At 30.2% G+C, this 108,685-nt stretch carries 145 protein-coding genes, 1 tRNA gene and 1 other RNA gene (1 of these 147 cut by a window edge); 78 read left to right on the top strand and 69 right to left on the bottom strand.

All coding sequences use genetic code 11. From position 1 onward, the window contains the following. On the bottom strand, positions 1-707 hold the 5' portion of the coding sequence (gene argH / locus ACTTAQ_RS00735) for an argininosuccinate lyase (protein ID WP_440694669.1). Its footprint begins 682 nt before the window's first position; the window shows 707 of its 1,389 coding nt (coding positions 1-707); it begins with the start codon at positions 705-707; the stop codon falls past the left edge of the window. A 19-nt stretch (positions 708-726) separates the two neighbouring features. Here argH and ACTTAQ_RS00730 point away from each other — a divergent pair, with 19 nt between their 5' ends. After that, a complete protein-coding gene (locus ACTTAQ_RS00730) occupies positions 727-1,257 on the top strand; it encodes a TlpA family protein disulfide reductase (RefSeq protein ID WP_440694667.1) in 531 nt (176 codons plus the stop codon). Here the strand turns inward: ACTTAQ_RS00730 and ACTTAQ_RS00725 are convergent, their stop codons facing one another. Next, entirely contained in the window at positions 1,258-1,461 is a 204-nt protein-coding gene (locus tag ACTTAQ_RS00725; RefSeq protein WP_040747427.1) for a twin transmembrane helix small protein, read from the bottom strand. It lies immediately after the preceding gene. Positions 1,462-1,503: 42 nt separating this feature from the next. Here ACTTAQ_RS00725 and ACTTAQ_RS00720 point away from each other — a divergent pair, with 42 nt between their 5' ends. Next, complete coding sequence (locus ACTTAQ_RS00720) at positions 1,504-2,148, top strand: alpha/beta hydrolase (RefSeq protein ID WP_440694664.1); 645 nt, start codon at positions 1,504-1,506, stop codon at positions 2,146-2,148. Between the two features lie 44 nt (positions 2,149-2,192). After that, positions 2,193-2,762, top strand: coding sequence for an HNH endonuclease (locus tag ACTTAQ_RS00715; RefSeq protein ID WP_009373288.1), 570 nt, complete (start codon positions 2,193-2,195; stop codon positions 2,760-2,762). Here the strand turns inward: ACTTAQ_RS00715 and ACTTAQ_RS00710 are convergent, their stop codons facing one another. Genes ACTTAQ_RS00710 through ACTTAQ_RS00700 form a run of 3 tightly spaced genes read right to left on the bottom strand, consistent with a single transcriptional unit; the run spans position 2,763 to position 4,373 of the window. Beyond that, a complete protein-coding gene (locus ACTTAQ_RS00710) occupies positions 2,763-3,299 on the bottom strand; it encodes a demethoxyubiquinone hydroxylase family protein (protein WP_440694662.1) in 537 nt (178 codons plus the stop codon). Then, the gene (locus tag ACTTAQ_RS00705) at positions 3,277-3,756 is read right to left on the bottom strand and encodes a disulfide bond formation protein B (protein ID WP_440694660.1); all 480 of its coding nucleotides are present in this window, start codon (positions 3,754-3,756) and stop codon (positions 3,277-3,279) included. The genes ACTTAQ_RS00710 and ACTTAQ_RS00705 overlap by 23 nt, the downstream gene beginning before the upstream one ends. After that, positions 3,756-4,373, bottom strand: a complete 618-nt coding sequence (locus ACTTAQ_RS00700; protein WP_440694658.1) for a YqaA family protein — start codon at positions 4,371-4,373, stop codon at positions 3,756-3,758. Before ACTTAQ_RS00700 ends, ACTTAQ_RS00705 begins: the two co-directional genes overlap by 1 nt. Before the next feature lie 82 nt (positions 4,374-4,455). Here ACTTAQ_RS00700 and ACTTAQ_RS00695 point away from each other — a divergent pair. Further along, positions 4,456-4,538, top strand: a tRNA-Leu gene (locus ACTTAQ_RS00695). 1 nt (position 4,539) lies between these two features. After that, the gene (locus ACTTAQ_RS00690; protein ID WP_440694656.1) at positions 4,540-6,231 is read left to right on the top strand and encodes an AMP-dependent synthetase/ligase; all 1,692 of its coding nucleotides are present in this window, start codon (positions 4,540-4,542) and stop codon (positions 6,229-6,231) included. A 373-nt stretch (positions 6,232-6,604) separates the two neighbouring features. Here the strand turns inward: ACTTAQ_RS00690 and ACTTAQ_RS00685 are convergent, their stop codons facing one another. The 6 genes from ACTTAQ_RS00685 to ACTTAQ_RS00660 all read right to left on the bottom strand — a co-directional run bounded on the left by ACTTAQ_RS00685 (position 6,605) and on the right by ACTTAQ_RS00660 (position 11,945). Further along, on the bottom strand, positions 6,605-7,372 hold the full coding sequence (locus ACTTAQ_RS00685) for a CarD family transcriptional regulator (RefSeq protein WP_440694654.1): 768 nt from the start codon (positions 7,370-7,372) through the stop codon (positions 6,605-6,607). A gap of 61 nt (positions 7,373-7,433) precedes the next feature. Next, entirely contained in the window at positions 7,434-7,757 is a 324-nt protein-coding gene (gene fdxA / locus ACTTAQ_RS00680) for a ferredoxin FdxA (protein WP_440694652.1), read from the bottom strand. Beyond that, entirely contained in the window at positions 7,754-8,167 is a 414-nt protein-coding gene (locus ACTTAQ_RS00675) for a TerB family tellurite resistance protein (RefSeq protein ID WP_440694650.1), read from the bottom strand. The genes fdxA and ACTTAQ_RS00675 overlap by 4 nt, the downstream gene beginning before the upstream one ends. Before the next feature lie 3 nt (positions 8,168-8,170). Further along, positions 8,171-10,642, bottom strand: coding sequence for a helicase-related protein (locus ACTTAQ_RS00670; RefSeq protein ID WP_440694648.1), 2,472 nt, complete (start codon positions 10,640-10,642; stop codon positions 8,171-8,173). Positions 10,643-10,725: 83 nt separating this feature from the next. Beyond that, the gene (locus ACTTAQ_RS00665) at positions 10,726-11,481 is read right to left on the bottom strand and encodes a C40 family peptidase (protein WP_440694646.1); all 756 of its coding nucleotides are present in this window, start codon (positions 11,479-11,481) and stop codon (positions 10,726-10,728) included. Next, entirely contained in the window at positions 11,481-11,945 is a 465-nt protein-coding gene (locus tag ACTTAQ_RS00660) for a hypothetical protein (RefSeq protein WP_440694644.1), read from the bottom strand. Before ACTTAQ_RS00660 ends, ACTTAQ_RS00665 begins: the two co-directional genes overlap by 1 nt. 31 nt (positions 11,946-11,976) lie before the next feature. On the opposite strand from ACTTAQ_RS00660, the gene ACTTAQ_RS00655 reads away from it, so the two are divergent. Then, entirely contained in the window at positions 11,977-12,735 is a 759-nt protein-coding gene (locus tag ACTTAQ_RS00655; RefSeq protein ID WP_440694642.1) for a sulfite exporter TauE/SafE family protein, read from the top strand. Here ACTTAQ_RS00655 and ACTTAQ_RS00650 read toward each other — a convergent pair. From ACTTAQ_RS00650 to ACTTAQ_RS00640, 3 genes are read right to left on the bottom strand one after another with little or no spacing between them, the layout of a single operon-like run. After that, on the bottom strand, positions 12,725-13,048 hold the full coding sequence (locus ACTTAQ_RS00650) for an EF-hand domain-containing protein (protein WP_440694640.1): 324 nt from the start codon (positions 13,046-13,048) through the stop codon (positions 12,725-12,727). The genes ACTTAQ_RS00655 and ACTTAQ_RS00650 overlap by 11 nt on opposite strands. A gap of 35 nt (positions 13,049-13,083) precedes the next feature. After that, positions 13,084-14,541, bottom strand: a complete 1,458-nt coding sequence (locus tag ACTTAQ_RS00645) for an AmpG family muropeptide MFS transporter (protein ID WP_440694638.1) — start codon at positions 14,539-14,541, stop codon at positions 13,084-13,086. 36 nt (positions 14,542-14,577) lie between these two features. Continuing rightward, a complete protein-coding gene (locus tag ACTTAQ_RS00640; protein WP_440694636.1) occupies positions 14,578-15,120 on the bottom strand; it encodes a c-type cytochrome in 543 nt (180 codons plus the stop codon). Positions 15,121-15,194: 74 nt separating this feature from the next. Between ACTTAQ_RS00640 and ACTTAQ_RS00635 the strand changes: the two genes are divergently transcribed. The 10 genes from ACTTAQ_RS00635 to ACTTAQ_RS00590 all read left to right on the top strand — a co-directional run bounded on the left by ACTTAQ_RS00635 (position 15,195) and on the right by ACTTAQ_RS00590 (position 23,603). Next, a complete protein-coding gene (locus ACTTAQ_RS00635) occupies positions 15,195-15,914 on the top strand; it encodes a 3-deoxy-manno-octulosonate cytidylyltransferase (protein WP_440694634.1) in 720 nt (239 codons plus the stop codon). Next, a complete protein-coding gene (locus ACTTAQ_RS00630; protein WP_440694632.1) occupies positions 15,911-16,756 on the top strand; it encodes a prephenate dehydratase domain-containing protein in 846 nt (281 codons plus the stop codon). The genes ACTTAQ_RS00635 and ACTTAQ_RS00630 overlap by 4 nt, the downstream gene beginning before the upstream one ends. A gap of 49 nt (positions 16,757-16,805) precedes the next feature. Continuing rightward, positions 16,806-16,903, top strand: an RNA gene (gene ffs / locus ACTTAQ_RS00625) — signal recognition particle sRNA small type. A gap of 7 nt (positions 16,904-16,910) precedes the next feature. After that, complete coding sequence (locus ACTTAQ_RS00620; protein WP_440694630.1) at positions 16,911-18,572, top strand: DNA polymerase III subunit gamma/tau; 1,662 nt, start codon at positions 16,911-16,913, stop codon at positions 18,570-18,572. Continuing rightward, a complete protein-coding gene (locus ACTTAQ_RS00615) occupies positions 18,573-18,890 on the top strand; it encodes a YbaB/EbfC family nucleoid-associated protein (protein ID WP_440694628.1) in 318 nt (105 codons plus the stop codon). Between the two features lie 2 nt (positions 18,891-18,892). Further along, positions 18,893-19,510, top strand: coding sequence for a recombination mediator RecR (gene recR, locus ACTTAQ_RS00610; RefSeq protein WP_009373310.1), 618 nt, complete (start codon positions 18,893-18,895; stop codon positions 19,508-19,510). After that, a complete protein-coding gene (gene def / locus ACTTAQ_RS00605) occupies positions 19,511-20,026 on the top strand; it encodes a peptide deformylase (RefSeq protein WP_440679172.1) in 516 nt (171 codons plus the stop codon). It abuts the gene before it with no gap. Positions 20,027-20,039: 13 nt separating this feature from the next. Then, entirely contained in the window at positions 20,040-20,930 is an 891-nt protein-coding gene (gene fmt / locus ACTTAQ_RS00600) for a methionyl-tRNA formyltransferase (protein ID WP_440694625.1), read from the top strand. Next, positions 20,930-21,667 carry a tRNA pseudouridine(38-40) synthase TruA gene (truA, locus tag ACTTAQ_RS00595; protein ID WP_440694624.1) on the top strand — a complete coding sequence of 246 codons (738 nt, stop codon included), beginning with the start codon at positions 20,930-20,932 and terminating at the stop codon, positions 21,665-21,667. The genes fmt and truA overlap by 1 nt, the downstream gene beginning before the upstream one ends. Before the next feature lies 1 nt (position 21,668). After that, complete coding sequence (locus ACTTAQ_RS00590) at positions 21,669-23,603, top strand: acetoacetate--CoA ligase (RefSeq protein WP_440694622.1); 1,935 nt, start codon at positions 21,669-21,671, stop codon at positions 23,601-23,603. On the opposite strand, the gene ACTTAQ_RS00585 is transcribed toward ACTTAQ_RS00590, so the two are convergent. From ACTTAQ_RS00585 to rpmH, 9 genes are read right to left on the bottom strand one after another with little or no spacing between them, the layout of a single operon-like run. Further along, positions 23,600-24,523: a histone deacetylase family protein gene (locus ACTTAQ_RS00585; protein WP_440694620.1), complete on the bottom strand. Its 924-nt coding sequence runs from the start codon at positions 24,521-24,523 to the stop codon at positions 23,600-23,602. The two genes, ACTTAQ_RS00590 and ACTTAQ_RS00585, sit on opposite strands and share 4 nt — an antisense overlap. Further along, positions 24,520-25,680 carry a succinyl-diaminopimelate desuccinylase gene (dapE, locus tag ACTTAQ_RS00580; RefSeq protein ID WP_440694618.1) on the bottom strand — a complete coding sequence of 387 codons (1,161 nt, stop codon included), beginning with the start codon at positions 25,678-25,680 and terminating at the stop codon, positions 24,520-24,522. The genes ACTTAQ_RS00585 and dapE overlap by 4 nt, the downstream gene beginning before the upstream one ends. A gap of 3 nt (positions 25,681-25,683) precedes the next feature. Next, the gene (gene dapD, locus ACTTAQ_RS00575) at positions 25,684-26,493 is read right to left on the bottom strand and encodes a 2,3,4,5-tetrahydropyridine-2,6-dicarboxylate N-succinyltransferase (protein WP_440694616.1); all 810 of its coding nucleotides are present in this window, start codon (positions 26,491-26,493) and stop codon (positions 25,684-25,686) included. Further along, the gene (locus tag ACTTAQ_RS00570) at positions 26,493-27,164 is read right to left on the bottom strand and encodes a pyrimidine 5'-nucleotidase (RefSeq protein WP_440694614.1); all 672 of its coding nucleotides are present in this window, start codon (positions 27,162-27,164) and stop codon (positions 26,493-26,495) included. The genes dapD and ACTTAQ_RS00570 overlap by 1 nt, the downstream gene beginning before the upstream one ends. Continuing rightward, positions 27,161-28,021 (bottom strand): acetylglutamate kinase, encoded by an 861-nt coding sequence (gene argB / locus ACTTAQ_RS00565; protein WP_440679163.1) that lies wholly within the window; start codon positions 28,019-28,021, stop codon positions 27,161-27,163. Before argB ends, ACTTAQ_RS00570 begins: the two co-directional genes overlap by 4 nt. Then, entirely contained in the window at positions 28,021-29,703 is a 1,683-nt protein-coding gene (yidC, locus tag ACTTAQ_RS00560) for a membrane protein insertase YidC (RefSeq protein WP_440694612.1), read from the bottom strand. Before yidC ends, argB begins: the two co-directional genes overlap by 1 nt. Beyond that, entirely contained in the window at positions 29,693-29,950 is a 258-nt protein-coding gene (gene yidD / locus ACTTAQ_RS00555) for a membrane protein insertion efficiency factor YidD (protein WP_440694610.1), read from the bottom strand. Before yidD ends, yidC begins: the two co-directional genes overlap by 11 nt. After that, entirely contained in the window at positions 29,950-30,303 is a 354-nt protein-coding gene (gene rnpA, locus ACTTAQ_RS00550; RefSeq protein ID WP_440694608.1) for a ribonuclease P protein component, read from the bottom strand. The genes yidD and rnpA overlap by 1 nt, the downstream gene beginning before the upstream one ends. Before the next feature lie 3 nt (positions 30,304-30,306). Beyond that, the gene (rpmH, locus tag ACTTAQ_RS00545) at positions 30,307-30,441 is read right to left on the bottom strand and encodes a 50S ribosomal protein L34 (RefSeq protein ID WP_440679159.1); all 135 of its coding nucleotides are present in this window, start codon (positions 30,439-30,441) and stop codon (positions 30,307-30,309) included. Between the two features lie 74 nt (positions 30,442-30,515). Between rpmH and ACTTAQ_RS00540 the strand changes: the two genes are divergently transcribed. From ACTTAQ_RS00540 to ACTTAQ_RS00530, 3 genes are read left to right on the top strand one after another with little or no spacing between them, the layout of a single operon-like run. Then, entirely contained in the window at positions 30,516-31,232 is a 717-nt protein-coding gene (locus ACTTAQ_RS00540; RefSeq protein ID WP_440694606.1) for a TVP38/TMEM64 family protein, read from the top strand. After that, complete coding sequence (locus ACTTAQ_RS00535; RefSeq protein WP_440694604.1) at positions 31,233-32,120, top strand: fumarylacetoacetate hydrolase family protein; 888 nt, start codon at positions 31,233-31,235, stop codon at positions 32,118-32,120. Between the two features lie 15 nt (positions 32,121-32,135). Further along, entirely contained in the window at positions 32,136-32,729 is a 594-nt protein-coding gene (locus ACTTAQ_RS00530; RefSeq protein ID WP_440679156.1) for a superoxide dismutase, read from the top strand. 1 nt (position 32,730) lies between these two features. On the opposite strand, the gene ACTTAQ_RS00525 is transcribed toward ACTTAQ_RS00530, so the two are convergent. Then, complete coding sequence (locus ACTTAQ_RS00525) at positions 32,731-33,402, bottom strand: uracil-DNA glycosylase (protein WP_440694602.1); 672 nt, start codon at positions 33,400-33,402, stop codon at positions 32,731-32,733. A 78-nt stretch (positions 33,403-33,480) separates the two neighbouring features. Here ACTTAQ_RS00525 and ACTTAQ_RS00520 point away from each other — a divergent pair, with 78 nt between their 5' ends. The 5 genes from ACTTAQ_RS00520 (at position 33,481) to typA (ending at position 37,547) form a co-directional block, all read left to right on the top strand. Then, positions 33,481-33,717, top strand: coding sequence for a hypothetical protein (locus ACTTAQ_RS00520; protein ID WP_440679149.1), 237 nt, complete (start codon positions 33,481-33,483; stop codon positions 33,715-33,717). Beyond that, a complete protein-coding gene (locus ACTTAQ_RS00515) occupies positions 33,710-33,904 on the top strand; it encodes a hypothetical protein (protein ID WP_440694600.1) in 195 nt (64 codons plus the stop codon). Before ACTTAQ_RS00520 ends, ACTTAQ_RS00515 begins: the two co-directional genes overlap by 8 nt. Continuing rightward, the gene (locus ACTTAQ_RS00510) at positions 33,904-34,239 is read left to right on the top strand and encodes a thiol-disulfide oxidoreductase DCC family protein (RefSeq protein WP_440694598.1); all 336 of its coding nucleotides are present in this window, start codon (positions 33,904-33,906) and stop codon (positions 34,237-34,239) included. The genes ACTTAQ_RS00515 and ACTTAQ_RS00510 overlap by 1 nt, the downstream gene beginning before the upstream one ends. 7 nt (positions 34,240-34,246) lie before the next feature. Further along, on the top strand, positions 34,247-35,476 hold the full coding sequence (locus ACTTAQ_RS00505; RefSeq protein ID WP_440694596.1) for an MFS transporter: 1,230 nt from the start codon (positions 34,247-34,249) through the stop codon (positions 35,474-35,476). 247 nt (positions 35,477-35,723) lie between these two features. After that, positions 35,724-37,547, top strand: coding sequence for a translational GTPase TypA (gene typA, locus ACTTAQ_RS00500; RefSeq protein ID WP_440694595.1), 1,824 nt, complete (start codon positions 35,724-35,726; stop codon positions 37,545-37,547). Between the two features lie 121 nt (positions 37,548-37,668). On the opposite strand, the gene ACTTAQ_RS00495 is transcribed toward typA, so the two are convergent. Continuing rightward, positions 37,669-37,914 carry a hypothetical protein gene (locus ACTTAQ_RS00495; protein ID WP_440694593.1) on the bottom strand — a complete coding sequence of 82 codons (246 nt, stop codon included), beginning with the start codon at positions 37,912-37,914 and terminating at the stop codon, positions 37,669-37,671. Positions 37,915-37,993: 79 nt separating this feature from the next. After that, positions 37,994-39,283 (bottom strand): ammonium transporter, encoded by a 1,290-nt coding sequence (locus ACTTAQ_RS00490; RefSeq protein ID WP_440694591.1) that lies wholly within the window; start codon positions 39,281-39,283, stop codon positions 37,994-37,996. 335 nt (positions 39,284-39,618) lie between these two features. Between ACTTAQ_RS00490 and ACTTAQ_RS00485 the strand changes: the two genes are divergently transcribed. The 3 genes from ACTTAQ_RS00485 to ACTTAQ_RS00475 are packed head-to-tail and all read left to right on the top strand — an operon-like array spanning position 39,619 to position 42,261. Then, complete coding sequence (locus ACTTAQ_RS00485; protein ID WP_440694589.1) at positions 39,619-40,395, top strand: MOSC domain-containing protein; 777 nt, start codon at positions 39,619-39,621, stop codon at positions 40,393-40,395. Further along, on the top strand, positions 40,396-41,622 hold the full coding sequence (locus ACTTAQ_RS00480; protein ID WP_440694588.1) for an MFS transporter: 1,227 nt from the start codon (positions 40,396-40,398) through the stop codon (positions 41,620-41,622). Continuing rightward, complete coding sequence (locus ACTTAQ_RS00475) at positions 41,623-42,261, top strand: SCO family protein (protein WP_440694586.1); 639 nt, start codon at positions 41,623-41,625, stop codon at positions 42,259-42,261. A 6-nt stretch (positions 42,262-42,267) separates the two neighbouring features. Here the strand turns inward: ACTTAQ_RS00475 and ACTTAQ_RS00470 are convergent, their stop codons facing one another. The 8 genes from ACTTAQ_RS00470 to gloA all read right to left on the bottom strand — a co-directional run bounded on the left by ACTTAQ_RS00470 (position 42,268) and on the right by gloA (position 46,707). Next, entirely contained in the window at positions 42,268-42,453 is a 186-nt protein-coding gene (locus ACTTAQ_RS00470; protein WP_440694584.1) for a DUF4170 domain-containing protein, read from the bottom strand. Further along, positions 42,453-42,788: a hypothetical protein gene (locus ACTTAQ_RS00465; protein WP_009373368.1), complete on the bottom strand. Its 336-nt coding sequence runs from the start codon at positions 42,786-42,788 to the stop codon at positions 42,453-42,455. The genes ACTTAQ_RS00470 and ACTTAQ_RS00465 overlap by 1 nt, the downstream gene beginning before the upstream one ends. Positions 42,789-42,795: 7 nt before the next feature. Further along, positions 42,796-43,110 carry a nucleotide pyrophosphohydrolase gene (locus tag ACTTAQ_RS00460; RefSeq protein ID WP_440694582.1) on the bottom strand — a complete coding sequence of 105 codons (315 nt, stop codon included), beginning with the start codon at positions 43,108-43,110 and terminating at the stop codon, positions 42,796-42,798. A gap of 11 nt (positions 43,111-43,121) precedes the next feature. Further along, positions 43,122-43,532, bottom strand: a complete 411-nt coding sequence (locus ACTTAQ_RS00455) for a hypothetical protein (protein ID WP_440694580.1) — start codon at positions 43,530-43,532, stop codon at positions 43,122-43,124. After that, positions 43,533-45,101: a GMC family oxidoreductase gene (locus ACTTAQ_RS00450; protein WP_440694578.1), complete on the bottom strand. Its 1,569-nt coding sequence runs from the start codon at positions 45,099-45,101 to the stop codon at positions 43,533-43,535. Positions 45,102-45,112: 11 nt separating this feature from the next. Further along, the gene (locus tag ACTTAQ_RS00445; RefSeq protein WP_009373372.1) at positions 45,113-45,649 is read right to left on the bottom strand and encodes a hypothetical protein; all 537 of its coding nucleotides are present in this window, start codon (positions 45,647-45,649) and stop codon (positions 45,113-45,115) included. A gap of 21 nt (positions 45,650-45,670) precedes the next feature. Further along, entirely contained in the window at positions 45,671-46,006 is a 336-nt protein-coding gene (locus ACTTAQ_RS00440) for a c-type cytochrome (protein ID WP_440694576.1), read from the bottom strand. A 149-nt stretch (positions 46,007-46,155) separates the two neighbouring features. Continuing rightward, complete coding sequence (gloA, locus tag ACTTAQ_RS00435) at positions 46,156-46,707, bottom strand: lactoylglutathione lyase (protein ID WP_440694575.1); 552 nt, start codon at positions 46,705-46,707, stop codon at positions 46,156-46,158. 405 nt (positions 46,708-47,112) lie between these two features. Between gloA and ACTTAQ_RS00430 the strand changes: the two genes are divergently transcribed. Then, positions 47,113-47,400: a hypothetical protein gene (locus tag ACTTAQ_RS00430; RefSeq protein WP_440679134.1), complete on the top strand. Its 288-nt coding sequence runs from the start codon at positions 47,113-47,115 to the stop codon at positions 47,398-47,400. On the opposite strand, the gene ACTTAQ_RS00425 is transcribed toward ACTTAQ_RS00430, so the two are convergent. Continuing rightward, on the bottom strand, positions 47,401-48,309 hold the full coding sequence (locus tag ACTTAQ_RS00425) for an AEC family transporter (protein ID WP_440694573.1): 909 nt from the start codon (positions 48,307-48,309) through the stop codon (positions 47,401-47,403). A gap of 54 nt (positions 48,310-48,363) precedes the next feature. Between ACTTAQ_RS00425 and ACTTAQ_RS00420 the strand changes: the two genes are divergently transcribed. Next, positions 48,364-49,029 carry a DUF6134 family protein gene (locus tag ACTTAQ_RS00420; protein ID WP_440694571.1) on the top strand — a complete coding sequence of 222 codons (666 nt, stop codon included), beginning with the start codon at positions 48,364-48,366 and terminating at the stop codon, positions 49,027-49,029. Next, positions 49,026-50,039, top strand: coding sequence for a polysaccharide deacetylase family protein (locus tag ACTTAQ_RS00415; protein WP_440694569.1), 1,014 nt, complete (start codon positions 49,026-49,028; stop codon positions 50,037-50,039). The genes ACTTAQ_RS00420 and ACTTAQ_RS00415 overlap by 4 nt, the downstream gene beginning before the upstream one ends. Here the strand turns inward: ACTTAQ_RS00415 and mntR are convergent. Further along, entirely contained in the window at positions 50,032-50,448 is a 417-nt protein-coding gene (gene mntR / locus ACTTAQ_RS00410) for a manganese-binding transcriptional regulator MntR (protein WP_440694567.1), read from the bottom strand. The two genes, ACTTAQ_RS00415 and mntR, sit on opposite strands and share 8 nt — an antisense overlap. A 78-nt stretch (positions 50,449-50,526) precedes the next feature. On the opposite strand from mntR, the gene ACTTAQ_RS00405 reads away from it, so the two are divergent. The 3 genes from ACTTAQ_RS00405 to ACTTAQ_RS00395 are packed head-to-tail and all read left to right on the top strand — an operon-like array spanning position 50,527 to position 51,318. Then, positions 50,527-50,760 carry a DUF2061 domain-containing protein gene (locus ACTTAQ_RS00405; RefSeq protein WP_009373381.1) on the top strand — a complete coding sequence of 78 codons (234 nt, stop codon included), beginning with the start codon at positions 50,527-50,529 and terminating at the stop codon, positions 50,758-50,760. A gap of 30 nt (positions 50,761-50,790) precedes the next feature. Beyond that, positions 50,791-51,093: a hypothetical protein gene (locus ACTTAQ_RS00400; protein WP_009373385.1), complete on the top strand. Its 303-nt coding sequence runs from the start codon at positions 50,791-50,793 to the stop codon at positions 51,091-51,093. Positions 51,094-51,132: 39 nt separating this feature from the next. After that, a complete protein-coding gene (locus tag ACTTAQ_RS00395) occupies positions 51,133-51,318 on the top strand; it encodes a hypothetical protein (RefSeq protein WP_009373387.1) in 186 nt (61 codons plus the stop codon). Here ACTTAQ_RS00395 and ACTTAQ_RS00390 read toward each other — a convergent pair. Next, entirely contained in the window at positions 51,315-51,704 is a 390-nt protein-coding gene (locus tag ACTTAQ_RS00390) for a DUF4149 domain-containing protein (RefSeq protein ID WP_440694564.1), read from the bottom strand. The two genes, ACTTAQ_RS00395 and ACTTAQ_RS00390, sit on opposite strands and share 4 nt — an antisense overlap. 116 nt (positions 51,705-51,820) lie before the next feature. Then, positions 51,821-53,272, bottom strand: a complete 1,452-nt coding sequence (locus ACTTAQ_RS00385) for a protein adenylyltransferase SelO (protein ID WP_440694982.1) — start codon at positions 53,270-53,272, stop codon at positions 51,821-51,823. Between the two features lie 43 nt (positions 53,273-53,315). Between ACTTAQ_RS00385 and ACTTAQ_RS00380 the strand changes: the two genes are divergently transcribed. Next, positions 53,316-53,903: a transglycosylase SLT domain-containing protein gene (locus tag ACTTAQ_RS00380; protein ID WP_440694562.1), complete on the top strand. Its 588-nt coding sequence runs from the start codon at positions 53,316-53,318 to the stop codon at positions 53,901-53,903. Continuing rightward, positions 53,904-54,347: a thermonuclease family protein gene (locus ACTTAQ_RS00375; protein ID WP_440694560.1), complete on the top strand. Its 444-nt coding sequence runs from the start codon at positions 53,904-53,906 to the stop codon at positions 54,345-54,347. A 268-nt stretch (positions 54,348-54,615) separates the two neighbouring features. On the opposite strand, the gene ACTTAQ_RS00370 is transcribed toward ACTTAQ_RS00375, so the two are convergent. Beyond that, complete coding sequence (locus tag ACTTAQ_RS00370; protein ID WP_440694558.1) at positions 54,616-55,248, bottom strand: SOS response-associated peptidase; 633 nt, start codon at positions 55,246-55,248, stop codon at positions 54,616-54,618. A 50-nt stretch (positions 55,249-55,298) separates the two neighbouring features. Here ACTTAQ_RS00370 and ACTTAQ_RS00365 point away from each other — a divergent pair, with 50 nt between their 5' ends. Then, entirely contained in the window at positions 55,299-55,982 is a 684-nt protein-coding gene (locus tag ACTTAQ_RS00365) for an AzlC family ABC transporter permease (protein ID WP_440694556.1), read from the top strand. Next, complete coding sequence (locus ACTTAQ_RS00360) at positions 55,979-56,287, top strand: AzlD domain-containing protein (RefSeq protein ID WP_440694554.1); 309 nt, start codon at positions 55,979-55,981, stop codon at positions 56,285-56,287. The genes ACTTAQ_RS00365 and ACTTAQ_RS00360 overlap by 4 nt, the downstream gene beginning before the upstream one ends. On the opposite strand, the gene ACTTAQ_RS00355 is transcribed toward ACTTAQ_RS00360, so the two are convergent. Then, positions 56,282-56,755: a DM13 domain-containing protein gene (locus ACTTAQ_RS00355; protein WP_440694552.1), complete on the bottom strand. Its 474-nt coding sequence runs from the start codon at positions 56,753-56,755 to the stop codon at positions 56,282-56,284. The genes ACTTAQ_RS00360 and ACTTAQ_RS00355 overlap by 6 nt on opposite strands. 57 nt (positions 56,756-56,812) lie before the next feature. On the opposite strand from ACTTAQ_RS00355, the gene ACTTAQ_RS00350 reads away from it, so the two are divergent. The 3 genes from ACTTAQ_RS00350 to ACTTAQ_RS00340 are packed head-to-tail and all read left to right on the top strand — an operon-like array spanning position 56,813 to position 59,091. Further along, on the top strand, positions 56,813-57,892 hold the full coding sequence (locus tag ACTTAQ_RS00350) for a PQQ-dependent sugar dehydrogenase (RefSeq protein WP_440694550.1): 1,080 nt from the start codon (positions 56,813-56,815) through the stop codon (positions 57,890-57,892). Beyond that, positions 57,892-58,644: a sterol desaturase family protein gene (locus tag ACTTAQ_RS00345; RefSeq protein WP_440694549.1), complete on the top strand. Its 753-nt coding sequence runs from the start codon at positions 57,892-57,894 to the stop codon at positions 58,642-58,644. Before ACTTAQ_RS00350 ends, ACTTAQ_RS00345 begins: the two co-directional genes overlap by 1 nt. Further along, positions 58,645-59,091: a DUF4396 domain-containing protein gene (locus ACTTAQ_RS00340; RefSeq protein WP_440679115.1), complete on the top strand. Its 447-nt coding sequence runs from the start codon at positions 58,645-58,647 to the stop codon at positions 59,089-59,091. Here ACTTAQ_RS00340 and ACTTAQ_RS00335 read toward each other — a convergent pair whose 3' ends face one another. Then, entirely contained in the window at positions 59,092-59,550 is a 459-nt protein-coding gene (locus ACTTAQ_RS00335) for an Lrp/AsnC family transcriptional regulator (protein WP_440694547.1), read from the bottom strand. 246 nt (positions 59,551-59,796) lie between these two features. Between ACTTAQ_RS00335 and ACTTAQ_RS00330 the strand changes: the two genes are divergently transcribed. The 5 genes from ACTTAQ_RS00330 to ACTTAQ_RS00310 all read left to right on the top strand — a co-directional run bounded on the left by ACTTAQ_RS00330 (position 59,797) and on the right by ACTTAQ_RS00310 (position 63,389). Continuing rightward, complete coding sequence (locus ACTTAQ_RS00330) at positions 59,797-60,708, top strand: sulfurtransferase (protein WP_440694545.1); 912 nt, start codon at positions 59,797-59,799, stop codon at positions 60,706-60,708. A 46-nt stretch (positions 60,709-60,754) separates the two neighbouring features. Then, entirely contained in the window at positions 60,755-61,924 is a 1,170-nt protein-coding gene (locus tag ACTTAQ_RS00325; protein ID WP_440694543.1) for a YeeE/YedE family protein, read from the top strand. Beyond that, the gene (locus ACTTAQ_RS00320; protein ID WP_440694542.1) at positions 61,921-62,103 is read left to right on the top strand and encodes a transporter; all 183 of its coding nucleotides are present in this window, start codon (positions 61,921-61,923) and stop codon (positions 62,101-62,103) included. Before ACTTAQ_RS00325 ends, ACTTAQ_RS00320 begins: the two co-directional genes overlap by 4 nt. Before the next feature lie 76 nt (positions 62,104-62,179). Then, complete coding sequence (locus ACTTAQ_RS00315) at positions 62,180-62,383, top strand: hypothetical protein (protein WP_440694540.1); 204 nt, start codon at positions 62,180-62,182, stop codon at positions 62,381-62,383. A gap of 109 nt (positions 62,384-62,492) precedes the next feature. Further along, entirely contained in the window at positions 62,493-63,389 is an 897-nt protein-coding gene (locus ACTTAQ_RS00310) for a DMT family transporter (protein WP_440694538.1), read from the top strand. Positions 63,390-63,480: 91 nt separating this feature from the next. Here ACTTAQ_RS00310 and ACTTAQ_RS00305 read toward each other — a convergent pair whose 3' ends face one another. The 4 genes from ACTTAQ_RS00305 to ACTTAQ_RS00290 are packed head-to-tail and all read right to left on the bottom strand — an operon-like array spanning position 63,481 to position 65,720. Next, a complete protein-coding gene (locus ACTTAQ_RS00305) occupies positions 63,481-64,482 on the bottom strand; it encodes a S1C family serine protease (RefSeq protein ID WP_440694536.1) in 1,002 nt (333 codons plus the stop codon). A 58-nt stretch (positions 64,483-64,540) separates the two neighbouring features. Then, complete coding sequence (locus ACTTAQ_RS00300) at positions 64,541-64,711, bottom strand: hypothetical protein (RefSeq protein ID WP_440694534.1); 171 nt, start codon at positions 64,709-64,711, stop codon at positions 64,541-64,543. After that, a complete protein-coding gene (locus tag ACTTAQ_RS00295) occupies positions 64,708-65,070 on the bottom strand; it encodes a hypothetical protein (protein ID WP_009373425.1) in 363 nt (120 codons plus the stop codon). The genes ACTTAQ_RS00300 and ACTTAQ_RS00295 overlap by 4 nt, the downstream gene beginning before the upstream one ends. Before the next feature lie 41 nt (positions 65,071-65,111). Beyond that, entirely contained in the window at positions 65,112-65,720 is a 609-nt protein-coding gene (locus ACTTAQ_RS00290) for an arylesterase (protein ID WP_440694532.1), read from the bottom strand. On the opposite strand from ACTTAQ_RS00290, the gene ACTTAQ_RS00285 reads away from it, so the two are divergent. Continuing rightward, on the top strand, positions 65,719-66,390 hold the full coding sequence (locus ACTTAQ_RS00285; RefSeq protein WP_440694530.1) for an ABC transporter ATP-binding protein: 672 nt from the start codon (positions 65,719-65,721) through the stop codon (positions 66,388-66,390). The two genes, ACTTAQ_RS00290 and ACTTAQ_RS00285, sit on opposite strands and share 2 nt — an antisense overlap. Continuing rightward, positions 66,387-68,879 carry an ABC transporter permease gene (locus ACTTAQ_RS00280; protein ID WP_440694528.1) on the top strand — a complete coding sequence of 831 codons (2,493 nt, stop codon included), beginning with the start codon at positions 66,387-66,389 and terminating at the stop codon, positions 68,877-68,879. Before ACTTAQ_RS00285 ends, ACTTAQ_RS00280 begins: the two co-directional genes overlap by 4 nt. On the opposite strand, the gene ACTTAQ_RS00275 is transcribed toward ACTTAQ_RS00280, so the two are convergent. Continuing rightward, positions 68,880-70,334 (bottom strand): deoxyribodipyrimidine photo-lyase/cryptochrome family protein, encoded by a 1,455-nt coding sequence (locus ACTTAQ_RS00275; protein WP_440694526.1) that lies wholly within the window; start codon positions 70,332-70,334, stop codon positions 68,880-68,882. Positions 70,335-70,339: 5 nt separating this feature from the next. Beyond that, complete coding sequence (locus tag ACTTAQ_RS00270) at positions 70,340-70,507, bottom strand: hypothetical protein (protein ID WP_440679099.1); 168 nt, start codon at positions 70,505-70,507, stop codon at positions 70,340-70,342. A 20-nt stretch (positions 70,508-70,527) separates the two neighbouring features. Here ACTTAQ_RS00270 and ACTTAQ_RS00265 point away from each other — a divergent pair, with 20 nt between their 5' ends. From ACTTAQ_RS00265 to ACTTAQ_RS00245, 5 genes are all read left to right on the top strand, one after another. Then, entirely contained in the window at positions 70,528-71,673 is a 1,146-nt protein-coding gene (locus ACTTAQ_RS00265) for an FAD-binding domain-containing protein (RefSeq protein WP_440694524.1), read from the top strand. A gap of 149 nt (positions 71,674-71,822) precedes the next feature. Further along, positions 71,823-73,148 carry an ABC transporter substrate-binding protein gene (locus tag ACTTAQ_RS00260; protein WP_440694522.1) on the top strand — a complete coding sequence of 442 codons (1,326 nt, stop codon included), beginning with the start codon at positions 71,823-71,825 and terminating at the stop codon, positions 73,146-73,148. A 51-nt stretch (positions 73,149-73,199) separates the two neighbouring features. Further along, complete coding sequence (locus ACTTAQ_RS00255; RefSeq protein WP_440694520.1) at positions 73,200-74,882, top strand: ABC transporter permease; 1,683 nt, start codon at positions 73,200-73,202, stop codon at positions 74,880-74,882. Further along, positions 74,875-75,915: an ABC transporter ATP-binding protein gene (locus tag ACTTAQ_RS00250; protein ID WP_440694518.1), complete on the top strand. Its 1,041-nt coding sequence runs from the start codon at positions 74,875-74,877 to the stop codon at positions 75,913-75,915. The genes ACTTAQ_RS00255 and ACTTAQ_RS00250 overlap by 8 nt, the downstream gene beginning before the upstream one ends. Then, positions 75,915-76,595 carry an HAD family hydrolase gene (locus tag ACTTAQ_RS00245; protein WP_440694516.1) on the top strand — a complete coding sequence of 227 codons (681 nt, stop codon included), beginning with the start codon at positions 75,915-75,917 and terminating at the stop codon, positions 76,593-76,595. The genes ACTTAQ_RS00250 and ACTTAQ_RS00245 overlap by 1 nt, the downstream gene beginning before the upstream one ends. A 45-nt stretch (positions 76,596-76,640) precedes the next feature. Here ACTTAQ_RS00245 and ACTTAQ_RS00240 read toward each other — a convergent pair whose 3' ends face one another. From ACTTAQ_RS00240 to ACTTAQ_RS00230, 3 genes are all read right to left on the bottom strand, one after another. Further along, positions 76,641-77,054 carry a SprT-like domain-containing protein gene (locus ACTTAQ_RS00240; RefSeq protein WP_440694515.1) on the bottom strand — a complete coding sequence of 138 codons (414 nt, stop codon included), beginning with the start codon at positions 77,052-77,054 and terminating at the stop codon, positions 76,641-76,643. 85 nt (positions 77,055-77,139) lie between these two features. Next, complete coding sequence (locus ACTTAQ_RS00235; RefSeq protein WP_009373445.1) at positions 77,140-77,337, bottom strand: hypothetical protein; 198 nt, start codon at positions 77,335-77,337, stop codon at positions 77,140-77,142. Positions 77,338-77,384: 47 nt separating this feature from the next. After that, positions 77,385-77,591, bottom strand: coding sequence for a hypothetical protein (locus ACTTAQ_RS00230; RefSeq protein WP_440694513.1), 207 nt, complete (start codon positions 77,589-77,591; stop codon positions 77,385-77,387). A gap of 323 nt (positions 77,592-77,914) precedes the next feature. On the opposite strand from ACTTAQ_RS00230, the gene ACTTAQ_RS00225 reads away from it, so the two are divergent. The 8 genes from ACTTAQ_RS00225 (at position 77,915) to ACTTAQ_RS00190 (ending at position 82,983) form a co-directional block, all read left to right on the top strand. Further along, positions 77,915-78,223, top strand: coding sequence for a DUF1476 domain-containing protein (locus ACTTAQ_RS00225; RefSeq protein WP_440694511.1), 309 nt, complete (start codon positions 77,915-77,917; stop codon positions 78,221-78,223). Between the two features lie 12 nt (positions 78,224-78,235). Beyond that, positions 78,236-78,613, top strand: a complete 378-nt coding sequence (locus ACTTAQ_RS00220; protein ID WP_440694509.1) for a CidA/LrgA family protein — start codon at positions 78,236-78,238, stop codon at positions 78,611-78,613. Then, complete coding sequence (locus ACTTAQ_RS00215) at positions 78,610-79,335, top strand: LrgB family protein (RefSeq protein ID WP_440694507.1); 726 nt, start codon at positions 78,610-78,612, stop codon at positions 79,333-79,335. The genes ACTTAQ_RS00220 and ACTTAQ_RS00215 overlap by 4 nt, the downstream gene beginning before the upstream one ends. A gap of 12 nt (positions 79,336-79,347) precedes the next feature. Beyond that, positions 79,348-79,785, top strand: coding sequence for a c-type cytochrome (locus ACTTAQ_RS00210; protein ID WP_440694505.1), 438 nt, complete (start codon positions 79,348-79,350; stop codon positions 79,783-79,785). A gap of 1 nt (position 79,786) precedes the next feature. After that, positions 79,787-80,290 carry a cupredoxin domain-containing protein gene (locus ACTTAQ_RS00205; protein WP_440694503.1) on the top strand — a complete coding sequence of 168 codons (504 nt, stop codon included), beginning with the start codon at positions 79,787-79,789 and terminating at the stop codon, positions 80,288-80,290. 23 nt (positions 80,291-80,313) lie between these two features. Next, entirely contained in the window at positions 80,314-80,646 is a 333-nt protein-coding gene (locus ACTTAQ_RS00200) for a gamma-glutamylcyclotransferase family protein (protein WP_440694501.1), read from the top strand. Further along, positions 80,639-82,216, top strand: a complete 1,578-nt coding sequence (locus ACTTAQ_RS00195) for a hypothetical protein (RefSeq protein WP_440694499.1) — start codon at positions 80,639-80,641, stop codon at positions 82,214-82,216. Before ACTTAQ_RS00200 ends, ACTTAQ_RS00195 begins: the two co-directional genes overlap by 8 nt. Before the next feature lie 167 nt (positions 82,217-82,383). Beyond that, a complete protein-coding gene (locus tag ACTTAQ_RS00190; protein ID WP_009359724.1) occupies positions 82,384-82,983 on the top strand; it encodes a CBS domain-containing protein in 600 nt (199 codons plus the stop codon). 23 nt (positions 82,984-83,006) lie between these two features. Here ACTTAQ_RS00190 and ACTTAQ_RS00185 read toward each other — a convergent pair whose 3' ends face one another. Next, complete coding sequence (locus tag ACTTAQ_RS00185; protein ID WP_440694496.1) at positions 83,007-83,357, bottom strand: hypothetical protein; 351 nt, start codon at positions 83,355-83,357, stop codon at positions 83,007-83,009. Continuing rightward, positions 83,357-84,085: a hypothetical protein gene (locus ACTTAQ_RS00180; RefSeq protein ID WP_440694494.1), complete on the bottom strand. Its 729-nt coding sequence runs from the start codon at positions 84,083-84,085 to the stop codon at positions 83,357-83,359. The genes ACTTAQ_RS00185 and ACTTAQ_RS00180 overlap by 1 nt, the downstream gene beginning before the upstream one ends. Before the next feature lie 50 nt (positions 84,086-84,135). Here ACTTAQ_RS00180 and ACTTAQ_RS00175 point away from each other — a divergent pair, with 50 nt between their 5' ends. Next, on the top strand, positions 84,136-84,375 hold the full coding sequence (locus ACTTAQ_RS00175; protein ID WP_440694492.1) for a DUF6552 family protein: 240 nt from the start codon (positions 84,136-84,138) through the stop codon (positions 84,373-84,375). Positions 84,376-84,379: 4 nt separating this feature from the next. On the opposite strand, the gene ACTTAQ_RS00170 is transcribed toward ACTTAQ_RS00175, so the two are convergent. Further along, a complete protein-coding gene (locus ACTTAQ_RS00170) occupies positions 84,380-84,550 on the bottom strand; it encodes a hypothetical protein (protein ID WP_440694490.1) in 171 nt (56 codons plus the stop codon). A 58-nt stretch (positions 84,551-84,608) separates the two neighbouring features. On the opposite strand from ACTTAQ_RS00170, the gene ACTTAQ_RS00165 reads away from it, so the two are divergent. From ACTTAQ_RS00165 to yczE, 3 genes are read left to right on the top strand one after another with little or no spacing between them, the layout of a single operon-like run. Continuing rightward, complete coding sequence (locus ACTTAQ_RS00165; RefSeq protein ID WP_440694488.1) at positions 84,609-84,953, top strand: diacylglycerol kinase; 345 nt, start codon at positions 84,609-84,611, stop codon at positions 84,951-84,953. Further along, positions 84,954-85,181, top strand: a complete 228-nt coding sequence (locus tag ACTTAQ_RS00160) for a hypothetical protein (RefSeq protein ID WP_440694487.1) — start codon at positions 84,954-84,956, stop codon at positions 85,179-85,181. A 9-nt stretch (positions 85,182-85,190) separates the two neighbouring features. Further along, positions 85,191-85,838, top strand: a complete 648-nt coding sequence (yczE, locus tag ACTTAQ_RS00155; protein WP_440694485.1) for a membrane protein YczE — start codon at positions 85,191-85,193, stop codon at positions 85,836-85,838. Between the two features lie 41 nt (positions 85,839-85,879). Here the strand turns inward: yczE and ACTTAQ_RS00150 are convergent, their stop codons facing one another. Continuing rightward, positions 85,880-86,482 (bottom strand): LysE family translocator, encoded by a 603-nt coding sequence (locus ACTTAQ_RS00150; RefSeq protein ID WP_440694483.1) that lies wholly within the window; start codon positions 86,480-86,482, stop codon positions 85,880-85,882. 141 nt (positions 86,483-86,623) lie between these two features. Here ACTTAQ_RS00150 and ACTTAQ_RS00145 point away from each other — a divergent pair, with 141 nt between their 5' ends. Continuing rightward, entirely contained in the window at positions 86,624-87,487 is an 864-nt protein-coding gene (locus ACTTAQ_RS00145; protein WP_440694481.1) for a DMT family transporter, read from the top strand. A gap of 24 nt (positions 87,488-87,511) precedes the next feature. On the opposite strand, the gene ACTTAQ_RS00140 is transcribed toward ACTTAQ_RS00145, so the two are convergent. Both ACTTAQ_RS00140 and ACTTAQ_RS00135 read right to left on the bottom strand, forming a co-directional pair. Then, complete coding sequence (locus ACTTAQ_RS00140) at positions 87,512-87,907, bottom strand: hypothetical protein (protein WP_440694479.1); 396 nt, start codon at positions 87,905-87,907, stop codon at positions 87,512-87,514. Continuing rightward, positions 87,904-88,104, bottom strand: a complete 201-nt coding sequence (locus tag ACTTAQ_RS00135; RefSeq protein ID WP_440694477.1) for a hypothetical protein — start codon at positions 88,102-88,104, stop codon at positions 87,904-87,906. The genes ACTTAQ_RS00140 and ACTTAQ_RS00135 overlap by 4 nt, the downstream gene beginning before the upstream one ends. Before the next feature lie 66 nt (positions 88,105-88,170). Here ACTTAQ_RS00135 and ACTTAQ_RS00130 point away from each other — a divergent pair, with 66 nt between their 5' ends. Beyond that, a complete protein-coding gene (locus tag ACTTAQ_RS00130) occupies positions 88,171-88,707 on the top strand; it encodes a hypothetical protein (RefSeq protein WP_440694475.1) in 537 nt (178 codons plus the stop codon). Between the two features lie 13 nt (positions 88,708-88,720). Here ACTTAQ_RS00130 and ACTTAQ_RS00125 read toward each other — a convergent pair whose 3' ends face one another. Then, the gene (locus tag ACTTAQ_RS00125; protein ID WP_440694473.1) at positions 88,721-88,906 is read right to left on the bottom strand and encodes a hypothetical protein; all 186 of its coding nucleotides are present in this window, start codon (positions 88,904-88,906) and stop codon (positions 88,721-88,723) included. Between the two features lie 9 nt (positions 88,907-88,915). Then, a complete protein-coding gene (locus tag ACTTAQ_RS00120; protein WP_440694472.1) occupies positions 88,916-89,311 on the bottom strand; it encodes a hypothetical protein in 396 nt (131 codons plus the stop codon). A 187-nt stretch (positions 89,312-89,498) separates the two neighbouring features. Between ACTTAQ_RS00120 and ACTTAQ_RS00115 the strand changes: the two genes are divergently transcribed. Genes ACTTAQ_RS00115 through trxA form a run of 11 tightly spaced genes read left to right on the top strand, consistent with a single transcriptional unit; the run spans position 89,499 to position 97,456 of the window. Beyond that, on the top strand, positions 89,499-89,684 hold the full coding sequence (locus tag ACTTAQ_RS00115; RefSeq protein WP_440694470.1) for a hypothetical protein: 186 nt from the start codon (positions 89,499-89,501) through the stop codon (positions 89,682-89,684). A 56-nt stretch (positions 89,685-89,740) separates the two neighbouring features. After that, positions 89,741-90,739 (top strand): DNA adenine methylase, encoded by a 999-nt coding sequence (locus ACTTAQ_RS00110; RefSeq protein WP_440694469.1) that lies wholly within the window; start codon positions 89,741-89,743, stop codon positions 90,737-90,739. Then, positions 90,736-91,644 carry a DNA adenine methylase gene (locus tag ACTTAQ_RS00105; RefSeq protein WP_440694467.1) on the top strand — a complete coding sequence of 303 codons (909 nt, stop codon included), beginning with the start codon at positions 90,736-90,738 and terminating at the stop codon, positions 91,642-91,644. Before ACTTAQ_RS00110 ends, ACTTAQ_RS00105 begins: the two co-directional genes overlap by 4 nt. Beyond that, positions 91,631-93,259, top strand: coding sequence for a hypothetical protein (locus ACTTAQ_RS00100; protein WP_440694465.1), 1,629 nt, complete (start codon positions 91,631-91,633; stop codon positions 93,257-93,259). The genes ACTTAQ_RS00105 and ACTTAQ_RS00100 overlap by 14 nt, the downstream gene beginning before the upstream one ends. 6 nt (positions 93,260-93,265) lie before the next feature. After that, on the top strand, positions 93,266-93,544 hold the full coding sequence (locus tag ACTTAQ_RS00095; RefSeq protein ID WP_440694463.1) for a hypothetical protein: 279 nt from the start codon (positions 93,266-93,268) through the stop codon (positions 93,542-93,544). Between the two features lie 12 nt (positions 93,545-93,556). Beyond that, positions 93,557-93,985 carry a hypothetical protein gene (locus ACTTAQ_RS00090; protein WP_440694461.1) on the top strand — a complete coding sequence of 143 codons (429 nt, stop codon included), beginning with the start codon at positions 93,557-93,559 and terminating at the stop codon, positions 93,983-93,985. Next, entirely contained in the window at positions 93,982-94,548 is a 567-nt protein-coding gene (locus tag ACTTAQ_RS00085; RefSeq protein ID WP_440694459.1) for a hypothetical protein, read from the top strand. Before ACTTAQ_RS00090 ends, ACTTAQ_RS00085 begins: the two co-directional genes overlap by 4 nt. Before the next feature lie 3 nt (positions 94,549-94,551). Continuing rightward, the gene (locus tag ACTTAQ_RS00080) at positions 94,552-94,704 is read left to right on the top strand and encodes a hypothetical protein (protein WP_440694457.1); all 153 of its coding nucleotides are present in this window, start codon (positions 94,552-94,554) and stop codon (positions 94,702-94,704) included. 46 nt (positions 94,705-94,750) lie between these two features. After that, positions 94,751-95,656 carry a DNA recombination protein RmuC gene (gene rmuC, locus ACTTAQ_RS00075; protein ID WP_440694455.1) on the top strand — a complete coding sequence of 302 codons (906 nt, stop codon included), beginning with the start codon at positions 94,751-94,753 and terminating at the stop codon, positions 95,654-95,656. Beyond that, the gene (locus ACTTAQ_RS00070) at positions 95,656-97,077 is read left to right on the top strand and encodes an exonuclease domain-containing protein (RefSeq protein ID WP_440694453.1); all 1,422 of its coding nucleotides are present in this window, start codon (positions 95,656-95,658) and stop codon (positions 97,075-97,077) included. The genes rmuC and ACTTAQ_RS00070 overlap by 1 nt, the downstream gene beginning before the upstream one ends. Positions 97,078-97,132: 55 nt before the next feature. Continuing rightward, positions 97,133-97,456 (top strand): thioredoxin, encoded by a 324-nt coding sequence (gene trxA / locus ACTTAQ_RS00065; RefSeq protein ID WP_440694451.1) that lies wholly within the window; start codon positions 97,133-97,135, stop codon positions 97,454-97,456. Between the two features lie 30 nt (positions 97,457-97,486). Here the strand turns inward: trxA and ACTTAQ_RS00060 are convergent, their stop codons facing one another. The 10 genes from ACTTAQ_RS00060 to aroA form a co-directional block, all read right to left on the bottom strand. After that, complete coding sequence (locus ACTTAQ_RS00060) at positions 97,487-98,038, bottom strand: histidine phosphatase family protein (protein ID WP_440694449.1); 552 nt, start codon at positions 98,036-98,038, stop codon at positions 97,487-97,489. Further along, positions 98,035-99,324, bottom strand: a complete 1,290-nt coding sequence (locus ACTTAQ_RS00055) for a bifunctional folylpolyglutamate synthase/dihydrofolate synthase (RefSeq protein WP_440694447.1) — start codon at positions 99,322-99,324, stop codon at positions 98,035-98,037. The genes ACTTAQ_RS00060 and ACTTAQ_RS00055 overlap by 4 nt, the downstream gene beginning before the upstream one ends. 4 nt (positions 99,325-99,328) lie before the next feature. After that, the gene (locus tag ACTTAQ_RS00050) at positions 99,329-100,267 is read right to left on the bottom strand and encodes an acetyl-CoA carboxylase carboxyltransferase subunit beta (protein WP_440694445.1); all 939 of its coding nucleotides are present in this window, start codon (positions 100,265-100,267) and stop codon (positions 99,329-99,331) included. A 71-nt stretch (positions 100,268-100,338) separates the two neighbouring features. Further along, complete coding sequence (gene trpA, locus ACTTAQ_RS00045) at positions 100,339-101,136, bottom strand: tryptophan synthase subunit alpha (RefSeq protein WP_440694443.1); 798 nt, start codon at positions 101,134-101,136, stop codon at positions 100,339-100,341. 1 nt (position 101,137) lies between these two features. Further along, complete coding sequence (trpB, locus tag ACTTAQ_RS00040; protein ID WP_440694441.1) at positions 101,138-102,370, bottom strand: tryptophan synthase subunit beta; 1,233 nt, start codon at positions 102,368-102,370, stop codon at positions 101,138-101,140. Next, positions 102,360-102,974 (bottom strand): phosphoribosylanthranilate isomerase, encoded by a 615-nt coding sequence (locus ACTTAQ_RS00035; RefSeq protein ID WP_440694439.1) that lies wholly within the window; start codon positions 102,972-102,974, stop codon positions 102,360-102,362. Before ACTTAQ_RS00035 ends, trpB begins: the two co-directional genes overlap by 11 nt. Next, positions 102,971-103,657: an orotidine-5'-phosphate decarboxylase gene (pyrF, locus tag ACTTAQ_RS00030; RefSeq protein ID WP_440694437.1), complete on the bottom strand. Its 687-nt coding sequence runs from the start codon at positions 103,655-103,657 to the stop codon at positions 102,971-102,973. Before pyrF ends, ACTTAQ_RS00035 begins: the two co-directional genes overlap by 4 nt. Beyond that, the gene (locus tag ACTTAQ_RS00025; protein WP_440679059.1) at positions 103,647-103,958 is read right to left on the bottom strand and encodes an HU family DNA-binding protein; all 312 of its coding nucleotides are present in this window, start codon (positions 103,956-103,958) and stop codon (positions 103,647-103,649) included. The genes pyrF and ACTTAQ_RS00025 overlap by 11 nt, the downstream gene beginning before the upstream one ends. A 52-nt stretch (positions 103,959-104,010) precedes the next feature. Then, on the bottom strand, positions 104,011-105,723 hold the full coding sequence (locus ACTTAQ_RS00020) for a S1 RNA-binding domain-containing protein (protein ID WP_440694435.1): 1,713 nt from the start codon (positions 105,721-105,723) through the stop codon (positions 104,011-104,013). Then, positions 105,723-107,720 (bottom strand): 3-phosphoshikimate 1-carboxyvinyltransferase, encoded by a 1,998-nt coding sequence (aroA, locus tag ACTTAQ_RS00015; protein WP_440694433.1) that lies wholly within the window; start codon positions 107,718-107,720, stop codon positions 105,723-105,725. The genes ACTTAQ_RS00020 and aroA overlap by 1 nt, the downstream gene beginning before the upstream one ends. A 54-nt stretch (positions 107,721-107,774) precedes the next feature. Between aroA and ACTTAQ_RS00010 the strand changes: the two genes are divergently transcribed. Next, positions 107,775-108,056, top strand: a complete 282-nt coding sequence (locus ACTTAQ_RS00010) for a TIGR02300 family protein (protein WP_440694431.1) — start codon at positions 107,775-107,777, stop codon at positions 108,054-108,056. Here the strand turns inward: ACTTAQ_RS00010 and ACTTAQ_RS00005 are convergent. Then, positions 108,053-108,685: ATP-binding cassette domain-containing protein (locus ACTTAQ_RS00005; protein ID WP_440694429.1), on the bottom strand; the 633-nt coding region annotated here is incomplete at its 5' end. The two genes, ACTTAQ_RS00010 and ACTTAQ_RS00005, sit on opposite strands and share 4 nt — an antisense overlap.

Below are 108,685 nucleotides of genomic sequence, written 5' to 3'. Positions count from 1 at the left end.
TCAGACACTCCATCTATTGAATTATCAGTTGGTTTTAAAAATCCTAATTGTTTTGAAGTATAAAATCTGTCGATTGCGAAACCTGTTCCTGCTAGTGCAGCAGATCCTAAAGGATTCTCAGATGTATTTTTGATCACATTTGTGAATTTTTTATGATCTCTTTTGAACATTTCAATATATGCCAATAGATAATGGGAAAATAAAACTGGTTGAGCATTTTTTAAATGTGTAAAGCCAGGCATAATCACATTTTTATTTTTTTCAGCTAATTTTATTAATGCTTTAATTAATTTTTTAATTTCTATGTTTAAATTTTGTGAGGCATCAATGACCCATAATTTAAAGTCTGTAGTAACCTGGTCATTTCTTGATCTTGCTATATGTAAAAATCCTGCGTTCGGTCCAATAATTTCAAAAAGCCTTTTTTCAATGTTCAAATGGATATCCTCATTTGATTGTGAAAATTTAAACTTTTTTGATTGAATTTCTTTTCTAATTTTTTCAAGTCCATTTACAATTTTTTTAGAGATATCTGATTTGATAATTTTTTGTTTTGCTAGCATTTTACAATGAGCAATAGAACCATTGATATCTTGTTGATATAATTCTTTATCGACATCTATTGATGCATTTATTTTAGTTAAAAGTTCTGAAGGTTTAGATTTCATTCTTGTACCCCAAACTTTATTTGTTTTAGTTTTGCCCATATTAATTTAATATTAATTTATGTTTCGCAATTTTATATTATTTTTATTTATATTTTTTATTCATAATACTAATAGTGGATATTCACAACCCAATATAAGTAAATCGTTTACCAACATAATACTTCAAACAAATCCAAAATTACTACCGAACATCGAGGTTAAAAACAAAGATGGTAAAACAATCATTTTTAATGATTTTTCCTCAAAATTAACTCTAATTAATTTCTGGGCGACATGGTGTGCTCCTTGCAAAAAAGAACTTCCAAAGCTAGATCGTTTATATGGCCAAACATCTCGAGATCAGTTAAAGATAATTTTAATTAATATAGAAAAAAAGAAATTTGAGGATATTCAAAGTTTTTTAGATAATCTTTCAATTAAAAATTTAACAAGTTATTTTGATAATGATTTAAAGTTAACTAGAGAGTTTGGATTAAGAGGTATACCAATAACATTAATTGTAAATTCAGACAAAAAAGAAGTTGCAAGAGTTATAGGCGATATTGACTTTACAGATCCAAAATTTATTGAATGGGTTAAGTCTTATTAGTTATTTGCCCGTTACATATGCTAAAGACATTAAAATCACTATGGCACAAAATTGAAGCATTATTCTCATTTGCATTAATTTGTTACTCTTTCTCTTGCTATCTAAATCACCGCCTTTAAAAAACGTTTTTAACCCTCTGATAAGAACTACAGCTACTGATATCATAGCTAAAATAGCAATAAATTTTAATGTATTTTCTGACATTGGTTTGTCTCTAGCATAAAAAAGTATTAAAGATAACAAAAAATGTCTCTTAAATATTTAGAATTAAAAAATACATCAGAGAATTGCAGTAAATTAATTTTCATTTTACATGGGTATGGAGCAGATTCTAATGATTTGTTTTCAATTGCCACATATTGGCAAAGATTTTTGCCAGATGCTTTTTTTTGCGTTCCAAACGCTCCAAATTCATGTCAAGTTAACCCAGCTGGATTTGAGTGGTTTGATTTGATGCAAACAGATAACGATAAAATTACTCAAGAAAGTTTAGTTTCTTTAGAAAAACTTCAAGAAATAATTGATCAAAAATTAGATGATCTTAAAATAGAGCATAACAAATTAATTCTAGTTGGTTTTTCCCAAGGAACTATGATGAGCATCCAGTATGCAATAAGACAGAAGAAAAAAATTGCTGGTGTGCTAGGATATTCAGGCAAGATTTATAATTACGAATTATTAGAAAAAGAACTAATTTCTAAACCTAGAATGAGATTTTTGCATGGCAATATTGATGAAATAGTTCCAATAGATGAAATGTATAAATCAGTTGAATTTTTGAAAAAAAAAGATTTCGAAGTTGATTGTAAAGCTTATGAGGGCTTAGGACATTCTATATCGCCCGACGGTTTGAGTGATGGACTAGACTTTATAAAAAACTTAACTTCATAAAAGTTTAACTTGCGATTAGTTATAAATATATGTAATTTTTAAATATGATTGCATCATCAAGTGAATATTTGCCGCTTGAAAAATGTCCGGCGCTTGTTTTAAATGCCGATTATAGACCTTTAAGTTATTATCCCTTATCATTATGGAGTTGGCAGGATGCAGTTAGAGATGTTTTTTTGGACAGAGTAAATATTGTATCAACATACGATAGAGAGATAAGAAGCCCATCTTTTTCTATGAAGTTACCCAGCGTAATTTCATTGAAACATTTTGTAAAACCATCAGAGTTTCCCAATTTTACAAGATTTAATGTTTTTTTAAGAGATAAATTTACTTGCTTGTATTGCGGTGATAAAAAAAATTTAACTTTTGATCATGTTGTTCCAAAATCTTTAGGAGGTTTGACGACTTGGGAAAATGTAGCAACAGCATGCTCCCCATGCAATGTAAGAAAAGGTGGTAAAATGCCTAAAGCATGTGGAATGATTCCATCAGTACAACCTTATAAACCAACAGAAGAGCAACTTCATCGAAATGGAAGACACTTTCCTCCGAATTTTTTACATGAAAGTTGGTTGGATTATCTTTATTGGGATGTTAAGCTTGAACCTTAATTAAATTCTCTTTGCAACTTCAATAGCAAGTTTAGATCCTGTTTTTATCGCAAAGTCTAAGATACCATACGCTCCTTTTTTAGTCGCACCTTCTTCATAAGCAATATCACGATGTTCTAGTTCTTCTTGTCTGAATTTTTTTATTTTTTTTAATAATTCTTTCTCTTCAGTTTTTTCAGATTCCAAATGTTCAATTTGAGATAGATAATGTTTATCTATTACTTCTTCCACCGAAGCTGTACAAAGCATTGTAGCTTTTTTTCCCATTAGTCCCGTAACAAAACCTAAGCTTACGCCAAGCAAATCCCATAACGGTATTAACAATGTAGGTCTAACTTTTCTTTCAGCAAGTTGTTGCTCAAAATACTTTAAATGCTCTTTTTCATGCTCTTTCATTTCAGCAATTTTACTTTCCATTTCTGGATCTGATTTTAAAAGTTGTAATGCCAAAAGTTGTCCATCATAAATATTGACTGCCCCGCGTTCTCCAGCGTGATCTACTCTTATAATTTCTTCAATTTTTCTGTCTTTGTTCATTTCTAAAAATATAAATACATATTACCAAAAAAGATAAATTTGTTAACAAGTTTAGTGTTGAAAGCGATAATCCAAATAATCTAAAAGTTACTTTAGAGCAGCCAGACATACCCTGTTTTTCTAATTGCTTCAAAAGATCGCTTGTATTATTAGTATTTTTCTTAATAGAGCAAACTTCTGTTTCAGAAAAAATTTTTTGTTCAATACCGACGTGATAAAATGAGACCAGTATGTTTATAGAAATTGATAAAATTAAAATATAAAGAAATTTAAAAAATTTAATTTTGTCAAAAATTAAAAAAGTTAAAATAATTAAATTTAAAAAATAAGGAATCCTTTGATATTTGCAGAGATTGCAAGCATAAACACCCATGCCATACTCGATGTAATAAACTGTTGAAAGTATTAAAATGTTTATAACAAATAAAATTTTATACGTTTTACCAATACTAAACATTAATTAATAAAAGATTCATAATTATTATAAATTAGATAGGCAATATAAAATCCGATCAATAAAAGCCCTGTAATTAAAATCATTATTTTTCCTGAAAACTTTTGAATATATGGAAGTATCTTATGTCCAAAAAAACTAAGCAATCCTGCTAAAATAAAAAATCTTGAACCACGCGTTAAAGTAGCCACTAAAATAAATATAAAAAAATTAAAATGAATTAACCCGCTTGAAATTGTTAAAAGTTTAAAAGGAACAGGCGTAAATCCTGCAATTGCTAACAAAATAATCCAGGCCCAGAACCCTTTACCAACTTGAACTTGATCCTTGAAACTTTTGAAACCTTCAAACCCGTAAAATTCAAAAATATGGATACCTATTTCTTGGTAAAAAAAATAGCCAATTGCATATCCAATAATACCTCCAACCACAGATGATATCGTGGCAATAGTTGCAATTTGCAACCATCTTTTTTTTTGAGCCAAAGTCATTGGTATAATCATGACATCTGGAGGTATTGGAAAAAAAATAGACTCAATTATGCATACAAAAGACAAAAAGAATCTTGCACTTTTATGGGCTGCAAGAGCTACAGTTTTATTAAACAAGTCTTTAAACATAAATTATAAGAATTATAATAATGTATATATGAAATTTAAAAAAGCAGTACAAAAACCTTTTTTAATCGTAAAACAAAAAATAGGGCGAATGGCGGAATTGGTAGACGCAGCGGACTCAAAATCCGCCGGGAAACCTTAAGGGTTCGACTCCCTTTTCGCCCACCATATGGAATTTAAAAAATTAAATAATCTATTTGAGTTATACCAAATACAAAGTGAAAGGTTTTCCAATTTAGATTTTTTACATTCAATTGATAGAAATAAAAAAGTAGATGCATTAAAATGGTCTGATGTATCCAAAAAGATAGAAATATTTTCAACTTTCTTAAATATCCAGGGAGTCAAGAAAGGAGATAGGGTAATGTTGGTCTCAGAGGGTCGACCAGAATGGATGATTAGCGATCTATCCATATTAGCAAATGATGCGATTACGGTTCCTAATTACACTACTTATACTCAAAAAGATTTCGAATTTGTTTTAAAAGATGCTGATCCAATAGGATTAATTGTATCAAGCGAAAAATTATTAAAAACTATTTTAGATGCATGTAGCCAGATTAATTTTCAATTTAAATTTATTATAAGTTTTGACAAAATAGAAAAGGTTCAGAATTTTCATGAACTTAAAAACGATTTAAATAAAAATATTAGATGCAAATCTTTAAGAAACGATCCAGCTTGTATTATTTATACTTCTGGAACACAAGGTAATCCCAAGGGAGTTATTTTAAGTCATGGAGGAATAATTTCAAATTGTGAAGACTCAAAAAATTTAGTTGATGAGTTACAGATAAAAAATCCTAGATTTATAACATGGTTACCATTATCACACTCTTACGAGCATACAGTTCAATTCGTACAAATTGCACTCGGCGCTAAAATATTTTACTCGCCTGTTATTGAAAAATTATTAGATAATATAAAAATTGCCAAACCACATGTAATGACCGCGGTCCCTAGATTTTATAATAATCTTTATAACAAAATGATGAGTGGAGTTAAAAAATCATCTTCTTTTAAAAGGGGATTGTTTTTAAAAACTGTAGAATTGGGATCAAAGAATTTTGAAAATAAGAAGCTTTCTATAATAGAAAAATTTATAAATTATTTATTAAATATCTTAGTGAGGAAAAAGGTAATTAAAAATTTTGGTGGAAATTTAAAAGCATTTGTCTCAGGTGGAGGCCCTCTAGACCAAAATGTTGGATTATTCTTAAATTCTTTAGGTCTAAAAACACTGCAGGGGTATGGCCTAACGGAAACCTCTCCTGTGGTATCATGTAATCCAGTCAATAAAATTAAGATAGAAACAGTTGGAGCTATTTTTTCTAATAATGAGGTGAAAATTGCTGAGGATGGCGAAATACTTGTTAAGGGTGAAAACATAATGTTAGGATATTGGAAAAACGAAGATGCCACAAACCAAGTACTAAAAAATGGTTGGCTTCATACAGGTGATATTGGTGAAATTGACGATGAAGGTTATTTAAAAATTACTGATAGAAAAAAAGATATTATTGTTACACTTGGTGGAGATAATATTTCTCCATCTAAGATTGAAAATTTACTTTGTCTACATGATGAAATTGAACAAGCGTATGTTCATGGTGATAATGAAAAATATTTATCATGTTTGTTAGTTTTAAATAAAAATTTTAATGAAGATCAAGAAATTATAAAAAAACTTATTGAGCAAACAAATAAATCATTAACAGTTATTGAAAAAATAAAAAAATTTGAAGTAGTTAAAGAGGAATTTACAATTGAAAATGAATTACTAACACCAACAATGAAAATAAGAAGACACAAAATAAAAACTAAATACAAAAATATTTTAGAAAATTTTTATAAAAATTAACTAAAAACACTGAAAACATTAACTTTTTTACAAAATAATTTTTTTTTATTTAAACTTTGAATTGAAATAAATTTTTTGAAAATTTTTTAAAAATTATAAACATTTGACTTTAATTGCGAATTAGTTTTTAAATTAACTTAATAACGAATCACATATTAAATTATGTGATGCTCCAAACTTTAAAGGGAGGAACGGAGATGGCTAAAAGAAGAAAAAAAGCTAAAAAGGCTACTAAGAAGAAAGCCAAAAAAGCTACTAAGAAAAGAAAAACTAAAAAGAAAAAAGCTACTAAAAGAAGAAAGAAAAGATAGTTTTTTACTTTTAAGTAATCTTTTACAAAAAAACGCTCTTCTCATTCGGAAGGGCGTTTTTTTTATGCGGGTGTATTAGAGGTCTCTTCTACTTTTTTACCAAGAGCTTTATTAAGTCTTGCTTTACCTTCTTCTTCAGAAATTTTTAGTACAATAGATACTTCACCAAGCAATCTATCATAAGCTTTTTCAAACAATTGACGTTCACTGTAAGACTGGTCAACTGGCATGTCAGTATTCTTATTTAAATCTCTTACTACTTCAGCAATTTGATAAATGTCACCTGAATTAATTTTTTGTTCATATTCTGCTGCTCGTCTACTCCACATTGTCCTTTTAATTTTTGCTTTACCTTTCAAAATCGAAAGAGCTTTATTTATCTGGTTTAAACTAGACAGGGGTCTTAGGTGCTGCTGTTGGTTAGTTGGAATCGTAAGATTTAATTTATCTTTTGTGATTTCAATTTTATAAACGCTGGCTTCGATTCCTGCTATTGTAAGTTTGTCTACAGATATAATTTGACCAATTCCGTGCTTTGGGTAAATCACATAATCTTTAACTTTATATGTTCTTTTTTCAGTTTCTTGTTTTTTTATTTTTTTTATTTCTATAATTTCATTTTGTTGAGAAGATTTAAATTGAGTATTTTGAATAGGTGTCTTTTCAACAACTTTTTTGCTTAAATCTTTTTTAGATATTTTGGGTTGTTTTATCTTAGCTGTTTTTTTTAAAACTTTTTTTACAACTTTTTTACTAGTTTTTTTTACTACTTTTTTTGTAACTTTTTTCTTAACAACTTTTTTTGATTTTGCTTTTGTCTTTTTTGGCATAGATGCTGTGGCTTATATTATTAATACATTCTTTTCAATCTTAATTAGTAAAGAGGTAATATTATTTTTTTTCGAAATACTTATTAAATTTATCTTTTTCGTCTTTATATTTTTCCCAATCATTTAATGGCTCTTTCTTTTTCGAAATATTTGGCCATTTTAGAGAATATTCTTTATTAACTAATAACATTTCTTCAACGTTAGCATTCGTATCTGGCTCAATTGCATCAATAGGACACTCTGGTTCGCAAACTCCACAATCAATACATTCGTCAGGATTAATCACAAGCATATTTTCACCCTCATAGAAACAATCTACTGGGCATACTTCAACACAGTCAGTGAGTTTACATTTAATACATTTTTCATTTACTATATAAGTCATTTTTTAATTTTTAATTTAATTTCTCCCAAATCTTTGTTTTCAATATAAATTAGACCAGCAACTTTTCTCACTAATCTATCTTCAAACTCACATAATTGACTGTCCGAGTATATTACTTTGAGCATCATTTCAATAATTTCTAACCTATGTTCATATTGTAATTTTTTAATTTCTTTAGTCATATTTAGTATTTCAATAGAATCTTTTTCTTTTTTTTCAGAGTAATTATAAAGTTTATCTATGTAATTTTTATCTTTTAATCCAAGTTCAAATAAACTTTCTTTAATTATTCTAATTTCTTTATCATCCAGTTGATTATCAGTTCTTGCAGCGTGTATTAGGAGCATACATGTCGCAATTTCTATGTCTTTAAAATTTTGTTTTTGATCTTTTTCTTTATTCCAAAACATTAATTAAATTTTTAGTTTTTCTAAAACTGAAAATGCATTTGATACTTGCTTTTTTTTAGTTTGTTTGGTTTTTTTAGGTAAATATTTAAACTCAGCTTCATTATCAGAGTTGATAAGTTGGTACCCTAAAATTTTAATGAATTGAATAAAATCATCTTTTGTACACCCAAGTAAATTTATAATTTTTGCATCAAGTTTAAATTTAAAATTTTTGGATCTTGATAAAATTTCAAGAAATAATCTTTCAAGAATATCTACTCTGATAATAAATTTACCAAAAGTTTCGAAGCCACAAATTCTTAAAAATTTATCATCCTTATTTTTAAAATTTTTTAAAAAATTTAATCCAAAATTTGGATAATTTATATCTCTCTTATAATTAAAACATTTCCATAAAATAGTTTTAAACTTAACTGCATTAGGCCTAATCATCCTTGGTTGGTAGATATGATATTTTCCTATTTTTATTCCTTTCTTTCTTAATTCAAACCTTTCCTGTTTTGAGACATTTTTAATAATTTCATTTGCTTCTTTTCTCTCTAGTACTCCATTATTTTCAAATAATTGGTAACTCAGACCTCGCGCAAATGAATTTTTTAAGCTTGCCTTTTCAATAGAAAGCAAGTCATTTAAATGAATATTTTTTTCATCTTCAAGCCATTTTTCTAAATTAGTTTTTAATTGAGCATAATCATGGTCTTGAAGAGTATCATCAGTGATTAATTTTATTGAAGGATTAAGGTAATTTTTTCCAGGTTTTAATTCAGCAACTTTTTTATTTTCCCAATAAATTTTACAATCCTCCTTTAATTCTAATTTATTTAAATTTTTAGAAATAGTATTAATTCTATTTTTTAACTCTTCTTGAGCTCCAGATCTTGCAGCCTTTTTTAGTGATTTAATATCTGTGTCTAAATTTGATTTAGAATAGTCCAATTCAATTTTAAGACCATTTATTTTCCCAATATAATGATCATTAATAAATATCTTATCTTGCTCAACAATTTTAGTATCAAGCTCAATATCTTGTTTTAACCCTTTAGATAAAACACTTATTCTTTTATCAACAAAACTTTTTGTTAGTTCTTCGTGAAGTTTTTCAGATAATTTATCTTCAATATCTTTAGTTTTAGCAATCCAATAATCAGCGTTTTCTACCCAATTACTTTTATTTGAAACATAGGACCATGTTCTTACATAAGAAATTCTATTTGCTAAGCTATCAATGTTTCCTTCAAAATTATTTAAATTATTTAATTGTTGTTTCATCCAATCGTTAGTTATCTTTCCTTTATCTGAAGATAAGAAGGAGAAGACCTTATAAATTATATCAGTATGTTCATTATATGAACTTTTGGTAAAATCTGGTATTTGGCAACATTCCCATAATAATTTTACTTGGTGATTACTATTTGAAAAATTTAAATTTGATTTCTCTGAAACTAAATACCTAAAAGTACTTTCATCTATTAAATCTTTATTTCTAACAAGATTTTCGTATTTTGGTTTTAAGTTTAAGCTATTAATTAATGCAGAACTTGATGAAAAATCTAATTCAGAGTTTCTCCAAAATATATTTAATACATCATCAAATTTATGATTTTCCAATTTTTCAATTTGTTCATCAGTCAATTTTTCGCATTCACCCGTAGTTCCAAACGAACCATCATTCATATATCTTCCCGCTCGTCCACTGATTTGACCGATTTCACTATCTCTTAAATTTCTAATTTGTTTTCCATCATATTTTTTTAAACCACTGAAATATACATTTTCAATATCCATATTTATGCCCATGCCAATAGCATCTGTAGCAATTAAAAAATCAACATCGCCAGACTGATAGATATCTACTTGAGAATTTCTTGTTTTTGGACTTAGAGAGCCCATAACTACTGCCGCACCACCTTTTTGACGCCTTACAAATTCTGCTAAAGCATAAACATCATCAACAGAAAAAGCGATGATGGCACTTCTTGGTTTAATTCTAGATATCTTTTTGTAACCTGAATAAGTTAATTTAGAGAGCCTTTCACGGTAAATAAATTCTGTTTCAGGCACTAAGGTAGTAATTAATTTTTTAATTGTATCAGATCCTAAAAACATAGTTAATTTATCACCTCTAAAATTTAAAAGGCGATCAGTAAAAATATGTCCACGCTCTGGGTCTGCACACATTTGTATTTCATCAATTGCAACAAATTCGAAATTAATATCAAGGGGCATTGATTCAACTGTACAAAGATAATAATCGGATTTCGGAGGTATAATTTTTTCTTCGCCTGTTACTAATGCTACACGTTCTGGGCCGATTCTATTTACAATTTTGTCATAAACTTCTCTAGCAAGTAACCTTAATGGAAATCCGATTACTCCATTACCGTGCTCGAGCATTCTTTCGATAGCAAGAAAAGTTTTGCCTGTATTGGTAGGACCCAGTATAGCTAAAATTTGAGAATTGGTTATTTGTGTCATAAAATTTTTGACCTACTATATTTTGATAAAGTACAAGAACAAATTATGGATAAAAGGCGACCGAATCAACCATAAAAATGTTCTTATTTAAACAATGGTCTTTTTATGGAACTGAGTTTTAAAGATTTTTTTTCAAGTTCAGCAATAACATTGCTAATCTTCATTTTTACCACTTTCTTTCTTGGTCCAAATGCGTGAATGCATTCTTTTTTATTAATTGAAATTGCAACATGTCCTTTCCAAAACAAAAGATCTCCTTTTTTAATTTGTTTTAAATTGATTTTTTTTTTAAAAAATTTTTCTTGATCCTTACTATCTCTAGGACATTTGAAAAAATTGTTTTTCATTAGTTCTTGAACTAATCCAGAGCAATCGATACCATCAATAGTATTACCACCCCATACGTACTTAACATTTGTAAAAATTTTAATTTTTTTTAAAAAATTAATTTTTTTAATTTTTTTGATTAATTTTATGTCAGTGTTTTTTATCCATAAATCACCAACCATTGAAAATTTCGCACCTATTTTGGAAATATAAATTTTGGAATTTAAATATAAATATTTCTTAGTTTTTGATTGTGCGTTATTACGTTTAAATAGGTATGCTTTACCATTGTTTACGATATAATTTTGCTTTAATTGAATATTATCGAGATGCCTTTTTCTTATATAACCATAATATTTATCATCTTGCGTATAACCATAATATAAATCTTTAATTTGTTTTAATTTAATAAATTTTTCACCAAAAATTACTTCTTTCAGCTTTTCTGATTTCGTATTAGCTTTTTTAAAAAGCGAGGATTTATTTTTTGTTATAAAATAAATATTATTCATTAAATTTTATTTTGTATTTTTTTTATAGCTTCTAAGGTTATCTCTTTAATAAAATTTATATTAGCTTTTAATATTTCAGTAATAATTTCTAAACTTTCATAGAAATTTATAAGAGATGGGTTTGAAGAAATTACTAAATCTTTATAATGAAACGCCAATTTATAAATTATGAAAATTAAGAGAAAAAAAATTAAAGTTAAAATTAATAAATATGATCTTTTTTCTTTTTTTTCTTTCGCTTTTTTTTTGTTTGATAGTTTAGATTTGTTTTTAGAGGGATTCATTTCTTTCAATAAATCTTTTTGATTATCTTCTTTAATGTTTGGAGTGTTGACTGAATTTATTTTAAATTCTTGATACCACTCTTCATTACAAATTGAACATTGCAAGGTTCTTCCAGGTGGTATAATTTCTTCATCTGGGATTTTAAACTTGTATTTCTTACATTTGCATTCAATAATCATATATTACTTGTATTATAAAATTTAAAACCTAATGATATCGATATCGAATATAGATTCTATAATATTAATTCAAGTAGTTTTAATTTTTTTAGCTGGCGGGATGGTCAAAGGTCTAATAGGCGTTGGACTTCCAACAGTGACGCTTACATTGTTAAGTTTTGTATTTGATATTAAAGATTCAATATCAATCATATTAATTCCAGTAATTTTAACAAATTTTTATCAAATGTTAGATGGTAACTATTTAAGAGAAATTATTAGTGATGTTAAATTTTTTCTTATTGGGTCATTTTTATTTATTTTTCTAGGTTTTTATTTTTTAACTATATTAAAGTCAGATACTATTTTAATAATTTTAGCATTATTACTGATTATTAATTCACTCTTTTCATTGATGAAGTATGAAATTAAAATAAAGAATTATAAATCCAAAAAAATTCAATTAATAATTGGCTCAATGACAGGACTTACTACAGGGGTAACTAGTATTTATACGATGCCTTTTATTTTCCTTATTCAATCACTCAACTACTCAAAAAATAAAGTTATTCAGTTAATGGGCTTGAGTTTTTTTATATTTGCCTCCATGCAATTAGTATTATTTAGCTCATATCAAATGATTAATTTTAATAAACTACTTGTCTCTTTATTGGCATGTTTTCCAATATTGATCGGAGTTTACTTTGGTGCAGTATTAAGAAAAAGAATTAGTGAAAGTTTTTTTAAAACTTTATTTAATATGATGTTGGTTATTATGGGTGGTTTATTAATAATTAAAATTATTTTTTAGTATTTTGTTTTTTCTTAAAATTTTCTATTTCTTCTTTTGAGAGCTTTCCGTCTTTATTGGTATCGATCTTTTTTGCCAATGCCGCTCTTCTTTTAGCTTGTTCTTTTCTAGCATTGATTATTCTTTGTTTATAAGCCTCATTTTCTTTTGCATCAATTTTTCCGTCTTTATTGGTATCAACAAGATCAAATCTTTTTTCTAATGCTTTAATATTTCTATCAATAAACTCTTTTTTTGTGATTGTTTTGAATTCAGCTTTAGCGTTTGTGATTATTAATAGCGTAATAATTATTAAATTTCTTAAAATATTCATGACCCCAAGTATCATCGCTTAATAAAGCTGTAAAATTATAATTTTCTTTTATTGAGAAAAATGATTAAAAAAATTACAGGAAAACCTAAAACGGCTGTAAATATAAAAAAACTTGGGTAATCTATCACATCAACTATTCCACCAGCATATCCAGCAATAAGTTTTGGGATAAAAAGCATTAAAGAAGTGAAAAGAGCATATTGTGTAGCTGTAAATTTAATTGAAGTTAAAGATGATAAGTAAACAACAAAGGCTGCTCCAGCAAATCCACTTGCTAAATTATCTGCAATAATAATTGTTGCTAAATAAAATAAGTTTTTTTCTATGATAGCAAGAAAAGCAAATAAAACATTAGTCAATGCAGCTGTGATTGCTCCAATTAATAAGCTTTTATAAGTTCCAAATTTCATCGCAAACGTTCCACCAAGTATTCCACCTAGGATTGTTGCAATTAATCCAAAAAATTTAGAGAATGTTGCTATATCTTTAATTTCATAACCTTTTTCTAAGTAAAAAATATTTGCCATAACTCCCATCACGACGTCTGCTATTCTGTATAGCCCAATTAAAAGAAGTATCATTAATGCAATTTTTTTATATCGTTTAAAAAAATCAATAATAGGATTAATAAATATTTCACGTGATTGTTTTTTTGGTAAAAAATTAATTTTTTCTAAAATTAAAAGAGAAATCAGAGCTACCCCAAAGCTAAATACTATTTTAAAAATATTATAAAAAAAATTATAAAAATGATTTAATACTTTAACTTCTGGAATATTAAGAAAAAATACGAAAAAAATTAATATTGATAAAATAGTAGAAAAAGTAAATTTTAATTGATTTTTATAATTTATTTTTTTTACTTTATTATTGGTTGGTTCTTTACATAAGGCTGTTGAAATGAAACCTATGATCATAAAAAAACCTATAATTTGATAAACATTTTTCCATACTTCGGTTTGATAATTTTCATCGCTCATAATTGACGCTAACCAAAGACTTCCTGCACCTGAAACAATCATTGCAATCCTATATCCCGCTAAATACATAGATGCTAGGGGTCCTTGTTTTTTTTCAGGAGCTGACTCAATCCTAAATGCATCTATTACAATGTCTTGAGTAGCGCTAAAGAAGGCAATTAGCACAATAGCAAATGCCATAAATTTTAAATTATTTTGTGGGTCAGAGTATGATGTTAATATAATTGAAAAAAAAATTAAAATTTGTGTAATAAGTAACCAACTTTTTCTGTGACCAATTTTGTGAAGCAAAGGGATTTGAAATTTATCTACTATTGGGCTCCATAAAAATTTAAAGGAGTAAGCAAAGCCAGCCCAGCTAAATAGTGTAACAGTACTTCGTTCTACACCAGCCTTTACTAGCCATACTGACAGAGTAGAAAATACAAGCATGATAGGTAAACCGGCTGAAAAGCCCAAACCACCCATAATCATCACTTCTTTTTTTGTAAATATAGATAGATCTTTAATCATCAAATTTTATAAATTAAGATCTTAAAGGAGTTTAAATTATTTTAAAGGCGCAGGAGAATCACTCTTGCTATTCATATAAGCAATCACATTTGCTCTATCACTGTCTTTTTTTAAGCCAGCAAAACCCATTTTTGTACCTTTTATATATTTCATAGGTTTATGTAAAAATCCGTTTAATTCTTCAAATGTCCAATTTTTTCCATATCCACTTAAAGCTGCAGAGTATTTAAATCCTTCTGCTGCTCCCACTTTTTTATTTACTATACCCCAAAGACCTGGACCAATTTTATTGGCTCCACCTTTATCAATGCTATGACAAGCGGCACATTTTTTAAATACCTTTGCTCCCGCATCAATTGATGCTGATGCCAGAAGAGGTGTAATCGGGGCAAGTGATGCTTCAACTTTTTTTTCAGCTACTTGGCCAGTTGTTGTTTGCTCTACACCTTCAATTTTATATGCTGATTTTTTAGGCTTATCGACATGATAAATGACATTTCCAATTTCTTTAATACCAATGAAAACTAATGCAGTGGTTAAAATTGCTGCTGCGATTTTATTAAATTCAAAACTATCCATTACTTAATTGAAGAATTCATATATTATTTTTTGAGAGATTTAGAGTATAAATATCGTAACAGTTGTCGCACTTAATGAATAAAACAGCAATAATAATTCCAAGCCACCTTGCAGCAAAAAGACTTCCAAATAAACCTTTATTGAAAATTCACGATAAAGCAATGATCACACATGTATGGGAAAGGTCTAAAGCCTCAAATGTAACAGATGTATTCGTGGCAACTGCAGACACAGAGATTCTCAATGAAATAAAAAATAACGGGGGTAACGCTATATTAACCGGTAAACAACATACAACTGGAAGTGATAGAATTCACGAAGCTATAGACAAATTACAACTTGATCATGATATCATTATTAACGTTCAAGGCGATATGCCTATGATAAATCCTGAAACAATTAATTTAATAAATAATTTTATGATCGCTAACCCAAATGTAAATGTCTCTACCGTAGCTAGTGAAATATCTAAAAATGAAACTGAAGATAAAAATGTTGTTAAAGCAGTCACTGAGCATGACTTAAAAAAAAATAAATTTCAAAAGGCACTAAATTTCATAAGAGAAATATCTAATGAAAAATTTTATTATCATCATATTGGATTATATGCCTACAGAAAAAATGTTTTAAATAAATTTGTAAATATGCAAAGAACTGAAAATGAAATTAATAGAAGCCTTGAGCAGATGAGATTTTTAGATCATAATATTGATGTTTTTGTTGGATATACGGATGATAATCCGTTAAGTGTAGACACCAAAGAAGATTTAGAAAAAATTAGAAAATTTATATGAAACAAAAAATTGCTATCCAAGGTGAACTTGGTTCTTACTCTCATTTAGCCGCAACAGAAATATTTGATGATATTGAAGTTGTTCCATGTAAAACGTTTGACCAAGCATTAGATTTAGTAAAAAATAATAAAGATATAAAAGCTGTTATACCAATTGAAAATTCAATTGCTGGAAGAGTTGCAGATGTACATTATTTATTGCCAAAATATAAACTAAGTGTGATTGGTGAGTCTTTTCATAAAGTTAACCATTGTTTACTTGCTCTTAAGGGTAATGATTTAAAAAATATAAAGTATGTTAAAAGCCATTCGCATGCAATTGGACAATGCCATCAAAAAATTAATAAATATAATTTAAGTCCAATTATTGAAGCAGATACAGCAGGTGCTGCAAAAAAATTGAGTGAGGAAAAATCTTTAGATGTTGCTGTTATAGCATCTGAATTGGCAGCTCAAATTTACAATCTAAATATAATTGAAAAAAATTTTGAAGATATTTCAGGAAATACTACGAGGTTTTTAACAATGTCTTCAGACAAAATAAATTTGATAGATTATGAAAAAAATAAAAAATTTATTACGACTTGTATTTTTAAATTAAAAAGCTTACCCGCAGCGTTATATAATTCTCTAGGTGGTTTTGCTGTGAACAATGTTAACCTTACAAAACTTGAAAGCTTTACGGTAAATAATTCTTTTGATCAGGCATTATTTTATTTAGATATTGAAGGGCATGCTAAAGAACCCAAAGTAGAAACCGCGCTTGAAACTTTAAAAAAAAATACTGAAAGTCTAGATATTTTGGGAGTTTATTTGGCCTCTGATTATAGAAATAATCATTAGTCCACAGATTCAATCCTGTAGATTTTAATCTAAGTTGTTATATTGCTATGGGGGATTGGTAACAGGTGGATGTTACGCTAATCCGGTCAGGTTCGAAAGAAAGCAGCCGTACCGTAAATTTTTCAGGTTGTTATTCAGTTCCCCGTTTTTAATTATGGATAATAACAGAAAACCACTCGCGTTAAGGTATAGACCTCAAAAGTTTCAAGAACTCATTGGTCAAGATTCAATGGTTATATCTATTCAAAATGCAATTAAATTAAAAAGAATCCCAAATGCATATTTACTTACTGGTATTAGAGGAACTGGAAAAACTACAACTGCAAGAATTATAGCGAAAGCTATTAATTGCAAAGTTGATTTTGCCTCAGATCAAAAATGCAGTGAAGGAGATTTCTGTCATTGCGAGTCTATTACAAACTCTAACCATATAGATATTTTAGAAATGGATGCCGCGTCCAAAACTGGTATTGATGATATAAGAGAAATTTTAGAAGCCTCAAAATATCACCCTTCTACTGCTGAGTATAAAGTTTTTATAATTGACGAAGTTCACATGCTTTCAAAACAAGCATTCAATGCCTTACTAAAAACTCTTGAAGAGCCACCACCACATCTAAAATTTATTCTTGCAACTACTGAAGTAAAAAAAATTCCGGTTACAATTTTGTCAAGATGTCAAAGATTTGATCTGAGAAGAATTAAAGTTGAAGAAATGAAATCATTTCTTAAAAAAATCTGTGAAAAAGAAGAAGCAGATGTTGATGAAAACTCTTTAACCTTAATATCTAAATCCTCTGAAGGATCAGTTAGAGACGCATTATCTATATTGGATCAAGCAATTATTACTTATAATTTAATGGGCGAGAAGGCTACTGAAGACAAAGTTAGAACCATGTTAGGTCTTGCTGATGATACAAAAATTGTAGATTTAATGTCTTACATTGTTGAGGGCAATATCGAAAAATCAATTAATGCAGTTGAGGAAATTTTTGATATTGGAGCTGATCCCAAATTAATACTGCATAGCTTACTGGATGTTTGTTATCTTATGACAAGAACAAAAACTCTTGGAAAAATTTCAAAAGATTTATCCGTTTCAGAGTCTGATGCCGAAAGATTGAACGCAATGGTTAAAGATTTGGACATGACTTATCTTACTATGTTATGGCATTTCTTAATTAAAGGTTTAGAAGATCTAAACTTATATCCAAATCTTTCAATTGCTTTTCAAATGCTTTTAACAAGATTGTGTCATTTAAAAAATATGCCTGATCCGCAATCAGTTTATGAGAGTAAAGAGGAATCTAAAATAAATATTGAGCATAATAAAATTTCAAATCAAAAAATTAATCTTCAATCAACTACACAAATTAAAAATGTTTCTCAAGAAATTGAAAGTCCAAAGCAAAATTTAAATCAGAATAACTTGACTTCAAAAATTAATAGTTTTGAAGAACTCATTTCATTAGTAGAAAAAAACAAAGAAATTGAACTTAAATTTGATCTTGAAAGAAATGTAAGACTTGTAAAATTTTCTGAAGGAAAAATTGATATTGAATTCAATGAAAAATTATCAAAAAATTTTATAAAAAACCTGACTTCACGATTATTAGAGTGGACTGGAAATAGATGGATTATTACATTATCGAAAAGTAAAGGAGATCAAACAATTTACGAAAAAAAAAATGAAGTAAAAAAAATGTTATTTGAGGATGCCAAAAAAACTGAAATTTATAAAAAAGTTATGGAACTTTTTCCTAATGCAGAATTAACAAATGTAGAAGAGGCAGGAAAGAAAGAAGAGGATATATAAATGGATTTTAGCAAAATGCTTAAGCAGGCGCAGGAAATGCAACAAAAAATGATGGAAGCAAAAGATGGACTAAAGAATGTAATTGCTGAGGGTGTATCTGGTGGTGGAGCGATTAAAGTTCAAATGAATGGTCATTTTGAGGTAATAAAAATTGATATTAGCGATGAAATTTTAAAAGAAGAAAAGGGTGTTTTAGAAGATTTAATAGTTGCCGCGACTAATAATGCAAAAAAAGAAGTTGAAGGTAAGACGCAAGAAGAAATGTCCAAACTTACTGGTGGATTTAAAATGCCACCAGGATTTAAGTTTCCGATGTAACGATGAAATTCACTGAACCTGTATTAGATAACTTAATTAGCCTAATATCACGCCTTCCCGGTTTAGGGCCAAAATCTGCAAGAAGAATTGCGTTACATCTTTTTAAGAACAAAGAAAATTTAATGAAGCCTTTAGCGGATACGCTGGGTATTGCCCATGAAAAGATTTTAAGATGTAAAATTTGTGGCGCTATTAAATCTGTAGATGCAAATTGTACGATTAGTAAGTGTGAATATATCGATAATTCTTATGATCAGCTTTGTATTGTTGAAAATATAGCGGATATGTGGGCAATGGAGGCAACGAATATTTACAAGGGTCATTATCATATTCTTGGCGGAACTTTATCGGCCTTAAATGGTTCAGATCCCGAGTCTTTATTGATTGGCTCTCTTATAGACAGAGTAAAAAAAAATAATGTTAAAGAAGTAATTATTGCAACTTCAGCAACAATCGAGGGTCAGACTACTGCACATTATATTAATGATAGTTTGAAAAACCTAAACATTAAAATTACTAAATTAGCACATGGCTTACCAGTTGGAAGTGAGATTGAATATTTAGATGATGGAACATTATTTTCAGCTTTTAAATATAGAAATTCTATAGGAGAAAAATAAATGTCAGTGTTAGAAATTCTAAAAGAGCCAGATCCAATTCTTAGAAAAAAGTCTGACGAAGTTTCAAAAGTTGATAATGATATTAGAGCGTTGATGGATAATATGCTAGAGACGATGTATCAAGCACCAGGTATTGGACTTGCAGCACCTCAAGTTGGAATTTTAAAGAAAGTAATTGTTATAGATCTTGCAAAAGAGGATGAGCCAAAAAAACCATTATTTATTGTAAACCCAAAAATTATTTGGAAGTCTGATGAATTAAGTTCTAGGGAAGAAGGATGCTTATCTATCCCTGGATATTTTGCGGAAGTAGTTAGACCTACAAAATGCAAACTTCAGTATCTTGATTATGATGGCAAGCAACAAGAGATTGAAGCTGAAGATCTCCTATCTACTTGTATTCAGCATGAAGTGGATCATTGTGATGGTGTACTTTTTATCGATTATTTATCAAAGTTAAAAAAAGATATGATTATAAAAAAATTAATTAAAGCAAAAAAAGAACAACAAGTTTAATAATCGAAATATTATGAAAATAGCATTTATGGGAACACCAAGTTTTGCTGTTCCTGCACTTAAAAAAATTAATGAAGTCTTTAAAGTTGATACTGTATTTGCTCAACCTCCAAGAAAATCTAAAAGGGGAATGAAGGAGTTATCGAGCCCAGTTCATGAAATATCAAACCAATTAAATTTAGACGTCAGAACGCCAAATCGATTAAATGATGATTTAGAATTTTTTAAATCAAAAAAATTTAGTTTAGTAGTTGTAGCTGCCTATGGACAAATTATACCAGATGATTTTTTAAAAGAATGTTTGTTTATTAATATTCATGCATCGCTTTTACCAAGCTGGAGGGGTGCAGCTCCTATACAGCGGTCATTAATGAATAAAGATAAATCTACAGGGATTTCTATAATGAAAATTGAAAAAGAGCTTGATAGTGGACCAGTTTTACTAAAACAAAGCCTTCCAATAAATATTTACTCTAAGCATGGGGATGTTGAGCATAAACTCTCCGAAATCGGATCAGATTTAATTGTAAAAGCTATTGAGCTTATAAATGAGGGTAAATATGAATTTAAAGAACAAAATCATAATTTAAAGACATATGCTAAAAAAATTACAAAGGAAGATGAAAAAATTATTTGGAATATGGAAGCCGAAACTGTTGTTGCTCGCATACATGCGCTAGCTCCAAGCCCTGGGTCATATTTTGATTATAATAATGAAAAATTAAAAATATTCGAATGTAAGTTATCAGATAAAATAGCGGAAAAACCAGGTCATATTCATATTGTAGATGAAAGTCTTTTTGTTGCTTGCAAAGATAAATATATTGAAATTTTAGAAATTCAAAAACCCGGTAAAAATAAACAAAAAATTAAAGAATTTCTTAAAGGTTATAAATTTAGTTGATGCCTCGTTATAAAGCTGTTGTTGAATATAATGGTACAGATTTTGAGGGTTGGCAGTCACAACCCAATGGAAATACAGTTCAGCAAATAATAGAGAAATCTTTTTTAGAAATACAATTAAATAAAACAAAAATTTTTGGCTCAGGAAGAACAGACTCGGGTGTTCATGCTGTAGGGCAAGTTTTCCATTTTGATTACGAGGATAAACTTGATTGTAAAAAAATATTACTTGGACTTAATCATTTTTTAAAAAAAAAAAATATAAGCATATTATCTTTAGATTTTACAAATAATAATTTCGAGTCTCGTAGAGATGCAAAATTAAGAACGTACACATATAAAATCTTAAACCGTATAGCTTCGCCGGCAATTCTAGAAAATCAGGTTTGGCATGTAACAAAAAATTTAGATTTTAAATTAATGCAGGAGGCTTCTCAAACATTTCTTGGATCACATGATTTTACAACCTTTAGAGCTTCTTCTTGTGAAGCTACATCTCCGATAAGAGAAATAACTTATTCAGAATTACAGAAAAATAATGATCAAATCATTTATACAGTTAAATCAAGATCATTTCTGCAGCATCAAGTAAGGTCTATGGTTGGTGCCATTAAATTTGTTGGAGAAAAAAAATGGTCATTGAAAGATCTTGATGAAGCTTTAAAATCAAAAAATAGAAATAATTGCGCAACACCTGCACCTGCATGTGGTTTGTATTTAGAGAATGTTGAATATTAAAATGGAAAATAAATTATTATGGAGCGCAGATAAAACTAGAAAGAAAAATTCCAATATAAAAAATTTTGCTGACAAAATTTCTCAGAAATATAAAATTGATTTTAGTGATGACTTTTTAAAATTACATGATTGGTCAATTAAAAATCCTTCTAATTTTTGGAGCGAGTATTGGGATTATGCAAATATTATTGGAAAAAAAGGTAATCAAATAATAGTTAGTGATAAAGTTTTTTACAAAAATAAATTTTTTTCTGACTCTAAAATAAATTTTGCAGAAAATTTATTAATTAAAAATAACAATGATATTGCAATTCATTCATTAAAAGAAAATGGTCTAAATGAGTCTGTTACCTGGAAAGAGCTTCGAGAAAAAGTTTTTAAAATTTCATCTTTTTTAAATAAAATTGGATTAGTTAAAAATGATCGTATTGCAGCATATGTGCCCAATGTTATTGAAACAGTAATAAGCTTTTTAGCAGCTGCTAAAAACGGATGTATATGGTCAAGCTGTTCACCAGATTTTGGTATTCAAGGTGTAGTAGATCGCTTTAAACAAATAGAGCCAAAAGTTCTTTTTGCTTGTGATTATTATTTTTATAATGGGAAAAAAATTGATGTCCTCAATAGGATTCCAGACATTTTAAAACAAATACCCTCAATAAAAAAAGTTATAGTTTTTAGTTACAATAAGTCAGATCATGCAAAACATGATTATGATAAATTTGATGAAATTTTAAAAAGATCCAATGAGAACAGTAATTTTGAAAGATTTGAATTTAATCACCCTATTTACATTTTATATTCTAGCGGGACCACAGGGATTCCAAAGTGTATCGTGCATGGCGCAGGCAATGCCTTAATTGAACAAAAAAAGGAACTATCAATTCATTGTGATGTAAAAGAAAACGATAAAGTTTTTTATTTCACAACCACTGGATGGATGATGTGGAATTGGCAAGTTGCAGCTTTATCATGTGGGGCATCAATATATTTATATGATGGTTCACCTTTTTATCCGTCTCTTGATGTTTTGATTAAATATTGTGAAAAAAATAAATTCACATTATTTGGCGTTGGTGCAAAATATATCGATCATTTAAAGAACGAAAAATTTGTTGGTTTGAAATACGATTTAAGTAATCTAAAAACTATTACATCTACAGGATCACCTTTGGTTAGCGAAAGTTTTGAATATGTTTACAAAAATATTAAAGAAGATGTTCATTTATCATCTATTAGCGGAGGAACAGATGTTGTTGGATGTTTAGTAATTGGAAATGTCTTGCAATCTGTTTATGCAGGAGAAATTCAAAGTCCAAGTTTGGGGATTGAAATTGATATTCTAGATGATGATGGAAATAGTATTTTAAGTGATGAAAAAGGAGAATTGGTTGTCAAAAAACCTTTTCCTTCAATGCCTGTAAAGTTTTGGAATGACTCTGATGAGACAAAAATCAAATCTGCATATTTTGAAAAATATAACAATATTTGGCATCACGCTGACTATATTCAAAAAACAAAAAATCAGGGATACATAATTTATGGAAGATCAGATGCCACATTAAAGCCTGGAGGAGTTAGGATTGGAACTGCCGAAATTTATAGACAAGTTGAAAGTTTTGAGGAGATTTCAGAAGCTTTAGTTATCGGACAAAACCATAATGATGATGTAAGGATCGTGCTCTTTGTTAAGCTTAAAGAGGAAATGGTTTTAAATGATGAGTTAATAAAGAATATTAAATCTAAAATCAGAAAAAATTGTTCGCCAAGACATGTTCCTTCAATTATTAAAAGTTGCCCAGATATTCCAAGAACCAAAAGTGGAAAAATTGTAGAAATTGCAGTTAGAAAAATTTTAAATAAACAAAAAATTAATAATATAGAAGCTCTTGCAAATCCAGAAGCATTAGAGTTTTTTAAAAACTTAAAAATTTAATTTTCAATCAAAGCTTTAACATGTTCATAGGCACTTTCTTTAAGTGCATCAAGATCATAACCACCTTCCAAGATTGAAACTATTCTGCCATCACAAATATTACCGGCAACATTCATAATTCTTTTGGTAATTTCATAAAAATCCTTAGACTTTAGATTTACTTGTGCCAATGGATCTTTTTGATGAGCATCAAAACCTGAAGATAACAATATAAATTCAGGGTTAAAACTTTTTAATTTTTTTAAAACATTTTCAAAACTATTAAAATATACATCACTCGATGTTCCAGGATCTAAAGGAATATTTAATATATTATTAGACGCACCTTTCTCATTTACAGAACCTGTTCCAGGATAAAAAGGATATTGGTGTGTTGAAATGTATAATACGTTAGAATTATTATAAAAAATTTCCTGCGTTCCATTTCCATGGTGAACATCATAATCAATTATTGCAACTTTTTTATATTGATAATGATGTAGTAAGTAAGCAGCTCCAATAGCAACATTATTATATATACAAAATCCCATCGCCTTATCACTTTCAGCATGATGTCCCGGAGGTCTTACTGAGCAAAATGTATTTTTAAATTCTTTATTAACGACTTGATCAATACCAAGAATTATTGAACCCACAGCATCTAAGGCAGCTTCTTTAGATCCTGGCGATACTATTGTATCTCCATCTAAAAATTGAATTCCACTTTTTGGAAATGAAATAGAAATTTTTTCTAAATAGTTTTTATTATGAACTTTTTCAATTATACTATGATCAAATAATTTTGGTTCAAACCAGTTAATTTTTTTATCAAATTTTTTTAGTTCTTCATTAACTACTTTGACTCGATCGACTCTCTCAGGATGACTTGGCCCTGTATCATGATTTTGATATGTTAGTGATGTAATGACCGAAGTTTTCAATTAAAAAAACTTTTAATAATTTTAAGATATATAGATTTTAATTTTTTCATATCTTTAATAGATGATCTTTCATCTACTTGATGCATAGTGTTACCAACCAAACCAAATTCAATGCAAGGTGCTATGTCTTTAATAAATCTAGCATCAGATGTTCCTCCAATAGTAGATAAAACTGTATTTTGTTTTGTTTCTTTTTTTATAATACTTTGAATTTTTTTTACTGTTTGATTAGGTTTAGTTAAAAATGCCGTACCAGTTCCTTGAAATTGAGTTTGAGTTTTGCATTTATATTTTTTTTCATATTTTTTAATAATTTTTGAAATGTATTTTTTTAAAGAACTAAAGGTATGAAGTGTATTATATCTTATGTTGAATGTAGCACTTGCCTTTGCGGGAATGACATTATCAGCTGAATTATCAATACTAATCTTCGTAATCTCTAGATTAGATGGTTGAAAGTTTTTGTTTCCTTTATCTAAAGCTTTAGATTTTAATTCATCCAAAATTTTAATTATAGGAGTTGCAGGATTTAAAGCTTCTAGAGGATAAGCAATGTGCCCTTGTTTTCCAATAACAGTTAAATGAGTTGTAATACTTCCTCTTCTTCCAATTTTCATCATTTGACCTAATTTACTTCTATTAGATGGTTCTCCAACAATACAAAAATCAATTTTTTCTTTTTTCTTTTTTAAATACTCAACAACTTTTTTTGTTCCATTAATAGCAACACTTTCTTCATCACCCGTGATCAAAAAACTTATAGAACCTTTAAAATTTTTATTTTCTTTTAAAAATTGACTAACCGCAGCTATAAAACATCCAATGCCACCTTTCATGTCACTTACACCTCTTCCATAAAGGTAGCCTTTTTTTATTTTGGCTCCAAAAGGATTAGTAGACCATGAAGAAACATCTCCAGCTGGCACAACATCTGTATGACCGGCAAAACATAAGTTGGGCGATTGGTTTCCGTATTTTGCGTAAAGATTGATTATTTTGTCTGTTCCTTTTTCTTGGAATGACATTAATTTACATTTAAACCCAAGCTTTTTTAGATGTTTTACAACAACATTCATTGCCCCTAAATCTTTTGGAGTAACGCTTGGTTTTTTAATTAGCTCTTGAGTAAATCTAATTTCATCAATTAGCTTACTCATCAATTAATCTCTTAGTAAATCGTTTATAGAAGTTTTACTTCTAGTTTTTTCATCAACTGTCTTGACAATTACAGCACAGTATAAACTAGGTCCTTTTCCACTTTTATCAGGAAGAGATCCGGGTACGACAACTGAGTATGGAGGAATTTTTCCATAAATAGTTTCTCCAGTTTCTCTGTTTATGATTTTTGTAGATTGACCGATAAAAACACCCATAGAAATCACTGATCCTTCTCCAACTATAACACCCTCAACAATTTCTGATCTTGCTCCAATAAAACAGTTATCTTCAATGATTGTTGGATTAGCTTGCATAGGTTCTAAAACTCCACCAATTCCAGCACCGCCTGAAACATGGCAATTTTTTCCAACCTGCGCACATGATCCTACTGATGCCCATGTATCAATCATAGTTCCTTCATCTACATATGCTCCTACATTTACAAAAGAAGGCATTAGCACCACGTTCTTAGCAATATAAGAACCATGTCTTACTACTCCATTCGGAACCATTCTGAAATTTGCTTCTTTAAATTCTGCACGTCCCCAACCAGCGGTTTTACCTTTGACTTTATCCCACCATGTTGCATATGGGCCAGCAAGAGTTTGCATTTCATTTGTTTTAAAGCTTAATAAAATTGCTTTTTTAATCCATTGATGCACAACCCACTCATCACCTTTTTTTTCAGCAACTCTGATTTCTCCTTTATCTACTTTTTCTATAGTTGTAGTTATTGCATCTAATATTGATTTATCTGAATTGCCGTCAATTTTTGCTCGGTTTTCCCAAGCATCATTAATAATTTTTTCCATTATTTGCCTATAATTTTGTTAGTTTCTTTTAAAAATTCTGTAAGATTTTTTACCGTATAATGTACGTGATTTCCATCAAATCCTTTCTTACAGTAAGGATCGTCATTTTCAATCCAGGCTGTTTTCATACCCATTTTATGTGCAGGCTCTAAATTTTTTGCGATATCTTCGATAAAGATACTTTGTTCACATTTAATATTAAAAGTTTTGACTAATTTTTCATAAGGTTCGACTTCCGGTTTTGGAATAAAATCACAATCTGCAATATCAAATATTTTTTGAAAGTTTTTTTCAACACCCAATCTTTCAATTACACGTTCTGCATGTTTTCTTGAACCGTTAGTAAATATTATTTTTTCGCCTGGTAAATTTTGAATTTGCTCATTAAGACCTGGGTCTTTTTTTAAAAAATCATAGTCAATATCGTGAACAAATTCTAAGAAATGATGTGCATCGATATCATGCTTTTTCATTAAACCATTCAAAGTTGTTCCATGCTTATGAAAATAATCATTTTTTATTTTTACAGCTTCTTGTTTTGTGACATCTAAATTTTCCATGATAAATTCACACATTTTTTTATCAATTTTACCAAAAACATTTGTAGTAGCGGAATACAGTGTATTATCTAAGTCAAAGATCCAATGTTTAACTGTTGCTAAATCTTTCATTTTACAATTAATGTACCAGCGCCTTCATCTGTAAACAACTCATGAAGTACCGCATGTGGTTTAGTTCCATCTATTATTACAACACCGCCTACACCATTATTAATCGCTGAAATACAGGTTTGAATTTTCGGTATCATTCCACCTGTAATTGTTTCATTATCAATTAATGCCTGTGCTTCTGCCACGGTTAATTTTGAAATATAGTCACCATTTTTATCTTTAACGCCAGGAACATCGGTCATTAAAAGTAACCTCTTGGCTTTAACTTTTATTGCAATAGTTCCAGCTGCAGTATCAGCATTAATATTATAAACTTGATCATTTTCACCAAGACCCATCGGTGCAATTACTGGTACTTTGTTATCATTAAGAATATGATTTAACTTATCAATATCGATCTCTTCAGGATCTGCAACAAAGCCTAGCTCCGGGTTTTTAGCTTTTTTTACTTTTAAAATACTGTTTGTGTTTCTTGCTGTAACTGCTTCAGCATTAGCTTTGAACGAATTAATTGTATTAACTAGATCAGGATTTATTTCATTAAGCAAGACGTCTTCAACAATTTTAATTACGTTTTCATCTGTTACTCTTAGGCCTAAAATAAATTTACTTGGAATATTTTGTGCTTCTAATTTTTTTTTAATTTGAGGCCCGCCACCATGAATAACTAAATTTTTTATACCAATTAAATTACATATCGCTGCATCTTGAGCAAAAGCTTTTGTTAATTGATCGCTAGCCATGACTTGGCCACCATACTTTAAAACAATTTTTTCACCTTTGTATTTCTCTACAAATTGTTGTGCTTTTTCAATTAATGGAGCATCTTTTTGAGGCCAAAAATCTTTTAAATCCATCAAACAGTTTTAACTTTTGTTTTTCTAATAATAACGTACTGCTGAGCCATTGTTAAAACGTTATTGACAGACCAATAAATGACTAGCCCAGATGGGAAAGAGGCTAACAAGATTGTTAGGAAAAAAGGAAAAAACATAAAGATTTTTGCTTGAATAGGATCTGGTGGTGCAGGGTTTAATTTTTGTTGAATATACATTGTAACACCCATGATAATCGGCCAAGCGCCAATGATTAAAAATCCTGGAGGATCCCAAGGTATCAAGCCAAATAAATTAAATATTGATGTTGGATCTGCAGCAGATAAATCTTGTATCCAACCATAGAAAGGAGCATGTCTCATTTCAATTGTTACAAATAACATTTTATAAATTGCAAAAAAGAATGGAATTTGAAGCATCACAGGCAAGCAACCAGAGATAGGGTTTACCTTTTCTCTTTTGTATAAATTCATCATTTCCATTTGAATTTTTTGCTTATCTTCTTTGTATAAATCTTTTAACCTTTGCATCTCGGGCTGTAACGCTTTCATTTTTGCCATTGATACAAAAGAGTAATTTGCAAGTGGAAAGAATATTAATCGTACACCAGCTGTTAAAAGAATAATCGCAATTCCAAAATTTCCACACCATTTAAATAAATAATCAATTATAAAAAATAGTGGCTTTGTGAAAAAGTGAAACCAACCCCAATCAATTGCTAAATCAAATTTATGAAACCCTTTACTTTCAGCGTAGCCATCAATGACAGATACTTCTTTTGCTCCAATAAATAGGTTTGAAATATTTGAACCAGTTTGTTTTACATTAACCGTTGTTGCATCAGTAACAATATAATTTGATTTAAATGATTTATCGTAAGAAAATTCTGCTTTAAAATTTTTTCCTTTTTCTGGAATTACAGCTGTTAACCAGTATTTATCTGTAATACCAACCCATCCTTGTGATCCATTAAATGTTTTCTTTTTTTCAACAACATCATCATAATCTTCTTCAGTTAACGTCTCATCAACAATTCCAAGTAATCCTTCATGTAGAATAAAAAAATCTTGGATTTCTGGTTTTTCTTGTCTTGTAATTTGAGCATAATGAAAAAGATTTACAGTTTGGTTTGAATTATTTTTTATCTCTTCATTAATTGTAATGAGGTATTGATCATCAATTGTAAACTTTTTTACAAAAGTTAATCCCTGACCATTATTCCACTCTAATTCTACAGGAGTATTTGGTGTAAGTGTTTTGTTTCCTTTTGCAGTCCATAAAGTTTGATTATCTGGTACAATTTCATTTCCTGATGTAGCCCAACCTGTTTCTAGAAAATAAGCTTGGTCATATTTTTTAGGATTAAGTAAAATTACTTTTGTTTGATCACCTGTATTATCTTGATTATAATTTTTTAACGTAACATCGTCTATTAATGCACCAGTTAAAGCTATTGAGCCTACAATGGAACTGTTTTCTATTTTTATTCTGTCACTTTGATTAATGGCATCTGATCTTGTTAATTTTGTTTCAACTTTTTTTTGTGAAATAGAAGGCGCTGATGGTTTGTCGCCTTTTAATTGTTGTTGCTGTACTTGTTCTTGATTTTGTGTTTGAGGCACAGGTTCACCGTACCAAAACTGCCACATCATTATAACAAATGTCGAAAGGACTACAGCTGCAAGAACATTTTTATTTTCCATTTTTTTTCTCCACTGGATCAAATCCAGAATTACCACCCAAAAATTTAATTGGATGACATTTTAAGATCCTTTTCATACCTGAATAACACCCATTTAAAAAACCTTTTTTTTGAATCGACTCGATAAAATAATCAGAACATGTTGGCAAAAACCTACAATTCGGTCCTAGAAGAGGGGAAATCAAATACTTATAAGTTTTTATAATAGCAATTAGTAAACCTGATATGAAATGTTCGATTAACTTCATTAGATAGACCTCAGTTTACTCGTGAGCTCATTAACAATATTTTGAAAATTTTCATCATAGATTTTTGGTTTAGCAAAAATTGCATATTTAAATTTTTTTTTAAAATTATTTTTAATTTCAATAATAGCCTTACGTGTTGCCATTTTTAATCTTCTACGCATTCGATTTCTTTTAACAGCATTGCCAAGTTTTTTTGCAGCAACACAGCTTAATAAAATTTCTTTGTCTTGATCACTGTTATTTTTGTTTTTATAAAAAATTGTAAAGAGATTTGAGCTGACTTTTTTCCCAGAGAGAACTTCTTTAAATTCTTTGCTTCCGCTTAAACTGTGGAAGACTATTGTGCTCGGCATTTGTTATGCTGAAATTCTTTTTCTACCTTTAGCTCTTCTTCTAGCTATTAATTTTCTGCCGTTCTTAGTCGCCATTCTAGATCTGAATCCGTGTCTTCTGGCTCTAACTTTTTTACTTGGTTGATAAGTTCTTTTCATTGTTATAATTAATTTTGGCTCTTATAAGAAATTCTTATTTGGATGTACAGTAAAAATTATCGGCAATATTATTAATGAATAGACTATCAAAAATTAAAATTTTCCTTGGTTTAGCATATTTGGGCATTGTGAGTTTAGTTGTCATTGCCTTTTTTTATTTTGGAGCAAATACCTTTTTGAGTCCGTCATACCTAGTAGAAAATAAAAATTATATTTTTGAGTTAAGAGACCAAAATTTGTTTCTCATAAGCTCGGTATATTTTTTCTTTTCAATTATTTGGGTTTTTTTAATGGGTTTTGGAACTCCTCTAGTTATTTTTGCTGGTTTCGCTTTTGGAACAATTCTTGGATCAATATTATCAATTTTTTCGTTCACTATAGGTGCAACTTTGCTTTACCTTTTTGCAAATCATTATTTTAAAGATTTGGTAGAAAAATATTTAGGTACAAAATATGCAAGTATTAAACAAAACGTAAATCAGAATGAATTAAGCTATTTTTTTAGTTTAAGAGTAATACCTGGTATACCATTTCCAATTAAAAATTTACTTCCAGTATTATTTAACATGAAGTTGAAAAATTTTTTTCTAGCTACTCTATTTGGTGAGGCTGCACCTATTATTATTTCTGTTAGTATTTTTAGTGGTTTAAGTAATGCATTTGAAAGCGATAAAGATTTAAACCTTAATTTATTATTTTCACCTGAAATATTTTTCCCATTACTAGCGTTGGCTATGATGTCTTTAATTGCAAATTTTGTGAAAAAAAAATATTTTAACAAAGGAGTTTAGATGAGATTTATTAGTTTTGAAAAAAATAAAGATATAAAAGTTGGTTTAGAATTATTAGGCCAGGGCATCATAGATTTAAACCATTTAGACAGCACTATTCCAAATAACTTAAATGATATTATTAAAAACTTCTCATCTCTAGAGTCAAAAATAAAAACATTAAACTCTCCTAGTAACATTCATTATAAAGTTAATGAGGTAAGAATTTTAGCACCTATTCCAGTACCAGTTAGAGATATTATATGTGTTGGTAAAAATTATGCTGAACATGCGAAAGAAGTTCAAAGGTCATCATTTAATACATTGCAAGGAAAACAAGCTGTTCCAACAAAACCAATTATTTTTAATAAAGCCACGACCTCAGTAATCGGACCAAATGATAAAATTGAAATTAAAAATGATGAAACTAAAACGACAGATTATGAAGGTGAGCTTGGCGTTATTATTGGAAAAAGAGCAAAAAATATAAGTAAGGCAAATGCGTTTGATATTATTTTTGGTTATACAATTATTAATGATGTAACAGCAAGAGAGTTGCAGAATAATCACAAACAATGGTTTATTGGAAAAAGTCCAGACACTTACTGTCCAATGGGACCAGCGGTTATTACTAAAGATGAAATCAATAATATTGATGAAGTAAAATTACAAACTTTTGTAAATGAAGAAGAAAGACAAGTTGGAATTGTAAAAGATATGGTTTTTACCATTCCTGTTTTAATAGAAACGTTAACCAAATCTATGACATTGGTAGAAGGAGATATTATTGCAACTGGAACACCAGCTGGAGTTGGTATTGGTTTTGATCCACCAAAGTTTTTAAAACCAGGCGATAAGGTAAAAGTTTCTATTGAGCCCATTGGAACACTTGAAAACGAAGTTATTTAATCATATAAGCTGACTATGGCTTTTGAATTACCAAAATTAGATTACGCAAACGATGCTCTTGCACCAGTGATGTCGCAAGAAACATTAGACTTACATCATGGAAAACATCACCAAACTTACGTTACAAATTTAAACAATTTAGTTAAAGATACAGATTTAGCTGACGCATCATTAGAAGATATCATTAAAAAAACTGCAAAAGATTCATCAAAGGCTGGAATTTTTAATAACGCAGGACAGCACTGGAACCACATTTTATTTTGGAAATGTATGAAGCCAAAAGGTGGTGGAGCGATTCCTTCAGAATTAGAAAAAAGAATTGTATCTGATTTTGGGAGTGTCGATAAATTTAAAGAAGACTTTATTCAAGCTGGCGTTACTCAATTTGGTTCAGGCTGGGCATGGTTAGCAATTGATAACGGTAAATTAGTTGTTACTAAATCTGCAAATGCTTCAAACCCTTTAGTGGATAATATGAAACCTATTCTAGGATGCGATGTTTGGGAGCATTCTTATTATGTTGATTATAGAAACCGTAGACCAGATTATTTAAAAGCATTCATTAATGATCTTGTAAATTGGGAACACGTCGCTTCTCTTTTAGATTAATTTAACCTAATTTTTTAGCCTTCTTAAATAAGGATACCATCTTTGGTATATCTACTCTTTTTGTATTCACATTTCGAGGAGAGGGATGATAACAACCAACTAAATAAACATCATTAATTTTATATTTTGCACCGTGAGCAAATTTAAATGAACCAGAGATATTATAATTTTCTTTATAAAATCTGATACATGCATCAAAGGCAATTTTACCAAGCGCAATAATAACTTTTTTATTTTTAAGCATCTTTAATTCTTCTTTAAAAAAACTAGAGCAATTTTTTAACTCTATAGTCTTTGGTTTATCTTGGGGCGGTACGCATCTTAAAGCTAAAGTAATAAAAGTATTTTTTAATTTAAGTCCATCTTTGATATGATCAGAATTTGGTTGGTTGCTTAACCCGGATTTAAACAAACATTGAAATAAAAAATCTGCTGATTTATCACCCGTAAAAACGCGACCGGTTCGTGTTGCACCATGAGCTGCAGGAGCTAAACCAATTAATATTAATTTAGCACCAAGATCACCAAAACCTGTAACAGGTTTGTTCCAATAGGTTTGATTTTGATAGGATTTTCTTTTTTCAGATGAAATCTTATTTCTAAATTGTACAAGCCGCGGACATTTTTTGCATTTATGAACTTTTTTTACAAATGATGAAAATATTTTTTTCAATTTATTAAATTTTTATTTGGCTGATTAAGGGTTGTAAATAATACATAGCAAATTAAAAATATAAAATATTAAAAAATTATGTTTTTAAAAATTATATATTTAATTAAATATTTTAAACCACCATTTAAATGGCGTGTTCCATATTTAATTTTGGTATGTACAGTACCAACTATAACGCTCACTCATTTTTCTTGTATTGAATTTGGAATTAAAACTGGTGTTACAATTGGTTTTTTCTGTTCAATACCAATCATTTGTTACGCGTGTCATAAAGTATTTATGGAACAATGGTTAGAAGAGGAGGAAGATGATTAAACCTTTACCAATCGAAGCATTATTATCTTACGGTTTACTTGGGGCGGGTGCTCTAATAGTTTTTGGAATTTTATCTTTATTAAAAGATAATGTTGAGAAAAAACAAAGAGAATTAGCTAAAGAATTAAGAAGAAAGAAAAAGAATAAAAAGAAAAAAAAATCAAAAAAATCTAAGAAAAAAAGATAATGAGCACAAAAGTTTTTTTTAATGAATCCTGTAGTGTTTGTAAGAAGGAAATAGATTTATATAAAAAAATGGAAAATAACCTTGAATGGTTTGATATAAATCAAGAGGACGCAAAACTTACTAATTTAACAACAGATCAATTATCTAGAAGATTGCATGTGATGAAAGATGGAAAACTTTATAAAGGAGCTAGTGCCTTTTTAATTTTATGGTCAAAAATACCAAAATTAAATTTTTTATACCGAATATTTAAATTACCAATTATTTTTCAAATATTTTCTTTTTTTTATGAAATTGTGGCTTATTTTTTATATTTAAAAAATAAAATTTCATAAAATTTAAATGTCTAAAGTTAATTTGAATTGGAACTGGTTATACCTTCTTTTTTTTGGAAGAGTTTTAACTGCTGCATCATTTTTTATGTATGTAGGCTCGATTTCATTTTTAATGAATGAGTGGAATTTAAGTTCAACAAGCGCAGGTATAATACAAACAGCTCATTTTTTTGGTCTTGCAGGTGCTCTATACCTAAGTTCTTATTATTCTGATTTTATTAATCCAAGTAAAATTTTAATTTATTCTTCAGTATTAAATGTGATTGGTTCCTTTTTATTTTTTTTATACGCAAATAATTTTTTTTCAGCACTATTTTTAAATTTTATTCTTGGAATAGCAGCAGGTGGTATTTATGGACCGTCAATGATTTTAGTATCTGAAAAGTTTAGTAAAAGCCGAAAAGGATTTGCAATGGGTATGATGCTTGGAGGACAATCTTTAGGTTATGTTGTTTCGTTAAGTTTAAGCTTTATTTTTTCGAATTTTTATAACTTTAAAGATGGTTTTTTAATTTGTTCTATATTAACTTTTTTTGGATTAGCTAGCTTTTATTTTTGTTGTCATAAAGATTTATATAAAAAATTAGATTTTAAAATTGTTAAAAAATTTAAAATTTTAAAACAGTCATATCAAAATCGTACCTTAATCAAAGGATATACGGCTCACTGCATAGAGCTATTTGGTATGTGGGCATGGATGCCTGTATTTTTAAGTATAGTTTTGATTGATAAAGCCTCAATAAATCCTGTTATACTTGGTTTATTAATTTCAATTACAATCCATATTACAGGAGTTTTTGCAAATATAATCAGCGGCATGTTTTCAGACCGCTTTGGTAGTAGAAATGTTTTAATAATTTTTGCAATTTCTAGCTCAGCTTTGTCTTTTACAATAGGATGGGTGACTGAATGGTATTGGATCACTATATTGATAATAAGTTTCTTTTATAGTTTCTTTACCCTAGGTGATTCAGGTGTTTTAACAGCTGCCTTAACAGATGTTACAAAAAGGAACGTATTGGGAAGATCATTAGCTTTTAGATCAATTATAGGTATAGGTTTTGGCTCTATAACCCCAAGTATATTTGGATTTATCATGGATGTATCAAATTCATATTTACCATTGTCAAAAAACACAAACTGGATTTATGCTTTTTCATTTTTAGGAATTTCTGGATTAATTGCATCCTATTATGCAACTAAATTGAATCGAAGAGTGTTATCACGGTCATTTTAGAGACACATTTCAGTTTCTTCATTGTCTTATTTGTTTTTTACAAAACAAGTATGAGAAAAATTATTGTAATGCTATTTTTTGTATTTTTAGCTACTGCTTCGACTATCGTAAGTAGTCACCAAAATATCAAAAATAGTGATTCCCCAGAACAGGTGCAAAGATAAAAAAACAAGGAATAGGGCAGTTAATTCACTGTTTTATTTTTAGGTAGTAATTAAAGGGAGAAAGTGTATCAAGCGCAAGTTTTATGACTAATAGCTTAAGAAATATTGCAATTATTGCACACGTTGATCATGGAAAGACAACGTTGATTGATAATCTTTTAAAACAAAGTGGTTTATTTAGAGATAACCAGCATGTCGATGAAAGAGTGATGGATAGTGGTGACCTTGAAAAAGAGCGAGGAATTACAATTTTAGCAAAACCAACTTCTGTGGTTTGGAAAGATACAAGAATTAATATTATAGACACACCAGGTCACGCAGACTTTGGTGGTGAGGTTGAAAGAATTTTAGGAATGACAGATGGTGTCATTCTACTAGTTGATGCAGCAGAAGGCCCAATGCCACAAACAAAGTTTGTGTTATCAAAAGCATTAGCTCAAGGTTTAAGACCAATCGTTGTTATAAATAAAGTTGATAGATCTGATGCAAGATCAAAAGATGTGATAAATGAGATTTTTGACTTATTCGTAGCACTTGATGCTAATGATCAGCAATTAGATTTTCCAGTTTTATATGCATCAGGAAGAGATGGATGGTGTAATTATGAACTTGATCAACCAAGAGAAAATTTACATCCTTTATTAGATTTAATCTTAAATCATGTGCCAGAGCCAGATGTTGATTTAAGTAAACCATTTGCCATGTTATCAACTTTGCTTCACTCAGACTCTTTTCTTGGACGTTGTTTAATTGGTCGTGTAGTTCATGGAATTGCAAAAGTTAATGATACGGTAAAAGCTTTAAATTTAGAAAATGAAAAAGTTGAAGATGGAAGATTAACAAAATTATTCACATTTTCAGGCACGACTAAAGTTGCAACAGATACGGTGATGGCTGGAGACATTGTTTGTGTTGCTGGATTAAAAACTACCTCGGTTTCAGATACCATTTGTCATCCTGAAGTTAATGAGCCTTTAAAATCAACTCCAATTGACCCGCCAACGATGTCAGTTACGATTACAGTAAATGACTCCCCAATCTCAGGATTAGAGGGAAAAAAAGTAACTTCAACAATGATTAGAGAAAGATTATTAGCAGAAGCTGAAACAAATGTTGCTATTTCTTATAAAGAAAATGATCAAAAAGACTCATTTGAAATTGGTGGTCGTGGCGAACTTCAAATTGGCGTTTTAATTGAAACGATGAGAAGAGAAGGTTTTGAATTATCAGTTTCAAGACCAAAAGTATTATTCAAGCAAGAAAACGGACAAAAGTTAGAGCCGATGGAAGAAGTAACCATTGATGTTGATGAAGAATATGCAAGTACTGTGATTGACTCGATGAACCAAAGAAAAGGTGAAATGGTTGATATGAGGGATACAGGGCAAAGCAAAAAAAGAATTATCTTTAAAGCACCTTCAAGAGGATTGATTGGTTACCAAAGCAAATTTTTAACTGAGACTCGTGGAACGGGAGTTATGAACAGAGTATTTGACTCATACGGACCATTTAAAGGAGATATCAAAGGCAGAAGAAATGGTGCATTAATATCAACAGATCATGGTGAAGCCGTAGCGTATGCAATCTTTAACTTACAAGACAGAGGTTTAATGTTTATCGAGCCACAAACTAAAGTTTATGGTGGAATGATTGTAGGTGAACATAACCGCGAAAATGATCTTGAAATCAATGTTTTAAAAGGAAAAAAACTTACTAATGTGAGAGCAGCAGGAAGTGATGGACTAGTGTCTCTTACTCCGCCTGTAAAGATGTCACTTGAAGAAATGATGGCATACGTCAATGATGACGAGTTATTAGAAGTGACCCCTCAAAGTTTAAGACTTAGAAAAAAATTACTTTTAGCACACGAAAGAAAAAGACAGCAAAGAGAAGCCGTTCCTGCTTAACTGTTAGTATCCTGTTATTATCAGAGCCCATGTTCTCGTTTTGATTCAGTTTTGATTCTAAAATTAAACTTTTACGATATATGACTTACAAACAGTGTTTATATGTGAGTCTTTTTAAACTCTAACGAGTCTTTGGGGATATAATTTTTCCATCTTTAAATTGTGGTGGAACGTATTTTCCATCCGATGGATCAGTATCTGTAAATCTAAAAAAAATTAAAACTCCGGCCAAAAGTAAAATGCTAGCAAGTGAGAGTGGAATGACTGGTAATTTCTTATTGGTATCTTTTTTTATAATGACAACCGATAAATAGTATAAGGCAAATGGAAGTAGAATTGCTGCAAGTAAGATTAATTTTTTAATCATTAATTCACACTATCATAAATGTGGATATTTTATAAAGGATTAAGGGCCAGTAATCTGGCCCTTAACTTGTGTAAATGGCTTAATCTCTAATTGCGTAAGCGACTACACCAATTTCAGCTTTATCCGTTCCAAGCTTTTCAGCTTCTTTACTTATTCTCAGACCAGTTGTTGCACTTAAAGCTTTGAATATACCAAGCGATAATACAAAGCTAAATATGCAAACTGATAATACGCCAGTAAATTGGGTAGCAAATGATGTGTCACCATTAGTAAACGGAACAACTAAAGTACCAAATATTCCCGCGAACATATGCACTGGAATTGCACCTACGACATCATCTAAACCAAAATTTTCAAGCATTTTAGTTCCAAAATACATGATAACTGCTCCAATGGATCCAATTATCATTGCTGCTATTGGACTTGGTGTTAAAGGTTCTGCAGTAATTGCGACCAGACCTGCTAAAGCACCGTTTAACATCATAATTACATCAGTTTTACCACCATGAATTCTTGAGACCACTGCTCCTGCAAAGGTACCTGCAGCACCCGCAAGGTGAGTATTAACTGCAATTTTAGTAATTGCTGTTGCATCATCAAATGTTCCCATTGCTAGTTGACTAAAGCCGTTAAAACCGAACCAACCGAACCACAATAAAAATGTTCCAAGTGTAGTTAAAGGTATACTTGATGCTGCGAAAGGAACCATAACTCTTTTTGATCCAGAGCCAGTAAACCTACCTGTTCGTGCCCCAAGAACCATAACACCAGCTAAAGCCGCGGCACCACCGCAAGCGTGAACTAAAGTTGAGCCTGCAAAATCAGAAAAGCCAGCTGTGCTTAACCAGCCTCCGCCCCACTGCCATCCCATTGAAATTGGGTAAATAAAACCTGACATTAATACTGCAAACAGAAAAAAGGGCCAAACTTTTATTCTTTCAGCTACCGCACCAGAAACTATAGAAACTGTTGCACAAACAAACATAGTTTGAAAAAACCAGTCAGAACTATCAGAATAACCTGTTTCAAGTTTTGAACCTTCAGACCAAATTGTAAACGATCCTATGTAACCACCTTCTGGTATTCCATAAGCCATATTGTAACCAAATAAAAAAAATATGATCGAACAAATTGCAAATTTTCCAATATTTTTCGCCGCAATTGTAGACACACTTTTGTTGGTAACCAATCCACTTTCAAGCATACAAAACCCTGCAGCCATAAACGCAACTAACACCCCGCCCAAATAAAATGCCAATGTATTAAATATATATTGACCTTCTTTTGAGATAGTTGTGTCAGCCGTTGCTATTGAGCTGGTCAAGATAAGGATAGCCAAAAAAGCAGAAAATGTTTTAAAAATTTTCATCTAATTTCTCCCTTTGTTTTTTTTAGAATTTAAAAGTTAAGATTGAGTACCACTTATGTAAATAAGTAATAACGAATAATAAAAGCATAGCATCTATGCATTTTAAGAATGTTTATTTTAAAATATTATTTAGAATTTAAGTTTTTGACAATTATACAACTCACAAAAGAATTTTGTTATTCAAACTACCTTAATCTTTGTTTATCATTCTAAATATTAAATAACCTAAAATCAAAATTATACTTACCGCTTGTATCAATTCTGATTGCGAAATATTTGAAAAAACTGCCATAGTAAGCTTCTTATAAATTTAATATTATATTGAATAAATCAAAATGGTTTCAAATATACAAATAAAAAAACTTTATTATTCACCAATAAAATCCTTTAATTTTGTTGAAAGCAAATCTTTAAAAATCATTAAGAATATAGGAATTGAGAGTGACCGTGTTTTTGCTTTTGTGAGAAATAAAACAAAAGAAGAAGCGATTAAATTTCAAGAAAAACAATATTTAAGAAATAATCAAAGTTATTTGAGTATAAAAAATACACCGATACTCAATAATTACAGTTTAGAATTCCAAAACCAAAATCTCAAAGTATTTTTAAAGAACGAAAAGGTAATCTCAATTTCAGAATTTAATTTTGAAAATTTACAATTAGTTACAAAAGAGATTAAAAAACAAGAAACTGATTTAAAAGATAAAGAAATTTTTATGATTTATAACCAAAATATTCCTTTTTATGATATGATTAACGATCATGTTGTTTCTCTAATTAATTTAGAAAGTTTAAGAGACTTTGAGGCACGGTCAGGACTAATTATTGATCACGAAAGGTTCAGAGCGAATATTGTTATTGATGGAATGAAACCTTTTCAAGAATTAGAACTTGCAAAGAAAAAAATTAAAATTGGAAATACTTTATTTGAAGTGTTTCAAAATACACCACGATGCAAAGCTACGATTTATCCTTATCAATCAATAACTTCAGATTTTAACTTACCCCAAAAACTGAATGAAGTTTATGGTCACATCGATTTTGGAATATATTTAAAACCAATATCTTCTGGACAAATCAATTTAGATGATACAATTTCGATAAATAAATAAATGCAAGAAAATAAATTTTTAACATCAAAAGCAGCTCTAATCACTTTATTAATTGGTTGTTTTGTTGTCTCTGTTTCTATGGGCATAAGACAAACCTATGGTTTATTTTTTCAATTTTTTGAAATTGATTTAAATATTTCAAGTACTTTTTTTGGGTTAGCAATTGGTGTTCAGGCTATAGTGTGGGGAGTGTTTGCTACAATTTTTGGAATTATTGCAGATAAATATGGAGCAAACAAAGTTACAATAGTTGCTTTATTTATCTATGCTTTTGGTATTTATGCATTGGGAAATTTAAATAGTACTGGGTTTTTATTCCAGCTAAATCTTGGAATTCTTGTTGGCATTGGTCTAGGAGGTGCAGCTGCTCCAATTATTGTTCCAACAGTTACTAAACATTTTCCAAATCATAATAGAGCAAAAGCTGCAGGTTTAGTAACTGCATCTGCAAGTGTAGGAATGTTTCTTTACCCAATTCTATCAAGTACTTTATTTAAGTATTATGAATGGCAAAATGTTTTTAATATTTATGTTTTTATTATTTTATCAGCTGCAATCTTATCTTATTTTTTAAAACAACCCTCAACACACGAAGGAAGTCAAAATAATCAAAATTCAAATCAAACATTGAGTGAAGCGTTTAAAGAAGCCTTTGGACACAAAAGTTATTTGTTTTTAATGGCAGGTTTTTTTGTTTGCGGGTTTCAAATTACTTTAGTCGCAACCCACGTTCCAAAATATGTAATTGAAAGAGGCCTAGATGGTTGGACGGGTCCAGCAATTTTATCACTAATTGGTTTATTTAATATATTTGGTACATTAACTATGGGCTATTTAGCCGATAAATACTCAAAAAAAATTCTATTAAGTGGACTATACTTTCTAAGAGGAATTACAATTATTCTATTCTTATTTTTACCAGGCTCAAATTTTCTAGCAATTGGATTTGGAATATGTTTTGGCTTTTTATGGTTAGCAACCATACCAGCAACTTTTGGAATTGTTGCACAAGTTTTTGGCACTAGATATTTATCTATGCTTTCAGGTCTTATCTTTCTTAGTCATCAGCTTGGGTCATTCTCTGGTGCATATTTGGGTGGCTATTTCTTTGATAATTTTGGAAGTTATGATTATGCTTGGTATTTATCAATTGCACTCTCATTTTTTGCGACTTTAATGCATTTGCCAATTGATGAGCGCCCTCTTAAAAGAGCTACCGCTGTTTAAATGATCAATAGACATATTCTTTTTAAAAGAATTTTACCTTCAATTCTAATAACTACTGTTGCTCTTATTTATATAGGATCTAACTTTGCTAATAAAAAGATAAGTTCCAGCCAGTCAATCAAAGTTAATTTTAACTTGGAGGATATGAATGGTAATAAATTTAATCAAAATAACTTAAAAGAAAAATCAAGTATATTATTCTTTGGTTTCACACACTGTCCGGACATATGTCCTGTAAGTCTGCAACTTTTAACAAATTTAATTGAGAATCTTGGATCTGATGCAGATAAAATTAATTATTATTTTATTACTATAGATCCACTAAGAGATACGAAAAAAGTCCTAAAACAATATTTAAACTCATTTGATCAAAAAATATTAGGTATAACCGGGAAACACGATGAGCTTAAAAAAATTTATAATGCCTTTGATATTCACGTAAAAAAAAATGATTTAGGAAAAGGAAACCATACAATTGATCATACTATGTCTTTTAAAATTATAAATAATAACACTCAAAAGGTTGGAACAATGATGCATGAGGGTTTTTCTAAATTAATCGTAATTGATAATTTTGGAAAAATTCAAATTCCAAAAAATGATGTTGTCAACCATGTAAGGAAATTGCTACAACTTTAATTAAACCTAATCTTTTTTAATCACCCAAGCGCGGTGATAGTAATTATCAATATTTCTTTGAATTAAACTTTTACAAATATCATCAGCTTCAGCTTCAGTATGAAAAGGTCCATATTCTTTTTTTGTCGACTGATCTAAAGTTGATATATCGTTTGGATCTTTATGCTCACCATCAATGACAAGAAAACTCATTAAAAGAGAGATACAATATATTTATGAACAAAAAATGCGACGACCAGTAGCGCTAGGCCTGTTGAATAAATAAGCCAAAAATTCATATTTAAACTTTTGGCAAAAAAGAATGGAATAAAGAAAAAATAACTTGCAGGCACTCCAACAAGAATACTTTTCGCAAAGGTTATTGTTGTTTCTGCATTTTTATGTTCAGTATAAGATAAGACCAAAGCAATTAATGTTGCGAGAGGTAATGCAATAATAAATCCGGCAAGTTTAGGGTATTTCCCTGATAACCAACTTGCTCCAGCAATCACAAGTGCAGAAAGTAAAATTTTAAAAACAAAAAACATTGTTTTCCTATTTAATTTGGTTTGGATATTTTTCAGCATTTTTTTTCATTTTATAATAAAAAGCCTTCTCGAGGTCTATATTCATGATCTGACAAAATCTTACTAAATAAAAAAAAACATCAGCAACTTCATCTTCAACTTGTTCTTTTGAAGCTGATTTTGGATATTCTTTTTCATTTTCTATTTGCCACTGAAAGATTTCCATAAGTTCAGAAGCCTCAACAGATAGCGCCATACTTAAATTTTTTGGCGTATGATAATCTTGCCATTTTCTATTGGATACAAACTTTTCAATATCAGATTTTATTTTTTCAAAATTCATTGTTTCCTTTCTTATAAGTATTTTTCAAAGCCTTTAACTGTATAGCACTTCAAACGTTTTCTTGGAAAAAAAGTAATCACTCCATTTTTATATGGTCCTATAAAAACATGATTTGAGTAAAGAATCTTATTAGATTTAGCATCATCAGGAATATCATTGCAATCCTTGTTAAAGATATAAATCGCCATACGCCCAATAGTGACATCTTCATTTTTATTAAAAACATCAAAATATAATTGATATTTACCTTGAGTGTAAAAATCACGAACCGTGAAAATTTCTACGTTAGATTTTTGTTGGTCTGAAAAAAAATTTAAATTTTGTTCAGTATTTTTTGAATGCGAACAGCTATAAAAAATGAAAAGAGAACTAAAAAAAAAGGCCCTGATAACAGGGCCTTTTTTAATTAAGTTTTTTAACAACTATATTGCCTTAGATGACATTTGTTTTGCAATGTATTTAGCTTGTCTCATTGCCAAAGCAACAATTGTCAATGTTGGGTTTTCAGCTGCTCCAGTTGTAAATTGGCTTCCGTCAGATACAAATAAATTTTTGATATCCCACGTTTGACCATATTTATTCACCACACCATCGCTTGCCTTAGCACTCATTCTATTTGTACCTAAGTTGTGCGTTGATGGGTATGGAGGAGTTTGAATTGTTTTAGTTGCTCCAACAGACTCATAAAGTGCAGTAGATTGTTTCCAAGCATGATTTCTCATTTTAATATCATTTTCATGATCTGAGAAATTAACATTTGGAATTGGCATTCCATGCTGGTCTTTAATCTTCTTATGAAGTGTTACACGGTTAGATGCTTGAGGCATATCTTCCCCAACAATCCATAACCCTGCCATATGATCATAACCTTCCATTGACGCTGAGAATTCTCTTCCCCATTGACCTGGGTCTAAGAATGCAGCCATGAATGGCAACCCTAATGCTAGAGTTTCAAGTTCGTAACCACCTACGAAACCTCGACTTGTATCATGTCTTGATTCATCTTGAATGATACCCGCCATTGTTGTTCCACGGTAGAAATAAACTGGCTTTTCAAAAATAGCATAAGTACTTGCAGTCATGTGACGCATATAGTTACGTCCAACTTGACCTGACGAGTTCGCCATACCATTTTTAAACATGTTTGACTCCGAGTTCAGTAAAAGTCTTGGAGACTCAATTGAGTTTCCAGCTACACAAACAATCCTTGCTCTTTGCTTGTGGATCTTACCGTCTTTATCAGCGTAAACTACACCATCAACTTTACCACTCTTATCGTGTTCAATTTTCAACACTTGGCTATTTGATCGGCATTCTAGTTTTCCAGTTGCTTCACCTTTAGGAATAGAAACATAACCAGACGACCATTTCGCTCCAGATTTACATCCTTGGAAACAGAAACCTATTTGTGCACATGCACCTCTTCCATCACGTGGTTGAGAGTTGATGGACATATTTCCAGTATGAAACTGTTTATAGCCCATCTTCTTTGCACCTGCTGCAAATACTTTATAGTTATTGTTTCCTGGTAATCTTGGAATTCCATTGGTTCCAGTTGTTCCCATATGGTTTTCAGCTCTTGCATACCAAGGAGCCATTTCTTTAGCATCGATTGGCCAGTCTAAAAGGTCTGCACCTTTTACATTGCCGTAAGTGGTTCTTGCTTTCCACTCGTGTGGTTGGAACCTTAAACTTGCCCCAGCCCAGTGAAGTGTACTTCCACCTACTGCTTTAACGATCCAAGATGGTAAACCAGAAAAGTCTCTAGAAACTCTCCAATCACCAGAAGTTGTTCGTTTATCTAACCAACTGATTTGACCAAACGAAGCCCATTCGTCATTAACGAAGTCTTGTGGTCCATGACGTCCGCCTGCCTCAAGGATTACTGTTTTAATCCCTTTCATTGCAAGTTCCATACCAAGGACACCGCCACCAGCACCTGAACCAATGATAACAACTACATCGCCATCACTTTTAGAAAATTTTGCCATGTGTGTCCCTCCTATAACCAATCGATATCGTTGAAACCACGACTCATGTATCCACCCTTAGAAGCAGACTCACCTTCGTAACCAAATTTCGGCCAAACCTCTTTGTTGTTATATAATCCAACAACTAGGTCGCCTCTAATTTTTTGGAATAGAGGTGATTTTTCATTGCTCTTTAGGATATCAACTCTCTCGAGTTCTCGATTGATATCTTTGTAGTTTGCTTTGTATTTTTTCTTGGCAGCAGAATTAATTTTTTTTAATTCTTTGCCAACCATAGACTTGAACGCTTTATCTTTTCCAGCTTGCGCCTCAACACCTTCAATCACTTTAGCGTAAAATCTGTCAGCTAAAAAATCATGAGGGTAGGTGTCTCTTGCCATCTGAATTAGAGTAGCTGCGTCATCAGCACCTATCGTTTTAAATGTAGCGGACCATGCATTATTTTTTCCAATAACCATTGGACCCATTACAGTTAATCCTAGGGCTGTTACCGTTCCTGATTTTAGAAACGATCGTCGTGATATTGCTTTTTTATTCAATACACGCATGTTTCCCCCTTATGTTTAAGATCACTTAAGTGTTTTTAAGTAATCAATTATTGTTAGCCTCACACTTTCGTCAGCTTGCATATAATACATGTAGGTGCCTGGAATAAACGCACCGGCATTGGTTAACCACTTGTTTAGATTTTCTTCGTTCCAAACAATTCCAGATTTTTTGATTGCATCTGAGTACATCGTGTAAGAATTATCGATTGCAGCCTTACGGCCAACAATACCCCATAAGTTTGGGCCAGCTCTAGGAGTTTGATCTCCCTTTTGAACTGAATGACAAGTTGCGCAATTTTTGATGAATAGTTGATTAATCTCAGCTTTAACGATCTGAGTTGATATTAAGATTATCAAAATAACCAAAAATAACTTCAAGTTACCTCCCAAACTTTTAGTTATAAAAACTTAACAAAATTTAGAATTTTTATGTAGATACAATTCACCCTATTTTAATGCTCTGCAAAAAAATGAGAACGATTATTAAAAACTATCTGAAGTTGAAGTTAGATTTTTCCTAACTCTTTTGCGATATTTGCTGTTGCTTTTGCTTCAATAATTTCGATCCAATATCCATCAGGATCTTTAACAAATGCCAAAGGTTTCATGGACCCGTCATCTGCTTTTTTAACAAATTCCATATTATATTTCTCAAACCTTTTACAAGCCGCATAAACATCTGGAACAGAAAAACAAATATGACCAAAGCCTTTTGGTTCCGCATTACCATCATGAAACTTTACAGAATCATCATTTTCAGCACCCCAATTATGCGTTAATTCTAAAAGTCCTTTTTGTCTAAAAGTCCATATAGTTCTTTCATAATTATCTGTTGGTGCAGATTTAACTTCTTCATCGGTAAGATTTCCTAAAAAATATAAAGAGAATTTCATTGATGGAAAATCTAATTTTTTTACCATTCGCATGCCCATTACTTTTGAGTAAAAATCTAATGATCGCTTTGGATCTTTGATCCTAAGCATCATATGATTAAATACGTAACCTTCTGTTTCTTTATCTGGCTGTTGAATTCCGTCTACTTGTTCGCAATGGCTCATGAAACCCCCTTTAAAATTTCATTAAGATTACTCTTTTTTAGTCTTGAAAAAAAGAGACAAAAGTTATATATGCATATTATGCATGGCTGCTATGCATGCTGTGTAACCATTTCACATGGTTAAAAAGTGACTCATAGCCATGAGTTAAAAGGCGTAACAATTAAACAAAGGAGTAAATATGTTTTACAAAGACTTCAAATTGTTGCGTAAGGTTAATGACGGTGCCAATAATGCGTTACGTCAAATTCGCAAACAATTTACTGAGCGAAACAGTCGCCCAAGAGCGAAAGACAACGTAATTAATCCTAATCAAAAAGGCATTTAATTATAGAATTTAAGTTGGGGTGATCCCTTTCACCCCAATTAAATTGACATCCCAAACAATACCCACTACCAGTAATTTCAATGAAGGGCACAAATATATTATTAGGTATCATTGCATTAATCTTAGCATTGTTTTTTGGTTTACAAATTGAAGAGCAGTACCGTGATGTCAGATATTTAAATAATTGTAAAAAAGATATTAAAGCAAATGGAATTAAAACTGACGATCCAATTGCGTATTGTGCTGGCTTAATAAGACAAGACCCTTACCTGTTTACTTATAACAGAGGCTTTGTTGGAAAATATTTACAAGAAAATATTAGTAACGCTCCTCAGCAGCCTGCTCCCAATACCGAGCAAAAAAAATAATTAACTAAAATATTTTAATGCAACAAAAACAACAATAGGTATTGTAATAAACGATAACGTTGTTGAGATAACAATCACTGATGCAATATTATCTGCATGTATTTTTTTAGAATACATTTTGGCTAGTAAAAAATTTAAAATTGCTGATGGCATTGATGCCGAAATCAATAGTACTCCTGCCTCATAACTTTTTAATCCAAAGTAACAAATAATTGAAAAAGCAATTAAAGGTCCACTAATTAATCTTGCAACTGCAATAATAATATTAGTATTAACGTTCTTTGTTTTTAATGTGCTAAGTGCAATTCCAAGAGATGTTAAAATTAAAAAAATAGTCGAGTAACCAAGTAGCATAGTGGTATTCACTAAAAATGCAGGCGGCTTGATTTCAAAGTACAACATAAAACCTGAAATAAATAAAACATGCATTGGAATAGAAGTGATTAATGGTTTTAAACTAAATTTTTTACTGGCAATAAATATTCCAACCGTAAAGTGTAATAGCATAATGACTGCAGCAATTGAGCTTGCAACTGAAAACCCTTTTTCACCATATGCAAATAAACAAATTGGAAGTCCCAAGTTTCCAGTATTGGGTAAAATAAGTGGACTAAGTTCTAAAACAACATCTCGCTTTAAAATTTTTAAAATAACAATTCCAATTACTGCAAAGCAAGCAACAAATAAAAAAGTAAATGATCCAAATTTAAAAAAAGTTTTAAAGTCTAGAGTTGTTGATGCTGCTAAAGAGTAAAATAAAAGAGCAGGGACACCAATTTTACCAGCAAACGCCGTAATGATATCGCTATTAAACTTTGGATTTTTTTTTCCAAACCAATAGCCAATTCCAATAATAAAAAAGACAGGGAATATAACTTCAAATAATTTAAAATAGATCGCTAGCGACATAATTTTGAAACCTTTTACTTTTATGATTTTTCATTACAAGATAAACAATTACAAATGAGACAATTAATAGTTTTTTTTATTATTTTATTAAATTTTGAACAAGCAGACGCCCACGTTGGTCATAACAAAAACCTTCGAAGTTTATCATTCGATATTTATCGAAATGGCGCTTATGCAGGTTTTCACACCATTGATTTTAATTGGGGTAAGGATGGAAGTGTTGAAGTTAAAAATGTTATTGAATTTGGCGTAAAAAAACTTGGGATTACTTTTTATAAATACCAGTCAGTTGGAACTGAAACATATAACGCTGCTGGCAAGTTAGTTAATTTTAATTCGAATACGGATGATAATGGAAAGCCAAAATTTTGTAATATTGATTTAAAAAAAGATAAGTATGAAGTGAATGGAACCAAATTTAAGGGTGAATTTAAAAAGTCTTTTTTAATCTCTTCTTATTGGAACCATGACATTGTAACAGTTCCATACCAATTATCAGGCATTACTTGTAAAGTGACTGAACAAAAGGTGAGTTTTATAAAGGAAGAAGATTTTAAAAAACTAGACCAAACATTTAAAACTCGAATTTTTGACATTAAAGGAAAAGATTTAGATACTCAGGTATGGTTTGATCAAAAAACAAGAATGATTGTACATCAAGTATTACACCGTAAAGGTAAATGGGAGTATAAACTTAAAAGTTACAAATTAAATAAATGAAAAAAATTTTAACATTATTATTTTTACTGCATTTTACCTTGTCATCTTTTTCAGATGAACCAGGTGTCATTTCACTTATGTATCACCGTGTAGGTGAAGGCAAGTATCCAAGTACCAATGTTTCAACAGAAATGTTCAAACAACATCTTGAAGCGATTAAAGCATCAGGGCTTAGTTACATTGAGCCAGAAAAATTTAAAAACCAAATTTTAGAAGGTAAAACATTTTCAAAACGATTTATTTTATTAACGGTAGACGATGCGTTTAAAAGTTTTTATCAAAATGCTTGGCCTATTTTAAAAGAAAACAAAATTCCATTTATTATCTTTGTAAACACAAAAGAGATTTCAAATAATCATCCAAATTATATGAGCTGGGATCAAATTAGAGAATTAAGAGACTCTGGATTAGTTACTATTGGCGGTCATTCATGGAGTCATGAATATTTTGTCGATATGAAGTTGCAAGAGGTGAAACAAGATATTCAAAAATCTCATGATGATTATAATAAGGAATTAAAAAAAATTCCTGATCTTTATGCACATACCTTTGGAGAGACCAGTTCAGATATTATAAAAATTATTAGAGATTTTAATTATAAAATTATTTTTGGACAACACTCAGGTGTAATTAGTCAAAATGAAAATATTAATTATCTACCAAGATTTAGTTTGAATGAAAATTATGGAAAAATGAAAAGATTTAAAAATATATTAAAGTCACGTGCATTTAATATTACCTCTTATGAACCTAAAACAGTTTTGCTTAATAAAAATAATAATCCATCAAGCATGAAATTAAAATTTAACGAAAATGTAAAAGGAATAAATTGTTTTGATAATTCTGGTGGACAGTGGAAAAATACTAAAATTAACTTTATCACTAATAATGAAATCGAATTAACTTTTGATGAACCCTTTAAAAGAAGAAGGGGACGATTAAATTGTACCATGCCATCCAAAGACGGCTTGATTAAATGGTTTGGTTATCAGTATAGTGTGATTAATTAGCTTTATTAAACTTTTTCATCATATTTAAAGTTTCTTTACTTATATGATGCTCCATTCCTTCTGAATCAATTTCTGCAATTTTTCTAGGCACACCAAGTTTAGTTAAAAAATTAAATAATATTTCATGCCTTGTATTAGATTGTTCTGCTAATTTTTTTCCATGAGATGTTAAAAAAATATTTTTATATTTTTCACTCTCAACAAGTTTTGCTTTAATTAATCTTTTAATATTTTTACTAACCGTCGCGTTCGACACGCCAAAATATTTACAAAGATCAACGTTCTTCACTGAACCTTTTGTGTTTAAAATTTCATCAATTGCTTCAACATAATCTTCGAGAAGTTCGATGCTTTTTCTACTCTGGGTAGTTTTAAATAATTGAGGACTACTAGATCTAGTGGTTTTCATAATAATATTTAAATCTTTCGGCTATTTAACACTTGCAATAATCTTAGCAAGTAATAAGTTTAGCCAAGGCTAAACTTTATGACAGAATTTAGAAAAGGTATTTTTAATGTTGTTGCTGGGACCAGTTTTGGTAGAGCGTTAATCTATACTTGTGGTCATGTGATCATTGCCATGACAGTCGTATCTGTTTTAACTGGTGCTAGTTTATTTGAAGCTGGTTTGGTAGCTTTAATCGAGCCAACAATTAATGGTGTTTGGTATTATCTATTAGATAAATTATGGACCAAAACTTTTACTCAAAAATCAGTTTAAATTTAAAACAAATCATTATACAACTTCAGGATGTTTTCGTTTTTAAATATCTTCAAGAAAAAAAATAAAAAAAAAGAAGAAGAAGCTTTTAATTTACTTCGTAAAGCAAGTGCCATCTCAAAAAAAATCGCAGAAGAGACTAATGATGCAAAACTCAAAGGTTTAGCATTTGAATTAAAACGTAGTCATGATGAGGCGATTAAAATTTTTGAAGAAATTAATTACGATCTAAATCAATTGGATAAATTTTATTTTGATCCAAAACAAGCACTATCCGACAATTATAAAAAAGTAGAAACAATCTTAGATAATTTTAAAAAACGTATCGCTTAGTTTATTGCAACTCCATTCAAAACTGATTATAATTTAGGCATGTCTACATACGAATGTAAAAAATGTGGAATGTCAGTTAATGCATCATGTGCAAAATGCAATGAGCCTTTAGCCAATGATCATTTAGATGTGAATGGAACTCAAGTTCAAATTTCTAAATGCCCAACGTGTGAAGGTAAAATCAAATCACCACAATGTTGCGGTGCTGACATGGGCGCAAATTAAGCGAGCACAATTCCTAGCATTATAAGTTGTGCAAAGTTTATAACCACTGAAATGAAGTGAGAAATTTTAAAAGCTTTTTCATTTCGTTCATCTTTTAATTTATTAATCTTTGGCATTAAATAAACTAAATTAAAAAAGAACAATAAGGCTGAAGTGAATACGAGATAAAAGTCTAAAATAAAAGTTTGATAAAAAATATAAAATCCAGAGACCAGTCCAAGGATCAATAAATTTACCAGATAGTAATACGGAAAAATTGCACGGATAAATACCCCTGCATTATCTGGTGGCAAAACTTTAAAAATCATTGGCGCTAAAATAAAAGAAAAAAATAACATGATCCCCAAAACTAAGGACACCATATTCATAATAATTTGCTCACTCATCTTTTAGCTTTCTTTTTCTTTTTACCTGCTTGATTAATTTTATTTATAAATTTAGTCAGTTTTTTTCTTGTTTGGTTAATTTTTTTTATATCCATAATTTTCTTTTAAAATAAAAATCAAGTTCCACAATATGTTTTGTATACACGATCAGATGCAGGTGCAGGTTTTGTGAATTCTTCTAAATTTACATCTTCAGTATAGGGTTTTTTGATTACTTCACATAAAGATAAAAATTTAGATATATCTCCATCATCTGCGGCTGATAAAGCTTCTTCGACTTTATGGTTTCTTGGTATAAATAGTGGATTATGTTTCATCATTAATTGATAACCATCTTCACTCTTTTGATTTTTAGATAACCTTTTTTTCCACTCTGCTTCCCAAATAATAAAATCAGGATCATTCAGTAATTTTTCTTGAGGAAATTTACCATTGATTAAGTATCTAAAGGTATTGGTATAATCGGCTTGGTTTTTATGCATGAGTTTAAATAAATCACTCATCATTTGTTTATCTTGGTCTTCATCTGAAATCATACCAAGTTTATTCTTCATCATCACATGAAACTTATCTGCAAATAGTTCTTCATATTCTTTAATTAAATCATTAGCGATCCCCTCAGATTTTTTTTCATCCTCATCTAGTAAAGGAAATAAACTTTCTGCAAATCTAGCTAAATTCCATTGTCCAATAATAGGCTGGCTTCCATATGCATAACGTCCATAATGATCAATAGAACTAAATACGGTTTTGGTATCATAGTGATCCATAAATGCGCACGGACCATAATCAATACTTTCTCCTGAAATTGACATGTTATCCGTATTCATCACACCATGAATAAAAGAAACCCGCATCCAATTTACAATCAGTTCAATTTGTCGTTTCATGACAGACTTAAAAAGTGCTATGGCTTTATTTTGAGCTTGAAGAAGTTCTGGATAATGCCGCTCAATAGCATAATCAACTAACGTTTTAAGTGCTGAGATATCTTGTTTAGCGGCAACATATTGAAATGTACCAACTCTTAAATGAGATGATGCAATTCTAGTTAACACTGCACCTTTAAGTTTTGTTTCTCTTAAAACATCTTCACCTGTTGTTACAACGGCCAAACTTCTTGTGGTTGGGATGTTTAAAAAATGAATGGCTTCACTGATAATATATTCTCTAAGCATTGGTCCTAATGCTGCTCTTCCATCACCGCCTCTTGAGTAAGGTGTTTTACCCGAACCTTTTAATTGAATATCCCAACGTTGATTTTTTGGATCTATGTGTTCTCCTAATAAAATAGCCCTTCCATCACCAAGCATCACAAAGTGACCAAACTGATGACCACAATAAGCTTGTGCAAGTGGCAGTGATCCATCAATGAGTTTATTGCCTGAAAAAATTTCTGCATTTTCTTGATCGGAATGTTTTGAAAAATCTAAACCTAAAGATTTAGCAAGATCATGATTCAAAATTACTAATTCTGGTTTTTTTACAGCAACTGGAGATAGTTTTGTTGCCATAATCTCTGGTAAATTGGCGTAAGTATTATCAAATTTAAATCCAGAATTATTCATCATTTCCTTTACTGATCGTTTATGATTTTTAATATAACATTTAATGAATCAGTTAAAAAAATATTTTTTATTTTTTTTATTTCTTATTCTTATTGGTTGTAGCTCTGTTCCGAAAAATACAGTGAATGCTTGTGCTATTTTTGATGAAAAATACCTTTGGTACAAGTTTGCAAAATCCACTGAAAAAAAATGGGGTGCACCAATTGAGCTTCAAATGGCAATTATTAAAAAAGAAAGTGGCTATGACTGGCTTGCTAGACCAGAGCGAACAAAGCTTTTCAAAGTTATTCCTTGGAAAAGAAAATCTAGTTCACTAGGCTATTCTCAAGCTGTCGTTGATACTTGGGAGACTTATAAAAGAAGTACGGGTAAGAAATACGTCACTCGTGTTTTGTTTAAAGATTCATCTGATTTTATAGGATGGTATGTCGATCAGACATATAAAAAAATGAAGGTTTCAAAGAAGAATTATTTTAGACAGTATCTTTATTATTATAATGGCTGGACAAAAAGAACGAGACCGGAGTCTATCCCATATGCAAAAGAGGTATCAAGAACGGCTAAAAAATATAGAGCTCAAATTAGAAAGTGCCAATCGAAACTTAACCGAAATAAGTATATCATCTTTTAGATGAAATTTTTTTTAATTCTTTTTTTCTTACCCACCATTGTTTTTGCCCAAAATTTAAGAGTTGTTGATGGAGACACGATTCATATTGGTAAAATAAAATATCGCTTTCATGGAATTGATGCTCCTGAAATGTCTCAAACCTGTAAACAAAATAACAAAAATATAAAATGCGGAGTATTATCTAAAGTTAAACTAGTTGAGAAAATTAATAATCAAAAAGTAAATTGTAAAAAAATTACTACTGACCGGTACAAAAGAATTGTAGCAGAGTGTTTTGTTAACAATGAAAGTTTATCAAGTTTTCTTGTAAAGAATGGTTATGCTTTTGCATACAGAAGGTATTCAAAACAATTTGTTGAAGATGAAAATTTTGCAAAAAAAAATAAGCTCGGTTTATGGGCAATGGAATTTCAATATCCATGGGATTACAGAAGAAAAAAATAATCCACACATTTCACAGACCGATTATAGAATCAACTAAAGAGCGATACCTTTTTAAAACTAGTTAAATTATTATGTTTTTAACTGAGGGCGCAAGTTCTTAGCTGACAGTGGGAAGTAGGGTCAAACTGATTGCTCACTGCAGAAAGCTGAAGGTGTAGGTAGCACTTCGACTCTTCAGAGTGAGGCCGTGGGAGTAGTGCTTAAATCACATGGCAAATAACTTCGCGTGTAGCTGTTCTTGGGAATAGTTATGCAGCGAAGTTTTTTTTTACGCGGAATCTAAAAGACCAGGATGGTTATTGGATGGATTGTTCACATCCCGGCCTACTTCATAAAAAACAAGTTTAGGATTTTCGTGACTATTTAAAAACACCATAGGGTCTGCTGCATTTAAATAATTATTAATTTCTTCTTCTTTTAAAATTACTGGCATTCTATGATGAATATCCGCTAACTCTTCTTTAGCTGCTGTGGTGATAATTGAAAATTCGATATTCGTATTTTTTTGATAAAGGCCACAAAAAAACAATGGTTCATTGTGCTCTCGTTTTATGAATTGAGGAAACTTTTTTCCTTCATCATTTTTTCTCCATTCATAGTATCCATCAGCTGGAACAACACACCTTTGTTTTGCTACCAAACCACTAAAGGTTCTTTTTTCCATTAACGTTTCTAATCTTGCATTATTTAAAGGTCTAAAATCTTGCATTTTCTCAGACCATTTTGGAACCAGTCCCCAGTGATAGTTTGTTAAAGTGAGGGCATCATCATCTTTTTTAATAATTGGCAATTGTTGAGTCGGGTAGGCATTGAAGTTATCTGTATCTTCAACCCCTTCATTGTTTTGAACAATATTTTTTGTTTTTTTTACTGCCTTTGTAACAGCATAACGTCCGCACATAGTTGCTTTAATATTTTATCTATAAGATGTATCAATCTATTTCTACGAGTATGAAAAGCAAAATTTTTTTTCAAGGTATCCAGGATGTTTTAACATTGCTCATTCCCGTTATTCCTTTTGGAATTATTTATGGTGTTTTGGGATTAGAATTGGGATTGGAGCCCTGGGCGGTTATTGCAAGTTCATTTGTAATATTTGGTGGTGCTTCGCAGTTAGCATTTGTTCAGCTTCTTTCTGTTGGGACATCTCCTTATATTATTCTTGGATCAGTAGGTGCAATTAATTCAAGGCATTTACTATACGGTGCTGTTTGTTCTCAATATTTTAATAAACTTACAAATGGATGGAAAATATTATTGAGTTATTTATTAACTGATCAAGCATTTGCAGTATCGCTCCCATATATAAAAAAAAACAAAAACTTTAGATATCATTTATTAGGTTCTGGTTTTACCTTATGGTTTTTTTGGCAAATTTCGACAGTGTGTGGAGTATTGCTTGGAAATATAGTTCCGCCTGAACTTGGATTATCTTTTGCAATTCCAATTACGTTTTTGTCGTTACTAGTAAAAGAATTAAATAAAATTGATCATGTCATTGTTATGATGGTATCTGGTCTCGTATCTCTTTTGTTATTTAATTTTCCACTTAAGATTTATATTATTTTATCAGCCTTGATTGCTCTTAGCGTTGCATATTTTTTAATTAAAAATTTTAAAAGGTTTGCAAAATGATTTCGACATTAATGATCATTGCTGGAATTATAACCTTCTTAATGAGATATTCTTTGATTGCAATTATCAAACCAGAGTCATTAAGCGTAACAACAAAGAAAGTTTTAACCTATGTTCCTTCAGCAGTTTTTCCTGCAATTATTTTTCCAGCAGTATTTTTAAATAAAAATCAATCATTGCATTTTAATACATATGAATTTTATGCTTTTATTTTGGCTTTGATAGTTGGGTATTTTACAAAAAATACAATTTTAACCATTGCAACAGGCTTAGTTTCTTATTGGTTCTTATCTTATATTTTATAGTGATTTATATTTTGCAGAAGTAATAAATTCTTTAAATGCTTCACACCAAATAATGATGGTATTGTAATCTTCAAAATTAATTTTTTTATCAAGTGGTACAATAAAGTTTTCAAATACTTTTAAATCAGCAACATATAATGCATTTTGTTTTATAGGCAAAAACTCATCTTCGTGTTCTACAAATTTTTTAGTTAAATAGATTTTATAATCAGGACCGGGCGCTACCTTTCCTTTAAGTGCAATTTCATTATTTGTAATCACTAATTGACCCTCACCCCAGTGAAAAAAATCATTACCACGTTGACCTTTTTTAAACTCCGCTTTGTAAACTGGATTTGATACCACCTGCTCGATTTGTGAGAGATTAGCTGATTTTGGCGCTGTTAAGATAGGTAAAAAATAAACCCCTAAAGCAAAACCAATTCCAAGAACTGCACCATGGGAAAATAAAAGAAAGATAAATTTCATACTTTAATACTAATAAAAGTTATCACAAATATCAAAATTTTTTGTTATTAATTAATAATGAATTTCATTAAAATTTTTATAATCCTATTGATTTCTATACTCCCTGCTTCAGCGCTAGAAAACTTTAAGATTAAAAAAATCTTAGATTTAGAAAACCCTTGGAGTTTAACATTTATTTCAAGTTCAGAAGCTTTAATTTCTGAGAAAGAGGGAAAAATTCTTTTAATTGATATTATTAAAAAAACTCAAAAAAATATTCAGCACAATCTAAATTTCAAAGTTGATGGACAAGGCGGTCTTTTAGAGATTTTAAAGCATAAGGATGATATTTTTATTTGCTATACTGAAGATAGAGGATCTGGCAAAACCAGCACATCTATTGCGAAAGCAAAATTCTCTAAAACAAATTTAAATTTTAAGAATATTTTTCAAGCTGACCCACCGATTAACTCTGGTTATCATTTTGGATGTAGAATGGTGATCCAAGATAATAAATACCTTTATGCAAGTGCAGGAGAAAGAGGTGGAGATAACATAGCACAAGATTCTAAGAAACATCCAGGAAGTATTATAAGAATTAACCTTGATGGATCTGTTCCAAAAGATAATCCAAAGTTTAAGGGTAAATCTGATTGGTTGCCTGAGATTTATCAAATTGGAATTAGAAATCCTCAAGGTATGACCTTATCTCCATTTAATAACAAAGTTTACATATCAAACCATGGGGCAAGAGGTGGAGATTTTTTTGGTGAAGTGAAATTTGCTAAAAATTATGGTTGGAAGATATGGTGTTGGGGTGGAACGAATTATAGCATGACAAAATGTGGTGAAGTTCAAAAGTGGGATAAAAGATTTACCAATCCTTTATATACTTGGGTTCCATCTATTGCGGTCAGTGCGGTACAAATTTACAGAGGTATTGAATTTGAAGAATGGAATGGTCATATCTTAATGACATCACTTAGAAACCAATCATTAAGAAAGTTGGAGTTTGTTAGTGATAATAAAATAGGAAAAGAAATGATTATTTTTAAAGATGATATTGGAAGAATTCGAGATATAAAAATTGGGCCTAAGGGAAAAATTTATTTGTTATCCAATGGCAATTCTGCCTTATGGGAGATGAGTAAAAAATAATGGAATTGTTAAATCAAAAAGTACTGTTTGTTGGAATTGCTCTATTTTTATTTATTTTATGTGAAAATCTGTTTCCAAATGAAAAAGCTTCATTAACAAAAAAATTAACAAGATCCTTTAAAAACATTTTTCTTTGGTTGCTCAATATTGGCTTAACGCCCATATTAATTTTACCCATCACGATTTATGCAACAACTTTAAATTTACATAATACTTTTGTTATTAATAATGTGATTGGACTCTTTATCTTTCATTTAATTATTTATGATATTTTTTTATATTTTTGGCACCGAGCGAACCATGAAATAAAATTTTTATGGAGATTTCATCATGTACATCATCTTGACGAAACACTGGATGTATCATCAGGTTTGAGATTTCATTTTGGTGAAGTTATTTTGAGCACTTTAGTCAGATGCGCTATCATCATTACATTTAATATTACTCTGGTAAATTTATTATTGATTGAAGCTTTAGTTTTAATTAGTTCTGCCTTTCACCATTCAAATATCAAGTTACCTAAAAATTTTGAAAAAATATTATCTTATGTCATTGTCACACCATCTATTCACTGGGTACATCACCATAAAAGACAAAGGGAAACGGATTCTAATTATTGCGCCATTTTTAGTTTTTGGGATTTGTTGTTTGGAACAAAATCAAATTTTAAAAGATATAAAGGAATGCCAATAGGCGTTGAAAAAGATAAAGACCAACCTATTGCAAAGCTAATTACTAGACCATTAAAATAAATGGAAGCTGTTCAACAATCAAATTTTCATTGGCGTTGTAAACATACATGGAAAAGAAGTGCAAAAAATACCATGTGGTGTTTAATTGGTTGTTCGATTGGTGATTTTGGAACCATATTATTTTTTCAGTTAACTCAAATTCCTTTTCCAGTTTTAGGTATTATGACGCTTGCAATCATTAATGGATTAATGACAAGTATTATGCTTGAGACCATTATTCTTATGAGACAAAATTTTAATTTTAAAGAAGCATTTAAAGTTGCAATTGGAATGAGTTTTATCTCTATGATCTCTATGGAAGCTGCGATGAACCTTACAGATTATTTTTTAACTGGTGGTGCGATGTTAACTTGGTGGGTTATTCCTATTATGCTATTTGTCGGCTTTATTACTCCTTGGCCTTATAATTATTGGAGATTAAAAAAATTTGGACAGGCCTGTCATTAATTAAACGTAGTCTAAAGGCAGTACGGTTGTTTCTTTTAACTCTTCTAAAGATGGAAATCCGCTCACACTTGCAAAGTCAATTTTATTAATCAGATCAAAATAAAATTCATTGTAGCTTTCAGAATTCTTAAGTCTTACTTTTAATAAATAATCAACTTCACCCATTAACCGGTGGCACTCAACAATTTGAGGTGTTTCTTTTACAATTTTTCTAAACTGATCTGTCCATTCTTTATTGTGACTTGTGGTTTTAATATGAACAAAGTAAGGGCGTTCTAAATTTAGTTTTTGTTTATTAAGAACCGCAACGCTCTTATCGATAAATCCTGCATCCTTTAAGTTCTTTACTCTTCTGTAACAAGGAGAAGGAGATAAATTAACTTTAGATCCAAGCTCTTCCATTGATATCTCACCATTTTCTTGAAGAATTTGTAGAATTTTTTTATCGATTTCTTTCATAATATTAAAATATTTTACTAACTATATTTGTTATAATAGCAATAACTTATCAGTTTATATACTATTTTATTCAATATTAGCTTATTTTACTACTAAATATTGATTATTTAGGATTTTATTTTACATAAGCATCAGTTCGGTAATGCTACCTAGTGAGTTATGGTTACTCCCTTATCGTCACTAGGTAGATAAAAACTGAACTAATGAACTGAACTGAATTTTTAAAAACTTAAAAAAGGAAAAAAAATGAAAAAAATATTAACAACATTAGTTTTGTTTTTCTTTGTAACAGTCGCTCACAGCGCAACACCTTTGGTTGAGGCGTCATGGCTAAAAGAAAACATTAATAATAAAAATGTTAAAGTCATTGAGATTAGCAGTAAATTTGTAAATGGATCTTATGATAAATTTAAACAAGGTCATATTCCTGGAAGCGTTTATATTGATCATATTGGTGACAAATTAATTACAACTCAAAAAGGTGTCATTGGACAGTTACCAGTTAAAAAAGAATTAGAAGCGCTATTCTCTAAACTTGGCGTTAAAAATTCTGATCATGTTGTTGTAAGTTATCTTGGCGTAAACTCATTAGATTTTGGAAGTGCTGCAAGATTATACTGGAGTTTAAAAGTTGCAGGACATGACAATGTTTCTATTTTAAATGGTGGATTAAAAGCTTGGACCGCAGCTGGTTACAAACTGGCTCAAGGTGAAACACAAATCACTCCATCTAATTTTAAAGTAAAGCTTAATGACAAATATGTTGCAAGTTACAAGGATGTTAGAAATGCAAAAAGAAAGAAAAACGGGTATGCATTAATTGATGCAAGACCTAAAGCTTTCTTTATTGGTGAAAAAAAACATCCTAAAATTCAAAGAGCTGGAACTATTCCAACTGCAGTGAATTTAGAAGAAGCAACGATTGTTGATGGAAACTTAAAAGTAAAATCAGCAGATGAGATTAAAGCTTTATTTGTAAAATCAAATGCAAAAGGAAAAAAAGGTTATGTTTCTTTTTGTAACACAGGTTGGTTTGCAAGTACGGTTTGGTTTGCTTTAAGTGAAGTTGCTGGAATCGAAAATGTAAAATTATATGACGGTTCTTTAGCACACTGGACACTTAATCCAAAAAACGAAGTTATTAACGGACAAATCTAATACTTAAAAATTAATGCGCGGTTACCATTAGCCGCGCATTTTTATTATGAGCGCAATTACAAAAAAAATTGATCTAACAGTTCTTGGCTACGCAGTTTGTGCAACATTATTATTTTCTTTTTTATTTTTTACACAAGTTGGGAATAGACACCTTTATGTTTTCTTAATTGGAATTGGACTTGGGGTTTCTCTTTATCATGCATCATTTGGCTTTACTGGAGGATGGAGAAATTTTATTGAACATAGGACCAGTTCTTCTCTTCGAGCCCAAATCATCATGTTAGGGCTTACGGTTATTTTATTTTCTTTTTTTATTGGTTCTAATAGCTGGATTTATAATGGTAAAATGATTGGAGCCGTTGCACCAGTAAGCGTTTCTGTTGTAGTTGGATCTTTTATGTTTGGTCTTGCTATGCAGTTAGCTGGTGGTTGTGGATCAGGAACATTATTTACTGCAAGTAGTGGTAACGGAAAAATGGCTATCACATTAGTATTTTTTATGATTGGCTCTTTAGTTGGCACTTATCATTTTGATTTTTGGAAATCGCTTCCTTCACTAGGAGGTGTTTCGCTTATGAATGAATTTGGGAAAGCGAATTCAGTTTTACTTCAATTAAGTGTTTTAATATTGCTTTATTATTTTATTTATAAATCCGATCAGAAAAGAAATGTTAATTTTAAACATTCAGATATTTTTGATTTTTCAAATTTTGATTTATTTAAAGGGCCTTGGCCTTTAATTTTAGGTGCAGTTTTATTAGTTTTTTTTAATGTTTTGATGCTGCAAGCTGCAGGACATCCATGGGGAATTACTTTCGCTTTTGGTTTGTGGGCTGCAAAAATTGTACAGTTTTTTGGAGTTGATGTAAGCAGTTGGTCTTTTTGGCAACTCTCTTATCCAAGCACAGCATTAGAAAACAGTCTCTTTGCAGATCCAACAACAGTTTCAAATCTTGGTATTATTTTTGGAGCATTAGCAGCTTCTGCACTTGCTGGTAATTTTTTTAAAGCCTCACTTATTAATAAAAAAATATTAATTGCTGCCATTCTTGGAGGTTTCTTCATGGGTTATGGTGCAAGACTTAGTTTTGGTTGTAATGTCGGTGCTTTATTTAGTGGTATTGCTTCAGGATCTTTGCACGGCTGGGTTTGGTTTTTATTTGCTTTTATAGGCTCAATGATTGGCGTGAGGTTTAGAAGGGTGTTTTATTCATGAAACGTATCGTTTACCTTGTTGTTTTAACACTTTGTTTAACCTTTGCTTTTTTAGATCATGACAGTAACGGAGTTGCTTATAATCCTTTATTCCATAGCCATGATGACAAAACAGACGGAGCATCCCAATCCATTTCTATGCCATGTGGGCTTGGTGGGTCAGAAAATCACAAGCATTAAATTTTTTTTACCATCCACAATTAAGCCATAATCCGAGAATACATGCTGCTCCGCTTAACTTAACAAAAGGCAAACTATGAGAGTCCTTATGTCTCTTGTAATGTTGTTCGCTGTAACAACACAAGTCTTTGCTAACACTGAAGTAAAAGAACTTAGCAAAGAACAATTCATCGAAATCCAGTTAAAAGATGGTGTGACTGCTGATGAAGCAGAACAAATGTTCGTTGAATTAGATACCGATAAAGATGAAAAACTATCAGTTGATGAACAAAGCAACTAATCGTTAATCTTTATTTAAAAATGCGGAGGTTTGCTTACGTTTCTCCCTCCGCATTTTTTAATTTAAATCCTTTTCTTTAAGTTTAAAGCAAATGTGATAGTTCACTCACATGCAATCAAATATAGTTCTATTTTTAGGAGCACTTTTATTTTGGTCAGCAACATGGAGTATTATTGGATTAACCCAGGTTAATATTGATCTAGATCCAACAATATCTGTATTTATTAGATTTATTCTAGCAGGTTTAATTATTTTAGCTTACGTAATTTTAACTAATAGAAAATTAATATTTTCTCTAAAAGAGCATCTTTATTTTTTTATTCTTGGTATTTTTTTATACAGCGGAAATTACATTTTTTTTTATCATTCAAACGTTTATTTACCCTCAAATATTCCAGCAACCGTTTTTTGTCTTTTAACTATTTTTAATATTTTAGGTGAGAAATTTATTTTTAAAAAACCTATAACATCAATGACATTATCTGGAGCTTTGCTTGGTATCACTGGAATCGGAATTATTTTTTACCAAGATTTTGTTAATTTTGATTTAAATTCAGGAACTACATTAGGATTAATGTTTGCGTTATTTGCTACTTTATCTGCGTCAGCTGGAAACTTAATTGCAATATACAATAAGAGAAATTACAATATTCCTCTCCTACAAAACGTGGCATTTGCAATGATTTATGGTGCCTTGGTTGCTTTTATTGTTTCATTTATAAAAGGAGCAGAGTTTTACATTCCAATAAATAATTTTAGTTATCTTCTTGGACTAGCTTATTTAATTATCTTTGGATCTATTATTTCTTTTCTTTGTTACATACGATTTATTGAAAATACATCTGCATCAACAGGTGGATATATTGGTGTAATTATGCCTATTTTAGCTCTAATTATTTCAATGATTTTTGAAGATGTAAAACCTGATATCTTTTTTCTCACAGGATTACCTGTCGCATTAATAGGTTTACTATTAATTTTAAAACAAGAATCTGTTAATAAATAAAAATTATGAAAGATTTTGCAGTTTATATTGGCACCGCTTTATTGTTTATTCTTCCAGTTGTTTGGCTTGTATTAACCGTTACAGGTTAAAATTATAGTCCTTTATTTTTCACAAAGTAGTCCATTCGGTCGATAGACTTAATGGAGTAATCAATATTCTTATCATCTCTTTTAACTTTGATTTTAACTGTACTTCCAGGTCCGCCTGCTTTCCAAGCGTTAAGATAAAATTCTTTCATCGTTTTTACATTTGTATTATTTACAGCAACAATTAAATCCCCTGCTTTAATACCAGTGTTAGCAGCAGGACCATTTTCATTAACTCTGGATACGCTAAGCTGGCCTGTTAAATCATCAGCAGATAAACCGAGATAAGGGTTAATATTTTTCGTTCTTCTTCCATTTTTAATTAAATCTTTAAGAACCGGTTTTAAGGCATTGATTGGAACGTACATATTGCCTGGTGACATAAGCCCTGGAGAAACCGTATCTGAGATATAAAGTGAACCGATACCTAATATTTGACCTCTATCATTTAATAAAGGAGTTCCAGCCCAGGCTTGGTTCATAGGATAAACATAAATAGGTTTATCTAAATAATATTCCCAGTAACCAGTAAACGATCTTCTTGAAACTGATTTTCCAGCAGAACCTTGTCCATGAGTTGGATAAGGCATGACAAATAACATCTCATCATCTTTAATTTTATCAGAGTCACCCATACGAAGTGGCGCAAGATTTGTTGGAACTATAGTTCTTAAAATACCAAAGCCTGTTTGATGATCGTAGCCGACAAGTTTACCTGGAACTGTTTTTCCATCAGGTAAACGAATATCAATTTTTTCTGCTTCAATAACAATGTAACCAATAGTTAGAATATGTTTTTTATCAATAACCACACCAGTACCAAGGCGCTCTGTACCAAGTGACCTTGCCGTTCTAGCATTTTCTGGAACAAAACTTCTCACTTCTACAATTGATTTATAAATTTGCTCAAACTGTTTTGATGTTTTTAATTTCTGCTGAGAATAAGATAAATTTGGAAATAAAAAAAAGATGAATAAAAATAAGAAATGAAAATATTTTATTTTCATAACTAAATCATAATCTTTTTAAGAAAAATTATAAATACAAGCTTTAGTTTAGTAAAATTTACTTATTTCTATTTTTTGACCACTCTTTGGCTTTATTCCATTTTTCTTCCATGGTGCCTTTAGGTTGTTCAATTGGAGCTTTTCTTGAAACTGGAGAATCACCGGTTACTTTTAAACCCAGCATAAAAATTCCAAATGCTGCAAGCATTAGCAATAATGTTAATTTCATTCGTGCTCACCGCCTGGATCTTTTTGATCAAGTTCAACTTTTTTCCCATCAACCCATAAGTTTTGACGTGATCTTGTTGTACTATGGTATCCATCATTTCTAAGATTGAATTGTCTCGCATTTTGAAAGGACTTCATTGTGAAGTAAACACCAATGATGACGAGCACGTGCCCAATGACTGAAGTTGATAATACCAGGCCCCAAACTTTATATGACCAAAACATCAGAGTGAAGATGACCGACCACATCAAAGATAAAACAACCAAAATTTGAAGTCTTACTGTTTTTGGAAGTGCTCTTAGATCATTTTGCTTATCATCAAATAATAACAAGCCAGCTTGGTATAAAAATTCTTTCATTAAATAACTTAATTAAACTATTAGAGGTGAATTGATAGAGTTTATTTCTTTAAAATCTCATCTTGAATGATTGGAAATATATTTTTCGCAATAATCTGAACACCTTCAATATTAGGATGTTTTCCATCGTCAAGATTAAGTTCAGGATTAAGAGCAACACCTTCTAATAAAAAAGGATAAAGTTTGATTTTGTATTTTTTAGATAGATCAGGATAAATTGAATTAAACTGTTTTGCATAACTTGTTCCGTAACTTTCTTGAGCCATCATTCCAGCTAGAATGATTTTGATATTTTTACTTTTTATTTTCTTTATCATCATATCTAAATTATCTCTCGTCACTTTTGGATTAATACCTCTCAGCATATCATTTGCTCCAAGGCATAAAAAAATAAGATCAGGTTTATCACCGATAGACCAATCTAATCGGTCTAACCCACCTTTTGTCGTGTCACCACTCACACTCGCGTTAATAAAAGAAATGTTTTGTCCTTCGAATTTTTTTTGTAAAACTTTATCTAAGTGATGATTTTGAGTTAACCCATAACCTGCCATTAAACTATCCCCAAACAGCATAACTTTGGTTTTAGCTACAGCTGAAACTTGTATTATGCAAAGCAAACACCATATATAAAATACTAATTTTCTCATGAGCACACTTTTAGAATTAAAACAAATTACTCTAAATTATAAGAATTATAATACCTCAGTTGAAGTAATCAAAGGAATAGATTTAAAAATTAACTCTGGTGAAAAAGTTGCAGTCGTTGGAAAAAGTGGTTCTGGTAAAACAAGTTTAATCATGTTGATGGCTGGACTTGAACAGCCCACATCAGGAGAGATTATTTTTGATCAGCAACCTATCTCAACATTTAATGAGGATGAGTTAGCTGATATTCGAAAGAAAAAAATTGGTATTGTTTTTCAGTCTTTTTATTTAATTCCAAATTATACTGCACTTGAAAATGTATCTTTGATTTTAGAGATAAATGGGATTGATGATTCAAAACAAAAGGCAGAAGATCTTTTAGTTCAATTCGGTCTAAAAGATAGACTACATCATTTTCCAACACAACTATCTGGTGGTGAACAACAGCGTGTTGCCATTGCAAGATCCATGGCAGTAAAACCAAAACTTATACTTGCTGATGAACCAACTGGAAATTTAGATAGCGAAAATTCTCAAATGATTTCAAATTTATTGTTTGAATATGCAAATAAAAATCAGTCTAGTTTTGTGTTGGTTACTCACGATCTTAAATTTGCAGAAAAGTGCGACCGTATTATTAAAATTGAAGACGGTACCATCGTTAGTTCATGATCAATCAATTTTCTTATGCCTTAAGAGATTTATCAAGAAGTTATAAGAAACTTTTTTCCATCATTGTCACATTATTTATTAGTTTATTTATTTTAAGTTTAATCATTAATTTAGAAACTGGATTAAAAAAGGAACTTCAAAATAATGCAAAAGTTTTACTAGGTGGTGATTTTGAAGTTGATACAAGAACCAAGCAAATTGATCAAAACTTTTTAAATGAATTAAAAGATAAAAGTACAGTCTCATCAACCATTGAATTTTCAACGATGTTAACGGGATCGTTAACTGATGATACCAATGCTTTTTTTATCAGGCTTAAAGCAGTTGATGATCAATATCCACTATACGGAAAAGTGTTTTCTAAACCAGAAAATGCAATGCAAAGATTGCAATCTGAAGATAATACCATCGTGGTTAATCGTAAAATTTATGAAACATTAAATTTAAAAGTTAATGATACGGTTTATGTTAAACAAGCACCATTTAAAGTCGTTGGTTATGTTGAGACGGTTCCAGACCTAGGACGCGCACTTTTATTTGGAGATTTTGCTATCGTCAGTAACCGTGCATTTGAAAAGTTAAATGTGACTTCAATTGGAAGCTTTGTAAACTATGAATACAAAGTTAAAGCACCAAACAAGGATGTTTTAGAATTTGTTTACGAAAAGTTAAAACAATTTCCAACTTATAAAATTAGGCTGCCAGAAAATGCAGCAAATAATTTAAAGCGTTTAATCTCAAATTTTTCTGAGTTTTTATCTTTAGTTTCAATAAGCGCTATGTTGATTGCGGGAATTGGAATCTCAAATACGTTGATCTCTTTTATTAACCAAAAAAATACCAGTATCGCTATTATGAAGTCGATTGGCTTTAAATCACAAAATATTAAACAAATCTTTTACATCGAAATTTTATTGCTGTTATTTTTAATTACTTCACTTGCTTATGTGATGTCTTTATTAATTATTCCTCAAGCTAATCACTTCATTACAAATCTTGGAATTTCTTTAGAAAGCCAATTTAGTTTCGTTAATTACGGGCTTATTTTAATGACAGGTTTTTTAGTAGTAGTGATCTTTTGTATTCCAACTATCTCATCCATTGAACAGATTAAAGCGACAAGTTTATTTAGAAACGTTTTTCAGCTCACTCGTTTTCAATTTGGAGCAAAAAATATTATTTTAATTTTATTTAGTCTTATTATTCTTTTGGGAATATTTTTATTACGCTCAGATAAACTTTATTACACGACAACTTACTTCGTATTTTTCTTTATTTTCTGTGGTGTTTTTTACCTTTTATCAAAGACGATTATTTACGTTCTAAAACAATTTAAAACATTCCATTCGTTGCCATTAAGATTTGCAGTTAGAAACATTATTCAAGATAGATCAATTTTCCCCATTACCGTTTTATCCCTTGGAATTGGTGCTACTTTATTATTAACGCTAACTTTAGTTGGGACGAATTTTAAAAGGGAGCTAGAAAAATCTATCCCTGAAATTGCACCAGATTTCTTTTATGTCAGTATTCAAAAAGACGTAAAAGACAATTTTATTAGTTATCTTAGTAAACAAGATCCAAATTTAAAATATGAGACAGTACCTATTGCACCAGCTTCTGTTGCTAAAATTAATGGTGTTGATCCGCTTACTTATATTAAACCATCTAATGACAGTTTTTGGGTCTTAGAGCGTGATAGAAGAATTTCTTGGAGCAATACACCACCTGAAGATAACCCAATTGTTGAAGGACAATGGTTTGATCTACAAAGTGATCAGTTACAAATTTCACTCGATGCAAAAGTTGCAAGAAATTTTGGAGTGAATTTAAATGATCAACTGACATTAAAAATTTATGGAAGAGAAATGACTGGAGTGGTGACCAGTTTAAGAAAAGTCGATTACAGAGATTTATCTATCAACTTTGCAATGATTATTAACCCAAAGTTTGCAAATCAATTACCTCATGAATATATCGCTACAGCAAAATTTTCAGATAAAAAATATATTAATGAAGCAAAGCTTGTTCAAAATTTCCCAAATATTTCAGGAATTAAAGTTGCAACTTATCTTGGAAAAATAACAGATCTTGTAAACAAGATATTTATGGCTGTGGTCATTATTTCTTCCGTAGTCGTAATTGTTGGTTTAATGGTAATCGCTTCAGCTGTGATTGTTCAAGCAAGACTTGGAATTTATCAAAATTTAATTTTTAAAATTTTAGGTCTAAGATCAGGTAAGTTAATTCAGGCAAATCTAATTGAGTTTTTAATTACCTATTTTTCCATATTTATGATTGCAGGATTGTTTGGAATATTTACATCAGAGTTTGTGATCCAGACTATTTTTAGATTAGGTTGGCAACTTGAATTTATGCCAGTCTTTAATGTTCTTGTCATTATTGGAGCGTTAACTTTATTTTTAATATTAGTGAATACTTACCGTTTCTTAAAACCAAGCGTTTATCCAATGGTAAGAAATGAGTAGTTACCTTCTGCCTTTTGCACTTGCATGTTTTCGTAAGATTTTTTGAGCATTAAATTTAGCTTCATCTGTTTTTTTAATTTGCCAAATTTTATCTCTTGCAATTTTAGATGATGAATGGTGATCAACAATGGGATGAGGATAATGTTTTCCAATTTCTAAATCCAAGTCCTTTTGCTCAAGGTAAGTTAATTTCCATGGTTCATGAACAAGTTTATCAGGAACGTTTTGTAATTCTGGAACCCATTTTTTTATAAACGATCCATTAGGATCTTGATCTGTAGATTGTTTGATAGGATTATAAATTCTAATAGTGTTGATACCTGTTGTACCAGATTGCATCTGAAATTGAGAATAATGAATACCAGGTTCATAATCTGTAAATAATTGTGCCATATGTTTGCTTGTTCTCTTCCAATCCAACCAAAGCTGGTAAGACGCAAAGGATACAAGCATCGCTCTCATTCTAAAATTTATCCAACCATTTGCTTTTAAATATCGCATACATGCATCAACAAACGGATATCCTGTCAAACCTATTTTCCATGCATGATGATATTCCTCATTAAATGAATTTTCTCTAAGTCCATCATAAGCACGGTTCATATTTTGCCATTCAATTTCAGGTTCATCATAAATTTTTTGAATAAAATGACAGTGCCAAGCTAATCTGCTTCTAAAAGAGCGTAATGATTTTACCTTGTTAAATGACATATTTTCTTTTTTAGCACTCGTAATGGCAAAATTAATTTCTCTTAAAGAGATGGTGCCATATGTAATGTGAGGGGATAACCTTGAACAAGCAACTTCACCAGTAACAGGTGAAGACATTTCTTTTTGATAATTTTCAGAACGCTGCTCTAAAAAACTTTGTAATAACGACAGCGCCTGTTTTCTTCCACCTTTTTGTATGTTGGTTCCATCAATTTCTTTAGTTTTAATTTTATCAAATGATGGAGTATCAACTTTTAAAAATTTACAGTTAATTTGAGCTTTGACTGGATTAAGATCTATAAAATTATTCCATTGTGAAGACCAAAAGTTACGCTTTCTATTTTCCAACTGAATTCCAAATTGCTGCTCTTGTTGCCAGAGTATATTTTTTTCTTTAAATAAATTTTTACATTTTTGATCCAAATCTAAAATGTATTGATTACGAAAGATTTGATTAGAATAGATTTCTTCAAATTTATATTTATTAATTAATTCATCTAAAACTTTTAATGTATTTCCATAATAGATATGAATATTAGAATTAAATTGATCTTTGAAATTTTGGTTTAATTCCTCTAGAGAATCTTGAGTAAATTTAAGATGATAAGAGCTTGAGGTTTCTAGCTCCCAATAATTTTGATCATAAATAAATACTGGCAATACCTCTCCATCCTTGCATGCTGCATTAAAAGCAAGATTATCTTCAACTCTCAGATCGTGTCTGAACCATAATATTTTTTTCATGATAATTAATCTTTGTTCTTATTTTCAGACAAAACGTGAAACAGTCCAAAGCCTGCAATAAAAAAAGGTAAAAACACTAACCATGTATTTTGATTTTTTGTTAAAGTCAGAATGGTCGAGATTGTTGTTAAAATAACATATAATCCAATTAATTCTTTTTTGTGTCTTTTCATAAAACCTTTATAAACAAATTATGATTCAATTTCATCCTTCAAGATCTAAAGCATTAGAACAACTTCAATCCTTTGTTGAAAATCATTTAGGGTTATATGCAAGGGATCGTAATTTTGATTTTGGACCTGAGAAAAGAACCAATACTTCTTGTTTATCTCCTTATGTCACTCACGGAATATTAAGTGAGAATGAAATTATTAAACAAAGTTTAAAACAATATTCTTTTTCAAAAATAGAAAAGTTTATCCAAGAAGTATTGTGGAGGACGTATTGGAAAGGGTGGTTAGAGCGTAGACCTAGTGTTTGGACTGATTTTATTAATGACCTTAAATATCTCAAAGTTGATTTTGAAAGTGATAAAAATTTAAAAGCTGCTGTTAATGGTAATACAGATATTGATTGTTTTAATGATTGGGTGAATGAGCTTAAAGAAACAGGTTATTTACACAATCACACTAGAATGTGGTTCTCATCGATTTGGATTTTTACATTAGATTTACCATGGCAACTTGGTGCTGAATTTTTTATGAAATATCTAAAAGATGGAGACCCAGCATCTAATACACTGTCATGGAGATGGACTGCTGGTATTCAAACTAAGGGTAAAAACTATGTTGCTCAGGAATGGAATATTAAAAAATTTACAAATGGAAGATATGACAAAGTTAAACTTAATGAAAATGCTATACCAATTGTATCTGATAAAGAATACGTTCAAATTGATCCAGATTTTACTAATAGTAATATTACAGAGAATCAAACCCTTTTAATTTTTGATAACCAACTTTGTTTTGAAAGTTCTGATTTTCAAGATCATAAATTTAAAAAAATCATGTTGTTGCAGAATACTAATCTTACACGATCTATCGAGCTTGATGATGAATTAATAAAATTTAAATCAGATCTTATTCATGATCAGCAAGATAGATTAAAAGATCATATAGAAGTTGAAGTCCGAGATATCTCATATTTGCATAACTTAGATTTGTCAGACAAAATTGCGCTATATCCAAACGTTGGAGAAAATCTTGGTTATTTGAATCAAAATCAAATTAAACTTAATTTTCTTTACCGAAGACTTGATCAAATAACAAATTCTTATTGTAAAAAGGGCTTTTTTAATTTCAAAAATTTTATTCCAAAGATTATTAGTCAAATATCCTAAACTCACATAGCCTGCCCGAAATTCTCAGTTGGGACAGAGTGATTTCAGGCAGAGGTTGTGAATAACGCGCGAATATTAAGGTTATATTACATTTGTATTAAAAGTTTATTTCAGTTAGTTTTCCTGAAAAAAATTAAAAGGGGGACAGAGTGAAAAAAATACTTTCATTTATCGTTGCTTTCTTATTTGCCACTTCGGCTTTTGCAAACACTGTTACGATTGTAACTTCATTTCCAAAAGATTTATCAGGTAAATTTAAAGCAGCATTTGAAAAAAAATATCCAAATATCAAAGTTGAGATAGTTGGAAAAAAGACAACAGCTGGAATTAAATATATCCAGGAAACTAAATCTAATAATACAACAGATTTATTCTGGGCATCTGCACCAGATGCATTTGAAGTATTAAAAGGTGATGGTTTACTTCAAAAGTATACTTCTAAAGCAAAGGGCATTCCTTCAAAAGTAGGATCTTACCCTGTTAATGATCCAGATGGTTTTTACACTGGATTTGCTGCAGCTGGATACGGTATCATGTGGAATACAAGATATCTTAAGGCAAATAAATTGCCTGCACCTCAACAATGGTCAGACTTAACTAATCCAGTATATTTTGGTCATGTTGGAATGAGTGCACCATCAAGATCAGGTACTACCCATTTAACAGTTGAAACTTGGTTACAAGGTGTAGGTTTTGATAAAGGATGGGCATTATCAAAAGAAATGGCTGCAAACTTTAAAACAGTTACAGCAAGAAGCTTTGGTGTTCCAGATGGTGTCAACAGTGGTGATTTTGGAGTTGGTATCGTGATTGACTTCTTTGGTTTATCATCAATTGGTAGTGGGTTCCCAGTAGACTTTGTTTATCCAAAAGTTTCTACTTTAGTGCCTGCAAACATTGGTATCATTAATAATGCACCAAACAAAAAGAATGCACAGTTGTTCATCGACTTCTTATTATCGACTAAAGGACAAGAAACTCTTTTAGATCCGAAAATAAGAAGACTTCCAGTGAATCCAAATACTTACTCAAAAGCGCCAAAAGGTTTTCCAAATCCTTTCAAGGATAAATCAATTGGAGCAGCAGTTAAGTTTGATGTTGATCTATCAAAGAGTAGATATAATTTGATCAACTCAATGTTTGATGTGATGATCACATACAGACTGGATGAACTTAGAGATGCAATGTCAGCAATTTACAAAGCAGAAGCAGCTTTAAAAAAGAAAAGCAACTCAAAGGCTAGCGCTTTAATTAAAGAAGCAAGAGCTTTAATTGCTAAAAATCCAATTAGTGAAGCTAAAGCTAACGATGCGGAATTTAACAAAATCTTTAAGAAAAAAAGAAAGAAAGCTAAAGATATTGAAAAATACGCTGGAACTAGACAGGCTGAAGTTGAAGCTGGATGGGACAAAGCTGTTGTAGCAAATTATTCTGCTGCAAAGAAAAAAGCTGAACAAGCTTTAAAGCTTTTATAATTCATTAAATTACAAGCCCCTTAAAAATTTTTAAGGGGCTTGTTTTTAATTATGTTTAAAAATCTTTTTTTAAATTCTACTTCTCTTATCATTGGAGTATTCTTATTATTATTTTTAGTTATTCCAATTGCACAAGTTTTTTATGTTTCTTTTTTAGATGTAAACGGAAGTTTTACTTTAGTTAATTTTTCAGATTTTTTTAAGAACCAATTATTTATCGAGTCTTTTTATAATTCTTTTTATGTAGCAGCGATGTCAGTGGTATTAGCTTCAGTTTTTGCACTCCCGCTTGCTTATTTTACGTCACGATTTAATTTTAAGGGTTCAGTAATTATTCAAAGTTTAGGTTTTATTCCTCTAATTATGCCACCATTTGTAGGTGCGGTTGCAATGAAGTTGTTTTTTGGAACGAATGGTTCAGTTAATTTATTATTAGATCAATATTTCGGATTTAAAATTCCTTTCATGGAAGGATTGAATGGAGTTATTTTTGTAGAGTCTGTTCATTATTTTCCTTTTATACTTATCAATTTAATCACCAGCTTAAATAACATTGATCGCTCGATGGAAGAGTCAGCACAAAGTTTAGGCTCAAAAGGCTTTGGTTTATTTAAAAGAATAGTTCTTCCGCTTTCAATGCCTGGTTATATTGCTGGTGCGAGTTTAGTATTTTTAAAAGTTTTCGATGATCTTGGAACACCATTACTTTTGGATATTAATAATATGTTAGCACCTCAGGCCTATCTTAGAATCTCATCAATAGGGATTAATGATCCGATGGGTTATGTCATTGCAGTTATTTTAGTTGTCACTTCAATTCTTGCAGTTTGGGTTGCAAAAATGGCTCTTGGTGGAAAAGATTACTCAATGCTGCAAAAGGGTGGTGGTGGAATGATTAAAAGAGAGATGAAACCACGTCAAAAAATTACAGCCTATTCTGTTGTTGGTCTGATTTTATTTTTAGTTTTATCCCCTCACATTGCATTAACACTTTTATCTTTTGGAACAATTTGGTCATTCAGCGTTCTTCCTGATGCTTATACGATTGATCATTATAAAAATATTATTTTCGAAAATAGTATTTTTATAAAAAATACGATGCTGTATTGCACTCTAGCTGCATTCATCGATATCGTTTTAGCATTCTTTATTTCTTACATTGTTCTTCGAACAAAAGTTAAGGGAAGACAACTTTTAGATTATATTGCGATGAGCGCACTTGCTATTCCAGGACTCGTATTAGGAATTGGATATTTAAGAACATTCTACTCATTTAACAACCCGTTAGATGGAAAACCACTCGCAAGTTGGTGGTTTATGATAGTTTTAATATTAGCAGTTAGAAGATTGCCTTATGCGTTAAGAGCAGCCAATGCAGCCTTAATGCAAATTAGTAAATTTTTAGAGGAATCTGCCGAGTCACTAGGAGCTAGAAAAACAACAATCTTTAGAAAAATATTAGTACCTTTAATGACCGGAGGATTGCTAGCTGGGTTTATTACAAGTTTCTCAACTGCAACTGTAGAACTTTCAGCTACGATTATGTTAGTTTCAACAGAAGTTGATGCTCCACTTGCTTATGGAATTTATTCATACATGCAAACAGCAGCTGGACGAGGACCTGGTGCAGCACTTGGTATGATTGGTGTATTAATTGTTGCGGTTGGCACTTATTTTTCACAGACAATCATAGATAAAAAATATAAGAAAACAGGAGAGGTAAACAATGGGTAATATTATAAACATTAAGAACATCAATGTTTCATACGGCAAGAACCATGTTCTTAAAGATGTAAATATCGATATTAAAGAAAAAGATTTTTTTACTTTTCTTGGACCATCAGGTTGCGGAAAAACAACATTACTAAGACTGATTGCAGGATTTGAACAATCACAATCTGGAGAACTCATTATCGATGGAAAAGAAGTTTCTAAACTTAATCCATGGGAAAGAGATGTGGGATTAGTGTTTCAAAACTATGCACTATGGCCTCATATGACAGTCGCAAAAAATATTAGTTTTGGTTTAGAAGAAAAGAAAGTTCCAAAAAATGAAATCGATCAAAGAGTTGATGAAGTTTTAGAACTTGTTGGTATGCAAGATTTAAAACAACGTTATCCTTTTCAATTATCAGGAGGACAACAACAACGAGTTGCTCTAGCAAGAACTATAGTAGTCAGACCAAAAGTTTTGCTACTTGATGAGCCTTTATCTAACCTTGATGCGAAACTTAGAAATCAAATGCGTATTGAATTACTAGAACTTCACAACAAATTACAAATTACAACAATATTTGTCACCCACGATCAAGAAGAAGCGAATTCAATTTCTGATAATATTGCTATTTTTAATGAAGGGGTGATCCAACAAGTTGGCGCTCCAATTGATTTATATAATCATCCAAAAAATTTATTTGTTGCTAATTTTTTAGGTACTATCAATGTGATTAAAGGCAAAATATCCAATGGTATCTTTTCTGATGGAAATGACTTTAAACTTGAAAAATTAAAAGTAAATAATTCTGATAATTGTTCACTATTAGTTAGACCTCAAAACATATATTTTGAAAAGAAAAACGATAGTGATCAAAATTTCAAAGGAAAAATTCAAAGTAAAGAATTTTTGGGAAATATCATTAGGTACCAAGTATTAATTTCAGGACAAGTTATGACTATTGATAGTATGCATGAGGGTAAAGAAAAAATATATTCTAAAAATGAAGATGTGGATGTATTTGTAAACCCTGAAACTTCCCAAGTCATTTAATGAAACTTTCAGATTACAAACTTATTATTTTCGATCTTGATGGAACATTGGTTGATTCCAAAATGGATATTTTGAATGCAAATAATAAAACACTTAAGCGTTTTGGATTTAAGCCTATCACCAAAGCACAAGTTAAAGGAATTGTAGGACAAGGCATTGTAGGTAACATTAATATTTCATTAAAAATGCAAAGAAGAACTGCAAGTGAACAATTAAAAAAAGAGATGTTTAAGTATTTTTATAATTTTTATAAAAAAAATCTTTTCGTAAAATCTACAGTATACCCAGGTTTAACAAATTTATTAAAAGCACTTAGAAAAAGAAAAATAAAAATTGCGGTAGGATCAAACAAATTGGAAAATTTAACAAAGATTGTCATCAAGCAATCAAAGTTAAATCAGTATTTTAAAATCATATGCGGTGGAAATACATTTAAACATAAAAAGCCTCATGCTGGATTTTTGAATGCTTTTGTAAAAAAGATGAAAATGAAGAAAAAGGACTGTCTATTTATTGGAGATAGTGAACACGATTATGAAGCAGCTCATAATTCAGGAGTTGATTTTTTATTAAAACAAAATGGCTTTACACAAAAACCTAATTCTTTTTTTAAATGCCCTCAGTTTAAAACTTACAAATCTTTAATTAAAAAAATAGATGGTAAGCGCACCAAATCATGAGCAGGACAAAGAATGTCCAAAGAAACATTTCTTTAAACTTTTGCATTAATTTAAATGCAAGTTTAACTTTTTAAATTTTGATTTAAAGCTGTAAAAATATTTATTGTGCGCCACATTCCCTTTTTTAAATAAAATTTGAGAATAATGGATACACTCGTGCGCTAATGTTGAAAGGAACTCTTTTTTATTTGGATATTCCGGTAACATTTCAAGCTCATAAGAAACTGTTTTTTTTCTGTTATTAAAAACCTCTACAAATTGACCCCAGGTTTTATTCATTTTTCTGATTTTAATATCATTAAATGGAATAAGCTTATTTTTAAAAAGCGCTTTGTTAAAAATATTAAAAAATTTATTAATATCTTTATAGGTCGTTTTATAATGCATCTCTCCTGTCAACACGGCATTAGAAATGCGTTTTGTATAATTTTTAAAAATGTCTTTTTTTACTTTTCTCATTTTTCCTGTAATCTCAATTTGGGCTGGCGGGTATATATGCCTATTCCCAAGAATGTCTAGATAATAAAATTTGGCTTAAACTGAATTATTCTTCAGTTTCAACTGGCTCTGATGAACGCTTTTCACGCTCTGACTTTATGAGTTCTACGGCTTCATCAGGGATCTCATCATCAGACTCTTCCCATGCTTTCACTTCATCGACTTCAAGGCCAAGCTTTTCTGCAACCTCTTCGACATCCATGTAAAGTTCTTCTAATGCTTCTGTAAATTCTTCCCAACTCATAATTGTTTAGCCTAATAGCAATTAAGGAATAAATATGAAATAAAAAATTAACTTTGACAATCTTTATCATCACCTTGAGGCAAGTACTGTAAATGCCAATGATAGCTTTCTTTACCTTGTAATACCGTGGTTTTTGCATGCCCCATAGTTTTGGCTTGATCGATTACAAATTTACTCACAAAACCTTGAAGCTCTTCCTCGCTCAATCGTACTTCTTTTTCATCATTTTTTCCAACAATACGAACCTTAAACATGACTTATGATTAACATCATAATTATGGTTTAAAACTAAATTAGTGTGGCCCATTACCTGGGCCACTAGGTTATAACTATTCGAGAATATATAGAGAAAAACGTATTACCTTTTAAAGTAATGACATGGCGTTTGCAGTTATCGCGATGGCATTAGCGATTAACAAACTGGCAAACAAGACAATTTTCTTCATGAATACAAAATAACTAATTCTATTGGATAGCACTAACGGTAATAACGAATACCTTGCATTCAAAGTTTAGATATCGAATTTTGTCATAACAAACCGTTGTTAAAGTCATAATTTAACATTATATTCTAATTATGAGTTCATTTGACGATAGAAAAAAAGGATTTGAAAAAAAGTTTGTTACTGACGAAGAGCTAAAGTTTAAAGTTAGCAGTAGAAGAAACCGTTATTTAGGTGAGTGGGCAGCAGGTATTTTGCAGCTTAAAGATGAGAAACAGAATGAATATGTTCAATCTGTTGTTAAAGCTGATCTTGAAGAAGCAGGAGATGAAGATGTGATCCGCAAACTAAAAGCAGATCTTAAAAATCACCATATTACGGAAGAAGAAATTAGAAAAAAAATCACAGAATTTAATCAAAAAGCTCAAGCTGATTTCCAATAATTTCTAACCATTATGCTTAGAGGTTTCTTTGTCATTTTACTCTTTCAGCTCATTGGTGAAGTAATTCAAAAGTTTTTTGCTCTTGTTATTCCAGGACCAGTAATTGGTCTAATCTTTCTACTCTTTACTCTTATTTATTTAAGAAGGGTAAAAATGAAAAAAATCTTAAATGTTAAAAAAGATGTCATGAGCACAGCAACAGCCATTACAAGTTATTTATCTTTATTATTTGTTCCCATTGGAGTTGGAGTGGTAATGCATATTTCTTACCTAGAAAAAAATCTTTACCAAGTACTTGGTGTTGTAGTGATTGGTACGATGCTAACGGTTGGGATTACTGCAAAATTAATGGAATATTTAAACCTATATCTTCAGAGAAAAAAGAAATGAACAGCGTTGAAACACTTTACCGAATTTGGGTTTATTTACAAACCGAGCCTTTGTTTTGGTTAACGATTACGATTGGAGCATTTTTAGTTGGAGATTATTTATATAAAAAATCAAATATTAATCCTTTGGTTAATCCAGTTGCTATTTCAATTTTAATCGTCTCTGGAATTTTAATCGTATTTGATATTGAGTATGAGCGTTATTTTAATGGTGCTCAGTTTATTCATTTTCTATTAGGACCAGCTACCGTTGCACTTGCCATTCCTATTTATAATCAAATTAAACTTATTCAAAAAGAAGCTTTAAGCATAACAATTACACTGTTAGTTGGATCCTTATTTGCAATTTTTATTACCTATTACCTTGCAAAAAGTTTTGGTTTAGATGATCAGTTAATTTTAAGTATGTTACCAAGATCAGTGACAGCCCCAATAGCTATGGGAATAAGCGAATTAATTGATGGCCTTCCATCACTTACTGCCATTATTACGATTGCAACAGGCATTATTGGTGCATCACTTTCAACTTTTGTTTTAGATTTTATGAAAGTGAAAGATATGACGGCAAGAGGTTTTGCAATTGGTTTAACTTCACATGGAATTGGAACTGCAAGAGCGATGTCACGAAATAAAACTGCTGGCATATTCTCTGCTCTAGCACTTGCCTTAAGTGGTGTTGCAGTTTCGATAATTATTCCTATTGTGATTAATGTTTTTAATTAATAGTATTAAATCATGAAGTATTTTTTAATTATCCTATCGTTATTATTTACTTATTCTGCACATGCTAATCATCACGAAGAAAAAATTACCATTGAAAGAGCGGGTAAGGGTTCTGAAATATTTAATCTTGGAAAGGAATTATACCAAGCAAATTGTGCTTCTTGTCATCAACCTAATTTATCGGGTCAAAAAGGTTGGAAGGATAAAGTTGATGCTGATGGTCACCGACTAGCACCTCCTTTAAATGGAGCAGGTCACACTTGGCATCATGATGATAAAACTTTGTTTTATATTATCAAATATGGACTAGCTAAACTGGTTCCAAAGTATGAAGGAAAAATGATGGGTTTTGGTGATAAGCTGAATGATAAGGAGATTAAATCAGTACTTGCTTATATTAAGTCTTTTTGGTCTAATGAATATTATCAATATCAAATGAAATTAAATTAATATGAGATTATTTTTTATTACAATTTTTACATTATTATTTTCAACACAAACCTTTGCAGCAGCAATGAAAATGGTTGGTATGAAAGGTAAAGCTTCTGATGTGACGAAAACTATCACAGTAAATATGTATGATAATTATTATGAACCAAAAACTATTAATGTAAAAAAAGGTGAAACGGTAAGATTTATTGTTGAGAATAAAGGTGTGTTGGTACATGAGTTTAATATCGCAACAATGAAAATGCATAAAAAGCATGGACCTGAAATGCTTGATATGATGAAGAATGGAATTTTACTTCCTAACAAAATTAATAAAGAGAGGATGAAACAAATGGCAAAAATGAACCATAAGATGGCTCATTCTCACTCCAATTCAGTTTTACTTGAACCTAAGCAAAAAGCAGAACTGATATGGAAGTTTACATCAAATGCAGAGCTGTTTGGTGGTTGCAATGTTCCAGGTCATTTAGAAGCTGGAATGATTTCTAAAATTAATATTAATTAATTTTTTTTATATAATCTAAATATATGACGATCAAAGCCTTATTTGTTTATGGCTCGCTTCAGCCTGGTGCTGAAAATGAGAGATATTTAAAACATATTAAAGGTGAATGGAAAGAAGGGTATGCCCTTGGAAATTTAGTAACCGAAGGTTGGGGTAGCGAGATTGGTTTTCCAGTTATTCGGTTAAATAACAAAGGTGATCAAATTAAAGGCTGGTTATTAGAGTCTGATGAACTTGATAAGAATTGGAAAATGTTAGATGAGTTTGAAGGTGAAGAATATAAGCGTTCTGTTACGGATATTTATTTAAAAGACGGATCTAAACAATTAGCTTATATTTATGAGTTAAATGAATAAAGTTTTACAGTTTTTTAATCACACCTTTATTGATTTAGGTAAACAGTTTCGTTTAAGTTACCTGCCACCACTGATGATTTATGTAGCCGCTGGTGTGAGTGGACTGACTGGAATTGTTGGGATGTTTTTTATTAAAGATTATTTAAATTTATCTGCTGCTTTCTTAGCAGGATTAGGTTTTTGGGCAGGAATTCCATGGGTTTTAAAAATGCCACTTGGGCATTTAGTTGATTTAATTTGGAGACAAAAAAATTATTTAGTTTTTCTAGGTGCAGGTTTAATCGCAGTCAGCTTAGCGGTGATGTATGGATTGATTATACATACCAAAGCCATGGCAGAAATTTTATCTGTGGAGACTTGGTTTGTAATCAGTGTTTTATTATCGCCTGTTGGTTATGTTATACAAGATGTCGTTGCTGATGCCATGACGGTAGAAGCAGTACCAACCGTTAATCATGAAGGGCAACCGTATTCAAAAGAAGAAACCAAGTTAATGCATACCACCATGCAAACCCTTGGTCGTTTTGCAATTATTGGAGGGACAGTTTTAGTTGCTGTTGCGAACATTATAATTTTTAGCAACACTGAAGGATTAAATGAAACTGAGAAAATATCCCTTTATGGATCAGTTTATTTATGGGCTCTTGTTATTCCTTTTGTATCAGTACTTGGTGTTTTCCTTTCTTTTTATCTAAAATTATCAAACCGGGTTGAGGTTGAAGAGACAAAAATTAATTGGTGGATTTTAGGTGGATCTTTTGTCTTTGTAGTTTTCACCATTAGTATTGGATCATTTAGAGTTCCTTTTGCACAAGAAATTGTTTTTCTAGGATCCATGGGAATTGTTTTGTTCCTAATGATGAAACTGATTAAAGAGCTTCCAAATGATCTTCGTTTTACCATTGTAGGAACTGCCATTATTGTCTTTGTCTTTCGTGCGATGCCAGGACCAGGACCTGGACTTTCTTGGTTTGAAATTGATGTTTTAAAATTTGATGAACAGTTCTTTTCAAAGTTATCTTTAATAGCATCTGTCTTAACGCTTACTGGAATTTTAGTATTTAGATCTTTTATGGCGAATAATTCTATTGCTAGAATTATTGTGATTTTATCTATTGCTGGGTCTGTTTTGTTTTTACCAAGTGTTGGAATGTATTACGGGTTTCATGAATGGACAGCGTCTGTTACCAATAATATTGTTGATGCTAGGTTTATTGCAATTGTAAATACAGCACTTGAAAGTCCTCTAGGACAAGTTGCCATGATCCCGATGTTAGCTTGGATTGCTAAAAATGCACCTGCTCATTTAAAAGCAACTTTCTTTGCAGTCTTTGCATCGTTTACTAATCTTGCACTCTCTGCAAATGCGTTAGGGACAAAATATTTAAATGAAATATTTATTATTACGAGAGAAGTGAAAGATAGAATTACTGATCAAATTCAAATTAAAACAGCTGCAGATTATTCAGAGCTTGGAATGTTATTAATCGTTGTAACCCTATTAACTTTAATTATTCCAATTATTACTGTTTGGTTTGTTCAAAAGTCTAGATTTCGCACCAAAGAATAATATTTTTTTTCTCTCCATTAAAGTGTAAGCTAGAGTTATGACCTGGTATTTATTAGGTTTATTATTTTTTATGGTGATTAGATGGGTGTTTGCTACACCTTATCAAAGTGAAATTGAAAGATATGAAGACAAACATAATTGGACATCGTTAGGGGGATGCTAGATAAATGAAGCTTAAATTACTTCGAGGACTAAAAGATATAAAAGAAAATTTTTCTTATCATACTGACACACCGGTTAGTGAAATAGCCCTTGAAATTAAAAATAAGAAAATTGGTGCAGTACCTATAGTTGATAATGAGAATAAGTTAATTGGAATTGTTTCAGAAAGAGACATTGTAACAAAAATGGTTGTCGAAGCTCGTGATCCTGACTTAACTTCAGCAAAAGATATTATGACAACTGATATTGTTAGCGCCCATTTAGATGATGATTTAGAAAAAACTATTGGAGTAATGAAAAGTAAAAATATCAGACACATGCCAGTGACTGATGAAAATGGAACTTTAACAGATTTTTTTTCAATTCGAGATTTTTTAAATGCAGAAATGAACTATAATTTGCAGGTTTCTCAAAAACATAAAAATGTTGTGCGTTATCAAATCGTTGCATCTGGATTATTAATCCTTGTTACTTTTGCAGGTTTATTCCTAGATTTTTTTGACAAAAAGTACACCATCACGATATTAACTGCTGTGTTTCTTATAATTGGTATTGCGTCAGTCATGACCATAAGAACAACACGAGATAAATCTGACGATTATTAGCAATCAATAAAAATTAGAGATTATTAAGCGGTTACTATCTGATCTTTAAATTGAGAAAATTTGCCTAAAACGAAGTCAATTTCTTTTTGTTCTAATTTAAAATCATTTAAAACTTTAATCACTATTTTTACAAATGTATTCCAGTCTTCTTCTTTAATATTGAGATGCTTATGTTTTTCTACAAGATCAATTTCTGTAACATTAGATTTATAACCCAATAAATGAGCAATGGTTTCTTTTTGAACTTCAATCAGTTTTGAAATGTCATATTTTTTGAAGAACTTATTATAAAATTCCTCATTTTTTCTAATTTCAAAATAAAGCTTTTCGGTAATATCAAAAATGGTTTCTATAGAATATTTTTTGTTTAACATCACGATACCGTCTCTAACCAAAGAGAATCTAATTTTTTAAGCTGGAGTGGATCACATTCTTTGATGAATTTCCAATATCTCCCACACGGCGCCATGTAGGATAAAGCCTTTTCTTTTTCTAAAGCTTGATCCATCACTTTTGAATTAAGTTGAGGCTCTTTGTTTTTTAAAGTCTTTGATAATTGATCTGGATTTAAAAAATCTGACATTTTGATTTTTGGAAATAGTAATCTTGATTGATCCTGCTCTGTTAAATTAATCATTCTACAACCATGAGATTTTGCAAAGGCTAGAAGCCTTGCTGATTTTGCTTCTAATGATTGAAGGGTAATGTCATCTCTTAAAGGATCGGCTTGTCCTGTTCCATAAAAATGACTTGGTGAATTTTTTGGATAAACCATATCACATCCAATGTAAGCAATTACATCAGGTTTTAATGCACCAAGCGCCCAATAGCCTGCAGTAAACGACATAGTTCCACCTGCATAAATAAATCCGCCAAATGAATTTTGTTCTGGCACATATTGCTTAGCGCTAATTAATTTATCTTTATCAAATGATGTCGGTTGTTTTTCTTTTGGAAAATCTTCTGGGTAAATGACATAGTCCCAATCTTTTCTTAATCTCCATGCATTATTAATTGCAACTTTATAAGTTACTGTCGAACAATCAATTGATTGAATTCGAGCAGCGTCAGGTGCACTTCCTACAATTAAAACTGTCTTCATAAATTCGTTTTATTTTTGTTATATTATAATACAGTTAAATCTTAAGTGTCATGGAAAAATTAAAACCAAAACCTTTTCAACTTTGGGCGTGGGCTTCAACGATCACCATTATGGCTGGTGCCATCACGGCTGCTTTTGGTTATTATCCGCTTTATAATTATATATTTTTAATTGGTAACACATCACTTGCTATTGTGAGTTGGTTATGGAATGAAAAATCTTTAGTTTTTCTAAATGCTGGGTTAGCAAGTATTTATCTTGTTGGATTAATCAATCATCATTTTGGATAACTGATTACCACCAACCCATTACTCTGCCGTTACCAATAATAATCATTAAACAAGTGATAATATGTAATAAGACCCAAAAAGATCTCACCATCAGTACTTGTTTGTCATATGGCTTAGTTTTTTTATCTGAAAAACTACCAAGCGCATACATGAATACTTTAAATATATTGTTCATTTTAACCTCCGTATTTTTTTTTAAAAATATATCATTCTAAGATATAACAAGTTCAAAAATGCATTCATTAAAAAAACTTTATTCAAATTTTATCAATTCCCTTAACGGTTTAGGGGCAGGGCTTAAGGAACATTCTTTTGTTATGGAAGTGATAGGTGGTGTAGTTTTAATTCCTTATGTGGTGATCGCAAATTTAGAATTATTTTTTAAAATCAGTATTGTTGCCGTTTATTTTCTCTTATTGGCATTTGAATTACTGAACACTTCAATTGAAAAATTATCAGACAAAATAACAACTGCATTTGATGAAGATATTAAAAAGATTAAAGATTTATCGAGTGCAGCCGTATTTTTGGTCTTATTAGTTTTGGTATCTTTAATTATTATATCCATCATCATTTAGATGAACAAAGAAAATGCATCAAAGCTATGGAAGCGTATTCAACAAGCAGGAGATGAATTACAAGGGAAACTTCCAGATCATCCAAACCATCCAAAAGGCAGAAACCCATATGCTCATGTTGCGATATGTGTGAAAAATAAATTTAAACTAAGTTATAAAGATATACCTGATACTTTTTATGATGATGTGCTAAAGTATATTGATGAGCTTGTTGCAAATCCAGAGTAAAGTTTTTTAATGTTTGAAATTTTTAAAATCAAAAACATCCCACAAAAAAGCTGGAGTTCAGAAAAACCACTTAACTTTAAACCAAAAGTTTCTACCTTTCTTTTACTTTGTATAGGACTAGCGATCTTTGGATTAGGGGAAGGGTTGTTATTAGTTTCAACCACAGGAAATTCTCCGTGGTCTGTATTAGCAGAAGGAATTACTAAAATTACTGGAATTACGATTGGAACCTCAACGTTTCTTGTCAGTGTCGGTGTATTATCGCTTTGGATATTTTTAAAACAAAAGCCTGGTATTGGAACGATAATGAATATTATCATTATTGCAGGTGTTATTGATTTAACGTTAATTTATTTTGATCCACCAACATCAATTGTTTCAAAATATATATTAGCAGTCGTTTCTGTTTTATTAGTTGGCCTTGGAAGTGGGATTTATTTAATAGCTAATCTTGGTCCTGGTCCTCGAGATGGTTTAATGACCGGGCTTACTAGAGTTACGAATTTACCTATAGCATTTGTCAGAGCTTCAATTGAAATTAGTGTGGTTTTAATCGGCTGGTACCTTGGAGGAACCGTTGGAATTGGAACACTCATCTTTGCCTTTGGAATAGGCCCAGCTGTTGCTGCCAGTTTATATTTAGTAAACAAGATCTAGAGTTTATTTTTTTAAATAATTTCTAATTTTATAATGAATTATTAATTTATCTTAATAAATAACATCCATAAACCTACAAGAAACAATGAAGTAGCGAATACATAATTTAGTTTTTTTGCATATGCTTCATTTCTAAATTTTGTTCCTAAAAGGTCACCGAATATTGTCCAGAGAGTAAATGAAAGACAGTTATTAAGAGTAAATATCACGCTTATTAAAACTACTTTTAATAAACTCTGATTATTGTTTAAAAAAATTGTAAACATCAAAGAAATAATTACATAGGCTTTGGGATTAAATATTAAAAGAATTACGCCATCAGTAAAAGTTGTGCTTATATCTTTTGTTGTTGATTTATATGCTCCTGCTTTGAGAAATTTATATGAGAGAAAAATCACATATATTGAACCAATAATTTTTATGTACTCATAGTAATCCTCAATAAATGAAAAAAAAAATCCAAAGCCAAGACCTATTAATAAAGTGACTATAATAGTAGCTAAATGATATCCAAAATTTGCTGATAAGGTTTTTTTGAAACCAAACTTAGCACCACTTGCAGCAAAGAACATATTTCCTGGTCCTGGACTAAAAGCCAGAGGAAAAAGAAAAATTAATAAAGCAACAATTTCTACAAATTTCATGATTTCAATGTTTCTATTATTAAGTGTTAATCCAATTAATATTAGTGTTTTTTCATTTTAAAAAAATTACTCCTTTATAAATAATTCACAGGTCACATGTTAGATTGCTTTTTATAAGCTTTATTTGATAATCTTATTTAAATGCTTCGTCTTTCCATTGCAGCAGTTTTAACCTTAATTGCGTTTGCATCAAATTCTGTTCTTAACCGAATGGCCGTTGCGGGTGGTCATATTAGTGTGGGTGATTTTGCCATTTGGAGGGTGAGTGCTGGGGCTGTTGTTTTAATTGTGATTAGTTTGATTTTAAGAAAAGGAGAGGTGGTTAATATTTTGTTTTCTTCTCCAAAGCTTAGAGCGTATGGTGGAATTTATCTTGCAACTTATATGCTTGGATTTTCATTTGCTTACCTTGAGCTTGATGCAGGACTTGGAACGTTATTGTTATTTGGTTCTGTTCAACTGACCATGTTTAGTGCATCGATATTACTTCGTGAAGTATTAACGATGAGAAGAATTTTAGGATCGGTGATTGCACTTGGTGGATTAGTTTGGTTGTTGTTACCAGAGGGTAAAATTACATTACCTTTTAATGCCGTTCTTTCGATGATTGTTGCTGGGATTGGTTGGGGCGGTTATTCTTTACTTGGACGACAAGCAAAAGATCCTATTCCAGAAACGGCTATGAACTTTTGTGTAGCACTTATTATTTGTCTCACTGCATTATTCTTGTTTCCTCAGCCTAGTCCAACACCCACAGATACAACAGGTTTAACTTTAGCAATCATATCAGGTGCGATTACAAGTGGATGTGGTTATTCTTTATGGTACACCATCCTTCCACATCTAGGTGCTGCACGAGCTGGCCTTGCTCAACTGAGTGTTCCACCCCTTGCAATATTTGGTGGTATACTTCTTTTAGACGAAGTTTTAACTCTTCACCTCATCCTAGCCAGCCTAGTCGTAATCGGTGGAGTTGCTTATGGTCTTACAAATTCTAAAAAATAAATAAATTTTTTTAAATTTATCTTATTATTTCACTTTGCAGTTTTTCATTCTGTACATTCCAGATTGACCAGTTGAACTATCTTGTTGCCTTACCGTTATTTCTCCTCTGGAAAGTGAAATATAAACATCTCTTTTATCAAATAGCTTAGATTTTATTTCCTGCTCTTCAATACCGTATAAGCTAATCATTTTTTTCATCTTTGATTTTTGCCATTCTTCATACGAATTGTATTTATACCATTTAGTTATTTTAAATTTTCGAGTGAGATCTTTCTTAAAATAATGATAGATATATTCATCATCTATAGCCCAGTCCCATATTTGATTTTTATAATCACATGATAATTTAAATTTATGGTTATTCGCTTTTGATATTCCAGAAGAAATCATAAGAATTATAAATATAATTAAATATCTCATTTGATAACTCTCAAGAGGGGTGTTTTGATTGCTTCAATGTCGACAGTGATGTTTTTATAGTCATCGTCGTATCTAACTTCTATTTCTTGTTCTGGATCAAAGTTTTTTAACAATGAATTGACTGATTTATCAAATTCTTCGCAGGTAATATCTCGGTTAAACTTTGCTGAGATATTTTTAATTTTATTATTCTTCATATCAATTGTGGCAACTTGTAATTTTTTAGTCTCAAAATAGCTAAATTAATATTTGAAAAACACTATATGAAAAAACTATTTATACAATCCTTACTTATCCTTTTTGTTTTAACCAACCCTTCCTTTGCTGAAAAGAATTGGAAGATTACCACCTTTAAGAAATTTGTTTCCTTGTCGTTTGATGGAGAGGTTACTCATGGAGATAAACTTTCTTTTAATTTTCCAAAGAAAAACTGCAATAAAGTGAATTATTATTTCTCAGCTTATTCTGCTGAAAAAAATAAAGACTTTTTAAATCTTCAAGGTCATCAAGTTCCATTGGTGATTAATGGAGTAAAAACCTGGGGAAGGGCAGTTTATACCAGTCCATTTCTTATGGGTCATAGAGCCATGTTTTATTTAGGATCTGATGATGCAAATGATTTATCAAAGTTTTTTAGCCGTATTACCAATTATCAAATTAAAATCGTAAACCGAGGTGGTTTCATCGCCAAAGCTTACTTTGATATTGATCACAACAAATGGAACCTTGCAGACTCAACCAAGGCTTTCAACCAAGCCATCAACACCTGCAAAGATTATAGTGAACGAAGGTTATCCTAAAATAGCTAGAAACCTAAGTCTTAAAGACTAAAATTGATCTACCAATTACTTTTGTTTTAACTTTATTTTTTTTAAAAGATGCTACAGAAGCAAGAAAGAATTTTTCTAATTCTTCAAAAGTATCAAATGTATATTTCATAACACTTCCAATACTTGAACTTAGATATTCTGGTTTTATTAGTTTTTTATCATCCATCATTTTCTTCCTTTAGTTAAGACCACTTTCCCACCAATATTTTTCAAAGGTTACATTGATTAACCTTTTGTCATAAATGCATCTCTCAAATAAATTGAAGTCACTTTTAGCAAGCTGATACATATGAAAGTAGGGAAGTGATTTTGTTTGTATGTAGTTATTTTTAAAATAACTCAATCTTTTTTCTTTGTATTCATCAATAGAATTTTTGTTAATTTCGTATCTTTTTATACATTCTAAAGGGGAAAGGGTTTTTGAATACTCTAATTCTCCAAGATTTTTATATTCTTCAAGTTCATCCTCAGAGACAAACCAACCCCAATCACAATTATTGATACGATAAATATTTTTTTCTTTAGATTTTTGAGTTTTAAAGCATGAAAACAAAACTGCTTTATCGTAAGCCAATAAATAAACTCCTTTTTTAAAATATCGGGATAATTTCTATTTAAATACTAATTGTGTTTATTTTATGGAATTAGGAATAATTTCTGAAAACTTGTTAACATTTTTTTTATAAGTTATAATTAAATATCCGTGATTTAGAAAATTACTCTACTTGCTGCGGATTAAAATAAAACGCTAAAGGAGATATATGAAACAATCTAAAAAAACTACATTTCAAATAATGTATGAAACCGTCATGGAGAATGGTGGTCCAACAGGCCCATTATCAAAAGCAGTTGTCGATGCTTTTGAGGGCAAAAATCAATTTCAGCAAAGAGAAAATAAAATTATTGTTAGTTTTATAAAAACTAAGAATAAATTATCAACGGATTAAAAAAGGCAGTTTTTAAAAAACTTTTTGTATATGCAAAAACAGTTTATAAAAATTTAATGTTCAAGTTTAAAATTCAAAATAGAAGATATACAGGAAGTAAATTTAAATTAATTGATTGGATTGTTAATGAAACTTCTAAAGAATTTAAAAAGTTTGATAGTTTTTTTGATATTTTTTCAGGAACAGGTTGTGTTGCAAGTAAATATATAAATAAGAAAGAATTAATTATTAATGATTTTTTATTTTCAAATAACGTTATTTATAATGCTTTTTTTAATTCTAAAAAATTCTCTAAAAATAAATTATTTCAAATATCAAAAAAATTTAATCAAATAAATTCAACTAAAATATCTGATAACTATTTTAGTAATAATTTTGGTAACAAGTTTTTTAGTAAAAATGATGCTAGAATAATTGGGCATTTAAGACAAGAAATTCAAAAAGAAGATTTTACAAAAATTGAAAGGAATATTTTATTAGCATCATTGTTATATTCTGCAGATAAATGTGCAAATACTGTTGGCCATTATGATGCTTATAGAAAAAAAATAAGTATTAAGGACAAGTTTTTTTTTGGACTAATAGAGCCAATGAATGTTAAAGCAAAAATTTCAATTTTTAGAGATGATGCGAATATTTTGGCAAAGAAAATCAAATCTGATGTTGTTTATATTGATCCCCCATATAATTCTAGGCAATATAGTCGCTTCTATCATGTTTTAGAAAATTTAACTAAGTGGAGAAAACCAAAATTATTTGGTGAAGCATTAAAGCCTGAACCAGAGAATATAAGTGAATATTGCAAAACAAATGCCGTTAATAAATTTAATGAATTAGTACAAGATTTAGATAGCAAAGCATTAGTTGTTTCATATAACAATACTTACAATTCAAATAGTTCATCGTCTAAAAATAAAATTACGCTAGATCAGATCGAAAAAATATTAAAAAGTATAGGTAGAACAAAAATTTTAAAAAGAAAACATGCATATTTTAATGCAGGAAAAACAAACTTTGAAGGCCATCAGGAATTCTTGTTTATAACAATAAAATGAAAAAAGTTATTAGATCGCCACTTTTTTACATGGGAGATAAGTACAAATTAATTAATCAACTAATTAATTTTTTTCCAAAAAAAATAAATAATTTTTATGAACCATTTGTAGGAGGTGGAAGTGTTTTTTTAAATATTAAAGCTAAAAAATATTATTTAAATGATTTAGACAAAAATTTAATTTTGTTACATAATTTTTTGATTTCATCATCTAATAATTCAAAAAAATTTTTTAGAGATTTAGAAAAAGTTATAACTCATTATAGATTATCTAGATCATTCCTAGAAGATATAGTTCCAAGAAGTCTAAAAAATAAATATAAAAAAACTTATTATGCAAAATTTAATAAAGAATCCTATACCCAATTAAAAAATGATTTTAATAATTCAAAGAAAAAAGATTATTTAAAATTATATATTTTGTTAATTTATGGTTTTAATAGAATTTTAAGGTTTAATTTAAAAAATGAGTTTAATCTACCCGTTGGTAATGTTGATTTAAATAAGAATACGGAAAAAGCTTTAAATGATTATTTTATAGCAATCAAAAATAAAAAAATTAATTTTAGCAATTCAACATATTCAAACTTTTTAAAAAAAATGAATTTTTCAAAAAATGACTTTATTTATTGTGATCCTCCATACTTAATAACTTCTGGTGAATATAATAAATTTTGGAATGAAAGTGATGAAATTGAATTATTGTCAATTTTAGACAATCTAAATAAAAAAAAAATTAAATGGGCTCTTTCCAATGTTACAGAATACAGAGGTAAAAAAAATAATATTTTATTAGATTGGTCAAAAAAATATAAGGTAAATAAAATTAAAAGTAATTATATAAGCTTTAATGATAATTCTATTAAAAATTTTAAAGAAGTTTTGATCACTAATGCCACGAGATAAAAAAAATAGAATTCTTTATTTAGATACTTCTCTTAGAAACCCAGAGAGAGTTAAAGATTTTTTAACAGTATTGTACCCGTTCAATAATCAAGTGTTAACAGAGGATCTTGCTACAGAAGTTGAAAAAAAATTGATTATGGAAGGTTTGTTTAGACCAAATGTGGTATCTAGATCGAGTTCTTTAAAAGACAAAACTGAATTTACTGAAAATGAGGCTCAAGAAATTATGAACCTTGCACCTCAAGACCACAGTGGAGAGGGTGTTTCAGGATGGAGCGCAAGATTTAGAACTCATTATTTTAACATGAGCCAGCTAGGATATATATTTGCTCCGGAGTTTGGAGAAAAAATTCTTTTTGGTGAGTCAGGTATTAAATTAGTTAGTTTAAATAATGAAGAGAATGGAAAAATTTCACAATTGCATTGTAATGCCATGTGCAAGTTTCATGCAAATAATCCTTTTATAAACAATGCAAATGAAAATATTCCGTTAATTTTAATTATAAAATTAATAAAATTATTTATATTAAAAACTGGCAAAGGTTTGAGGCCCAATGAAATTCCTATCATTATTTGTTGGAAGAATAACAATGCAAATGAACTTTATGGATATATAGAAAAATTTAGAGAAGAATCAAAGAAAATTGATAATGAAAATATAAATCTGACCAAAAAAAACGAAAAGAAAAATATTTTAACTTTAAAATATTGTACTAAAATTTTTGGTGATGAATGGAAGGTTAAGGAATATGATAAGGGAATTAAAGTAAAACTCTCAGGAACTTTTACTAAAGATACTACAATTCTAAAAGATTATCCTGATACATATTTTAGATATATTAAAGAGAGTACTTTAATTTATAAAAAAAAAGTTAGTGGAAAAACATATTTAGTACTTGATGATAAACAAATGGAATTAATAGATTATATTTTAGAAAATTATGGAGATTTAAAAGAATTTAATAATAAAAAAGATTATTTTGATTTTATTTCAAGTGTTGATAATAAAATTTTTTCAGAAAATCTTGTAGAAACACTACCTGAAAAAGAATTTTTAACTAAGTGGATTGAGGAATTTGGCGAGAAAACAATAGAAAAGGAACTTTTAAAATTAGCTAAAAATCCCACCGGGTCTAAAAGCGATAATGAGTTTTTAAAAGATATAGCCCCTTCTTTAAGATTAGAGTGGCTTTTAGCTTTATTTATTTTTAATAAAGTTAAAAACTTAAGGGACTTCAAACCTTACTATCATATAAATGATGATGGACAGGCTATTAGACATGCAAATGGCGAAAGTAATAATCACTCAGGAGTAGATGGTATAGCGTTTATAAATAATTCATTTTTTACAATTGAACCAACACTATTAACCAAAACAAAGCAATATTATAAAGAAAGTTTTAGTAATCATAAACATCTATTAAAAGAAATGGAAAACTTTCCAGAAAAAAAAGGTTATTGTTTACAAATAAGTCCAGAACCCTCTTTTGAAACATTGCAGTATGCAAAAAATGAAAAGAAAGAAACAGATGTAAATTTAATACCTGTTTCAATACAAAATTTTATTGATAAAATAAATAAAACCGGAGATTTAAAAAGTTTAATAGCGAATTAATTTTATATGAGAGAAAAAACACGAGGTGTTCAGGATAAAATATTTGATTTCTGTAAATCCGAAAAGAAACACACAAAGGAAATTGCAAGAATGTTAAATGATATGAATATTAATACTCTAAGAACAGTTTATGTTTATCCTATGGTTAAACAAGGTAGGTTAAAAAGAGTTAATGCAAGGTATTATATTTCCGTTACTGGCTTTAAAAAAGTAACACTCGATCAATGGAAAGCCCTTGGCCTGCCTGAAGAAATAAATTCAGTTTCTTTTGTAAATAAAAAATAAATATTAAATATAATGAGTCTTGATGATTTAGAAAAACAGAAACTTAGAGAAGAATTAAATTTTAATATTCCTAAACTTGAAAAAAGTGGTTGGTCTGAACAGCATTTAGATATTCTGAAAAAACATTTTAGTTTTTATGTAGCTTTAGTTAATGGTAATAGAGAACCTTCAAAACCAGAGCATATCGACTTTATTAAAATTGCCAAAAATTGGCAAAAGGAAACACCAAAAAATATTCATGAATTAATTTATACAAATTATATTAAGTTTCAGACTAACCTGAATATTAATGAAGCAATAAAAAGAAAAGAAAAAGTAAATGATGCAATGTTACCACCTCCGGGTTGTAGATCTTGGCCGATGCACAAAGATGATAAGTATGATTTTAGAAATAAAGCTTTTGAGTTTGAAGATTGGTTTGATGATTGGAAGTATAGATGAAATTTATTAATACCATAACACCTTACATCACCTCTATATCACATAGTGCTTTAGATTATTCGCAGAAATACTTAGTTGATGTACCTAAAACTTGGGTAGAAGATATTCGCCATGTTAATTTTGGAGAGTTGTTAGCTTCTGCAATTGGTCCTTTAGCATTATTTTATAATTGGTCGAGTGCTAAGAAAAAGGAATTTACTGAACTTGCGACAGGTACACTTGCTAGTTCTTTTGTACATGGCGATCCAATTACAGCATTAGGAGCTATTGTCTCTCTTGCGCATGGTTTTGATAAATCAGTTAATTTAAGAGAATTTAAATGGGCTGCTGCTAAAGGTTTAGCAGGGGTAGGTGCCTTTGCGATTACTACTAAGGTTATTAGCATTCCAGTTTTTAACTTTTTGGTAGCTATTTGTGCTGCTGCTACAGTTAGAAAAGTTATTGGCTATTTAAGAGTATTAGAGTACGTCAAACTCATGAAACAGTTCAAGCCAGTCATCAAAAAAGCTCTTTCAAGAAGAGAACTTTTAACTTTAAATTTATTTAAGTTAAAAAAAATATAATTCATGAATGATTTTATCTGTCCAGAGTGTGGGTCTAAAGACCGTGGTTTGGTCACTCACAATCTTGGAAATATAAGAAGGAGAAAAAAAGATCTTACTACTGGTAAGAATCATGCTATGTTTTGTTTATTAGTTAACATTGTATTGGGAAGCTAATGGTTAGAGTTCTTTATTATATTTCCTTACATGTGCTGATTAAATTATGATGGAAATAATTGTTTATATTACCTGTGGTTTGGTTGTTGGATTTATTCTGTTTTCTTTTTTAAAGAAAAAGGATGGGGGAGATAGTTCTGTTTTAAGTACCCAGCTTAGTGAATTGTCTCGTCGTTTTACAGTCCTTGAAGAAGCAGCAAAGCAAATGGGTTCCATGCAATCTTCCATTGATACGACATTTAAAAACTTTCAGAATATGCTTGATGATAAACAAGAACGAGGTGCATTTTCTGAAGTAGAGCTTGAGAAATTGTTACGTGATCGTTTGCCTGCAAATTACTTAAAGTTTCAAGAAACTTTGAGCAATGGAAAACGGGTGGATTGCTTAATTGATTTTGGTGATGCGAATTCTAGAATTGGAATTGATAGTAAATTTGTACTAGATAATTTTAAAGTTTTTAAATCATCAGAGTCTGAAGAGGAAATTAGAAAATATAAAAAACTCTTTGAAGAAGATGTGATGAAAAATGTTAAAAAAATATCTAGTGATTATATTATTCCAGGAGAAACAGCACCACATGCCATTATGTTTGTAAGATCTGAAAGTGTGTACCGTTCAATTCAAGATAGTGAAAATGATTTGATGGGTAAAGCTCGTGAGAAAAATGTATTAATTGTATCCCCGTCTTATTTGTGGGGATTACTCAATACCCTTCGTGTTTTTTTAAAAGATAGTGAAATGAATAAAAAAGCTCAAATGATTATTAAAGAAATAGGGTTAATTGGAAAAGATATTGGAAGATTGTCTGAAAGAACTGCTGATATTGAAAAGCGTTTTAATTTGGTTGCTGAGCAATTTAGAAACGTAAAAGTTTCTGCGGATAAAATTCAAAGCAGAGCTGAAAAGATTCAGGATTTAGAAGGCATTAAAGTTGAGGAGATAGAAAAATAATGAATTACGTATTTTATGATTTTGAAACTACGGGGAGATCTTCAAACTGGGATCAAATAATTCAAGTTGGAGCTATTCTTGTTAATGATACTTTTGATATCTTAGATCGTTTTGAATCAAGGTGTTCATTAAAGCCTGGAACGGTTCCTGAACCTGGTGCGCTGCTAGTGAATAAAACAACACCTGAAATGCTTAAGAAAACAAACTTATCTCATTTTGGAATGGTGCAAATGATGAAAGAGACTTTTGAAAAATGGTCTCCTGCAATGTTTATTGGTTATAACAGTCTAAGTTTTGACGAAGAGTTTTTAAGAAAAACTTTTTTTAAATCATTAACCGATGTGTACTTAACTAATACGAATGGAAATAAGAGAGGAGATATTTTAGGTTTAGTCAGATCAGCTCACCTTTATTACCCAGAATGTTTAAAGACACCAATTTCAGAAAAGGGAAATGCCGTATTTAAACTTGATCAAATTGCATCGATGAATGGAATTTCACATGATAATGCACACGATGCCATGGGGGATGTTTTAGCAACAATGGGTATGGCAAAAATTATTGCAGATAAAGCTCCTAGTGTTTGGAAGGCAAGTTTAATGACGATGAGCAAACAAGATGTTGGAAACATTGTTCAAAAAGAAAAATTGTTTTGTGTAAATGAATATTTCTACGGTAAAGCTAGACCCTTTGTTGTTTCATTTGTTTGTAATCATCCGGTTTATAATTGGCCGCAGTGCTTTGATTTAAAGAATGATCCTGAAGATTATTTTAATATGGATATGTCTACACTTAAAGAAGCGATGAAAAAAAGTCCTAAGATTTTAAGAAGTGTAAAAGATAACAAACATCCGATTATTATGAACCCAACTTATGCTAATAACTTTGATACTTATAAGCAACTTGGAATGAAGAAGTTAAACGAAAGAGCTGAGAAGATTAAACAAAATGAAGAATTTGGTAAAAAAGTTTCAGCTATTCTTCAAGAAGAAGCTCAAGAAAAACAAGATTTAGATAGCCAACTTGATGTTCAAGCTGAAGAGTCGATTTATTCTGGTGGTTTTCCTGATGATAAAACGAAGATGGCTTTGAAAGAGTTTCAAAAGGCAGAATGGAAAGATAGGTTAGTGATTGCAGATAAGATGAAGGATGAAAGGTATAATTATTTTGCAAAACGACTAATGTATGAAGAAGCCCCAGATATCATGCCAAAAGATTTATATAATGAAATTCATCGTGGGATTGCAAAAAGGATTTTAAGTACTAACGATGAAAAATGGAACACCATTCCAAAAGCTTATAACGAACTTGATTCTCTTCGAGCTAAATATGAAGAAGACGGGGATGAAGAGAGACTTTCGATTACAAATGATATCAACAACTTCCTTGAAGAAATAGAGAAAAAATATCAGGAAGCTTAGTTGACACTTTAGGGTTAATGCTTACATTTTAATTATAACATAAAGGAGATTCTTAATGCCTACATTAAAAGTAACAGATGAAAATTTTGAAGAAACGATTGGCAATAAAGATAAGCCAGTTCTTGTGAAATTCGGAGCAGAATGGTGCGGACCATGTAAGATGGTAACACCAGTATTAAATGAATTAGCAGATGAAATGTCTGATCAAATTGTAATCGGTGATCATGATATTGATAACTCTCCAAATGCACCAACCAAATTTGGTGTAAGAGGAGTTCCTACAATGCTACTTTTTAAAGGTGGAGAAGTTGTAGACTCTAAAGTTGGAGCCGCTTCAAAAGAAGATATTAAAACTTGGATTAATTCTAAAGTTGGATAATTTTTAAACTAGGAATTTTTTTTAAAGTTCCTAGTTTTTAATTTTCAGTCTGTATTTCGCTAAAATTTTTAAATTCTTATCGGTCAAAACCATTTCACCTTCACCAGCTCCATAATCTAAATGCTCTCCAACGATTACATAATGAGCGCAAAGTAATAAATTTCCATCACCATTCCAATTTTTAATATATTCTCTTAACTGCCTTCTTTGCTTTGCTGTGTTATGAGAAAATTGTGAGCTAAATGTAGAGTTTAATGCAGAGAAAGTTTTAAACTCTCCGAAGAATTGGCAAGTTTCCATTGCTCTAAACCACTGTGAACTTAATGCGTGTTTAATTTTAACTTTATTTTTTTTAAAAATTTTTGAGTATGCTTTTCCTTGTTTAATTCCAAATTTTCCCAAATTTCTTTGAGTACTACGAACTCTAACATCAAAGTTATCAGGATCTCCTCCACCTGGAGCTGAAAAATGTCTTAACCATAGGATTTTGTCATTTCCTTTTAATAAATCAAAAAACTTTTGCTCTTCATTAGCGTTTGAACTTGTACAAAGTATTAAAAATAAAACTAAAAACTTTTTCATATATTTTGCTCTAATACCTTACCTGCAGAATAAAGTGAACCACAAACAACAATAATGGCATTTGGATCTTGTATAGCAAGTTGAGCAATAGCTTCAGTGGCTGAACTATTTGGATTTGCATGAATACCTAGCTCTTTTGCTTGAGTGATAATATCTTTGGTTTCATAAAAATTTTCTCGTAGCTTAAAACATTTAATCTCTGTCACTAGTGAACTAAAGTTTGAGAGATAAGCTTTTAAATCTTTGGAAGTGAGCATTGAAAAGACAAGGTAGATTGAGCGTTTGCCTTTAATTTTTTCTAAGTATTCTGCTAATGATTTTCCAGCTTGTTCATTATGACCACCATCAACAATTAAAGTATTAGTTTCTTCATGAACATATGAAAGTAATTTGCCTTTTGTGATATGCTGAATTCTTCCTTCAACTTTAGTGTTTTTTATACCTTCTGAAATCTTCTTATTATCAAGTTTTAAACCAATAGATTTTAAAGCTTTTAGCGCAACAGCTGCATTTTGAATTTGAAAAAAACCTTTCATAGTTGGCATATCAAGATCAATTAAACCATCGTCATCTTGATAGATCATTCTATTATTTTCTAGGCTGACATTAAAATCTTCTGAAAAAATATGTTTTTTTATTTTTTTTCTTTTTAATTCTTCATCAATGTAACCTAGAACTTCACTACTTTGTTTTGCGATAATAACATTGGAATTGTCTTTAATAATTCCGCATTTATTATGCGTTATTTCTTTAAGAGAATCTCCTAAAAAATCTTTATGATCCATACTAATAGGGGTTAGTACTTGTGCTTTTAGATCTTGGTAATCAACATTGGTACTATCATATTTTCCACCAAGCCCGGTTTCCATAATATTAAAATCACAGTTTGATTCAGAAAATGCTTTAAAGGCAATACAAGTTATATATTCAAAAAAAGTAATATCTTGATTGTTATTTGCCTTATCAACTTCTATGACGTAGTTAATAAATTTTTCTTCATCCAAAGGTTCACCATTAATTAAAAATCTTGTCAAAAAATTATAAAGAAAAGGAGATTGGAATAAAGCAACACTATAACTATGAGCTTGTAAAATTTCTTTTAAATAAAAAGCCGTTCCACCTTTGCCATTGGTTCCAGTTACTGTGATTACATTTTTTAGTTTTTTGTGAGGGTTACCAAGATCATTTGCAAGTCTTAAAACACGATCAAGTTTAAGTTCAATCTTATCAGGATTAAGCTCATAAAGTTTGTTTAAAATAAATTGTAATTTTTTGGAGTGAGACACTGCACTACTGATTTACAGCTTGTGCTTCTTCTGAACTAGAGAGGGTAGATTGCTGTACATTTTCTTTTTTAAGAAGAATAGAAACTAAATTTGAAATAACATTTTTTTGATCTTTTCTATGTGTGATCATATCAATTGCACCTGTGGTAATAACATGTGATGCAGATTGAAAGTCTTCTGGTAACGGTTCAGATATTGTTCCTTGAACAACACGTTTTCCGGCAAATCCCCAGATTGTTTTTTTACCTGGCTCCATAATATGAAAATCACCAAGAGAACCAAAGCTAGCACTTACTCCGCCGATATTCACGTTAGCTACAACAAAATAAGGAATTTTATTTTCTTTTAACATTTGAACACCAAGAATTGTTTTTGGCATTTGATAAAGCGCAAATAAGTTTTCTTGAAGAGCCGCTCCTCCCGTTGTAATAAATACTGTGAGTGCTGATACTTTATTCTTCACTGCATATTCACAAGCTTCATAAAAGTTTTGACCAGACTGCATGCTTAATGTTCCACCATTAAAATTAAAATCAAATGATGAACAAATCATATCTAATCCATTTACTTTTCCGTGAGCTGATACAAGAGATGCAATTTGTTTAGTTTTCTTTTTTGCAGATTTAAGTTGGTCTTTATAAGCTTTGAGTTCAGTTTTAAATTTGTTAGGGTCTTCTGCTAATCTTTTGGTATCTATCATTTCGTAAGAAGCATTATCAAAAAATATTTTGAACCTCTCATCTGCACTTATTCTGAAATGATAGTCGCATTGAGTACAAACGTGCATATTTTTTTTAAGCTCTTTTCCTAAAAACATTTTTTTACATTCAGGACAAGAACTCCATAGATCGGCGTTTTCGATTGTTTTTTTCTTAAATGAATCTGATAATTTTGCACCAGCAGCTTTTGCTTTTGATAAAATTTTATCTAACCAGTTAGTCATAATTTAAGTTGTTTTAGCATAAACTTTAAAACTTTGGCTACAATGTGATTGTTGTAAAAATGTTGATTTTCTTATGCTATTTTAGACTTTAACTTCATTACCATTTTTTTGGCAGCTATTGCTGGCTTTTTTCTTTGATTAACCGAATCTGTAATTGTTTTACAAAGTGCGCTTCCAACAACAAGTCCATCTGCTTTCTTAAGAGATGCAATAGTTTTTTCAGTAATTCCAAAACCTATCACAACATTCTTATTTTTATTTAGTCTTTTAATTTTTTGGTAATTTTGAATAATTTTCTTAGGAGCAACTTTCAACTTTCCCCCTGTAGTAGATAACATGCTGATGTAATAGACCATATCATGAGAGTCTCTGACGATTTTTTTTAATCTCTCATTTGAAGTAGTTGGCGCAACTAGTTGAATAAAATTAATTGATTTTTTTTTGCATTTTGCAGCAAAGTTTTTATTTTCTGGCCAAGGAAGATCCACAACAATCAAACCATCTACTTTGTTTTTTTTACATTGATTAATAAAGCTTTGTTCACCAAATTGTTTGATTGTATTAAAGTAACCCATCAAGATGATTGGTTTTGCAAATTTAAATTTTTTATACTGATTTGTAATTTTAAAAATATCTTTTATTTTAATTCCGTTTTTTAAAGCACGGTGCGAGCAGTTTTGTATCTGACCACCATCTGCAACTGGAGTATTATGAGGCATGCCCATTTCACAAATATCTACATGTGGTGAGATAGATTTTAAAATTTCCAATGAATTTTTATGAGTATTATCTCCTGCTACTGTAAAAGTTAAAAGGGCAGGGCGCTTTTCTTTTTTACAAATTTGAAATGCTTTTTTAATAAGACTCATATTAGATTTTTTTCCCTAATCTTTTTTTTAAAATATCCCTATCCTTTTTGGCATCACCACAACTATTAACAATGATCACAGTATCTTTGCTCAGCTTCGGTGCAATTTTAATCGCTTCTGCAAATGCATGCGAAGGCTCAAGTGAAGGTGAAATATTTTCAAATTTAGTCACGAGTTGATGAGCGTGTAATGCTTCTTCATCAGTGGCACTTGTGTACCTTGCTCTTTTTGTATCTTTTAAAAAACAATGGACTGGTGAAATGCCAGGGTAATCTAGGCCAGCGCTTATACTTGCGGTATTACTAATTTGACCTTCTTTATCTTGAATCACATATTGAGCTGCACCATGAAGGATTCCGACTTTTGCATTCGTACTAAGTGGTGCTGCATGAAGTTTGCTATTTTTAGGACCACCAGCTTCAACTCCAATCATTTCAACTTGATTTTTGTTATAATCCATAAATGAATTCCAAAAACCTAAAGCAGAACTTCCTCCACCAACACAATTGATAAGCTTCATTTTTTTAGGAATTTTTCCAAATTCTTGTTTTACTTGGACAATAAGCTCTCTTGAAATTTGAGCGGTACTCCATGCACAAATTTTAATAAAAATATTAGGACCAACAGTCGATCCAACGCACATATGAGTAGTATCACAATTAGATACCCAATATCTCATACATTCACTTACAGCATCGACTAATGTTTTGCTTCCCGTATGAACCGGAACAATTTCTGCACCATTTTTTTTCATAGCATCACAGTTTGGTTTCTGACGCTCAATATCTTTAGCGCCCATAAATATTTTACATTTAAGGCCAAATTTTTTTGCTGCCATGGACAACATTTTTCCAGCATAACCAGCGCCGGTATCGCCAACGATATATTTTTTACCTGCTTTTTTACAAATTAGTGCATGTACTGTTGCGTTGTAAATTTTATGAGCACCACCATTTGCTTCTGCTACAACTTTTGCCCAAATTTGAGCTCCACCTAAATGATTAGTTAGATTATTAAGTTTTATAAAAGGAGTAGGGGTTCCAACATAATTTTTAAAATAATAGTCTCTTTGCTTTAAAAATTCTTTATTTTCTCTAAGTTTTTCAAACAGTATTGTTAAATCTTCTACAGGCTTTTTAAGTGTCTCTGGAATAAAGTTTCCACCAAATTTTCCGCCATACATATAACTTTTGTCATGCTGGTCTATGACTGGAATACCTTTTCTAATTTTCATTTTTTTTTAATTTATTGAAAAATTGTTTAATTTTTTCTGGGTCTTTTATACCCTTTTTTGTTTCTAGACCAGAATTTACATCAATCTTATTAGTATAGAGCAGAGCTTTCTCAATATTATTTATATCTATTTTTCCTGCTACAAAAAAATTTCTATTTTCTAAATCTTTGAGCATTTCAAAATTAAATGCTTCACCATTTTGACCCATACTTGGCGTATCATAGAGAAAAATATCAGCAGATATAAATTGTTTGGTTGTTTGAAGATCTCCTTTATTTTTTACTTTGATTACTTTGATTACCTCAAGATTTGTTTCTTTTTTTATTTGTTGAATAAATTCTTCAGTTTCATCTCCATGTAACTGAATAACATTACAGTAGTTTGAAATTTCTTTTACTTTTTCTATTGATGGATTTACCATCACAGCTACTTTTTTAATATTATCTGGAATATTTTTTGTTAATGATTTTAGTTGTTCAATTGAAATTGACCTTGGGCTTTTATGATAGTTGATAATAAAACCTATTAGCCTTGCCCCTTGCTCAATACATAGTTTTATGATTTCTGGATCTGTTTGACCACAGACTTTTACAGTTGGTTTCATGACTCTAAATGTTGAAAAAGTCTTTTAAAATTATTTTTAATATTACCTTTGATTAAAGACCGGCCCATTACAATTCCTATAGCTCCATTATCAAAAGCAAATTTTGGGGTAGCAATTCGTTTTTGATCACCAGATTGGTCGCCAGGAAGTCTTATTCCAGGAGTAATCGATGGTAACTTAGAAAGCTTTTTTATTTTTTTTGATTCATGCGGACTACAAATCATAGCATAAGCACCTGCTTTTTTTGCAAGTTTACTAAGATGAATAACAAGTTTATCTAATTTCTTAGTATGACCAATTTCAGATAGGTTTTTTTTATTCATACTAGTAAGCACTGACACTGCTAGAAGCTTTGTCTTGCCAGAATATTTTTTTGCTAATTTTATCGCATCATATCCTGCACTTGCATGAATAGTGATGTAATCAGCTTTTAAATCTCTTAAAGATAATATTCCATTTTTAACGGTATTAGGAACATCATTAAGTTTTAAATCTATGAATTTTTTGTATCCCTTTAATGATTTAATAAAATTTCTACCTTTATCAGAATAAAGGATTTGATAACCTACTTTAATACCAATCTCATATTTTTTTGATTTTACTTTTGGAATGGATTTAATGATTGCTTGAGCTTTTGATACTGAGCAATCAAGAGCAATAAAAATTATTTTTTTATTCTTCAATTTTTTTATCCTTGTTGATTCTATAATTTAACAATTTAGAACTTTTCCATTTTACTTTATTTTTTTCTTCAATTTGAATTGCTTCTCCAGTCTTTGGGTTTCTCGCATTTCTTGCTGGCATTTTTTTTACTTTAAAAGTACCTAGCCCTCTTATTTCTATGTTTCTCCCTTCCGAGAGAGCATTGCTCAAATATTTAAAAATAGATTCAATAATATGCTCAACATTATTATTTGGGATTTTTTGAAAATGTCCTTGAAGATCTTTTACAATATCTGATTTTACAAACGTTTTTTTAGACATTTCAATAAAGTATTGAAATTATTATAAATTTAGATTGTGAGAAAAGGAAGAGTTAATCTTTTTTCTGATCTTTTTTCTCTAAAGCTTCGCCTAAAATACCAGCTAATGATTGACCAGAACTTGTAGAACCATATTTTTCAATTGCTTCATCGGCTTGTTGCTGCTCTAGTTTTTTAACAGATAATTTTACTCTTCTTTTTTCAGCATCTAACTCTAGGATAGCAGCATCAATAGAATCACCTGATGAGAAACGGTTTGGTCTTTGATCTGACTTTTCTAATGCAAGCTCAGATTTTCTAATAATTGTCTGATATCTATCAGGACCAACATCAACTTTTAAACCATTGTCTTGAACTTCTACAACTCTTGTTGAAACAATATCACCAATTTTTTTATCATCAAAGAATGAGAAAGGATCTTTTTTAAGTGCTCGAATTGATCCATTCACTTTATCATCTTTAATATCAATTATTTTTAGTTCTACTTCGTCACCTTTATTAAAATTATCTAAAGCCTTAGAGCTTTCAGCATAATCTAATTGTTTATAGTGAACAAAGATATCGATATCGCTATCACCTGTGTTACAGAAAATACCAAAATCTTTTTTAGTCACTACTTTTGTTTTAACAGTAGTTCCAATAGGATATTTTGTAATAAATTCATCTACTGGATTTGGTAAGCAATCTTTGTAACTTAAACCAATTTTTCTCTTTTCAGTATCAACTTCTTTTAATTTCACTTTAACAGTATCACCAATTTTGAATGCAGATTTAGGATTAACATTTTTTTGCATATGTTTAATTTCACTGGAATGAATTAGTCCAACAACTGACTCTGCCATCTCTGCAAAAGCTCCAAAATCTGTGAGTTTCACAATTTTAACCTCATATTCATTTCCAATTTTAAATTTGTCTTTAATTGTTTCGAACGGATCTGGAAGCATAGCTTTTACAGATAAACTCATTCTCATATTTTCATTATCAATCTCTAATACTTTGACTTTAATTTTTTCTCCAACTGTAAACATATCGTTTAAGTTTGTGATTTTAAGATGAGAAACTTCTGAAGAGTGAAGTAAACAATCTAAGCTTTCAATGCTTACAAAACATCCATAAGACTGAACTGCTTTTATGGTACCTTCCACAACATCGCCAACTTTGTAATTCTTAATGACTTTTTCTTTATTCTTATTTTTTTCCTGTTCAATAACCTGTCTTCTGCTTGCAATTACATTCATTCTAACATTATCAATTTTGATAATTTGAAATTCCATAGGTTTATTCATGAACTCATTCATGTTTTTGATTGGCCTATCAGCTACCTGAGAATTTGGACAAAAAGCAAATACACCAAAGATTTCGACAACTACCCCGCCTTTGACCGTATTTTTTATAATACCACTTACTTTCTCTTGTTTCTCAAAGGCTTCTTCAATTTTTTTCCAAGATTTTGCTCTTCTTGCTTTTTCAATACTTAAAACAATATTTCCGTTTCTATCTTCTGTTCTCTCAAGAAAAACTTCAATCTCCTTACCTTCTTCTAAGCTATCTAGTTCAGCATGTGGAATTTCATTAATATCTACTAATCCACTAGATTTAGCCCCTTTAATAAAAACATGAACATATTTGTCATCCACTTTTTCTACTGATCCTGTCACAATAGAATTATCTTTTAAAATGATGTTTTCTAAATTTTCTGTAATTAATTTTGCGAATTCTGAATTATTATTTTGGTTATATACTTTTAAGCTACTGTCTGTTCCCACTAATGTTTTTTTATCTCTCTTTCTATTAATAAAGAAATCTTATTAATTGGGCGGCTGATATCATTAAAAGAATTGTCAATCAAGATACTATCTTTTGTTTTTTTAAGTGGACTTATAGCCCTGGTAGAATCTGCTAAATCCCTAGCTTTTAGAGCTTTTAAGATCTCTTGGTAATTAATATTTTTTTCATTTTTCTTTTTTTTTAACTCTAAAAATCTTCGTTTTGCTCTAACTTTGACATCACAATCTATATAAAGTTTAATGTCAGAGAAACTATTAGGTATTACAGTTGATGCAATGTCTCTTCCGCCAACTAATACAATTTGTTGAGGGCAATTAAAAATAAGATCTCTTTGCACCGGTAACAGTTGTTGACGGATAATTTTAATTTTAGCTATTTCAGATACTTTATTCGATACAGCAATAGAATGAAGTTTGGGATTTTGTAATTTTGAAATACTGACCTTTTTTAGATGTTTGACTAAAAAATTAGTGTTAATTTTCTTTTTCTTACTTTGTAAATGAACTAAAGTTAAGTAGCGATATAGTAAACCACTATCTAAAAAGGCTGCTCTTTTTGATCCAAATTTTTTAACTATTTTTTTTAAAATTGATGTTTTTCCGCAAGCTACTGGTCCATCTGCTGCAACAAGAATTTTCTTAGCTTTATTATTTTTAAGATCATTAATAGTTTGTAAAAAATTTGGAAAACTTACATTTACCGAGTCAAAGTCATTAATTTGTATTTTTTTTCTAGAGACTGCTGCCAAACAGAAGAATGCCATGCATATACGGTGGTCTTTAGAATAATCTTTGATAATTGGAACTTCACCAGAGTAGAATTTGTTATTGATACCATTAACTATTAAGTTATCTTTTACCCTTGTAACATTAGTACCACACAGTATTAAATTTTCATACATCACTCGAAGTCGATCTGACTCTTTAAACTTTAATTCTGTAAGATTATTAAAGGTACTTTTTGATTTACAAAATAAAGCAACAATTAATAAAATTGGTATTTCATCAATAATACTTGCAACTTCATTTGGTTTAATAGTAATGCCTTTTAGGTTTTGTGAATATGAGGCCGTGATATCTCCAACTGGCTCACCAAAATAATTTTTTTGATTTGAAAATGATATTTTAGCTCCCATTTTTTTTAAGACTTTTATAAATCCTATACGATATGGATTCAGACAAACGTTTTTAATTTTAATTTTGGAGCCTTTGGTTAAAATTGCAATAGCAATTAAGAAAGCACTTGATGATGGGTCTGATGGAATAATATAATTTTGTAGTGGTTTTAGAAGTTGTCTACCTTTAACATTAATAATTTGTTTATTTTTTCTATTTTGAACTTTAATTGGGTAATCTAGGTATCTTAAAATTCTTGTTGTATGATCTCTTACATTATTTGGGGCTTCAATTTCTGTTTCACCATAACTAACCATTCCTGCAATTGTAGCCGCACTCACCATCTGAGCCGAAGGTTTTGTAATTTTAACTTTTGATTGTACGCATTGTTCATTGCCATTAATTTGTATTGGTAGATATTTTTTACGAGTAGGTTTTAAGTTCATTAAAAATTGTTTTAAAAATTCCAGTCGATAAGGTCTTTTGCTTAAACTCTTATCACCCGTAATTGTTGCTTGAATTTTTGATCCTGCAATTAAAGGAGTTAATAATCTTAAGGTTGTTCCGCTATTATTAAATGAAATTTTAATAAATTTTTTATTATCATATCCAATTCCTAAGCCATAAACTGTGTATAGATTATTTTTTTTTTCTACTTTGACACCCAAATCTTTGATTGCTTGGATTGCTGTCTTAGCATCTTCTCCAGGGTTATTTATAATGATTTTACTTATACCAAATCCTATACTACTAAAAATTATGCTTCGAATACTAAGAGATTTGTCGCTTGAAAGTTCAACAGAGCCTTTAATACTAATATTGTTTTCAGGTATTATTTTATTAGATTTTTTAATTGCCATTAGATTAGTTGATCAATATATACCCACATAAATAACATTTAAAAAGATAATTTAATGGCTGAAAAAAAATTTGGACAGAAACGAATTTGTGAAAACTGCAGTACTAAGTTTTATGATTTGAATAAAAAATCTCCTCTCATTTGTCCGCATTGCGAAAAAGAGTTTATTATAAATGATGATTACGCAATTCAGAGTGTAATTATAAATCAAAAAGATGAGAAGGTAGATGCGAAAGATGAATTTGCTGATATAGATAACAGTGATAACGGTGATGATGAGGTTATTTCCTTAGATGAAGCTGCTATAGAAGAAGATCAACAAGATACTAAAGGCTAAATTTTAAAACTGCTTCCAAGATAATATTTAATAACTTTTTTATCTTTTGTTACAGTATTAGGTGGGCCTTCTATCATTACAGTTCCATCTCTGATAATTATACAGTGATCTAAAATATCTTGTATTGCATAAAAATTATGATCTGTAATTATAACAGACAGGCCCATATCTCTTAACTCTAAGATAAACTTTTTAATAGAGGATATGCTCAGAGGGTCGAGAGCAGCCATAGGCTCATCTAGTAATAAAATTTTAATATTTTTATTACAAATTCTTTGCAAAGTAGAAATTTTTTTATATTCGCCTCCAGACATATTATTTGCTTTAACATTTGCTAAATATTGAAGACCAAAATAAGAAAGCAGCTGAAATATCTTTGTCTCAATTTTATTTTTATCTTCAATATAAATTTCTAATATTGCGTAAAGATTTTCATATGCAGTCATGTTTCCAAAAAGACCTTTGTGTTGTTCTAGCAAACTAATTCCACGCAAAGCTCTTTTATGAATTGGTAATTCATTAATATTTTCATTATTTAATTTTATTACACCTGTATCTGGAAAGATTTTTCCAACAATCATATTGAATAAAGTTGATTTTCCAGCACCAATTGTTACCGTGCCATGTCC

This window comes from Candidatus Pelagibacter sp. HIMB109 (assembly GCF_052048155.1).
In the GTDB taxonomy this organism is placed as follows: Bacteria; Pseudomonadota; Alphaproteobacteria; order Pelagibacterales; family Pelagibacteraceae; genus HIMB114.
This window is presented reverse-complemented; position numbering and strand designations above follow the sequence as displayed.

Coding starts and splice junctions, on each gene's coding strand:
- ACTTAQ_RS00730 (WP_440694667.1), top strand. CDS start 727: ATGTTTCGCAATTTTATATTATTTTTATTTATATTTTTTATTCATAAT.
- ACTTAQ_RS00725 (WP_040747427.1), bottom strand. CDS start 1,461: ATGTCAGAAAATACATTAAAATTTATTGCTATTTTAGCTATGATATCA.
- ACTTAQ_RS00720 (WP_440694664.1), top strand. CDS start 1,504: ATGTCTCTTAAATATTTAGAATTAAAAAATACATCAGAGAATTGCAGT.
- ACTTAQ_RS00715 (WP_009373288.1), top strand. CDS start 2,193: ATGATTGCATCATCAAGTGAATATTTGCCGCTTGAAAAATGTCCGGCG.
- ACTTAQ_RS00710 (WP_440694662.1), bottom strand. CDS start 3,299: ATGAACAAAGACAGAAAAATTGAAGAAATTATAAGAGTAGATCACGCT.
- ACTTAQ_RS00705 (WP_440694660.1), bottom strand. CDS start 3,756: ATGTTTAGTATTGGTAAAACGTATAAAATTTTATTTGTTATAAACATT.
- ACTTAQ_RS00700 (WP_440694658.1), bottom strand. CDS start 4,373: ATGTTTAAAGACTTGTTTAATAAAACTGTAGCTCTTGCAGCCCATAAA.
- ACTTAQ_RS00690 (WP_440694656.1), top strand. CDS start 4,540: ATGGAATTTAAAAAATTAAATAATCTATTTGAGTTATACCAAATACAA.
- ACTTAQ_RS00685 (WP_440694654.1), bottom strand. CDS start 7,372: ATGCCAAAAAAGACAAAAGCAAAATCAAAAAAAGTTGTTAAGAAAAAA.
- fdxA (WP_440694652.1), bottom strand. CDS start 7,757: ATGACTTATATAGTAAATGAAAAATGTATTAAATGTAAACTCACTGAC.
- ACTTAQ_RS00675 (WP_440694650.1), bottom strand. CDS start 8,167: ATGTTTTGGAATAAAGAAAAAGATCAAAAACAAAATTTTAAAGACATA.
- ACTTAQ_RS00670 (WP_440694648.1), bottom strand. CDS start 10,642: ATGACACAAATAACCAATTCTCAAATTTTAGCTATACTGGGTCCTACC.
- ACTTAQ_RS00665 (WP_440694646.1), bottom strand. CDS start 11,481: ATGAATAATATTTATTTTATAACAAAAAATAAATCCTCGCTTTTTAAA.
- ACTTAQ_RS00660 (WP_440694644.1), bottom strand. CDS start 11,945: ATGATTATTGAATGCAAATGTAAGAAATACAAGTTTAAAATCCCAGAT.
- ACTTAQ_RS00655 (WP_440694642.1), top strand. CDS start 11,977: ATGATATCGATATCGAATATAGATTCTATAATATTAATTCAAGTAGTT.
- ACTTAQ_RS00650 (WP_440694640.1), bottom strand. CDS start 13,048: ATGAATATTTTAAGAAATTTAATAATTATTACGCTATTAATAATCACA.
- ACTTAQ_RS00645 (WP_440694638.1), bottom strand. CDS start 14,541: ATGATTAAAGATCTATCTATATTTACAAAAAAAGAAGTGATGATTATG.
- ACTTAQ_RS00640 (WP_440694636.1), bottom strand. CDS start 15,120: ATGGATAGTTTTGAATTTAATAAAATCGCAGCAGCAATTTTAACCACT.
- ACTTAQ_RS00635 (WP_440694634.1), top strand. CDS start 15,195: ATGAATAAAACAGCAATAATAATTCCAAGCCACCTTGCAGCAAAAAGA.
- ACTTAQ_RS00630 (WP_440694632.1), top strand. CDS start 15,911: ATGAAACAAAAAATTGCTATCCAAGGTGAACTTGGTTCTTACTCTCAT.
- ACTTAQ_RS00620 (WP_440694630.1), top strand. CDS start 16,911: ATGGATAATAACAGAAAACCACTCGCGTTAAGGTATAGACCTCAAAAG.
- ACTTAQ_RS00615 (WP_440694628.1), top strand. CDS start 18,573: ATGGATTTTAGCAAAATGCTTAAGCAGGCGCAGGAAATGCAACAAAAA.
- recR (WP_009373310.1), top strand. CDS start 18,893: ATGAAATTCACTGAACCTGTATTAGATAACTTAATTAGCCTAATATCA.
- def (WP_440679172.1), top strand. CDS start 19,511: ATGTCAGTGTTAGAAATTCTAAAAGAGCCAGATCCAATTCTTAGAAAA.
- fmt (WP_440694625.1), top strand. CDS start 20,040: ATGAAAATAGCATTTATGGGAACACCAAGTTTTGCTGTTCCTGCACTT.
- truA (WP_440694624.1), top strand. CDS start 20,930: ATGCCTCGTTATAAAGCTGTTGTTGAATATAATGGTACAGATTTTGAG.
- ACTTAQ_RS00590 (WP_440694622.1), top strand. CDS start 21,669: ATGGAAAATAAATTATTATGGAGCGCAGATAAAACTAGAAAGAAAAAT.
- dapE (WP_440694618.1), bottom strand. CDS start 25,680: ATGAGTAAGCTAATTGATGAAATTAGATTTACTCAAGAGCTAATTAAA.
- dapD (WP_440694616.1), bottom strand. CDS start 26,493: ATGGAAAAAATTATTAATGATGCTTGGGAAAACCGAGCAAAAATTGAC.
- ACTTAQ_RS00570 (WP_440694614.1), bottom strand. CDS start 27,164: ATGAAAGATTTAGCAACAGTTAAACATTGGATCTTTGACTTAGATAAT.
- argB (WP_440679163.1), bottom strand. CDS start 28,021: ATGGATTTAAAAGATTTTTGGCCTCAAAAAGATGCTCCATTAATTGAA.
- yidC (WP_440694612.1), bottom strand. CDS start 29,703: ATGGAAAATAAAAATGTTCTTGCAGCTGTAGTCCTTTCGACATTTGTT.
- yidD (WP_440694610.1), bottom strand. CDS start 29,950: ATGAAGTTAATCGAACATTTCATATCAGGTTTACTAATTGCTATTATA.
- rnpA (WP_440694608.1), bottom strand. CDS start 30,303: ATGCCGAGCACAATAGTCTTCCACAGTTTAAGCGGAAGCAAAGAATTT.
- rpmH (WP_440679159.1), bottom strand. CDS start 30,441: ATGAAAAGAACTTATCAACCAAGTAAAAAAGTTAGAGCCAGAAGACAC.
- ACTTAQ_RS00540 (WP_440694606.1), top strand. CDS start 30,516: ATGAATAGACTATCAAAAATTAAAATTTTCCTTGGTTTAGCATATTTG.
- ACTTAQ_RS00535 (WP_440694604.1), top strand. CDS start 31,233: ATGAGATTTATTAGTTTTGAAAAAAATAAAGATATAAAAGTTGGTTTA.
- ACTTAQ_RS00530 (WP_440679156.1), top strand. CDS start 32,136: ATGGCTTTTGAATTACCAAAATTAGATTACGCAAACGATGCTCTTGCA.
- ACTTAQ_RS00520 (WP_440679149.1), top strand. CDS start 33,481: ATGTTTTTAAAAATTATATATTTAATTAAATATTTTAAACCACCATTT.
- ACTTAQ_RS00515 (WP_440694600.1), top strand. CDS start 33,710: ATGATTAAACCTTTACCAATCGAAGCATTATTATCTTACGGTTTACTT.
- ACTTAQ_RS00510 (WP_440694598.1), top strand. CDS start 33,904: ATGAGCACAAAAGTTTTTTTTAATGAATCCTGTAGTGTTTGTAAGAAG.
- ACTTAQ_RS00505 (WP_440694596.1), top strand. CDS start 34,247: ATGTCTAAAGTTAATTTGAATTGGAACTGGTTATACCTTCTTTTTTTT.
- typA (WP_440694595.1), top strand. CDS start 35,724: ATGACTAATAGCTTAAGAAATATTGCAATTATTGCACACGTTGATCAT.
- ACTTAQ_RS00495 (WP_440694593.1), bottom strand. CDS start 37,914: ATGATTAAAAAATTAATCTTACTTGCAGCAATTCTACTTCCATTTGCC.
- ACTTAQ_RS00490 (WP_440694591.1), bottom strand. CDS start 39,283: ATGAAAATTTTTAAAACATTTTCTGCTTTTTTGGCTATCCTTATCTTG.
- ACTTAQ_RS00485 (WP_440694589.1), top strand. CDS start 39,619: ATGGTTTCAAATATACAAATAAAAAAACTTTATTATTCACCAATAAAA.
- ACTTAQ_RS00480 (WP_440694588.1), top strand. CDS start 40,396: ATGCAAGAAAATAAATTTTTAACATCAAAAGCAGCTCTAATCACTTTA.
- ACTTAQ_RS00475 (WP_440694586.1), top strand. CDS start 41,623: ATGATCAATAGACATATTCTTTTTAAAAGAATTTTACCTTCAATTCTA.
- ACTTAQ_RS00470 (WP_440694584.1), bottom strand. CDS start 42,453: ATGAGTTTTCTTGTCATTGATGGTGAGCATAAAGATCCAAACGATATA.
- ACTTAQ_RS00465 (WP_009373368.1), bottom strand. CDS start 42,788: ATGTTTTTTGTTTTTAAAATTTTACTTTCTGCACTTGTGATTGCTGGA.
- ACTTAQ_RS00460 (WP_440694582.1), bottom strand. CDS start 43,110: ATGAATTTTGAAAAAATAAAATCTGATATTGAAAAGTTTGTATCCAAT.
- ACTTAQ_RS00450 (WP_440694578.1), bottom strand. CDS start 45,101: ATGGCAAAATTTTCTAAAAGTGATGGCGATGTAGTTGTTATCATTGGT.
- ACTTAQ_RS00445 (WP_009373372.1), bottom strand. CDS start 45,649: ATGCGTGTATTGAATAAAAAAGCAATATCACGACGATCGTTTCTAAAA.
- gloA (WP_440694575.1), bottom strand. CDS start 46,707: ATGAGCCATTGCGAACAAGTAGACGGAATTCAACAGCCAGATAAAGAA.
- ACTTAQ_RS00430 (WP_440679134.1), top strand. CDS start 47,113: ATGAAGGGCACAAATATATTATTAGGTATCATTGCATTAATCTTAGCA.
- ACTTAQ_RS00425 (WP_440694573.1), bottom strand. CDS start 48,309: ATGTCGCTAGCGATCTATTTTAAATTATTTGAAGTTATATTCCCTGTC.
- ACTTAQ_RS00420 (WP_440694571.1), top strand. CDS start 48,364: ATGAGACAATTAATAGTTTTTTTTATTATTTTATTAAATTTTGAACAA.
- ACTTAQ_RS00415 (WP_440694569.1), top strand. CDS start 49,026: ATGAAAAAAATTTTAACATTATTATTTTTACTGCATTTTACCTTGTCA.
- mntR (WP_440694567.1), bottom strand. CDS start 50,448: ATGAAAACCACTAGATCTAGTAGTCCTCAATTATTTAAAACTACCCAG.
- ACTTAQ_RS00405 (WP_009373381.1), top strand. CDS start 50,527: ATGACAGAATTTAGAAAAGGTATTTTTAATGTTGTTGCTGGGACCAGT.
- ACTTAQ_RS00400 (WP_009373385.1), top strand. CDS start 50,791: ATGTTTTCGTTTTTAAATATCTTCAAGAAAAAAAATAAAAAAAAAGAA.
- ACTTAQ_RS00395 (WP_009373387.1), top strand. CDS start 51,133: ATGTCTACATACGAATGTAAAAAATGTGGAATGTCAGTTAATGCATCA.
- ACTTAQ_RS00390 (WP_440694564.1), bottom strand. CDS start 51,704: ATGAGTGAGCAAATTATTATGAATATGGTGTCCTTAGTTTTGGGGATC.
- ACTTAQ_RS00385 (WP_440694982.1), bottom strand. CDS start 53,272: ATGAATAATTCTGGATTTAAATTTGATAATACTTACGCCAATTTACCA.
- ACTTAQ_RS00380 (WP_440694562.1), top strand. CDS start 53,316: ATGAATCAGTTAAAAAAATATTTTTTATTTTTTTTATTTCTTATTCTT.
- ACTTAQ_RS00375 (WP_440694560.1), top strand. CDS start 53,904: ATGAAATTTTTTTTAATTCTTTTTTTCTTACCCACCATTGTTTTTGCC.
- ACTTAQ_RS00370 (WP_440694558.1), bottom strand. CDS start 55,248: ATGTGCGGACGTTATGCTGTTACAAAGGCAGTAAAAAAAACAAAAAAT.
- ACTTAQ_RS00365 (WP_440694556.1), top strand. CDS start 55,299: ATGAAAAGCAAAATTTTTTTTCAAGGTATCCAGGATGTTTTAACATTG.
- ACTTAQ_RS00360 (WP_440694554.1), top strand. CDS start 55,979: ATGATTTCGACATTAATGATCATTGCTGGAATTATAACCTTCTTAATG.
- ACTTAQ_RS00355 (WP_440694552.1), bottom strand. CDS start 56,755: ATGAAATTTATCTTTCTTTTATTTTCCCATGGTGCAGTTCTTGGAATT.
- ACTTAQ_RS00350 (WP_440694550.1), top strand. CDS start 56,813: ATGAATTTCATTAAAATTTTTATAATCCTATTGATTTCTATACTCCCT.
- ACTTAQ_RS00345 (WP_440694549.1), top strand. CDS start 57,892: ATGGAATTGTTAAATCAAAAAGTACTGTTTGTTGGAATTGCTCTATTT.
- ACTTAQ_RS00340 (WP_440679115.1), top strand. CDS start 58,645: ATGGAAGCTGTTCAACAATCAAATTTTCATTGGCGTTGTAAACATACA.
- ACTTAQ_RS00335 (WP_440694547.1), bottom strand. CDS start 59,550: ATGAAAGAAATCGATAAAAAAATTCTACAAATTCTTCAAGAAAATGGT.
- ACTTAQ_RS00330 (WP_440694545.1), top strand. CDS start 59,797: ATGAAAAAAATATTAACAACATTAGTTTTGTTTTTCTTTGTAACAGTC.
- ACTTAQ_RS00325 (WP_440694543.1), top strand. CDS start 60,755: ATGAGCGCAATTACAAAAAAAATTGATCTAACAGTTCTTGGCTACGCA.
- ACTTAQ_RS00320 (WP_440694542.1), top strand. CDS start 61,921: ATGAAACGTATCGTTTACCTTGTTGTTTTAACACTTTGTTTAACCTTT.
- ACTTAQ_RS00315 (WP_440694540.1), top strand. CDS start 62,180: ATGAGAGTCCTTATGTCTCTTGTAATGTTGTTCGCTGTAACAACACAA.
- ACTTAQ_RS00310 (WP_440694538.1), top strand. CDS start 62,493: ATGCAATCAAATATAGTTCTATTTTTAGGAGCACTTTTATTTTGGTCA.
- ACTTAQ_RS00305 (WP_440694536.1), bottom strand. CDS start 64,482: ATGAAAATAAAATATTTTCATTTCTTATTTTTATTCATCTTTTTTTTA.
- ACTTAQ_RS00300 (WP_440694534.1), bottom strand. CDS start 64,711: ATGAAATTAACATTATTGCTAATGCTTGCAGCATTTGGAATTTTTATG.
- ACTTAQ_RS00295 (WP_009373425.1), bottom strand. CDS start 65,070: ATGAAAGAATTTTTATACCAAGCTGGCTTGTTATTATTTGATGATAAG.
- ACTTAQ_RS00285 (WP_440694530.1), top strand. CDS start 65,719: ATGAGCACACTTTTAGAATTAAAACAAATTACTCTAAATTATAAGAAT.
- ACTTAQ_RS00290 (WP_440694532.1), bottom strand. CDS start 65,720: ATGAGAAAATTAGTATTTTATATATGGTGTTTGCTTTGCATAATACAA.
- ACTTAQ_RS00280 (WP_440694528.1), top strand. CDS start 66,387: ATGATCAATCAATTTTCTTATGCCTTAAGAGATTTATCAAGAAGTTAT.
- ACTTAQ_RS00275 (WP_440694526.1), bottom strand. CDS start 70,334: ATGAAAAAAATATTATGGTTCAGACACGATCTGAGAGTTGAAGATAAT.
- ACTTAQ_RS00270 (WP_440679099.1), bottom strand. CDS start 70,507: ATGAAAAGACACAAAAAAGAATTAATTGGATTATATGTTATTTTAACA.
- ACTTAQ_RS00265 (WP_440694524.1), top strand. CDS start 70,528: ATGATTCAATTTCATCCTTCAAGATCTAAAGCATTAGAACAACTTCAA.
- ACTTAQ_RS00255 (WP_440694520.1), top strand. CDS start 73,200: ATGTTTAAAAATCTTTTTTTAAATTCTACTTCTCTTATCATTGGAGTA.
- ACTTAQ_RS00250 (WP_440694518.1), top strand. CDS start 74,875: ATGGGTAATATTATAAACATTAAGAACATCAATGTTTCATACGGCAAG.
- ACTTAQ_RS00245 (WP_440694516.1), top strand. CDS start 75,915: ATGAAACTTTCAGATTACAAACTTATTATTTTCGATCTTGATGGAACA.
- ACTTAQ_RS00240 (WP_440694515.1), bottom strand. CDS start 77,054: ATGAGAAAAGTAAAAAAAGACATTTTTAAAAATTATACAAAACGCATT.
- ACTTAQ_RS00235 (WP_009373445.1), bottom strand. CDS start 77,337: ATGAGTTGGGAAGAATTTACAGAAGCATTAGAAGAACTTTACATGGAT.
- ACTTAQ_RS00230 (WP_440694513.1), bottom strand. CDS start 77,591: ATGTTTAAGGTTCGTATTGTTGGAAAAAATGATGAAAAAGAAGTACGA.
- ACTTAQ_RS00225 (WP_440694511.1), top strand. CDS start 77,915: ATGAGTTCATTTGACGATAGAAAAAAAGGATTTGAAAAAAAGTTTGTT.
- ACTTAQ_RS00220 (WP_440694509.1), top strand. CDS start 78,236: ATGCTTAGAGGTTTCTTTGTCATTTTACTCTTTCAGCTCATTGGTGAA.
- ACTTAQ_RS00215 (WP_440694507.1), top strand. CDS start 78,610: ATGAACAGCGTTGAAACACTTTACCGAATTTGGGTTTATTTACAAACC.
- ACTTAQ_RS00210 (WP_440694505.1), top strand. CDS start 79,348: ATGAAGTATTTTTTAATTATCCTATCGTTATTATTTACTTATTCTGCA.
- ACTTAQ_RS00205 (WP_440694503.1), top strand. CDS start 79,787: ATGAGATTATTTTTTATTACAATTTTTACATTATTATTTTCAACACAA.
- ACTTAQ_RS00200 (WP_440694501.1), top strand. CDS start 80,314: ATGACGATCAAAGCCTTATTTGTTTATGGCTCGCTTCAGCCTGGTGCT.
- ACTTAQ_RS00195 (WP_440694499.1), top strand. CDS start 80,639: ATGAATAAAGTTTTACAGTTTTTTAATCACACCTTTATTGATTTAGGT.
- ACTTAQ_RS00190 (WP_009359724.1), top strand. CDS start 82,384: ATGAAGCTTAAATTACTTCGAGGACTAAAAGATATAAAAGAAAATTTT.
- ACTTAQ_RS00185 (WP_440694496.1), bottom strand. CDS start 83,357: ATGTTAAACAAAAAATATTCTATAGAAACCATTTTTGATATTACCGAA.
- ACTTAQ_RS00180 (WP_440694494.1), bottom strand. CDS start 84,085: ATGAAGACAGTTTTAATTGTAGGAAGTGCACCTGACGCTGCTCGAATT.
- ACTTAQ_RS00175 (WP_440694492.1), top strand. CDS start 84,136: ATGGAAAAATTAAAACCAAAACCTTTTCAACTTTGGGCGTGGGCTTCA.
- ACTTAQ_RS00170 (WP_440694490.1), bottom strand. CDS start 84,550: ATGAACAATATATTTAAAGTATTCATGTATGCGCTTGGTAGTTTTTCA.
- ACTTAQ_RS00165 (WP_440694488.1), top strand. CDS start 84,609: ATGCATTCATTAAAAAAACTTTATTCAAATTTTATCAATTCCCTTAAC.
- ACTTAQ_RS00160 (WP_440694487.1), top strand. CDS start 84,954: ATGAACAAAGAAAATGCATCAAAGCTATGGAAGCGTATTCAACAAGCA.
- yczE (WP_440694485.1), top strand. CDS start 85,191: ATGTTTGAAATTTTTAAAATCAAAAACATCCCACAAAAAAGCTGGAGT.
- ACTTAQ_RS00150 (WP_440694483.1), bottom strand. CDS start 86,482: ATGAAATTTGTAGAAATTGTTGCTTTATTAATTTTTCTTTTTCCTCTG.
- ACTTAQ_RS00145 (WP_440694481.1), top strand. CDS start 86,624: ATGCTTCGTCTTTCCATTGCAGCAGTTTTAACCTTAATTGCGTTTGCA.
- ACTTAQ_RS00140 (WP_440694479.1), bottom strand. CDS start 87,907: ATGAGATATTTAATTATATTTATAATTCTTATGATTTCTTCTGGAATA.
- ACTTAQ_RS00135 (WP_440694477.1), bottom strand. CDS start 88,104: ATGAAGAATAATAAAATTAAAAATATCTCAGCAAAGTTTAACCGAGAT.
- ACTTAQ_RS00130 (WP_440694475.1), top strand. CDS start 88,171: ATGAAAAAACTATTTATACAATCCTTACTTATCCTTTTTGTTTTAACC.
- ACTTAQ_RS00125 (WP_440694473.1), bottom strand. CDS start 88,906: ATGATGGATGATAAAAAACTAATAAAACCAGAATATCTAAGTTCAAGT.
- ACTTAQ_RS00115 (WP_440694470.1), top strand. CDS start 89,499: ATGAAACAATCTAAAAAAACTACATTTCAAATAATGTATGAAACCGTC.
- ACTTAQ_RS00110 (WP_440694469.1), top strand. CDS start 89,741: ATGTTCAAGTTTAAAATTCAAAATAGAAGATATACAGGAAGTAAATTT.
- ACTTAQ_RS00105 (WP_440694467.1), top strand. CDS start 90,736: ATGAAAAAAGTTATTAGATCGCCACTTTTTTACATGGGAGATAAGTAC.
- ACTTAQ_RS00100 (WP_440694465.1), top strand. CDS start 91,631: ATGCCACGAGATAAAAAAAATAGAATTCTTTATTTAGATACTTCTCTT.
- ACTTAQ_RS00095 (WP_440694463.1), top strand. CDS start 93,266: ATGAGAGAAAAAACACGAGGTGTTCAGGATAAAATATTTGATTTCTGT.
- ACTTAQ_RS00090 (WP_440694461.1), top strand. CDS start 93,557: ATGAGTCTTGATGATTTAGAAAAACAGAAACTTAGAGAAGAATTAAAT.
- ACTTAQ_RS00085 (WP_440694459.1), top strand. CDS start 93,982: ATGAAATTTATTAATACCATAACACCTTACATCACCTCTATATCACAT.
- ACTTAQ_RS00080 (WP_440694457.1), top strand. CDS start 94,552: ATGAATGATTTTATCTGTCCAGAGTGTGGGTCTAAAGACCGTGGTTTG.
- rmuC (WP_440694455.1), top strand. CDS start 94,751: ATGATGGAAATAATTGTTTATATTACCTGTGGTTTGGTTGTTGGATTT.
- ACTTAQ_RS00070 (WP_440694453.1), top strand. CDS start 95,656: ATGAATTACGTATTTTATGATTTTGAAACTACGGGGAGATCTTCAAAC.
- trxA (WP_440694451.1), top strand. CDS start 97,133: ATGCCTACATTAAAAGTAACAGATGAAAATTTTGAAGAAACGATTGGC.
- ACTTAQ_RS00060 (WP_440694449.1), bottom strand. CDS start 98,038: ATGAAAAAGTTTTTAGTTTTATTTTTAATACTTTGTACAAGTTCAAAC.
- ACTTAQ_RS00050 (WP_440694445.1), bottom strand. CDS start 100,267: ATGACTAACTGGTTAGATAAAATTTTATCAAAAGCAAAAGCTGCTGGT.
- trpA (WP_440694443.1), bottom strand. CDS start 101,136: ATGAGTCTTATTAAAAAAGCATTTCAAATTTGTAAAAAAGAAAAGCGC.
- trpB (WP_440694441.1), bottom strand. CDS start 102,370: ATGAAAATTAGAAAAGGTATTCCAGTCATAGACCAGCATGACAAAAGT.
- ACTTAQ_RS00035 (WP_440694439.1), bottom strand. CDS start 102,974: ATGAAACCAACTGTAAAAGTCTGTGGTCAAACAGATCCAGAAATCATA.
- ACTTAQ_RS00025 (WP_440679059.1), bottom strand. CDS start 103,958: ATGTCTAAAAAAACGTTTGTAAAATCAGATATTGTAAAAGATCTTCAA.
- aroA (WP_440694433.1), bottom strand. CDS start 107,720: ATGGCAATTAAAAAATCTAATAAAATAATACCTGAAAACAATATTAGT.
- ACTTAQ_RS00010 (WP_440694431.1), top strand. CDS start 107,775: ATGGCTGAAAAAAAATTTGGACAGAAACGAATTTGTGAAAACTGCAGT.